The organism is Veillonella sp. LMAG:90, assembly GCF_008679445.1.
GTDB lineage: Bacteria > Bacillota > Negativicutes > Veillonellales > Veillonellaceae > Veillonella_A.
In genome coordinates, this window is record NZ_NAND01000001.1 from 1,621,200 (window position 1) to 1,736,542 (window position 115,343).

At 42.6% G+C, this 115,343-nt stretch carries 108 protein-coding genes, 5 tRNA genes, 2 pseudogenes, 1 riboswitch and 1 other annotated feature (2 of these 117 cut by a window edge); of the genes and pseudogenes, 6 read left to right on the forward strand and 109 right to left on the reverse strand.

Features of this window, described 5'->3' with window-relative positions; translation table 11 throughout:
• On the reverse strand, positions 1–2,023 hold the 5' portion of the coding sequence (locus tag CCC71_RS07130) for an FAD-binding and (Fe-S)-binding domain-containing protein (RefSeq protein ID WP_156705020.1). Its footprint begins 797 nt before the window's first position; 2,023 of the gene's 2,820 nt are visible here — the first part of the coding sequence; its start codon is at positions 2,021–2,023; its stop codon lies beyond the left edge, outside the window.
• A 542-nt stretch (positions 2,024–2,565) separates the two neighbouring features.
• Here CCC71_RS07130 and CCC71_RS07135 point away from each other — a divergent pair.
• On the forward strand, positions 2,566–3,078 hold the full coding sequence (locus CCC71_RS07135; RefSeq protein ID WP_021841824.1) for an S-adenosylmethionine decarboxylase family protein: 513 nt from the start codon (positions 2,566–2,568) through the stop codon (positions 3,076–3,078).
• 144 nt (positions 3,079–3,222) lie between these two features.
• On the opposite strand, the gene CCC71_RS07140 is transcribed toward CCC71_RS07135, so the two are convergent.
• Positions 3,223–3,900: an HAD hydrolase-like protein gene (locus CCC71_RS07140; RefSeq protein ID WP_296333370.1), complete on the reverse strand. Its 678-nt coding sequence runs from the start codon at positions 3,898–3,900 to the stop codon at positions 3,223–3,225.
• A gap of 164 nt (positions 3,901–4,064) precedes the next feature.
• On the opposite strand from CCC71_RS07140, the gene CCC71_RS07145 reads away from it, so the two are divergent.
• On the forward strand, positions 4,065–4,316 hold the full coding sequence (locus CCC71_RS07145) for a (2Fe-2S)-binding protein (RefSeq protein WP_021841822.1): 252 nt from the start codon (positions 4,065–4,067) through the stop codon (positions 4,314–4,316).
• Between the two features lie 131 nt (positions 4,317–4,447).
• Here the strand turns inward: CCC71_RS07145 and sufU are convergent, their stop codons facing one another.
• The 37 genes and pseudogenes from sufU to CCC71_RS07330 form a co-directional block, all read right to left on the reverse strand.
• Positions 4,448–4,882 carry a Fe-S cluster assembly sulfur transfer protein SufU gene (gene sufU, locus CCC71_RS07150; RefSeq protein WP_156705017.1) on the reverse strand — a complete coding sequence of 145 codons (435 nt, stop codon included), beginning with the start codon at positions 4,880–4,882 and terminating at the stop codon, positions 4,448–4,450.
• A gap of 37 nt (positions 4,883–4,919) precedes the next feature.
• Positions 4,920–6,149, reverse strand: a complete 1,230-nt coding sequence (locus CCC71_RS07155; RefSeq protein ID WP_295240379.1) for a SufS family cysteine desulfurase — start codon at positions 6,147–6,149, stop codon at positions 4,920–4,922.
• A gap of 22 nt (positions 6,150–6,171) precedes the next feature.
• Complete coding sequence (locus tag CCC71_RS07160) at positions 6,172–7,221, reverse strand: SufB/SufD family protein (RefSeq protein ID WP_021841819.1); 1,050 nt, start codon at positions 7,219–7,221, stop codon at positions 6,172–6,174.
• A 9-nt stretch (positions 7,222–7,230) separates the two neighbouring features.
• Positions 7,231–8,640 (reverse strand): Fe-S cluster assembly protein SufB, encoded by a 1,410-nt coding sequence (gene sufB / locus CCC71_RS07165; protein WP_021841818.1) that lies wholly within the window; start codon positions 8,638–8,640, stop codon positions 7,231–7,233.
• A 9-nt stretch (positions 8,641–8,649) separates the two neighbouring features.
• On the reverse strand, positions 8,650–9,393 hold the full coding sequence (gene sufC / locus CCC71_RS07170) for a Fe-S cluster assembly ATPase SufC (protein WP_006556777.1): 744 nt from the start codon (positions 9,391–9,393) through the stop codon (positions 8,650–8,652).
• Between the two features lie 369 nt (positions 9,394–9,762).
• Entirely contained in the window at positions 9,763–11,016 is a 1,254-nt protein-coding gene (locus tag CCC71_RS07175; RefSeq protein ID WP_296333372.1) for a diaminopimelate decarboxylase family protein, read from the reverse strand.
• A gap of 196 nt (positions 11,017–11,212) precedes the next feature.
• Positions 11,213–12,841, reverse strand: coding sequence for a chaperonin GroEL (groL, locus tag CCC71_RS07180; protein ID WP_021841816.1), 1,629 nt, complete (start codon positions 12,839–12,841; stop codon positions 11,213–11,215).
• 79 nt (positions 12,842–12,920) lie between these two features.
• Complete coding sequence (gene groES, locus CCC71_RS07185) at positions 12,921–13,208, reverse strand: co-chaperone GroES (RefSeq protein ID WP_296333374.1); 288 nt, start codon at positions 13,206–13,208, stop codon at positions 12,921–12,923.
• Between the two features lie 211 nt (positions 13,209–13,419).
• Complete coding sequence (locus CCC71_RS07190; protein ID WP_021841814.1) at positions 13,420–13,995, reverse strand: ANTAR domain-containing response regulator; 576 nt, start codon at positions 13,993–13,995, stop codon at positions 13,420–13,422.
• Positions 13,996–14,100: 105 nt separating this feature from the next.
• Complete coding sequence (locus tag CCC71_RS07195) at positions 14,101–15,594, reverse strand: sensor histidine kinase (RefSeq protein ID WP_021841813.1); 1,494 nt, start codon at positions 15,592–15,594, stop codon at positions 14,101–14,103.
• A gap of 21 nt (positions 15,595–15,615) precedes the next feature.
• The gene (tsaD, locus tag CCC71_RS07200) at positions 15,616–16,656 is read right to left on the reverse strand and encodes a tRNA (adenosine(37)-N6)-threonylcarbamoyltransferase complex transferase subunit TsaD (protein ID WP_021841812.1); all 1,041 of its coding nucleotides are present in this window, start codon (positions 16,654–16,656) and stop codon (positions 15,616–15,618) included.
• On the reverse strand, positions 16,653–17,108 hold the full coding sequence (gene rimI, locus CCC71_RS07205) for a ribosomal protein S18-alanine N-acetyltransferase (protein WP_374041967.1): 456 nt from the start codon (positions 17,106–17,108) through the stop codon (positions 16,653–16,655). Before rimI ends, tsaD begins: the two co-directional genes overlap by 4 nt.
• Positions 17,104–17,889: a tRNA (adenosine(37)-N6)-threonylcarbamoyltransferase complex dimerization subunit type 1 TsaB gene (gene tsaB, locus CCC71_RS07210; protein WP_021841810.1), complete on the reverse strand. Its 786-nt coding sequence runs from the start codon at positions 17,887–17,889 to the stop codon at positions 17,104–17,106. Before tsaB ends, rimI begins: the two co-directional genes overlap by 5 nt.
• A complete protein-coding gene (tsaE, locus tag CCC71_RS07215; RefSeq protein WP_226974562.1) occupies positions 17,873–18,394 on the reverse strand; it encodes a tRNA (adenosine(37)-N6)-threonylcarbamoyltransferase complex ATPase subunit type 1 TsaE in 522 nt (173 codons plus the stop codon). The genes tsaB and tsaE overlap by 17 nt, the downstream gene beginning before the upstream one ends.
• Before the next feature lie 5 nt (positions 18,395–18,399).
• The gene (thiL, locus tag CCC71_RS07220) at positions 18,400–19,380 is read right to left on the reverse strand and encodes a thiamine-phosphate kinase (RefSeq protein ID WP_021841808.1); all 981 of its coding nucleotides are present in this window, start codon (positions 19,378–19,380) and stop codon (positions 18,400–18,402) included.
• Between the two features lie 203 nt (positions 19,381–19,583).
• Positions 19,584–20,150 (reverse strand): GerMN domain-containing protein, encoded by a 567-nt coding sequence (locus CCC71_RS07225; protein WP_021841807.1) that lies wholly within the window; start codon positions 20,148–20,150, stop codon positions 19,584–19,586.
• 5 nt (positions 20,151–20,155) lie between these two features.
• Entirely contained in the window at positions 20,156–21,382 is a 1,227-nt protein-coding gene (locus tag CCC71_RS07230) for an N-acetylmuramoyl-L-alanine amidase family protein (protein ID WP_463671051.1), read from the reverse strand.
• A gap of 375 nt (positions 21,383–21,757) precedes the next feature.
• Positions 21,758–22,735, reverse strand: coding sequence for a ComEC/Rec2 family competence protein (locus tag CCC71_RS07235; RefSeq protein WP_463671052.1), 978 nt, complete (start codon positions 22,733–22,735; stop codon positions 21,758–21,760).
• Positions 22,736–22,864: 129 nt separating this feature from the next.
• Complete coding sequence (locus CCC71_RS07240) at positions 22,865–24,415, reverse strand: NAD(P)H-hydrate dehydratase (RefSeq protein ID WP_295244744.1); 1,551 nt, start codon at positions 24,413–24,415, stop codon at positions 22,865–22,867.
• 116 nt (positions 24,416–24,531) lie between these two features.
• Entirely contained in the window at positions 24,532–24,894 is a 363-nt protein-coding gene (acpS, locus tag CCC71_RS07245) for a holo-ACP synthase (RefSeq protein WP_295250087.1), read from the reverse strand.
• Between the two features lie 165 nt (positions 24,895–25,059).
• Positions 25,060–25,707: a ribulose-phosphate 3-epimerase gene (rpe, locus tag CCC71_RS07250; protein ID WP_021841802.1), complete on the reverse strand. Its 648-nt coding sequence runs from the start codon at positions 25,705–25,707 to the stop codon at positions 25,060–25,062.
• A gap of 4 nt (positions 25,708–25,711) precedes the next feature.
• Positions 25,712–26,572, reverse strand: a complete 861-nt coding sequence (gene rsgA / locus CCC71_RS07255; protein WP_021841801.1) for a ribosome small subunit-dependent GTPase A — start codon at positions 26,570–26,572, stop codon at positions 25,712–25,714.
• A 7-nt stretch (positions 26,573–26,579) separates the two neighbouring features.
• On the reverse strand, positions 26,580–28,511 hold the full coding sequence (gene pknB, locus CCC71_RS07260; RefSeq protein WP_296333381.1) for a Stk1 family PASTA domain-containing Ser/Thr kinase: 1,932 nt from the start codon (positions 28,509–28,511) through the stop codon (positions 26,580–26,582).
• 15 nt (positions 28,512–28,526) lie between these two features.
• On the reverse strand, positions 28,527–29,228 hold the full coding sequence (locus tag CCC71_RS07265) for a Stp1/IreP family PP2C-type Ser/Thr phosphatase (RefSeq protein WP_247239787.1): 702 nt from the start codon (positions 29,226–29,228) through the stop codon (positions 28,527–28,529).
• 26 nt (positions 29,229–29,254) lie between these two features.
• Positions 29,255–30,295, reverse strand: a complete 1,041-nt coding sequence (gene rlmN / locus CCC71_RS07270; protein ID WP_296333383.1) for a dual-specificity RNA methyltransferase RlmN — start codon at positions 30,293–30,295, stop codon at positions 29,255–29,257.
• Positions 30,296–30,477: 182 nt separating this feature from the next.
• Complete coding sequence (rsmB, locus tag CCC71_RS07275; RefSeq protein WP_296333385.1) at positions 30,478–31,827, reverse strand: 16S rRNA (cytosine(967)-C(5))-methyltransferase RsmB; 1,350 nt, start codon at positions 31,825–31,827, stop codon at positions 30,478–30,480.
• The gene (locus tag CCC71_RS07280; protein ID WP_021841796.1) at positions 31,820–32,602 is read right to left on the reverse strand and encodes a DUF116 domain-containing protein; all 783 of its coding nucleotides are present in this window, start codon (positions 32,600–32,602) and stop codon (positions 31,820–31,822) included. Before CCC71_RS07280 ends, rsmB begins: the two co-directional genes overlap by 8 nt.
• Positions 32,595–33,560: a methionyl-tRNA formyltransferase gene (gene fmt, locus CCC71_RS07285; protein WP_021841795.1), complete on the reverse strand. Its 966-nt coding sequence runs from the start codon at positions 33,558–33,560 to the stop codon at positions 32,595–32,597. Before fmt ends, CCC71_RS07280 begins: the two co-directional genes overlap by 8 nt.
• 9 nt (positions 33,561–33,569) lie before the next feature.
• Positions 33,570–34,094, reverse strand: a complete 525-nt coding sequence (gene def, locus CCC71_RS07290; protein ID WP_021841794.1) for a peptide deformylase — start codon at positions 34,092–34,094, stop codon at positions 33,570–33,572.
• A gap of 11 nt (positions 34,095–34,105) precedes the next feature.
• Positions 34,106–36,286, reverse strand: a complete 2,181-nt coding sequence (priA, locus tag CCC71_RS07295) for a replication restart helicase PriA (protein ID WP_226974108.1) — start codon at positions 36,284–36,286, stop codon at positions 34,106–34,108.
• Positions 36,287–36,477: 191 nt separating this feature from the next.
• Positions 36,478–38,154, reverse strand: a pseudogene (locus CCC71_RS07300) (malolactic enzyme).
• A 364-nt stretch (positions 38,155–38,518) separates the two neighbouring features.
• Positions 38,519–39,709: a methionine adenosyltransferase gene (gene metK / locus CCC71_RS07305; protein WP_296333388.1), complete on the reverse strand. Its 1,191-nt coding sequence runs from the start codon at positions 39,707–39,709 to the stop codon at positions 38,519–38,521.
• 54 nt (positions 39,710–39,763) lie between these two features.
• A riboswitch (SAM riboswitch) is annotated at positions 39,764–39,862 on the reverse strand.
• Positions 39,863–39,921: 59 nt separating this feature from the next.
• The gene (gene coaBC, locus CCC71_RS07310) at positions 39,922–41,103 is read right to left on the reverse strand and encodes a bifunctional phosphopantothenoylcysteine decarboxylase/phosphopantothenate--cysteine ligase CoaBC (protein ID WP_156704993.1); all 1,182 of its coding nucleotides are present in this window, start codon (positions 41,101–41,103) and stop codon (positions 39,922–39,924) included.
• A gap of 29 nt (positions 41,104–41,132) precedes the next feature.
• On the reverse strand, positions 41,133–41,345 hold the full coding sequence (gene rpoZ, locus CCC71_RS07315) for a DNA-directed RNA polymerase subunit omega (protein ID WP_127058152.1): 213 nt from the start codon (positions 41,343–41,345) through the stop codon (positions 41,133–41,135).
• A gap of 6 nt (positions 41,346–41,351) precedes the next feature.
• Complete coding sequence (gene gmk, locus CCC71_RS07320; RefSeq protein ID WP_021841788.1) at positions 41,352–41,978, reverse strand: guanylate kinase; 627 nt, start codon at positions 41,976–41,978, stop codon at positions 41,352–41,354.
• A gap of 8 nt (positions 41,979–41,986) precedes the next feature.
• Complete coding sequence (gene remA / locus CCC71_RS07325; RefSeq protein WP_006556813.1) at positions 41,987–42,253, reverse strand: extracellular matrix/biofilm regulator RemA; 267 nt, start codon at positions 42,251–42,253, stop codon at positions 41,987–41,989.
• Positions 42,254–42,278: 25 nt separating this feature from the next.
• Entirely contained in the window at positions 42,279–43,160 is an 882-nt protein-coding gene (locus CCC71_RS07330) for a YicC/YloC family endoribonuclease (RefSeq protein WP_226974106.1), read from the reverse strand.
• Positions 43,161–43,324: 164 nt separating this feature from the next.
• On the opposite strand from CCC71_RS07330, the gene CCC71_RS07335 reads away from it, so the two are divergent.
• On the forward strand, positions 43,325–45,073 hold the full coding sequence (locus CCC71_RS07335; protein ID WP_156704989.1) for an Rqc2 family fibronectin-binding protein: 1,749 nt from the start codon (positions 43,325–43,327) through the stop codon (positions 45,071–45,073).
• Between the two features lie 119 nt (positions 45,074–45,192).
• Here CCC71_RS07335 and CCC71_RS07340 read toward each other — a convergent pair whose 3' ends face one another.
• From CCC71_RS07340 to CCC71_RS07400, 13 genes and pseudogenes are all read right to left on the reverse strand, one after another.
• Positions 45,193–45,645: a hypothetical protein gene (locus CCC71_RS07340; protein ID WP_021841785.1), complete on the reverse strand. Its 453-nt coding sequence runs from the start codon at positions 45,643–45,645 to the stop codon at positions 45,193–45,195.
• 20 nt (positions 45,646–45,665) lie between these two features.
• Positions 45,666–46,154, reverse strand: a complete 489-nt coding sequence (gene coaD, locus CCC71_RS07345; protein WP_021841784.1) for a pantetheine-phosphate adenylyltransferase — start codon at positions 46,152–46,154, stop codon at positions 45,666–45,668.
• A gap of 4 nt (positions 46,155–46,158) precedes the next feature.
• On the reverse strand, positions 46,159–46,713 hold the full coding sequence (gene rsmD / locus CCC71_RS07350) for a 16S rRNA (guanine(966)-N(2))-methyltransferase RsmD (RefSeq protein WP_156704987.1): 555 nt from the start codon (positions 46,711–46,713) through the stop codon (positions 46,159–46,161).
• A gap of 83 nt (positions 46,714–46,796) precedes the next feature.
• Entirely contained in the window at positions 46,797–47,798 is a 1,002-nt protein-coding gene (locus CCC71_RS07355) for an NAD(P)H-dependent glycerol-3-phosphate dehydrogenase (protein ID WP_226974104.1), read from the reverse strand.
• Complete coding sequence (plsY, locus tag CCC71_RS07360; RefSeq protein WP_226974103.1) at positions 47,795–48,400, reverse strand: glycerol-3-phosphate 1-O-acyltransferase PlsY; 606 nt, start codon at positions 48,398–48,400, stop codon at positions 47,795–47,797. Before plsY ends, CCC71_RS07355 begins: the two co-directional genes overlap by 4 nt.
• A complete protein-coding gene (der, locus tag CCC71_RS07365) occupies positions 48,400–49,734 on the reverse strand; it encodes a ribosome biogenesis GTPase Der (RefSeq protein WP_296333391.1) in 1,335 nt (444 codons plus the stop codon). The genes plsY and der overlap by 1 nt, the downstream gene beginning before the upstream one ends.
• Positions 49,735–49,881: 147 nt before the next feature.
• The gene (locus CCC71_RS07370) at positions 49,882–51,789 is read right to left on the reverse strand and encodes a bifunctional 4-hydroxy-3-methylbut-2-enyl diphosphate reductase/30S ribosomal protein S1 (RefSeq protein ID WP_226974102.1); all 1,908 of its coding nucleotides are present in this window, start codon (positions 51,787–51,789) and stop codon (positions 49,882–49,884) included.
• A gap of 10 nt (positions 51,790–51,799) precedes the next feature.
• A complete protein-coding gene (locus CCC71_RS07375; RefSeq protein ID WP_226974101.1) occupies positions 51,800–52,417 on the reverse strand; it encodes a lysophospholipid acyltransferase family protein in 618 nt (205 codons plus the stop codon).
• A 14-nt stretch (positions 52,418–52,431) separates the two neighbouring features.
• Positions 52,432–53,106, reverse strand: a complete 675-nt coding sequence (gene cmk, locus CCC71_RS07380) for a (d)CMP kinase (protein ID WP_226974100.1) — start codon at positions 53,104–53,106, stop codon at positions 52,432–52,434.
• 25 nt (positions 53,107–53,131) lie between these two features.
• Positions 53,132–54,385 carry a BaiN/RdsA family NAD(P)/FAD-dependent oxidoreductase gene (locus CCC71_RS07385; RefSeq protein ID WP_226974099.1) on the reverse strand — a complete coding sequence of 418 codons (1,254 nt, stop codon included), beginning with the start codon at positions 54,383–54,385 and terminating at the stop codon, positions 53,132–53,134.
• Positions 54,386–54,519: 134 nt separating this feature from the next.
• Positions 54,520–55,236, reverse strand: a pseudogene (locus CCC71_RS07390) (pseudouridine synthase); the annotation flags it as partial.
• A 16-nt stretch (positions 55,237–55,252) separates the two neighbouring features.
• Positions 55,253–55,906, reverse strand: a complete 654-nt coding sequence (gene scpB, locus CCC71_RS07395) for an SMC-Scp complex subunit ScpB (protein ID WP_247239800.1) — start codon at positions 55,904–55,906, stop codon at positions 55,253–55,255.
• A 123-nt stretch (positions 55,907–56,029) separates the two neighbouring features.
• Positions 56,030–56,770 (reverse strand): segregation and condensation protein A, encoded by a 741-nt coding sequence (locus CCC71_RS07400; RefSeq protein WP_296333394.1) that lies wholly within the window; start codon positions 56,768–56,770, stop codon positions 56,030–56,032.
• Between the two features lie 207 nt (positions 56,771–56,977).
• Here CCC71_RS07400 and CCC71_RS07405 point away from each other — a divergent pair, with 207 nt between their 5' ends.
• Positions 56,978–58,810 (forward strand): phosphoethanolamine transferase, encoded by a 1,833-nt coding sequence (locus tag CCC71_RS07405; protein ID WP_226974095.1) that lies wholly within the window; start codon positions 56,978–56,980, stop codon positions 58,808–58,810.
• Positions 58,811–58,917: 107 nt separating this feature from the next.
• On the opposite strand, the gene CCC71_RS07410 is transcribed toward CCC71_RS07405, so the two are convergent.
• From CCC71_RS07410 to CCC71_RS07600, 39 genes are all read right to left on the reverse strand, one after another.
• The gene (locus CCC71_RS07410; protein WP_226974094.1) at positions 58,918–59,370 is read right to left on the reverse strand and encodes a GNAT family N-acetyltransferase; all 453 of its coding nucleotides are present in this window, start codon (positions 59,368–59,370) and stop codon (positions 58,918–58,920) included.
• Between the two features lie 145 nt (positions 59,371–59,515).
• Positions 59,516–59,604: transfer RNA gene (locus CCC71_RS07415), tRNA-Leu, on the reverse strand.
• Positions 59,605–59,619: 15 nt separating this feature from the next.
• Positions 59,620–59,694: transfer RNA gene (locus tag CCC71_RS07420), tRNA-Cys, on the reverse strand.
• A 7-nt stretch (positions 59,695–59,701) separates the two neighbouring features.
• A tRNA-Gly gene (locus CCC71_RS07425) sits at positions 59,702–59,776 on the reverse strand.
• Between the two features lie 5 nt (positions 59,777–59,781).
• Positions 59,782–59,857 (reverse strand) — tRNA-Phe (locus CCC71_RS07430).
• A gap of 5 nt (positions 59,858–59,862) precedes the next feature.
• Positions 59,863–59,938: transfer RNA gene (locus tag CCC71_RS07435), tRNA-Asp, on the reverse strand.
• A gap of 173 nt (positions 59,939–60,111) precedes the next feature.
• Complete coding sequence (locus CCC71_RS07440) at positions 60,112–60,723, reverse strand: MBL fold metallo-hydrolase (RefSeq protein WP_226974093.1); 612 nt, start codon at positions 60,721–60,723, stop codon at positions 60,112–60,114.
• Between the two features lie 102 nt (positions 60,724–60,825).
• Positions 60,826–62,334: a TrkH family potassium uptake protein gene (locus tag CCC71_RS07445; protein WP_156704937.1), complete on the reverse strand. Its 1,509-nt coding sequence runs from the start codon at positions 62,332–62,334 to the stop codon at positions 60,826–60,828.
• 12 nt (positions 62,335–62,346) lie between these two features.
• Positions 62,347–63,696, reverse strand: coding sequence for a Trk system potassium transporter TrkA (gene trkA / locus CCC71_RS07450; protein WP_296333396.1), 1,350 nt, complete (start codon positions 63,694–63,696; stop codon positions 62,347–62,349).
• A gap of 78 nt (positions 63,697–63,774) precedes the next feature.
• Positions 63,775–64,755 (reverse strand): CvfB family protein, encoded by a 981-nt coding sequence (locus CCC71_RS07455; protein WP_295224314.1) that lies wholly within the window; start codon positions 64,753–64,755, stop codon positions 63,775–63,777.
• A gap of 1 nt (position 64,756) precedes the next feature.
• Positions 64,757–65,119, reverse strand: coding sequence for a ribosome silencing factor (gene rsfS / locus CCC71_RS07460; protein ID WP_021840646.1), 363 nt, complete (start codon positions 65,117–65,119; stop codon positions 64,757–64,759).
• A 134-nt stretch (positions 65,120–65,253) separates the two neighbouring features.
• Positions 65,254–66,321 (reverse strand): LCP family protein, encoded by a 1,068-nt coding sequence (locus CCC71_RS07465; RefSeq protein ID WP_156704933.1) that lies wholly within the window; start codon positions 66,319–66,321, stop codon positions 65,254–65,256.
• 12 nt (positions 66,322–66,333) lie between these two features.
• Positions 66,334–66,903 (reverse strand): bis(5'-nucleosyl)-tetraphosphatase (symmetrical) YqeK, encoded by a 570-nt coding sequence (gene yqeK, locus CCC71_RS07470; protein ID WP_296333399.1) that lies wholly within the window; start codon positions 66,901–66,903, stop codon positions 66,334–66,336.
• Between the two features lie 13 nt (positions 66,904–66,916).
• The gene (nadD, locus tag CCC71_RS07475; protein WP_021840649.1) at positions 66,917–67,528 is read right to left on the reverse strand and encodes a nicotinate-nucleotide adenylyltransferase; all 612 of its coding nucleotides are present in this window, start codon (positions 67,526–67,528) and stop codon (positions 66,917–66,919) included.
• A 139-nt stretch (positions 67,529–67,667) separates the two neighbouring features.
• On the reverse strand, positions 67,668–68,927 hold the full coding sequence (locus CCC71_RS07480) for a glutamate-5-semialdehyde dehydrogenase (protein WP_156704928.1): 1,260 nt from the start codon (positions 68,925–68,927) through the stop codon (positions 67,668–67,670).
• 10 nt (positions 68,928–68,937) lie between these two features.
• The gene (gene proB / locus CCC71_RS07485; RefSeq protein ID WP_021840651.1) at positions 68,938–70,104 is read right to left on the reverse strand and encodes a glutamate 5-kinase; all 1,167 of its coding nucleotides are present in this window, start codon (positions 70,102–70,104) and stop codon (positions 68,938–68,940) included.
• A gap of 85 nt (positions 70,105–70,189) precedes the next feature.
• Entirely contained in the window at positions 70,190–70,477 is a 288-nt protein-coding gene (gene yhbY / locus CCC71_RS07490; RefSeq protein WP_021840652.1) for a ribosome assembly RNA-binding protein YhbY, read from the reverse strand.
• A gap of 17 nt (positions 70,478–70,494) precedes the next feature.
• Complete coding sequence (gene obgE, locus CCC71_RS07495; RefSeq protein ID WP_021840653.1) at positions 70,495–71,769, reverse strand: GTPase ObgE; 1,275 nt, start codon at positions 71,767–71,769, stop codon at positions 70,495–70,497.
• 61 nt (positions 71,770–71,830) lie between these two features.
• Positions 71,831–72,997 (reverse strand): S41 family peptidase, encoded by a 1,167-nt coding sequence (locus tag CCC71_RS07500; protein ID WP_463671053.1) that lies wholly within the window; start codon positions 72,995–72,997, stop codon positions 71,831–71,833.
• Between the two features lies 1 nt (position 72,998).
• The gene (locus CCC71_RS07505; RefSeq protein ID WP_226974318.1) at positions 72,999–74,201 is read right to left on the reverse strand and encodes a murein hydrolase activator EnvC family protein; all 1,203 of its coding nucleotides are present in this window, start codon (positions 74,199–74,201) and stop codon (positions 72,999–73,001) included.
• A gap of 14 nt (positions 74,202–74,215) precedes the next feature.
• Positions 74,216–75,103 carry a permease-like cell division protein FtsX gene (ftsX, locus tag CCC71_RS07510; RefSeq protein WP_156704923.1) on the reverse strand — a complete coding sequence of 296 codons (888 nt, stop codon included), beginning with the start codon at positions 75,101–75,103 and terminating at the stop codon, positions 74,216–74,218.
• A complete protein-coding gene (ftsE, locus tag CCC71_RS07515) occupies positions 75,093–75,779 on the reverse strand; it encodes a cell division ATP-binding protein FtsE (protein ID WP_021840657.1) in 687 nt (228 codons plus the stop codon). Before ftsE ends, ftsX begins: the two co-directional genes overlap by 11 nt.
• Before the next feature lie 16 nt (positions 75,780–75,795).
• Positions 75,796–76,728 carry a transketolase family protein gene (locus tag CCC71_RS07520; protein WP_021840658.1) on the reverse strand — a complete coding sequence of 311 codons (933 nt, stop codon included), beginning with the start codon at positions 76,726–76,728 and terminating at the stop codon, positions 75,796–75,798.
• A 1-nt stretch (position 76,729) separates the two neighbouring features.
• Positions 76,730–77,563 carry a transketolase gene (locus tag CCC71_RS07525; RefSeq protein ID WP_021840659.1) on the reverse strand — a complete coding sequence of 278 codons (834 nt, stop codon included), beginning with the start codon at positions 77,561–77,563 and terminating at the stop codon, positions 76,730–76,732.
• Between the two features lie 145 nt (positions 77,564–77,708).
• Positions 77,709–78,803: a polysaccharide pyruvyl transferase CsaB gene (csaB, locus tag CCC71_RS07530; protein WP_021840660.1), complete on the reverse strand. Its 1,095-nt coding sequence runs from the start codon at positions 78,801–78,803 to the stop codon at positions 77,709–77,711.
• Entirely contained in the window at positions 78,796–80,838 is a 2,043-nt protein-coding gene (locus CCC71_RS07535; protein WP_226974317.1) for a DUF5693 family protein, read from the reverse strand. Before CCC71_RS07535 ends, csaB begins: the two co-directional genes overlap by 8 nt.
• Positions 80,839–80,851: 13 nt before the next feature.
• Positions 80,852–81,541: an LmeA family phospholipid-binding protein gene (locus CCC71_RS07540; protein ID WP_127058179.1), complete on the reverse strand. Its 690-nt coding sequence runs from the start codon at positions 81,539–81,541 to the stop codon at positions 80,852–80,854.
• 15 nt (positions 81,542–81,556) lie between these two features.
• Positions 81,557–82,664 (reverse strand): peptide chain release factor 2 gene (prfB, locus tag CCC71_RS07545; RefSeq protein WP_226974316.1). Its coding sequence is split into 2 segments (ribosomal slippage): positions 81,557–82,606 and positions 82,608–82,664, totalling 1,107 coding nucleotides; the frame shifts between segments, so codons are not numbered across the junction.
• A gap of 88 nt (positions 82,665–82,752) precedes the next feature.
• Positions 82,753–85,197 carry a preprotein translocase subunit SecA gene (gene secA, locus CCC71_RS07550; RefSeq protein ID WP_021840664.1) on the reverse strand — a complete coding sequence of 815 codons (2,445 nt, stop codon included), beginning with the start codon at positions 85,195–85,197 and terminating at the stop codon, positions 82,753–82,755.
• A gap of 257 nt (positions 85,198–85,454) precedes the next feature.
• Complete coding sequence (locus CCC71_RS07555) at positions 85,455–86,294, reverse strand: MetQ/NlpA family ABC transporter substrate-binding protein (protein ID WP_295268973.1); 840 nt, start codon at positions 86,292–86,294, stop codon at positions 85,455–85,457.
• A 19-nt stretch (positions 86,295–86,313) separates the two neighbouring features.
• A complete protein-coding gene (locus CCC71_RS07560; RefSeq protein ID WP_206512521.1) occupies positions 86,314–86,976 on the reverse strand; it encodes a methionine ABC transporter permease in 663 nt (220 codons plus the stop codon).
• A complete protein-coding gene (locus CCC71_RS07565) occupies positions 86,973–87,935 on the reverse strand; it encodes a methionine ABC transporter ATP-binding protein (protein ID WP_295268974.1) in 963 nt (320 codons plus the stop codon). The genes CCC71_RS07560 and CCC71_RS07565 overlap by 4 nt, the downstream gene beginning before the upstream one ends.
• Positions 87,936–88,037: 102 nt before the next feature.
• Positions 88,038–88,266, reverse strand: a binding site (T-box leader).
• 340 nt (positions 88,267–88,606) lie between these two features.
• The gene (hpf, locus tag CCC71_RS07570; protein ID WP_021840668.1) at positions 88,607–89,137 is read right to left on the reverse strand and encodes a ribosome hibernation-promoting factor, HPF/YfiA family; all 531 of its coding nucleotides are present in this window, start codon (positions 89,135–89,137) and stop codon (positions 88,607–88,609) included.
• Between the two features lie 237 nt (positions 89,138–89,374).
• Positions 89,375–89,572 carry a cold-shock protein gene (locus CCC71_RS07575; protein WP_006556860.1) on the reverse strand — a complete coding sequence of 66 codons (198 nt, stop codon included), beginning with the start codon at positions 89,570–89,572 and terminating at the stop codon, positions 89,375–89,377.
• A 378-nt stretch (positions 89,573–89,950) separates the two neighbouring features.
• Positions 89,951–90,670 (reverse strand): amino acid ABC transporter ATP-binding protein, encoded by a 720-nt coding sequence (locus tag CCC71_RS07580; RefSeq protein ID WP_021841390.1) that lies wholly within the window; start codon positions 90,668–90,670, stop codon positions 89,951–89,953.
• Positions 90,667–91,323: an amino acid ABC transporter permease gene (locus tag CCC71_RS07585; RefSeq protein WP_021841391.1), complete on the reverse strand. Its 657-nt coding sequence runs from the start codon at positions 91,321–91,323 to the stop codon at positions 90,667–90,669. The genes CCC71_RS07580 and CCC71_RS07585 overlap by 4 nt, the downstream gene beginning before the upstream one ends.
• 132 nt (positions 91,324–91,455) lie before the next feature.
• Positions 91,456–92,646, reverse strand: coding sequence for an aminotransferase-like domain-containing protein (locus CCC71_RS07590; RefSeq protein ID WP_296333403.1), 1,191 nt, complete (start codon positions 92,644–92,646; stop codon positions 91,456–91,458).
• A gap of 29 nt (positions 92,647–92,675) precedes the next feature.
• Positions 92,676–93,437, reverse strand: a complete 762-nt coding sequence (locus CCC71_RS07595; RefSeq protein ID WP_021841393.1) for a basic amino acid ABC transporter substrate-binding protein — start codon at positions 93,435–93,437, stop codon at positions 92,676–92,678.
• A gap of 200 nt (positions 93,438–93,637) precedes the next feature.
• Entirely contained in the window at positions 93,638–94,456 is an 819-nt protein-coding gene (locus tag CCC71_RS07600; protein ID WP_156704914.1) for a basic amino acid ABC transporter substrate-binding protein, read from the reverse strand.
• Positions 94,457–95,117: 661 nt separating this feature from the next.
• Between CCC71_RS07600 and CCC71_RS07605 the strand changes: the two genes are divergently transcribed.
• Entirely contained in the window at positions 95,118–95,720 is a 603-nt protein-coding gene (locus tag CCC71_RS07605; RefSeq protein ID WP_021841395.1) for an HD-GYP domain-containing protein, read from the forward strand.
• A gap of 164 nt (positions 95,721–95,884) precedes the next feature.
• The gene (locus tag CCC71_RS07610; RefSeq protein WP_021841396.1) at positions 95,885–96,577 is read left to right on the forward strand and encodes a uracil-DNA glycosylase family protein; all 693 of its coding nucleotides are present in this window, start codon (positions 95,885–95,887) and stop codon (positions 96,575–96,577) included.
• A gap of 19 nt (positions 96,578–96,596) precedes the next feature.
• Here CCC71_RS07610 and CCC71_RS07615 read toward each other — a convergent pair whose 3' ends face one another.
• The 18 genes from CCC71_RS07615 to polA all read right to left on the reverse strand — a co-directional run.
• Complete coding sequence (locus CCC71_RS07615; protein ID WP_021841397.1) at positions 96,597–97,253, reverse strand: ComF family protein; 657 nt, start codon at positions 97,251–97,253, stop codon at positions 96,597–96,599.
• A gap of 86 nt (positions 97,254–97,339) precedes the next feature.
• Positions 97,340–99,484 (reverse strand): SF1B family DNA helicase RecD2, encoded by a 2,145-nt coding sequence (gene recD2, locus CCC71_RS07620; RefSeq protein ID WP_021841398.1) that lies wholly within the window; start codon positions 99,482–99,484, stop codon positions 97,340–97,342.
• Positions 99,484–100,251, reverse strand: a complete 768-nt coding sequence (locus CCC71_RS07625; RefSeq protein WP_021841399.1) for a shikimate kinase — start codon at positions 100,249–100,251, stop codon at positions 99,484–99,486. The genes recD2 and CCC71_RS07625 overlap by 1 nt, the downstream gene beginning before the upstream one ends.
• A gap of 379 nt (positions 100,252–100,630) precedes the next feature.
• Complete coding sequence (locus CCC71_RS07630) at positions 100,631–101,815, reverse strand: aminotransferase-like domain-containing protein (protein ID WP_021841400.1); 1,185 nt, start codon at positions 101,813–101,815, stop codon at positions 100,631–100,633.
• 229 nt (positions 101,816–102,044) lie between these two features.
• Positions 102,045–102,977: a riboflavin biosynthesis protein RibF gene (gene ribF, locus CCC71_RS07635; RefSeq protein ID WP_021841401.1), complete on the reverse strand. Its 933-nt coding sequence runs from the start codon at positions 102,975–102,977 to the stop codon at positions 102,045–102,047.
• Between the two features lie 12 nt (positions 102,978–102,989).
• Positions 102,990–103,865 carry a tRNA pseudouridine(55) synthase TruB gene (gene truB, locus CCC71_RS07640; protein ID WP_247240066.1) on the reverse strand — a complete coding sequence of 292 codons (876 nt, stop codon included), beginning with the start codon at positions 103,863–103,865 and terminating at the stop codon, positions 102,990–102,992.
• On the reverse strand, positions 103,865–104,803 hold the full coding sequence (locus CCC71_RS07645) for a DHH family phosphoesterase (RefSeq protein WP_021841403.1): 939 nt from the start codon (positions 104,801–104,803) through the stop codon (positions 103,865–103,867). The genes truB and CCC71_RS07645 overlap by 1 nt, the downstream gene beginning before the upstream one ends.
• A complete protein-coding gene (rbfA, locus tag CCC71_RS07650) occupies positions 104,787–105,155 on the reverse strand; it encodes a 30S ribosome-binding factor RbfA (RefSeq protein ID WP_006556878.1) in 369 nt (122 codons plus the stop codon). The genes CCC71_RS07645 and rbfA overlap by 17 nt, the downstream gene beginning before the upstream one ends.
• A 9-nt stretch (positions 105,156–105,164) precedes the next feature.
• On the reverse strand, positions 105,165–107,771 hold the full coding sequence (gene infB / locus CCC71_RS07655) for a translation initiation factor IF-2 (RefSeq protein ID WP_021841404.1): 2,607 nt from the start codon (positions 107,769–107,771) through the stop codon (positions 105,165–105,167).
• Positions 107,772–107,788: 17 nt separating this feature from the next.
• Positions 107,789–108,094 (reverse strand): L7Ae/L30e/S12e/Gadd45 family ribosomal protein, encoded by a 306-nt coding sequence (locus tag CCC71_RS07660; RefSeq protein ID WP_021841405.1) that lies wholly within the window; start codon positions 108,092–108,094, stop codon positions 107,789–107,791.
• Between the two features lie 4 nt (positions 108,095–108,098).
• Positions 108,099–108,374 carry an RNase P modulator RnpM gene (gene rnpM, locus CCC71_RS07665; RefSeq protein ID WP_021841406.1) on the reverse strand — a complete coding sequence of 92 codons (276 nt, stop codon included), beginning with the start codon at positions 108,372–108,374 and terminating at the stop codon, positions 108,099–108,101.
• Entirely contained in the window at positions 108,374–109,462 is a 1,089-nt protein-coding gene (gene nusA, locus CCC71_RS07670; protein WP_021841407.1) for a transcription termination factor NusA, read from the reverse strand. The genes rnpM and nusA overlap by 1 nt, the downstream gene beginning before the upstream one ends.
• Before the next feature lie 40 nt (positions 109,463–109,502).
• A complete protein-coding gene (locus CCC71_RS07675) occupies positions 109,503–109,961 on the reverse strand; it encodes a ribosome maturation factor RimP (protein WP_021841408.1) in 459 nt (152 codons plus the stop codon).
• A 190-nt stretch (positions 109,962–110,151) separates the two neighbouring features.
• Positions 110,152–110,811 (reverse strand): hypothetical protein, encoded by a 660-nt coding sequence (locus tag CCC71_RS07680; protein WP_021841409.1) that lies wholly within the window; start codon positions 110,809–110,811, stop codon positions 110,152–110,154.
• A 29-nt stretch (positions 110,812–110,840) separates the two neighbouring features.
• Positions 110,841–111,410, reverse strand: a complete 570-nt coding sequence (locus CCC71_RS07685; RefSeq protein ID WP_021841410.1) for a lytic transglycosylase domain-containing protein — start codon at positions 111,408–111,410, stop codon at positions 110,841–110,843.
• Positions 111,407–112,021: a dephospho-CoA kinase gene (coaE, locus tag CCC71_RS07690; RefSeq protein WP_021841411.1), complete on the reverse strand. Its 615-nt coding sequence runs from the start codon at positions 112,019–112,021 to the stop codon at positions 111,407–111,409. The genes CCC71_RS07685 and coaE overlap by 4 nt, the downstream gene beginning before the upstream one ends.
• A gap of 31 nt (positions 112,022–112,052) precedes the next feature.
• A complete protein-coding gene (gene mutM / locus CCC71_RS07695; protein WP_021841412.1) occupies positions 112,053–112,877 on the reverse strand; it encodes a bifunctional DNA-formamidopyrimidine glycosylase/DNA-(apurinic or apyrimidinic site) lyase in 825 nt (274 codons plus the stop codon).
• Between the two features lie 106 nt (positions 112,878–112,983).
• Positions 112,984–115,343 carry the 3' portion of a DNA polymerase I gene (gene polA / locus CCC71_RS07700; protein ID WP_021841413.1) on the reverse strand. The gene runs 283 nt beyond the window's last position, so the window shows 2,360 of its 2,643 coding nt (coding positions 284–2,643); its start codon lies off the right edge, out of view; it ends in the stop codon at positions 112,984–112,986.

A 115,343-nucleotide genomic window follows, 5' to 3' on the forward strand; every position in this document is an offset into this window, starting at 1 on the left:
CGGAAATTTTTGCCAATAAAGACTTAGTAGCTACTTTACCGGCTACACCACCCAAAGTAGCCCCTACTTTAGCGGCTTTTAAGGTATTGCTAAAGTTGTTATAAATAGCATGGGCAATGCCACGGCCCTTCGGATTGATTTTACGCATGGAAATAGCAATTTGCGCTGTATCGATGCCTAAAGGACAAAGCATGGAACACATGGAACAAGCAGCACAGGTATCAACACCATAGTAATCATAGCCTTTTTTAAGTTCTTCAGCCATAGCTGTATTACCTTCTTTAAGTAAGCGCTGTTCTTCACGAAGTAAGGAAATACGTTGACGAGGTGTTAAGGTTAAGTTACGGCTTGGACAATTACGTTCACAGAAACCGCATTCCATACACATGTTATATAATGGATCGATATCGCTCATAGCTTTTAAATTCTTTTTGTAGACATCAGGATTATCAGTAATCATAACATCCGGATTTAATAAGCGTTGAGGGTCAAAAATTTCTTTAATACGACGGTTAACGGCATAGGCTTTTTTACCCCATTCCAATTCAACAAATGGAGCAACCATGCGGCCTGTACCATGTTCGGCTTTGATGGAACCTTCTACACCGGCTACGCGTTCCGCCATTTCTTTTACAAGGCCGGCAAAATTATCCATTTCACGCTGTTCATTGAAGTTTGGTGTAATGATAAAGTGAACATTACCGCTCAAGGCATGACCGAAGATAATGCCGCTGTCTTCGAAATCATACTTTTTGAACAATTCCGTAATCATTTCGATACCATCGGTGAAGTCTTCAATTTTGAAGCAAACGTCTTCGGTGATAACCGTAGTGCCCGGACGGCGAAGACCGGCAGCAATCGGTAATAAACCTTTACGAATTACCCACCATGCATCATATTCCTTAGCATCTTTGGAATATAAGCTTGGAATAACTGTCGGAATGTCTTTCAACTGATCTTTAATGTATTCTAAGTTAGCATCCAAAGTAGCTTCATCATTGCTTTCCGATTGGAATAAAATACAGCTGGTCCCTTCCGGTACATTATGTACGAAGGATGGAACTTCCGGTAACTGCTGTACGCTCTTAAGACTTAAGTAGTCCATCATTTCAGCGGCTACTACTTTATCGCGCGACATATTGGCTAAGGCTACTACGGCACGAGATGCATCGTTGAGTTTAGCAAAGAACAAGAGGCCGCAACCTTTGTATTTAGCGTCATCTACACAATTATAAACAACTTCGCTTACAAAACCGAGGGTCCCTTCACTGCCGATGAAAATATGGTTTAAAATATCTACAATGTCTTCAAAATCAACTAGGGAGTTAATACCATAACCGGTTGTATTCTTAATTTTGTATTTACGACGAATTAAGTCTACTAATTCACTGTCAGCCATGATTTCACTGCGCAAATTAAGTACATCATCAATCAATTTGCTGTGCGTTGCCATGAACTCTTTAACACTTTGCGGATTACCGGTATCTAGAATTGTGCCGTCTGCCAATACAGCACGCATAGAGCGAACCGTTTTATAAGAGTTTTCAACTGTGCCGCAACACATACCGCTGGAGTTATTGTTAAAAATACCACCTACCAATGCTGTTGTAATGGTAGCGGGATCCGGACCGATTTTCTTGCCGTACGGTTTTAACGCTTCGTTCGCATCAGCCCCGATTACACCGCAAGCCAAACGAATGGCATTGCCGTTTTCAAGAACTTGTACAAATTTAAAACCATCATTGGCAACAATTAATACATCTTCAGAAGATGCCTGACCGGATAAGGAACTGCCTGCAGCACGGAATGTAACCGGCGTACCGCAACGATTGGCCAATAATACTAATTGCACTACTTCTGCTTCCGTATTAGCTTTTACAACTACTTTCGGCAAATAGCTGTAGCAAGATGCGTCAATACCATAGGCATAACGCAATAGAAAATCAGTGAATACCCTGTCCGGTGAAATTTTCTTTGCTTCTAATACAAAAGTGTCATAATCTCTCTTCAACTGTAAGCTCATATTAGGACCTCCCACATCGTATTGTGCCACTCAGCACTACTGTACGACTTCATATAGATTTAGGATAGCATACCGAACTTATCATGTAAATCAACCATATAGGTATAACCAATACTCATATGTGAATAGACCTTGTAAAAACCTACAAATTACAGAAAAGTCAAAATTCGCAATGTAACTCAGATTCCACGAAATGAATAATTTTTTTATTTTACAGGTTAATAATTCATAAAACTCATTTTAAAGTTAATTAATAGTAATTCTCATAATATGACGTGTTTTATCCCTCTTTTTATTATTTTGTACACAATGTACTTGATTTATCGTTTACCATTTTACAATTAGCCCTGTTTCAAGGTATAATAAAACGATATAAGAATACATAAAAGTCATAAAATAATTGTACTTACGCTCATACTAAATAGGATATTACGATCCCGGGCGTTAAGTTCCACATCTGTATAACAAGAGATTAAATAATAAAAGAAAAGGAAATTAAATTTATCTAATATACGACGATACTCAATAAGGAAGGTGTAAGTATGTCTAACGCAATAGGAACTCATTTATTAATAGATTTATATACTTGTTTGGAAGACGTAGTCAATTCCCCGCTAATCATTCAGGAAAGCGTGACCAATGCTTTGGAAGCAGCACAACAGCCGATTGATGAAATCAGCTGCCAAGTTCTTGATGACGAAGTGGTGTTATTTGCTGTCTCACCGCATTGCCACATTGCCGTTCATGCCTATCCGGACATGGGCTATGTAGCCGTAGATATTTATACCTTTGACTTGCCGCTCCAAGCAACCTTAATCATGCGCGTTTTAAAACAATCTTTTGGTGCCGAACGCGTTAAAGCAACCAGCATCAACCGAGGCGACTTCGGCTCTATTCGCGATATGAAACCGCGTAAGAAAACATCCCTATCTGCTATGGCTCGCGTTACCCGCACTCGTATGAGCCTAAAACAAACCGGTTCTAAGTTAAAAAACACCGGTAAAAAGGTATTTAACGTTATTGCCAAAAAACGCGATCCCCAACCTCGTGACTAACTGCTAACCGGCTTACTAAGATAAAACCTAATAAGCTATGAAAGCCGATAAAATTAAGATATCAGCAACAAAAAAGCTATTCTCTATATTATAAATATCACATTATAATAGGAGAATAGCTTTTATTCGTTATGTAATTATATATTACAGTAAGGTATCTACCGCAATATTTAAGATAACATCAGACGGTGTATCACATAGATAGTCGGCACCGGAGTTTTCCAACTCTTCGCGCGAACCATAGCCATAAGTCACCGCTACCGCACGACAGCCTATTTTTTTAGCGGCTTCCATGTCATACTTACGGTCACCTACCATATACCAACCGGTAATATCTTTTTTGGTACGATTGGAAGAAATTTCTTGCATGGCTGCTAACGCTTCTTTCAAAACATCATCTTTATGAGTGATACCACGGGCTGCATCAGCGCCTTTGATAATTTCAAAGTATTTGGTAAGGCCGAAGTGTTCGATTACTTCATTGGCCAAATGCTGTGGTTTAGCCGTTGCTACCGCCACATAGGTATTCGTTTGACGCAACGTAACCAACATGCGTTCTACATCTTCGTATACACGATTTTCAAACTTACCGATAGTTTCATAACGTTCTTTAAAATAGCCGTACGTTTCCGCTGCTTCCGCATCGTTCATGCCGCAATGCTCGCGCAAAGAATCAACGATAGGCGGTCCGATAAAGAGTGTTAAGATATCATCACCGGGTACCGGTACCCCTTTCTTTTCCAATGCATAGACAACGGATTTTTTAATGCCTTCCGCAGAGTCTGTAAGCGTGCCATCTAAATCGAATAAAACGCAAATCATAGGTTCTTCCTTTCTTTATTAACTCCTTCATTCTTATTAACATAGAATTTGCAATCTATGATACAATAAGGTTACAGATAGATTTAACTAATGAGTTTTGAATCAGATTTTATGTATAAGTATATGTACAGAAAGCTATACTGAGTAGTATAGGAGGTAAAGTTATGGATTTTGAAGAACAAAAAGTTCCCGACAGTATTTTGGACAAGTATACCAAAGTTTGTACCTGTCGCAGTATTTCCCGCAAAACGATAAAAGAAGCTATCAACGACGGTTGTGATACCATTCCTAAAATCAGAGAACGTACGGGGGCCGGTACCGGTTCCTGCGGTGGCAAAAACTGTGGTGTCCGCATCGTTAAGCTGTTGCAGGATATGGGCAAATTACCAAAACCGGGCGCAAAAAAAGATGAGTAATTCATTATCGAAAACCCAGACACATAATTCAATATGAGTCCTTTTCGGGGACTGTTAAAAAGGAGTTAACGCATAGCAACAAGGTTGTTATAGGTTAACTCCTTTTCTGTATCTCAGCAATCACACATTGCTTAATTTGCTTCTTTTTTTAATGCTTCTTTAAGCGTATGCCATGCCAATACGGCACATTTTACACGAGCCGGCATATTGGAAATATTTTGAAGTGCCATGGCATCTTCCAACTCTTCCAATTCAGCTTCATCCGTTACTTCCTTTTTAATCATGCCAAGGAAAAGATCGACTAAGCGAAATGCTTCTTCAACGCTCTTCCCTTTGATGATATCAATCATCATGGAAGCGGATGCTTGGCTGATGGCACAACCGGAACCGGTATAAGCTGCATCTTTTACGATACCATCTTCTACATCGACCTGCAACGTCAAGTCATCACCACAACTTGGATTATGACCATGTTCAGATACGGTAAACGTATCCAATAAGCGCTTATTACGTCTATCCTGATTATGTTCTAAAATTAACTCAGTATATAACTGATCCATCTCCATACTAAGGAACTCCTTCTATGTTTACTGTAACCTGTGTTTAATCTTCAAAGCCCATGGTAGGTCTTACTTTTTTAACAGCGTCCAAGAAGATATCAAGATCTTCTTTACGAGTGTAGACGTACATGCTCATACGGTTCGAGGCCGGTACTTTGTAGTACGCGCCAAGCGGTTGTGCACAATGATGGCCGGAACGAATGCAAACGCCGTAGCTGTCCAAAATTGTAGCCACATCATGAGGATGTACATCATCAATAGTAAAAGCAATAACGCCATGCTTTTCTTTAGGATCTTCGGAACCCAATACACTAACATGCGGAATGGCCACAAGTTTAGGCAATACATAGGCTACCAACTCTTTTTCATAGGCATTGATATTGTCCATACCAAACTGTTCCAAGTATTCGATGGCTGCCTTTAATGTTACGGCACCATGTGCATTCGGCGTACCGGCTTCAAATTTATACGGCACTTCATTGTAGGTAGTGCTCTGTTCTTGCACATACTCAATCATGTCACCACCCAATAAGAACGGTGGCATTGCTTCTAATAAATGACGTTTACCGTACATGACACCGATACCTTGGGACGCACACATTTTATGGCCGGAAAAAACGAAGAAATCGCAATCCAAGGCCTGTACATCAATCTTTTTATGAGGTGCCGATTGAGCCCCGTCAAGAACAACTACGGCGCCTACATCATGAGCACGTTTAGTCAATTCGGCTACCGGAAACTCCATACCGAGTACGTTGCTTACATGAGCAAAGGCTACAATCTTAGTATGGCTGTCAATTTTATCCATTTCACCATCTTTAAGATGACCACTTTCATCAAGATACATATATTCCAAAGTAGCGCCCGTAGTTTCGGCTACACGCTGCCAGGTTACCAAGTTGGCATGGTGTTCGGCAACGGTAATTACGATTTTGTCGCCTTTCTTTACATTATGCATACCATAGCTGAAAGCAATTAAATTGAGACTTTCCGTAGTATTACGTGTCAATACGATTTCTTCACGGTATTTGGCATTGATAAATCGCTGCACCGTGTCACGAGCCGTTTCATACGCTTCTGATGCTTCCACAGCCAAGATGTGAGCTCCGCGATGCGGATTACCGTTATGATTCTTTAAATGAGTTTCCAAAGCATTAATTACATATTCCGGAACTTGAGTCGTAGCGCCGCTGTCTAAATACACCAAGCGATGACCTTTATGTTCCCTTTGCAATATAGGAAAATCTTTATAAGCTTCTGCAATCGACTTCATAATACACCCTCTTATTCTTCAATTAAATTTTGGCCCGTACGGCTTGCAATACAATCTCTTCTAATTCTTCATCATTAAGTCGATCAATAACAGGTCGCAACATGGATTCTACAATAATATGTTTAGCTTCATCTTCGCTGAAACCACGACTCATCAAGTAGAATAATTTAGTCTTATCGAGCTGACCGGCGCTGGCCGCATGGTTACCTACTACATTGTCTTCTTTACAAAGCAATAACGGTAAAGATACGGATTTAACAGTCGGATCAAGTAATACACAAGTATCTTCTTCCGCACCTTCGGAAGCAATACTGCCGCGAATAAAGTCCAAGGTACCGCGGAATGATTTTTTTGCATTGTCGCCCAACGCACCGAGTACATGAATATCGCTGACGGATTTAGGTGCTACATGGGACATAAGCATGGAAATATCGAATTTCTGATTATTATCGCCCAAGTAAGCTAAATCATGAACAATGTGAGCTTCTTCACCTACAAGATCTTGCGTGTAGTGCAAGAAGCTTTCACCGCTACCCAATTCTACGTTCAAGTATTCTACTTTACTGTTCGCCGCTAATTGACTGTAACGATGTTCAATCTGCTGTACCCCTTCACTGAGAAGCTGTACTTTTTTGAAAACTACGTTAGCATTTTCAGCTGCTTTTACTTCGGTTAAAAGGTTCAAACCACCGGTTTCGGCTTCCCCTTTAACTACATATAATACTTCCAAAGAAGCATCTTTAGCCACGTCGATAGCCAAACGAGTTCTGTCGCCTACGCTTTTACCTTCGGCATCAATCGTAATAATTACTTTTTCTTTACCGCCGGCAGGCACTGTAATAGCCATGCCTTTAGTAAAATCATCGGTAACCGCTTTTAAAGAAGTGGCTTCCGCTCCTTCAAAATCAGCTTTTAACAAGGCTTTAGCAGTAAGTTCGGTTACAACCCCTTCATTGGCGCTGACCGTTACTGCTGCCGCTGTATCGCCACCGGCAACCGTACCTTCAGTATGATTTACTTGTAACCACCGGAAAGTAGGTCTTGGGAGCTCATTAAATAATACGTTACTCATCTGTACCTCCTATCCGATAGAGCCTTCAAGCTCTAAGGAAATCAAATTATTCATTTCTACGGCATATTCCAACGGTAATTCTTTGGAAATCGGTTCAACGAAACCACGTACCAACATGGCACGAGCTTCTTCTTCACTGATACCGCGAGTCATCAAGTAGAAAATAGCTTCATCGGAAATACGACCGATTTTAGCTTCATGACCCAAATCCACATTGTCGTTTTCGATAGAAATGGAAGGAATTGTATCAGACTGAGAAATTTCATCCAACATCAAAGATTCACAAGAAACGGTTGCTTTAGCGTGTTCTGCTTTTTTACCGATGTTCAATACACCACGGTAAATAGCAGCGCCACCGCTCTTGGAAATAGATTTGGAGTTAATATTGGAGGTAGTATGCGGTGCTACATGCACAACTTTAGCACCGGTATCCAAGTACTGACCTTCACCGGCAAAAGTTACACCGGTAAATTCACAATGAGCGCCTTCACCGGCTAAAATACTCATTGGATATAAGCAGGATACCTTGGAACCGAAGGAACCGGATACCCATTCAATAGTGCCGTTTTTGCCAACCGTACAACGTTTTGTATTCAAGTTGTACATGTTTTTAGACCAGTTTTCAATGGTGGAATAACGAAGTGTCGCATTATCTTTAACAAATAATTCAACACAACCGGCATGTAAGTTGGCTACATTGTATTTAGGTGCGGAGCAACCTTCAATAAAGTGTGCTTTAGCCCCTTCTTCAATGATAATCAAAGTGTGCTCGAACTGACCGGCGCCCGGTGCGTTCAAACGGAAATAGGACTGAAGCGGAATATCTACTTGTACACCCTTCGGTACATATACGAAGGAACCGCCGGACCATACAGCGCCGTGCAAGGCGGCAAATTTATGGTCGGTTGGTGGCACCAATGTCATAAAGTATTGTTTAACAATATCTTCGTATTCATGAAGTGCTGTTTCAATATCAGTATAAATTACGCCTTGTTTTACAAGATCTTCCTGAATGCTGTGATATACAACTTCGGAGTCATACTGAGCGCCTACACCGGCGAGGGACGTTTTTTCCGCTTCCGGAATCCCCAAACGGTCAAATGTGCTCTTAATATCTTCCGGAACTTCGTTCCAGTCACCTTTCATGTCAACTTTCGGTTTAACATAGGTAACAATATTAGCCATATCAAGGCCGCTAATATCCGGAATCCAGTTTGGAATATCCAATTCATTGTAGATGCGCAAAGATTTCAAACGGAAATCAAGCATCCATTCAGGTTCGTTTTTATTTTCCCATATTTCGCGGATAATATCTTCCGTTAAGCCGGCATCGGATTTATAAGAATATTCGAATTCATTCTTTATATCGTAGACGCCACGGTCCATATCCTCCACATATGTTTTCTTTCTAGTTTCCATGAGTGCCTCCTAAACTAACGCTTTGTAAGCATCATAGCCTTTGCTTTCGATTTCAGCCACTAACGATGCGTCGCCTGTTTTTACAATACGGCCATCAATTAATACGTGTACGAAATCAGGTTTTAATTTCTGTAAAATGGAGTTGTGGTGAGTAATGATAAGTACAGCATTATCTTTCGTATGGAAACGATCTACACCGTCAGATACGATACGAACTGCGTCAACGTCAAGACCGGAGTCAGTTTCATCAAGCATAGCCAATTTAGGGTTCAATACGGACATTTGCAAAATTTCGTTCTTCTTGCGTTCGCCGCCACTGAAACCTTCGTTTACATAACGCTGTGCATAGGATGCGTCGAAGGACAATTCATCCATTTTAGTTTTCAATTCTTTTTTGAAAGCCAAAGCACGTACGTTTTCGCCGGTTACAGTTGCTTTTGCGGTACGAATGAAATTTTCTACCGTAATCCCCGGAATAGCAATCGGGTTCTGGAAGGACATAAAAATACCGGCTTTAGCGCGATCGTTAACGGCTTCGTCGGTAATGTCTTCACCGTCAAAGGTAATAGTCCCTTCGGTTACTTCATATACAGGGTTACCCATGATAGCATTGGCCAATGTGGATTTACCGGCACCGTTAGTACCCATTACTACATGAATTTCACCTTTATTAATTGTTAAGTCGATACCTTTTAGGATTTCTTTGCCCTCTACGGACACGTGTAGATTTTCTACGCGAAGTAATTCTGACACTGTACAGTCACTCCTTTTATAAATTAATTATATAGTTAAGTCATAAATAGCTTAATTGCTAAATGTTATAAAAAAAGCGGTATCCCACCAAAGTGAAACACCGCCTTATCAGCAAAATTATTCTACCACTTCGGTAAACAGCAATTCTTACAACATCTATTCCTAATAAACATTATACAATCTAACTGTTTACTGCGCAAGTTAATTTCTACTAAAATACTATGAATTTGTTTATAATTATTGAATATTTTAAATATTATGAAAAAATATGACTCTTATTAGATTTTTTAACATTTGAAAAATCAGACTCACACTGTTTCAATACTAATTAATTATATCACAGTTTACAGTAAAAAGATAGAATTTTTACTATAAATCACTGAAATCCAATGTTGCAAATAAATCATCTAAGGTTTCGGCTCGACGGATTTGGGTTACGCTGCCGTCTTCGTTAAGAAGCAGTTCGGCGGAGCGTAATTTACCGTTGTAGTTAAAGCCCATGGAATGACCGTGTGCACCGGCATCGTGAATAACAATGCGGTCCCCCATATCAATCTTAGGTAATTTACGGTCGATGGCAAATTTGTCGTTGTTTTCACAAAGCGAGCCGGTTACATCATATACATGATCAAGCGGCGCATTCTCCTTACCCACCACCGTAATATGATGGTAAGAGCCGTACAGGGCCGGGCGCATTAAGTTGGCCATACAAGCATCAAGACCGATATAGTGCTTGTAAATATCTTTACGATGAATCGCGGTAGCTACCAAGTAACCGTAAGGGCCGGTAACCATACGACCGCATTCAAAAGCTAATGAAATCGGGCTGTGACCATTGCCGATAATCATAGTTTCATAAGCTTCTTTGATACCGGCACTTAAGGCTTCATAATCTACCGGCGTTTCTTCCGGACGATAGGCTACGCCGATACCGCCACCGAAATCGATGAAATCAACTTCGATGCCTGTTTCTTTTTTCACACGAAGTGCCAAATCAAACATCAATTCAGCCGTGCCGATGAGTCCTGTAATATCAAGCTCATTGGACACAACCATGGTATGCAAGCCGAAACGGTTAACACCGCGAGTTTTACAGTAATTAATAGCTTCAATAATCTGATCGCCGGTCATACCGTATTTCGCTTCTTCCGGCAAGCCGATAATCGTATTACCGCCGTGTTTTAACGGCCCCGGGTTATAACGGAAGGCCAAACGGCTCGGCAATTCGCCGTGTTTTTCCAAATAGGCCACATGAGTAATGTCATCAAGATTGATAATGGCGCCCATTTCCATGGCTTTGGCATATTCTTCATATGGTGTGTCGTTGGATGAAAAAATGATATCGTCCCCCGTGATACCGACTTTTTCACACAAAATAAGTTCAGCCAAAGAGGAACAGTCTGCACCTACCCCTTCTTTTTGCAATAAGCGCATGATATAAGGATTTGGCGTTGCTTTAACGGCGAAGTATTCTTTAAAATCTTTCGCCCAGCTGAAAGCTTTAATAAACCGACGAATATTATCTACAATCCCTTTTGCATCGTAAATATGAAACGGCGTGGGATACTCCGCTATAATCTCTTCTAAACGCTCTGCCGACACGGGCAATGTTTTTTCATTCATCTATCTCTCTCCTCAATATTAATACCTGTCGAATAACTTCTATGTAAGATTATACTTAATTTCATAGCCTGTAGTCAATTCTATAGAAAAAAGGATATAAAAAAGATGGCAACCAAGATTTAACTTAGTCACCATCTTTAAAATTTAACTCTATTTGCTATTGCATATTAAGTATTTATTAGGTTTGGTAGATTTATTACATCATACCGCCCATGCCGCCCATTGGAGGCATAGCAGGTGCTACCGGAGCATTTTCTTCTACTTTATCAGCTACGATGCTTTCAGTAGTCAATACCAAGGAAGCGATGGAAGCTGCATTCTGAAGAGCGGAACGAGTTACTTTAGCTGGGTCAACGATACCGGCTTTAACCATATCAACATATTCTTCAGTCAAAGCGTTGAAACCAACACCAGCGTCAGTATTTTTAACGCGTTCAACAACTACGGAACCTTCTAAACCTGCGTTGTAAGCAATCTGACGAAGAGGTTCTTCAACAGCACGTTTTACAAGGTTAATACCGGTCTGAACATCGCCTTCTTCTTTCAACGTTTCAAGAGCAGGTAAGATATCGATAAGGGTAGTACCGCCACCGGCTACGATGCCTTCTTCAACAGCTGCACGAGTAGCGTTCAAAGCATCTTCGATGCGGAGTTTTTTGTCTTTCAATTCAACTTCGGTAGCAGCACCAACTTCGATAACAGCTACGCCGCCGGACAATTTAGCCAAACGTTCTTGAAGTTTTTCTTTATCGAATTCGGAAGTAGTTTCTTCCACTTGGTTTTTAATCTGAGCAACACGCTGTTTAATAGCTTCGTTGTCGCCGGCACCGTCGATAATAACAGTTTCGTCTTTGCTTACGCGTACTTGACGAGCTGTACCGAGGTCTTCCAATTCAACGCTGTCTAATTTGCGGCCCATATCTTCAGTAATTACGGTACCACCGGTTAAGATAGCGATATCTTCGAGCATTGCTTTACGACGGTCACCAAAACCAGGCGCTTTAACAGCAACGGCTTTGAAAGTACCACGCAATTTATTAACTACCAAAGTAGCCAATGCTTCACCATCAAGATCTTCAGCGATGATGAGTAATTCTTTACCTTGTTTTACCACTTTTTCAAGGGTTGGCAACATATCGGCAATAGCGCTGATTTTGCGGTCAGTGATCAAAATGTAAGGGTCGTTCATAACGGCTTCCATTTTGTCAGGGTCGGTTACCATGTAAGGAGAAATGTAACCGCGGTCAAATTGCATACCTTCTACTACGGAAAGGTCTGTCTGTAAGCCTTTGGACTCTTCAACAGTGATAACGCCGTCGTTACCAACTTTTTCCATAGCTTCAGCAATAAGACCACCGATTTCAGTGTCACCGGCAGATACGGAAGCTACTTGAGCAATATCTTCTTTACCGTTAACCTTAATAGATTTCTTTTTGATTTCTTCTACTAAAGTTTTAACAGCTAATTCAATGCCTTTTTTCAAAATCATTGGGTTAGCACCGGCTGCTACGTTACGCATACCTTCTTGAATCATAGCCTGAGCCAATACAGTAGCTGTTGTAGTACCGTCACCGGCTACGTCGTTAGTTTTGGTTGCTACTTCTTTAACGAGCTGAGCACCCATGTTTTCGAATGGATCGGATAATTCGATATCACGAGCAATGGTTACACCATCGTTAGTGATTGTAGGAGCACCGAATTTTTTATCTAATACTACGTTACGGCCTTTAGGTCCCAACGTAACTTTTACTGCATTTGCCAATGCGTCAACACCACGGCCTAAAGCGCGGCGAGCATCTTCATTAAAAAGAATTTCTTTTGCCATGTCTATTACCTCCTGATACTGCCTTGCGGCAGATCTCATTGAATATATAAATTAGAGAATCGTTGTTATTATAGATATATTATTTTTCTAAAACAGCTAAAATATCGCGTTCGCTAATTACGAGATGGTCAACACCATCAATTTTTACTTCTGTACCTGCATATTTGGAGAACATTACTTTATCACCAACTGCTACTTCAGGAGCAACACGCTGTCCGTTGTCATATACTTTGCCGGCACCTACAGCAATTACTTCACCTTCGGAAGGTTTTTCTTTAGCTGTATCCGGTAAAAAGATACCACTTTTTGTTTTTTCTTCTTTTTTAAGGACACGAATTATAACACGGTCGCCTAAAGGTTTCATCATTGTTAATCTCTCCTTTGTACTAATAGATTTAAATTAGTAGTTTTGATTATTTATTTTATTAGCACTCACTAACATCGAGTGCTAACTACAAGTATTATTATAGCCGAATTGAAAATAATTGCAAGTATTATTTTTGATTTTTTGACTTTTTACTAAAATTTTATCTTTTGTCGCATATATTATTTGACTTTTTAATAGAAAAAACGCCGTGCTATACACGACGTTTCTTGGCAGCTGCAATAATCTTTTCACAAGTTGCACTGATTGTTATTCGTTTATCCATGCTATAAGCTCGTAAACGCTCATAAGCGGCTTCCTCCGTTATTTTGTATAAATCTTGTAAGATGCCGGTGGCGCGAGCTATTAATTTACGTTCTTCTAAGCTTTGTTCAAGTCCCTCAATATCCGACTTTAACTGCATGTCTTCCTGAAAACGGTGAAATGCCATTTCTAAAGTAGGTCCCAGTTGATCTTCCCGAACCGGTTTGATTAAATAGCCATAAACACCGGATTCCCCCGCTTTTTTTACAAGATCCTGTTGGCTGTAGGCCGTTAAAAGAACTACGGGACCCCAATTATGATGGCGAATTTGCCGGGCTGCTTCAATGCCATCCAGTTCCGGCATTTTCACATCCATTAAAATTACATCGGGTTGCAATGTTTTAGCCTTTGCTAAGGCCTCCACACCGTTTTTACCTTCCCCCACTACTTCGTAACCGGCCGCTTCCAACTGGTCACGTAAATCCATGCGAATTAAAGATTCATCATCTACAATTAAAACCTTCATACGCGTTGCCTCTCTCTTAATCTCAAACTCTTTTTTCTATATAGGTAACTATTGTAAGCATCGATATCTGTTATAAACAGCTGATGCTATTGTAAGCGTAATGACTCATTCCGGAAATGTTATGGTCACAATCGTTCCTTGATGCGGTGCACTCTTTCGAGCCGCATCAGCTTGCATCTCATCCCGGTGCGCTCGATCTTCAATGGTCATGGTACCACCCAATTCGTTGGTCACTAAATTTTGAATAATTTGTAAGCCTAATCGTCTAGAAGCCTTTACATCAAAATCATCCGGCAAACCACAGCCATTATCCGTCACAGTAAGTGTAATAAGGCCCTTAGTCAGGTATCCCGCCACAACCATAGATCCGGAACTAATGGTTTCTTCTGTTTTTAAACAACCGAAACCGTGTTCAAAGCTATTGGATATTAACTCATTTAGAATTAAGGATACATAACCGGCACGCTGTGATGATAGTAATATGCTGTCACCTATATATTCGCATTGTACATTGTCTTCACTGCGAAAAAATGATCGTTTCAACAAGCGAATTAATTCCTCCGCAATCGTACGAAGTTCAATATAATCCTCTTCATAATGAGATATAACTTCATGGACAAGGGCCATACTTTCAATACGGCTGACGCCTTCTTGAAGTGCTTTTTTAACTTGGTCCGAGTCGGAACGACGAGCTTCCATGCGCAGTAAACCGGCTACGGTTTGCAGATTATTTTTGACGCGATGGTGAATCTCTTTAATAACGGAGTTTTTAACCATTAACTCCTGTTCCTTGCGACGCAAGGCTGTTTTATCTTTTAAAAACAAAAAGCTCCGTTTTGCTCGGGTGCCGGCATTAATCGGTAAGATAGTCTGCTCCACGATAATATCGCCGTAAATTTCTTCGGCCACAGCACCTCGATGATCACGGATTGCCTGTTTAACCCAACTCATCTTCAAGGAACCGCCATAAATTGATGTACCTACCAACCGCCTGTCGAAGCCCAATAAGTCTACCAAATGTGACGCCGCTTCATTGGCATAAAGAATGATGCCTGCTTCGTCAAAAATAATAATGCCGTCCTGATAGGACAATGGCGTATACAGTTCAGCTTGATTTTGCTGTGGCACAATCATTGCCATGTAGGTCGTCTCTGCCAATACATCGGAAGCCGCCATAAGCGGCTCTTCCGTATGAGGCTCTAAGCCGTTATGAAGCATAGCAATACCACCGATGCATTTACCGCCGTTATCCACAATGGGAAAGGCCAATAAGCGTGCCAATTGCCCGTGTTTTCGTTCCATAAAGCCTTTAACCGAACGGCCCGTATGCAATAAATCTTGCCAAAGACCGACTTCATAAGGTTTCAATAAACGGATATCCGGCATAATCTCAGCCTGTGGCCAATCTTTGATATGGCCAAAAACAAGAATCTGCTCGTCCTTAGCCATAGTAAATACACAAACGTCCTGTTGCGGTAGTGAGGCGGCAAATGGCAGTAAGCGAACTACATTACGCATTAAACGCTGCTGCGGTTCGGATAAATCCGTATGCAGTTTTAATGTATCCCGCACTTCACTGTCCTGTAATTTCATAACCATAAGTACCGCTCCTTAATTTAATTATATCGGCATAGATTTCAAAGGTGGTGTTTGGCCCAATGGAATCGATGGTTTTGCATTCAAATGTAAGTCGGCAAATTTGCCGGCTAACGACATATAGTAAGCGCGACAGCCAATCATAGCCGCATTGTCGGTAGCCAAAATGGAGCTTGGTCGATAGAAGGTTAACCCTTCTTTTTCACAAGCCGCGGCTAAAGCATCTTGTAAATGACGGTTAGCAGAAACACCACCGGCCAATGTTACTTTAGTTTGCCCCGTAGCATGAGCCGCTTCGATTGTCTTTTCAACCAATACATCAATGATAGCTTGCTGAAAAGAAGCGGCCACATCTGCTTCATTAATGGCTTCGCCTTTCTGTTTAGCACTGTTAAGGTAATTTAGAACAGCCGATTTCAAACCACTGAAACTGAATTCAAAATTACCTTTTTCCTGCAAGGCTTTGGGAAACTCAATAGCTGTCGGATTCCCATCGGCCCCTACCCGTTCAATCTGAGGGCCTCCCGGATAGGGATAACCCATGACACGAGCAATTTTATCGAATGCTTCACCCGCTGCATCATCACGAGTTTGACCGAGTACTTCAAATGTTTCATAGTCTTTAACTACCACAAGCATGGTATGACCACCGGATACAACAAGACTTAAAAATGGCGGTTCTAAATCGGGATGAGCCAAGAAATTAGCAAAAATATGGCCTTCCATATGGTGCACACCGATTAAAGGAATATCTGTAGCAAAGGACAAGCCTTTAGCCGCGGCCACACCAACTAATAAAGATCCTACCAAACCGGGGCCATAGGTAACACCGATATGATTAATATCTGTTAATGTTACGCCCGCATCAGCCAAAGCTTGATCAACTACGGGAATTACCTGCTCTATATGATGGCGAGATGCAATTTCAGGTACCACGCCGCCAAATTTTTGATGAATCGGCACCTGACTGGATATAACATTGGATAATACTTGGCGGCCGTTTACCAGCACAGCCGCTGATGTTTCATCACAACTGCTTTCGATGGCTAGGGTATATACTTTCATACCGAGGCCTCCTCTTCTTTTATTAATGACATAATGTACGCATCTTCCACGGGGTCTGTGTAATAACCCTTGCGTAGGCCTTTTACGGTAAAACCTAAACGGCGATACATAGTAAGGGCCGCCACATTGGATATACGCACTTCTAAAAATATTTCGTTCATACCTTTTTTGAACAATTCTCTGATTAATTTACGAGTCATCATGGCGCCGTAACCGTCACGACGGTATTCGGGTGCAATAGCGATATTCGTAATCTGCCCTTCGTCGAGTACCAACCAAGCGCCGGCATAACCGATAACTTTATCGTCTACTTCGATAACCATGTACATACGCTGGTCCGTTTCTGCCAGTTCCGTTTCAATAGCTTCCATAGACCAAGGGACTGAAAAACAGGCTTTCTCAATTTCAAAAATAGCTTCCGCATCATGAGCCTCGGCTCTACGCAAATTAATCATGATTTTTAACCTCATCGGCTAACGCCGTAGCCGCTTCGGTAACAACAACCGTTGGATTCGGTACCTTGCCGGCAGCAACCAACTCAGGATGTTTCGCATCCCAAACAACTTCGGCTTCGGAGCGACGAATATAATACGGCACCACATGAGCCGCTTCATCCGGCGCCTCAGCTAAGAAACGGGGCATGGCAGCGAGCAACACACCTGACGCCTTAGGAATCCGTAACGCCGGCGAAGCCAGTTGCAAATTAGGTCCGTAATCAGCCAGGGTATGTCCGAATTTAATGATACCGTCACCGGCTAAGATAACCGGCTCATCAAGCGCCGCTAAGGCTTTAAGTGCTTCATCGCGAGTTTTCACCGTAGGCTCTTGTTCGCATACTAACTTTCCGTTTACCCAACGATAACGACCTTCGTAAACATTCTTCTTTTGCGCATCGACCATAATGGCCAAGACACCGCTAAATTGCCAAAAATTATGAGCAATCCCATCCATGGTCATAACGCCCAGTAACGGAATATTAAGAGCATAGGCTAACGCCTTGGCCGTCCCCATACCGATACGAAGGCCCGTAAAGGAACCGGGACCGATGCTTACAGCGATACCGGTGAGCGCTGTTTTTGCTACGCCGCTTTGTTTAAGTAATAATTCTATATGAGGTACCAACTGTTCCGAGTGCGTGAGACCCGCTTGGACCGTCAATTCACCGATTAGGCGCTGGTCATCCATGACAGCTACGCTCGATACGGCGCTACTCGTTTCAATTCCTAAATACATAGGTTCCTCCAATCTCTAAAAGTTCATCCTCTGAAAGTTCGGCCGTCCGCCATAAACTTAAACGGCTACCGTCGGTTTCAGCGGTTAAACTGATTTCTAATACTTCTAACGGTAAGGCATCAGGAAACTTATCGGCCCATTCAACGATACTCAAGGTATCCTCCGTAAATTCCCCAAAGCCGATATTTTCAAGCTCCGATTCATCATCGAGGCGATACACATCAAAATGATATAACGTACCGTTCATCGTCTCATATGTATTCATTAAAGCAAAAGTTGGGCTCGTTACTTCCTCCGTAACGCCAAAACCTTCTGCAACACCTTGTGAAAAATGAGTTTTCCCCGTTCCCAAATCGCCGATTAACGCCACACATAACGGTCTACCCTGCTGTGCCATCGTGGCCATAAAACGGCCTAATTGACGCCCTAAGGCTATCGTATCATCTACGGTAAGAGTTTTACATGCCATTACCGCTATTTTATTCTGAGAAGCAATAGTTGTCATTGCCGTCACTCCTTTTTAAAATGGTCATACCCTTTGGCTTCTACTAATTCCTCTTTTCCGTCAGCAGTAGTAAGCCATACTTCACCGATGCCCGCCACTACACGGCCAATACAGTGAATCTGAGGGTGTTTTTTTATGTCTTCAGCTAAACTACTCGGCACTGTGCCTACGAGCTGAAAATCTTCACCCCCATAAAAAGCCCAAGCTAAGGGATGAGTCCCTAATGCCTTAGCCGCCTCAATTAATTCATTGTGAAGCGGTATGCCCGTTTCATCAATCAACAGATTAACCTTCGATGCTTTCGCAATTTCATTCAGTTCGCTGCCAAGGCCGTCACTAATATCGTTAAGCGAGGTAGCTCTATGTTCACGGAGCCAATTACCTAAAGTAACCTGTGGTTCCGGGCGTTGATGAACTTTTTTTATACTATTAAAGCCCTCAAGGTCCGCTAATAAAGCGGCCAATCCGGCTGCCGAACTACCGATTGTATTCGTAACAACGACTAAATTACCCGCTTTAGCGCCACTGCGAAGAACAGCTTCACCGGCCGGTACTTCGCCGACTACGGTCACATTAAGTACCAAAGGACCTTTAGTGGTCACCGTATCACCGCCTACAATATTTACGTCGTAGGTATGGCAGATTGTTTTAAAGCCTTCATACACCGCTTCCATATACGCAATCTCTGTATCAGGCGGCATAGCGGCAGCAATTACAGCCTGCCGAGGCGTACCGCCCATGGCCGCAATATCACTGATATTAGCCGCCCCTAAGCGATAGCCCACATCATAAGGGGCTGTCGTTTTATCGGAAAAATGTATACCTTTTACCATCATATCCGTCGTTATGAGTTGGTCATAATCGTGAGTCGTGCGATACACCGCACAATCGTCACCGATGCCGCACACAATGGTTTCAGGATTTATGATTGTATTTGATTTTATCGTATCAATAAAGCCAAATTCGCCACGTTCGGATACTTTCATCGTTCTCCCTCCGTAGGTAACTCATGTTCGAATCTTATTTATTATAGCATATTTTTATACGCAGTGCGTATCATCAGTACGGTTTATTAGTAACGATAAGCACCTTTTAGTAACAGTCAAATTGAACCCAATAAAAAAGCAACGGCTGTACCGAACTACGCGATACAGCTGTTGCTTACATTGAGTGATTTATGTCACTGCCTTTATTTTACAATTTGTTGTTCCATGCGCCCCATAGGTTCGCTCAGATCATAACCGCCGTACAGATTGACAGTCTTACCTTCGACCAATAGCTGTACTTTTTTAACATTGTCAAAGGAGGTAGCCGTATTGATGATGGATGCCAAACGAAGCTGGGCACTCAAACCATCTACCTGGCCGCCGTCAAGGAATTGTTTAGACAAATTAATCTTCGCCAAACCGTCTTTAATGTTTACGTCTTTGACTTCAACATTTTTAGGAAATACGGGATAGCTTTGACGGCTGTCTTCATCAAAGAGGAATGAAATCGCGTATTTCAACGTTTTCTTATCACTGTCTACCGTAATTGTCTGAGGGCGTACGCCTCTACCGTCATCACGGGGTACATAAATAACCATTTGGGCCATTTTATCTGTATTAGCGTTGCTCTGAGATTTAGACGTGCTTGAGCTTGCTACAGCCTGGTTATTACTAAGTTCGGAACCGCTCGCTGTAGGACTGCACCCGGCTACAACTAACACCATAACAGCTAAGAGGGTTGTAACAAATAATTTTGCATTACGTATCATATCACTTACCCCCTAAAATAACTTTCAATACCTGCTGCCACTTCGTCAGCAAATTGTTGTTGTACATCGGCTTTTTTCAGAAGTGCTTCTTCCTTAGGATTGGAAATAAAACCTAATTCCAAGAGAATAGCCGGCATGAGAGAACGACGCAATACATACAAGTTACCCGGTTGGATACCGCGGTCACCGGCAAAACCGGATTCATCGGCAATTTTTGCCTGAATGCGTGAAGCTAACCGTGTATCATACTGAGTTTTATCATAGTAGTATGTGGAAATACCACCTACATTCGGATTGCTGAAGGAGTTGATATGAACACTTACGAAGATATCGGATTTATTAGCCGTCCCCACATCAACACGCGCCTGTAGTTCATCAGGACCGGAGGCATTCGGACCATACACATCCACGTCAGTAGTACGAGTCATATTAACCTTAGCCCCTTTAGCTTCCAAGGCCGCTTTCAACTTCTTGGAAATAGCTAAGGTAATGTCTTTTTCCATCGTCCCGTTAGGTCCGATAGCGCCGGGATCACTACCGCCATGACCCGGGTCAATGGTAATCACTTTACCGGCAATACCGCCACTGGTGCGATAGTCGATTGTCACTGCCTTAGGTTGACTGGCCGTTGCGATGACGGTCGGCTTTTTAGGTGTTGTAGTGGCCTTTGCTTTAGTATTGCTTGTTTTAGTGGATGTATTCTTAGTCGTTGTTTTTTTGTCTGTTTTTACCGTAGCACTGTTGGTCGCCGTATTTTTAACATTCTTATCGGAACCGTAATATACGCTGCGCGGTGCTACCCCTTTTTGCTGAATATCAATGACCATACGATCGGGACGATTGTTGGCTTTATCTTTTTTTAACGAAAACACATTTACATCGCCTACATCAATTGATTTAGGTGTGTTTAACACAACATTAACATTCTTGCCGTCTTGCGATAATTTCGCATTAGTTACGATATTCTTATCCATCGTAATCGACGTATCATCGGTTTTAAGTTTTACATTTTTAAGTTGTACGGTTGTGGTAGTACCGGCTTTATTAATAGAAGCCGATGCTTCAACCGGTGCTGTCAAACTAAGAACGACACGTACAAACGGAATTGGTGCATCAGAACGCGTTACCCATGTCACATCTGTCACATCCGCCGCTCTGACGCTCATAGCCCATAAAGGCAAAATCATTACTGCCATTACTAAGGCAAACCATATTTTACGCAACAATCTCACTCCTATCAATGGCCACACACTACAATGGCCGGTCAAACTATCTCTAAATATCTTTGTGTTCGTTTTTATATACCCATAAGCAGTACAAAAAGCCTACCTATCAGCTTAAAGCCTTGGGCATGTTTACTTAATTATACCACAAGATTTCAGAGAACCCTTGATTTTGCTGCATTTTCACACATCATTCACAAAACAAACATACGCTCCCCCTACTCTCAAAGCCTATATAGAAGGGTTTCGAAGAGTAACGAGGAGCGTATGTTCTTATTATGAAATTTTAAATTTTTACTTGACAAGATTTCTTAATACGGAAAATTTATTACTTAAAAGTCAATAACAGCGCATGTAATTTGATTTTTGTAACCATAGCTAATATTAACGTTCCGTTGTTACCTGCCAAGTGTTGCCATCCGTGTGAATACGAATTGTACCTTGTCGAGCTGTTGTATAAACCATAACGTTTTCAGCCGCTAAACGATCTAAAGCTTCCCTCGTAGGATGACCATAATCATTGTGTAAGCCTACGGAAATAACAGCTTTTTCGGGACGAACAGAGCGTATAAAGTCCTTTTGAGATGAGCTTGCACTGCCATGATGACCTACTTTTAATATGCGACTGAATAATTTAGTATTTTCTTCCTTAATCAGTTTATTTTCTTCAGCTCTTGATGCATCACCGGTAAATAACATAGAAAATTTACCAAATACAAGCTTACCTACAATACTATTATCATTAAGATCCGGTTGGCCTTTTTTATCCATAATATACTGACCTTCTTCCGGTGCGTACACAACAAACTGAGCATCTTTACCTAAATCAACAGTCATTCCCTTATATAAACCAATTCGTTTTATATTTTTCTTATCCGTATCTTTTGCATATGTATTATACACAGAAGTTTTATATTTCATACCATTATCATACACATGTTCAATAGGAATCCCTGCATCAATAAGTGCATGAAAGCCACCTAAATGATCTGAGTGCGGATGCGTAATTATTACGTTTTTTAATGACTTCACATTGTACTTCTTTAATTGAGCCACAAGGCTGTCACGATGATCTACATCACCTGTGTCAATCAAAGTATATTCATCGCCCACTTTAATAAGATGTGCATCCCCTTGACCGATGTCCAAGGTATACACGTCAAGGGTACCGGAAACCGCCGAACTGCTACCACCGGAATTAGAGGAACTATTACCAATGATATTAGAGCCTGTTTCAAGAATTTTATTAAAACTATCCCCGATTGTCGTACCGGAAGCAGCACTGCATCCGGTAAGCGCGAAGAAACTTACTAAAAAGGCAAAAACTATGGCTAAATATTTTGCCCAAAATTTATTATTCAATTGCATACTTCACCTAACAAATTAAAACACCAAAAGAACAATGTTACCATAACTATGAGTAGCTAAAGATCAGTCGTTATTTAGCGGCAGCTATTCTCTATGAACTACCGCTAAATAACGGATTATTGTTTATTCCACATCAAAATCTAATAATTCAGTTATGGTATATGGCAACTGACGGCTTACTTCAGACGGCGTGTAACCGAAGTTTCTATCCTCGTAAAGAGCATCTGCGGCCGCGCCATGGAGATATACCCCGGCCATAGCCGCTTCCAATTCTTCGAGGCCCTGGCCTAAGAGCCCGGCAATAATACCGGTTAAGGTATCACCCATGCCACCGGTGCCCATACCTTCATTGCCGCTATAATTTACCGCCACAAGCCCTTCCGGTGAAGCGACTACTGTCGGCGCCCCTTTAAGAACCAAAACAACTTTGTATTTTAAAGCAAATTGACGAGCAATTTCTACACGATTTGCTTCAATTTCCTCCACGCTAAGGCCGGTCAAACGAGCAAATTCACCGGGATGCGGTGTTAAGATAGCCGGGAAATCGCGCTTAGCGAATTCGTCACCTATGGTATCCATATTACCGATTGCCCAAAGTGCATCAGCATCGATAACGAGTGGCGCATCTGTTGTTGTTATAAAGGTTTTAGCAAGCGTCATACTTTCTTCACTGCGACCAAAGCCCGGTCCGATAGCGACCGCTTCTTTTTCAGAAGCATGCATGCGTAAATGCAATAAACTGCCGAACGATCCGGTTAACACTTCCGGCATGATTTTAGATTGTAACATTTTTAAGCAATCCGATGGTACTACGGCTGTTACTTTACCGGCACCGGCGTGTACCGCTGCTTCCGCTGCCAAAAGAGGTGCCCCAATCATACCGTCAGAACCGCCGATAATCAATGTATGTCCATTGGTACCCTTATGAGCGGTTTCTTCCCGTTCCGGTAATAAAGCGGCTACTAAATCCGGTGTAATCAATTCGGTTGGGTAATTTTTGTTTTCATCGTCCAGTAGAGCCATTTCCCAGGAAAAGCCAAGGCCTTTAACCGCAATATTGCCACAATAGGAACGGGCCGGATATAGTAACATACCAATCTTAGGCGCCCCAAAAGTAACCGTTATATCCATGGCCATAGTACCATTGGCAACAGCCCCGGTATTGCTGTTCATACCGGACGGAACGTCAATGGCTACCAACAAAGTATCGGGATAGGTTTCTACATGAGCTTCTATGCGGTCCAAGATTTCCTGAATAGAATCGCGTAATTCACCGGTTAAACCGGTACCTACCAAACCGTCTACAATCACATCGGCCGCTTCAAAAACATCGCCGTCTTCAATTGTTAAAACCGGAATTTCCAAAGCATCAATAGCCGCCATCTGTTGGTCAAAAAGTTCTGAAGCATGACTATCATCATTGGGGATAACAATACGAACTTCATGACCCCATTCTTCCAACTGGCGAGCCGCCACCAAACCATCAGCTCCATTATTGCCTTTACCGGCAACAATAACAATCTCTAGGGGTGATTCAATTTCTTCAAATGCTTCCACAATGGCTTCCGCCACACCACGACCGGCATTTTCCATTAATACCGCTAATGGCAGACCGCCTTTTTCAACAGCCCATTGATCGATGAATTTAGCCTCTTCCTTCGCTAAGATACGCATAGTAGCTCCTTTCTACATAAAATAAAATCGTCGATGACTTTATATCTTCTTCTAAGTCATGACATCTATAACACCGCTTTTATATAAGCGGGTTAACACTGCCAGATACTAACTTTTTAGAGTGCTATTACCGTAGCCACTGCATAGTCTCGGCAATGGCTGATAGATAGTTCCAGGGACGTAAACCCTTTTTGATCGAATATATCTTTAAAAACACCGCTTAACTGTATAAAGGGTGCTCCATATTCATCGCGTCGAATCTCTATGTCCTGAAAAGTCCCTTGCCTGAAGCCAATGCCTAAGGCTTTTACAAACGCTTCTTTAGCCGCATACATACCTGCTAAGGAAGCCGCCTTTTGTTTGCCGCGACTTTCGGCATAGGCAAGTTCATGAGCGGTGTAGACTCTTTTGGCAAAAGAGTCTTTAGCCACGGCTTGTTCGATGCGCGCGATTTCAATAATATCTGTTCCCAGTTTCATATTTCATCAACCTTCGTAACACATTGTTTAGCTAGAATGCCATTAAATTCGCCGTAATTACAATAGTTCGTTGTAGCAGCAATAGTTTACTGAAGCTGCAATCGTTCAACTTTGACTGCGGTTTAACTTCAAAGAAAAAGCTCCTGACAAGCAGGAGCTTCACTATTAACCTCGCAAAGAACGAATCATTTCACTACGATCGTTTGCACCGAATACAGCTGAACCGGCCACTAAAATATCAGCGCCCGCTTCACGCACGAGTGGTGCCGTTTCTAAATTAACGCCGCCGTCAACTTCAACAACAGCTTTGGTATTTTCATAATAAGCAAGTAATTTTTTTGCCTTCTGGATCTTACGAACCGCATGAGGAATAAAAGACTGCCCACCAAAACCGGGGTTAACGCTCATGATTAATATCATGTCCAAATCGGACGCTATATCTTCAAGCATTGATACCGGTGTAGAAGGATTCAAAGAAATCCCGGCTTTCATACCGTGAGCTTTAATTTCCTGTACTAAGCGATGCATGTGCGGTGTCGCTTCCGCATGGAATGTAAAATACTCAGTACCGATATCGGCAAAGGTTTTCACATAATCAGCGGGATTGGTCACCATTAAATGAACATCAAACGGTAACTTTGTATGGGCTCGCAATGCCTTAATTACCGGTGCACCAAAGGTAAGATTCGGCACAAAATGACCATCCATAATATCGATATGCAATAAATCAGCGCCACTGGTTTCAACGCTTTTAATTTCTTCCTGTAAGCGCGCAAAATCTGCGGATAACATAGAAGGGGCAATCTTTACCATAATTTCACCATTTCCTTTGACTGCGAATTTCATCGCGAATGACTAAGTACGATTCATAACGCCCCGCCCCTATCCGACCGTCTGCAACAGCGTCTTTGACGCCGCATACAGGCTCATGCTCATGATAGCAGGGACTGAACTTACAACCTGATTCAGCCGCTAAAAATTCAGGATAAAGCGACGGCAAGCGTTCCTCTGAAATCTCACTGAAATCGATAGCACTAAATCCCGGTGTATCCATAATAAAGGAGTCTTCATCCAAACTGTACAGCGATGCGTGACGAGTTGTATGACGACCTCTCTTTATTTTATCACTTACTTCACCGGTTTGAAAAGCAAACGACGGTTCAATAGCATTTAAGAGACTGCTTTTACCTACACCGGATGGTCCGGCAAAAGCACTTACTTTGTGATGAAGTTGTTCTCGCAAAGTATCAAGGCCTTCACCGGTTCGGGTAGAGGTTTCAATCACCGTATACCCGATGCGGCGATATAACTCGGCCAGTGCTAAGGTATTTTCATCACGAAGATCACATTTATTAATACAAAGTACTAAAGGAATATCGGCATGTTCAATCATAATGATTAATTTATTAAGCAATAATTCGTTAATATCCGGCTCATGAGCCGCTACTACCAAAATAACCTGATCAAGATTAGCTACATGAGGCCGCTTCAGTTGATTGTGGCGCGGTACAATGGCTTCAATCGTACCGGCCGGGTCAAAACTGACACGATCCCCTACCAAGAGGGAGTAGCGGCCCTGTTTCAGACGGCCGCGCACTTTACATTCGTGAACCTCGCCATGCTCATCTTGCACGTAAAAATAACCATTCATATTTTTTATTACAATGCCTGTATTCATAGTCCTCCTATAATGTTTGATCTTGTACTAAAGCACCGTTCAAATATACTTGAATCTGTACGCGGCCCGTGCCGGATACATCTTTAACAATGCGTTCGCCCGGTTGTGCATTGCCGTCAAATACGGTACGGGAACCACTGTCATCACTAACCACAATGCGAACGGCCTGATTAGCTTTACCGGACGGTACCGTAATATCTACCGTACCTTTCGTGACATTACTGTTTGAAGTATTAGCAGCCGGTGCCGCTTTTTTAGCTTCCGCCGTCAACGCAACGGATGTATTGGCATCCAGCGAGCTTCCCGCTTCCGGACTTTGCTGCGTAATTACCGCGGTGTCATCACCGGCACCGCTAATTGTTGCATTAAGGCCTAAGGAAGCTAATGCGTCTTTGGCATCTTTAACTGTCATACCTACTAAATTAGGTAATTCTACTTTCTTACTCTTCACACGGTTTACCGTTACGTCTACGGTAGCGCCTTTAGTTACTTTGGAATCTCCCGGAGGTGATTGCATCAAAATAACACCATCTTCTTTACTGTCATCAGTACCTGCGGAAATCTTACCGATCACGAGGCCTAAGTTCTTGAGTCGCGAACGAGCCTGATCGATTGTCATACCCGTAATATCAGGCATCGTAATATCGCCGACGCCCTTACTTACAACGAGATGAACCGTACGTTGTTCCTTAACCTGTTCATTCGCTTCCGGACTCTGTGAAATAACCTGACCTGCCGGTACATCCGGATTAGATACTTCACTTACCGAAACACGCAAATGATTATCTTCCAGAATATGTTTAGCTACCGTTACTTGTTTGCCTACCACATTCGGCACATCTACAGTGGCATTGCTCCAGAAGTTACCGAAGCTTAAGAAGGCCCACACGAAGGCTAATAAGAAAACGATAAACGCACCCAATAAAATATATTTCTGCGGCAAGCGGCTCAGTTTAACCATCCAACCTTCTTGCGTCGGTTCACCGCCATAATAAACTTCATCGTCATCATCGGTTTCACCATAGGATGTTTCCGGTACCGGTGTCAACACCTGAGTGCCAAAATCATGAGGCGCCCGTCGGCCGCTGTTACTGTTCACAAAGCCTTGCGACATACGTAACGCGGCTATCATTTCCGTAATATTGCTAAACCGGTCTTCCGGTCGTTTCGCTAAAGCCTTAATGACCGCCGCTTCCAATAAAGTCGGAATACTCGGATTATAACGAGTCGGCGGGATTAAACGTTCCCGTACATGCTTCAAAGCCACGCTGATTGGCGTTTCCCCTTCATAAGGAACGCGGCCGGTTAACATTTCATAAAGCACAGCGCCCAAAGAATAAATATCGGTACTGCCGTTAACCGGTTTACCGCTGGCTTGTTCCGGCGATAAATAATGAGCGGACCCCATAATAGAGTTCGTATACATCATAGTAGTACCGGCATTCATGGCGCGAGCAATGCCGAAGTCGGTTACCTTAATGCGTCCCTGTTTGGTAATCAACACATTATGAGGTTTTATATCACAATGCACAATCCCCATGGCATGGGCGTGTTCGAGTCCTTCGGCAATAGCAATGGTAAACTTTACCGCATTATCGATGGATATACGTTCATGACGGGTAATATATTCTTTTAAAGTTTCCCCTTCAATGTATTCCATCACGATATAGTGATAGCCTTGGTCAAAACCAACATCGTACATGCTTACGATATTGGGATGACTTAATTTACCGGCCGCTTGTGCTTCGCGCTTAAAACGGGCTACGAAATCATCATCGCCGGCAAAGTTTGAATGTAATATTTTTACAGCCACCGGACGACCTAATAGCGTGTCTTCGCCTTTGAAAACATCAGCCATGCCGCCAACGCCGATTTTAGATATTATTTTATAGCGATTACCAAGGATTAACCCTTGTAATTTAGTTGCCTTCTCTTTCATGTTCTCACCTCGTTCTTAGCCTATAGTACCAATAACTATGGTTACATTATCGCGAGCCCCTTGATCATATACCAAGTCCATTAAATCTTCAATCAAGCGTTCATCTTTCGGTTCATTCCGAAAGGCCGCTTCAATTACGGCTTGTTCAATATAACCGGTGAGACCGTCAGAGCATAAAAGTATTCTATCGCCGGGCGCTACTTTTTGTACGCCTGCATCAATTTCTACAACAGGCGACACACCAACTGCCCGGGTCAGCACATTGCGTTGCGGATGTTGCAACATATCATCCGCCTTTAATTCACCTGCTTCATAGAGCGCCTGAACCATGGAGTGATCTGTGCTGATTTGAATAAGTCGGTCCTCATGAAATACATATAGACGGCTATCCCCTACATTGGCCCAATATAAATCGCTATCCTTAACATACGCAACAACCGCAGTTGTGCCCATGCCCTCCAAGGACGGTGTTGCTTTAACTCTTTCATATACAGCTGTATTGGCTTTAGCTACGGACTGACGCAATGCCTCAACCGAAACTTCCTGCCAATTCTGTATATCGCAAGCCAGTGTGTCAACTACCATAGTGCTGGCAATTTCACCGCCTTTGTAGCCACCCATACCGTCAGTGACAATACAAAAGGATTCTCCAATGTAAAAACGGTCTTCGTTGCGTTGACGCACCAAACCGATTTTACTCATGCCTATACTCTTCATAGGGCCTCCTTTACCTGTGATACCGATTACTCGCTTTCTTTGTTGGCTTGTTGAATCTTCAACTGACCGCAAGCAGCTTGAATGGCATCGCCCATTTCCTTGCGAACCGTTACGGATACTCCGTAGGAAGCCACAATATTTCTAAAAGCTTCCGTTTGACGGCGCGAAGGTTTAAACAATTTAATATGTTCATTTCCGTTAACCGGAATCAAATTGACATTACAATTTGGGAAGGATTTTACCAAAGCTCCCAATTCATGAGCATTCTCGATGGATGAGTTAATGCCGTCAATTAAAATATATTCAAAGGTTACACGGCGATCCGTTTTTTCATAATACGTCTTAACCACCGCCAACACATCGGCTAAATTATAGTGTGCGCCAATCGGCATGATTTCACGACGAATCTTATCATTCGGGGCGTGAAGGCTCAATGCCAATGTAATAGGAATACCTTCATCGGCTAAGAGATAAATATTCTCTACTACGCCGCAAGTAGATAATGTCATGCGACGATAGCCGATATCAAACGCTTCTTTTTCATGTAAAAGGCGAAGTGCATTAATTGTATTCGTATAATTTTGAAGCAGTTCACCGGCGCCCATCACAACAATGGAATGAATCCGTTCTTTTAAAAGGGCACCAAACAATAAGACTTGCGCCACAATTTCGTGGGTTTCCAAATTGCGATACAAACCGTCGGTAGTAGACGCACAGAAAACGCAACCCATGGCGCAACCCACTTGTGAAGATACACACACGGAATTACCGTACTGCTGTTTCATCAATACCGTTTCCACACGATTACCGTCTGCCAGTTCAAGCAAGAGCTTCTTAGTTTGGCCGTCAGGTGTTGTCTTCTCCGTTACGATTTTCGGCACGGAGATAGCACAATTCTCACTAAGCCACGCTCGTAACTCGCCCGGCAATTGTTGCATGTCCGCAAAGTCGAATACGTAGCGTTTATATATGTAATCCATTATTTGCTTGGCTCTGAAACGAGGAAATTTTGCCTCTGTTATAACAGCCTGCAATTCGGTTAGGTTCTTACCCAATAGTTCTATCATAGTTATATCCTTATTCTATGAAAATCATAATCAAATACTTTGAAAATCATATGTTAATAATTTACAGGATGGATAGAAGTCAATAGCGGTATTCAGATACAAATCAAAATATCCGTATCTAATATATATTGGCTATTTAGCCACTAAATTCCTTTAAAAACTATAAATTTCACGTAAAATTTTTATAAAGCTTTACGAAGTCGTGCAATAAAGAATCCGTCCATTTCATCACGATGCGGCCACAAGGTAACCATCGGTCCCTCAGCCTCAAAAGGCAAGAACGAAGACGCATCTTCTAACGTAAAATCAGTATGCGTTTTCAGGAAATTCTCCACTACCGCTTCGTTTTCCCCCTTGTTAATCGTACAAGTAGAATACACGAGGACACCGCCCGGTTTTACCGTTTTGGCGGCCTCGGCAATAATCTGCTTTTGCAATTTAGGAAGTTCCGTCAAGGACTCCGGTGTTTTGTGCCAACGCATGTCAAGTTTACGTTGCAAAATACCAAGTCCCGAGCAGGGTGCATCTACCAGTACCCTGTCAAACTGATTGTACCACGTTTCCGGCATTTGGGTAGCATCTTGCAAGTTAAAATCAGCAATTGTTACTCCTAACCGTTTCGCATTAGTCTCCATAAGCCCTAATTTATGCTCATGAATATCATCCGCCGTAATATGACCTTGATTGGCCATACGCGCCGCTAAATGCATGGTTTTACCGCCCGGTGCCGCACAACAATCGAGAACTTTTTCACCCGGCTGCGGATCTACCACATAAGCTACCGCCATAGACGCTTCATCGGTAAACGTAATTAAGCCGTCTTTTACAAGGGGCGCACTTTCCAGTGAACCGGTATGACGTGTAATATGGACCGCTTCCAGCAATTTTCCGGTAGGTTCTGCCTGCCAACCGGCTTTTTCAAAAGCCGCCATACCGTCAGCCACAGAGCCTTTCAAAGTATTGATGCGGGCCGTCAACTTCGGTCGTTCGTTAAACCAAGTACAAAGCCCTATAGTTTCTTCTTCGCCATACGTCTTGAGCCAATGTTCCAATAACCAGGTTGGCTGATTGTAAATGAAAGCCATGCGCTCTATATCATTTTTGGCAAGTTCGTCAATGCTGTAGCTATCGCGATTGCGAATGAAATTACGAAGCACGCCGTTCACAAAACCATCGAGGCCGCGAGCCATTTTTTTGGCCATTTTAACACTTTCATTGACGGCGGCACTGTCCGGTACTTTATCCATGTAAATAAGCTGATAGAGCCCTAAGCGCAAAATTTCCACTACAATCGAGGATAATTTGCGTAACGGACGTTTAGCGAGTGCCATAATAATGGCATCTAAATAATTGCGACGTCGTACGACGCCGTAGACGAGTTCCGTGAAAAAACGACGGTCTACATCACTTAATTTATTATCGCCCAGCATCTGCTGAAGTACGATATTAGCATAGGCGCCGTCGCGATTAATCTGCAATAAAGCTTGCACCGCCAAACGGCGTATATTAACTTGTGCTGTTCCTTTATCCATTGATTAATTTCTCCACCACTTCTTTAATTCGATCCGTATCAACCCGCGTATTACAGCAAGGTCCGCAAGGTCGTTCATTCAGAACGCCTACTACGGGAATCGGAAATACATCATTCATGCCACTTACCAAATCCCGTTCACAGGCGATGGCAACAATAGCTTTCGGCCGAATATTTTTAATCATCAAACGCGCCAAGGTACCACCGGTTACAACCACGAACTTACAACCGTAAGTATCGGCAATATCCAGTAAGGTGCCGACCTGACACCGACCGCAACGCTTACAGTTATGTACATCAGTCGTTACTTTATGAACACAGTCGCTTTTTTGCAAACAATGAGGTGTTAACAAAAGCAAGCGATCCGCCGGTACTTTGTACAAATTTAACTCAACCAAATGATTAATCAAATCAATCAAAGACTGGCTCACCTTATCCTTGGAGGCTCCCACCACTTTACCGGCCAGGAGGACCAAAGGGAAAAATGCATAGAGCCAGCGATTGCTGATGCGGAGCCATATAGGATGAATCCGCCAGTGATTCGTTGAAGCTAAAAGCATACTGCCCCACATTATCCAACATAATAGCGGGAATATGGCAAGGAGTGTTTCCACCCCATAGGCAATAGGTAAACCTAAGCGATGTAAGCCGGGCCACAGCAAATATGCCAAGGCCGCCCAAACAAGGGTAATGCCGGCAAACACGGCGAAGGTTAATTTAAAATATAAAGGATAACGCCCCAAAACGGGGTGATCCTGCTGTTCTTGATTACGCATTGAAAATGAGTCCTGCCTTTACTTGGTGACCACGACAAAAATCGCCAGCCGACATGCGTTTCTTATTATCCGGCTGAACTTCCAACACTCTCACTGCTCCCTCACCGGCAGCTACTACAAAATCTTGTTCGTTCACTGCCAAAATAGTACCGGCTTTTTGACCGGCCGATAAATTATGCTGTTTCATATCATCCATTGTCAGCGCTTCAGCTTGCCATACTTTTAAACGCTTGCCGTCTAAAAAGGTAAAACATCCCGGTGCCGGATTCAAGCCCCGCACCTGATTTGCCAAAGAAATAGCGCTCTTTTCCCAATCAATAGCACCCATCTCTTTGGTAATTTTCGTAGTATGAGTGGCTTTAGCGTCATCTTGTTTCACCGGCTGTAATTCACCGGCCTGTGCTTTCCTTAAGATATCATTAATGACTTCACCGCCCATAACGGCCAAACGATCAAATAATTCGCCCGTCGTTTCCCCGTCTTTAATGTCGGTTTTCACAACATCCAAAATATCGCCCGTATCGAGTCCGTCATCCATTTGCATAATGGTCACACCCGTTTCGGTATCACCGTTTAAAATGGCCCAATGAATCGGTGCCGCTCCGCGATATTTAGGTAACAAAGACGCATGCACATTGATACAACCGAATTTTGGCAAACGAATGAGCCATGGCGGTAAAATTTTACCATATGCCACTACGACGATAATATCAGGCGCCAATGACTCCAATAGGTTTTGTGCCGCTTCATCACGTAAAGTATTAGGCTGATAAACCGCTACGTCGGCTGCTAGCGCACACTCTTTAACAGGTGGCATTTGAACTTTTTTACCGCGTCCCTTTTGTTTATCCGGTTGGCAAAAAACGCCTACTACTTCATTAGGACCATCAATTAAAGCCTGCAAAGTAGGTACGGCAAAGTCCGGTGTCCCCATAAATACAACTCGTAATGAATTCATGAAAACCTCCTAAACCTCTACTGCTTCACCGGCGGATTTTTTTGCATCCGCTGCCGCTTCCTCCATAACCTCAGCCGCTTCATCTTTTACACGATATGCAGCTTCTACTTTTTCAATAAATAAAATACCGTCCAAATGGTCGATTTCATGCTGAATAATACGCGCTAAGAAACCTTCCGCTTTCAATTTTTTCTTCTTGTTATGACGGTCGATATAATGAACTTCAATGTCTTGATAGCGCTTTACGTCACCAAAATAACCGGGCACACTTAAGCAACCTTCAAGGCCAATCTGTTCCCCATCGCCTTTAACGATTACAGGATTGATGAATTCCTGCAAGCCCGTACCGTCATCAACTACGATAATACGTTTCGACACATTAACCTGTGGTGCCGCCAAACCGACACCGTCGGACACACGCATAGTTTCCGCCATATCGTCTAAAAGCTGGCGCATTTTTTTATTTACAAAATCTACAGGTTCTGCTACCTGTTTCAAGACAGGATGACCTGCTTTAATAATTTCTAATACCATATTGCCTCCTATTAAACGGGATCCACGTCAATTTGCAGTCCCTCTTGTGTAAAAATCCACGATGTATATATATATTCTTTTATTTTCTCTAAATGATTACCCCGCACCATAATCGCTACGCGATATAAATCGCGCACCTTTTTAATGCCTTCCTGATAGGGACCCATCACATCCAGTTCCCCCGGTACGGCAAACGGTTCCAATGCCGCTACTATACGCTCCGCTATGTCCATGGCTTTCGCTTCCTCTTTATGTTGAATACGAAAATGCATCATAGAACCTAATGGCGGATACCCCAGTAGTTCACGCGCTTTTATTTCTTCTTCGTAAAAACCCACATAATCATGAGCCTTACTCTTTATTATAGCATAATGTAAAGGATTATAGGTCTGAATTACAACTTGACCTTTACCGGTACTGCGCCCGGCTCGTCCCGCCACCTGCGTAAGTAAGTCAAACGTCCGTTCCGATGCGCTGTATAAAGGAATATTCAGTACCGAATCGGCCGTTAAAACACCTACTGCGGTTACCCCTTTAAAGTCATGCCCTTTGGCCACCATTTGCGTACCCAGCAAAATATCATAACGGCCTTCACCAAAGTCGTTTAGAATTTGTTCCCCATTGCCTTTTTTGGCTGTCACATCTTGATCGAGCCGCGCTATACGGGCCCCGCGGAAATTGCGCTGCAATTCCTCTTCCACCTTCTGCGTGCCGGAGCCGAAAAACTTAATCTTATGACTGCCGCAATGGGGACAAACCTTAGGTACCGGTTCATGATGTTCACAGTAGTGACAACGCAGTTCTTCACCTTCACGATGATACACCATGGCGATATCACAGTGAGGACATTTTATGGGTTCACCGCAATCGCGACACATGACAAAAGTACTAAAACCGCGACGATTTAAAAGGATAATCATTTGCTCTTTATTGGCTAAGGTCTGGCGAATTAAATGACTCATGGCACCGGAGAAAACGGAATAATTCCCGTAAACCATTTCTTCCTTCATGTCAATAATCTGTACTTTAGGCAAGGGCTGATGAAAAATTCGATGTTTCAATTCCAGTAAGGTATATTGTCCCTGTTTTGCCAAGTAGTACGATTCAATCGATGGCGTAGCGGACCCCAAAATGAGGGGACAACTATTAGCTTCGGCACGCCAACGGGCTACCATGCGTGCATGGTAACGTACCATGTCTTCCTGCTTGTACGACGTATCATGTTCTTCATCCACGATGATTAAACCGATATCATCAGTGGGAGCAAACACAGCGGACCTGGCACCGATAATAATATGGCTGTCCTTACGTCGTAAGCGCTCCCAGTTATTATACCGTTCACTGATAGTAAGCTTACTGTGAAAAACAACTACTTCGTCACCGAAAGTATCCACGAAACGCTTTACAATCTGATTGGTCAGCATAATTTCCGGCACTAACACGATGGCAATTTTATCTTTAGTCAAACAATCCTTAGCAGCCTTCATATAAATCTGCGTTTTACCGCTGCCCGTTACGCCATGAAGCAAGAATGTACCAGCTTCACTTGCTAGCACAGCTTTTTGAATGGGCTCATAGCATCGTAATTGTTCGTCCGTTAATGGCAAATCCTTGGCTTGACGGGCATCAAACTTCGTTTTTGTCTTACTGTATCGTTCTTCTACGGTAATGCCTTCATAGGTCATAACCTGTTTTATAACGGGTAAAGTAAATCCGTCTTTTTGCAGACTATGAACTGATGCGGTACCCAATTCCTGTAAATAAAAACCAAGTTCCCTTTGACGTTTTCGCTTCGGCGGAATATGTTCCGGCTTAAACCAAGGTTCAACCAGTAACCATTGTTCCTTTGGCCGTTCATAGCTTTTTAATTGCTTTTTATCGATTGTAAATAAACTGAGAGCTTCGGACAACGCACAAAGATAATACTCACTTAAGCGCTTTGCCGTAGCCAGCATTTCAGGCGTAAACCATGGTTCCTTATCCAATACTGCTTGGATAGGTTTAATTTGATACGACGGTACTTCTTCCAGCTCACGATAGCCAATAAGAATTCCTTCTTCACGAGTACGCCCCAAAGGGACAGCTACACGTGTGCCCGGCATAATCGTGCCTAAATGTTCCGGCACGGCATAACTGAACGGACTATTCATTTTTTTAGCCGGTCGATTGATAATAACCTCTGCTACACGCATGCTATCCCTCCTTTGCAGTATTTTTTATTATACCATTTTTTTCGATATTTTTAAACAATAGACATGGCGATTCGCATACAAATAATGCGTATTTTGAGTGTGGACTCTAAAAAATTCCCTCCCCGAACTTCGTTAACGAAAAAGTTGCTCGCGGAGGGAATTTACTTTGCCTTTTTCAGGCAATTATTTAATTATTCTTTCGTCAAATCCTTATATTCAGGAACCCATTTAACGGACTTTACTGCACTCGGCACTTCTTCTTTGGAAATTGTTGCCACGTTCTGAGCTACAGCCTCATTAGCTACAGCAATGGCAATCGTTTCAGAAAATTCTGTAAGTTTTGATACCGGTGGAATCGTAGCTGCCCCAGGTTTCGTCACATCAATGATACCGCCTAAGGAATGAGCTGCTTTGGAAATCATTTGGTCTGTCAAAAGTTTAGCTCCGGCCGCAATCGCCCCGAGACCAAGGCCCGGATAAATCAACGCATTATTGGCCTGACCGATGTCATACGTAACACCATTATACGAAACCGGTTTAGCCGGAATACCCGTTGCTACCAAGGCTTTACCATCAGTTCAAGTAATAAGCTGTTCCGCCGTTGCTTCCGCCAGTTCAGTAGGATTACTCAATGGGAAGATAATAGGACGTGCCGTATGAGCCGCCATTTCTTTTACAACAGCTTCCGTAAAGGCACCGCTTTTAGTGGAAGTGCCTACCAAAATTGTCGGATGAATGGCTTTCACACAGTCTTCAAGGGTCGTTAATTTCTTCGTATCGCCGCCTAAAGAAGCTTTAACATAGTCATTAGCTTCCAATTCACTGCGTTTACGGGCAAACGGTTTTTGTTCCGGTGTTAAATCATCCATATCGTCGAATAAAAGGCCCTGTTTATCTACCAAGTAGAATTTCTTGATAGCCTCTTTACGTGGTACGCCTTGGTCCACATATTCTTGTAAAACACGATTAGCAATACCGCAACCGGCCGTACCGGCACCGAAGCACATGTACACTTGATCTTTTAATTCTTCGCCGGAGATTTTTAAACCACCTAAAATACCGGCTAAAGAAATAATACCGGTTCCTTCAATATCATCGTTGAAAACAGGATATTTATCTTTATAGGCATTTAAAATATTAGCTGCATTGTCGCGACCGAAGTCTTCGAAATGGAGATATAAATTAGGAAATAATTTTTCAACAGTCTGAACGAATTGATCTACAAATTTATAGTACGGTTCACCGCTCACACGTTTATGTTTATTACCCAAATATAACGGATCATCCAATAGTTCTTGACGATTAGTCCCCACATCGAGCACAACCGGCAATACACGCTGTGGGTCCAAACCGGCGGCCGCCGTATACACCATCAGTTTACCGATAGAAATGGCAACACCGTTAAGGCCCCAGTCACCGATACCCAAAATAGCTTCCGCATCGGTTACGACGATTAAATTAATATCACGGCCATAAGCTGCATTTTTCAAAGCGTCTTCCATATTTTCCGGGTTATCAATCGATAAAAAGGCGGAATTCTGTGGCGTTGTATAATATTCGCTGTAATTGCGAATCGTATCGGCAATACATGGGTCATATACAATCGGCAAAAAATCTTCCACATGCTGGCTGAACAAATAGTAGAACAAGGTACGGTTATGGCTAAACACCTTCATTAGGAAATGGCGTTTATCCACATCGTTAGTTTTCATAGACATAGCTTGATATGCTTGAGCGGCCTGCTCTTCAATGGTCTGAATTTTGTCGGGAATCATACCATTTAACTTAAATAGTTCACGTTCTTCAGCACTGAATGCCGTTCCCTTATTCAAAAAAGGGTCATTAATAATATCATATGCATTTTTCATATAAATCCTCCTTCTGAATTACCGCTAATTCAAAAACAAAAAATTACATACGTTATCAGGGTATTATGAACGCCGATAATTGATAAACTAATTCAGTATCAAAACATGCTATATCGATATATTTAAACTTCTCTTCTTTAATTATACAATAAATATTACCACCATGGTCAAACACCTTTTTAATAAAGAAAACAATTTCACAAATTGCATAAAAAAGTATCCGGCAGAGTAAGTAATAATGTCTATCAAAAAAGCAGAGACCGTATCAATGATACAATCTCTGCTCTATAGATTTGAAATTAAACTCAGCTTGTTAAAATATAAGCCATTTAAAACTTACTCTGTTTAATTTCAGATTATTTAATTATAAACCCGTTTCTTTGCGAAGAACATCAGCTTTATCAGTGTGTTCCCAAGGCAAATCAACATCGGTACGACCAAAGTGACCGTAAGCTGCCGTCTGATGATAGATTGGACGGAGCAAATCAAGCATTTCAATAATGCCGGCCGGACGAAGGTCAAAATGTTTCTTAACGAGTTCGCCGATTTGCTGTTCGGAGATTTTACCGGTACCGAAAGTTTCTACCATGATGGATACAGGTTTAGCTACGCCGATAGCATAAGCAATCTGAATTTCACATTTATCGGCAAGACCGGCTGCTACGATGTTTTTAGCTACGTAACGAGCTGCATAGGCCGCACTGCGGTCAACTTTTGTAGGATCCTTGCCGGAGAATGCACCGCCGCCGTGACGAGCCATGCCGCCGTAAGTATCAACGATAATCTTACGACCTGTTAAGCCGGCGTCGCCTTGCGGACCGCCAATTACGAAACGACCGGTTGGGTTAATGAAGAATTTAGTGTTTTCATCAACAAAACCTTCCGGTAATACCGGTTTGATAACCAATTCTTTAAGGTCTGCTTCGATTTGTTCACGGGATACTTCAGGACCGTGCTGCGTGGAAATTACGATGGTTTCAATACGTTTAGGCACGCCGTCAACGTATTCAACAGTTACCTGAGTTTTACCGTCCGGACGAAGGTAAGGCAAAGTGCCGTCTTTACGAACTTTGGTCAATTGACGGGATAAGCGATGTGCAAGAGCAATCGGCATTGGCATGAATTCTTCGGTTTCGTTAGTTGCATAACCGAACATCATCCCTTGGTCGCCGGCACCGATTTTATCAAATTTATCTGCGCCGCCTTCACGAGTTTCCAACGCATCGTCTACACCCATAGCGATATCGGCAGATTGTTCGTCAATAGCTACATTAACGCCGCAAGTATCGCAGTCAAAACCGTATTTAGCACGAGTGTACCCGATTTCGCGAATCGTTTCACGAACAATATGATTAATATCTACATAACAGTTAGTGGAAATTTCACCCACTACATGAACTTGACCTGTTGTTACAAGTGTTTCACATGCTACATGTGCCGTTGGATCTTGCGCAATAATCGCATCAAGTACGGCGTCTGAAATTTGGTCAGCGATTTTATCTGGATGACCTTCCGTTACGGATTCAGATGTGAAAAATACATGTTTTTCAGCCATTTACCCTTTACCTCCATAAAAAAATTCCTCATCAGCCAAGCGATGAGGAATATAACCCCATCTTTCGGCATATACCGTCGGACTTAGCACCTTTTCACATGAATGGTTGCTGTAGCTTCACAGGGCCTTTCCCTCCACTACTCTTGATGAGACAAAAATTACTATTAATTTAATTGTGATAGTTTATATCACTGATTTATTATACTATGGAATTACAATTCTGCCAAGGCTGAAATAATTCGCTTAGCGACATCACTTTTTGTCATAAGTGGCAATTGCATAATTTGACCACCCGGATAAATAAAAGTAACTTCATTGGTATCAACGTTAAAGCCTGCATTTTGTTTGCTTACATCATTAGCTACGAGCATATCAAGATTTTTGTTAAGTACTTTTGATTTGCCGTACTCGATGACATTTTGTGTTTCCGCTGCAAAGCCGATAAGTTTTTGATGAGTTTTATTCGCACCTAGACCTTTCAAGATATCCGGATTCTTAACGAGTTTAAGCTCTAAGGTATCCATTTTCTTAATTTTGGTATCTGCCATGTTCTCCACGCGGAAATCGGCTACAGCTGCCGCCATAATAACGGCATCACAATCTTCATAACGACTGTTAACGGCTTCTTCCATATCGCGAGCCGAATCAACAGGCACAAATTCCACGCCATACGGCACCGGCAATGCGCTCGGTGCAGATATTAAAATCGTACGAGCCCCGGCCAAAGCTGCTTGTTCGGCCACAGCATAACCCATTTTGCCGCTGGAACGATTGCCGATATAGCGAACCGGGTCGATAGCTTCCTGCGTACCGCCGGCCGTTACAATTACGGTTTTACCTTCCAGCAAATCACTTTTCATCATATGGAAGGATAACCATTCCACAATCTTTGCCGGTTCCGGCAAACGACCTTTACCGACTATACCGCAAGCCAAGTGACCGCTGTCGGCTTCCAAAATATGCATGCCCAACTCGCGTAAGGTATTCATATTACGCTGTGTTATCGGGTTTTCATACATATTAGTATTCATGGCCGGACATAAGAAAATAGGCGCTTCGGTAGCCAATAGCTGCGTAGTCAACATATCATCAGCAATTCCGGCTGCCATTTTGCCAAGCACATTAGCCGTAGCCGGTGCCACTAAATAGGCATCGGCCCATCGGGCTAACGAAATATGCTCCACATTCCAATCATGTACATCTTCAAACATTTTAACAGCCACCGGATGGCCGCTGATTTCGCCGAAAGTCATAGGTGATACAAACTTGGTGGCGTTTTCTGTCATAACGACTTTAACTTCCGCGCCCAATTTACGTAAGCGACTAACCACCTCAACAGCTTTATAGGCAGCAATACCGCCCGATACGCCTACAATTATGTGTTTATTTTTCATCCTCTGCCCCTGTTGGAATTAAAATTTAATTATTTAATACCGTCTTTGGTACGTGTAAAACCGATTTTATCTTCCGCAATTTCATGTAATGCTACCGATACCGGTTTATCTGTGTCGAGACCGGATACTAAAGCATGGTCACCATCGGTAAGCTCACGAGCACGTTTCGCTGCCAAAGTAACCAAAGTGTATTTACTGTCTACATGTTTTTCCAAGTCCTTTAATAAAGGTTTTACCATCATAACGCATTACTCCTTTTTCCCACCATACTGTTTATAAATGTACTGGATTTTTTCTTTATTTCGTTTAATTTTGCAAGCTTCAGCTCGTAAAATAGACGCAACTTTTTCAACCGCATCGGGCAACACATCATTTACGACGATATAGTCATAGCGGTGAGCCAACGCAAGTTCCGAACTGGCTTTCGATAAGCGCTTATCAATGACATCGGCCGCATCCGTCCCGCGATCGCGCAAACGATTCGATAAAATATCTAAAGACGGCGGTACGATATAAATAAAAACGGCTTCGCTAAAGCGCTCTTTAACTTGCATAGCACCTTGAATATCAATTTCCAAAATAACGCTCTTACCTTCTGACAACAAGTCCATTACATGTTGTTTGGGAGTACCGTAAAAATTGTCGTACACCTGTGCATATTCAAGAAATGCATCTTCTTTAATTAAACGCTGAAACTCTTCTTTATCTCTAAAAAAGTAGCTAACCCCTTCTTCTTCACCGACACGAGGTGCACGAGTTGTCATCGATACGGAATACACAAGATTAGGCATTTGCTGGCGAAGGGCCGCACAAATTGTGCCTTTACCCGCACCCGAAGGGCCGGATAAGACAATTAAGATTCCTCTATCCGACATAATAACACCTACGCTTCCGTTGTTTCAGACGGTGTAGCCTGTACAATACGATGTGCTACGGTTTCCGGTTGGATAGCGGATAAAACGATTTGACCGCTGTCCATAACCAGAACGGCACGAGTCTTACGACCATATGTGGCGTCAACGAGTACGCTCTTTTCACGAGCATCTTGAATCATTCGCTTAATAGGAGCCGATTCAGGACTGATAATCGCAATGAGGCGATTTGCTGAAACCATATTACCAAACCCGATGTTTAAAAGTTTTGTATTCATACTTAGTGACTCCTTACTCTACTACCTACTCTATATTTTGAATTTGCTCTCTAATCTTCTCTAATTCACATTTCAATACTACAACGCGGTCAGTAATCTCTAAATCAGATCCTTTTGATCCCATCGTATTTACTTCACGATTCATTTCCTGTAACAAGAAATCTAATTTACGGCCAATCGGTTGATTCTCTTTGAGTGTGTCTTTTAATTGTACCACATGTGAGCCAAAACGTACAATTTCTTCTGTAATATCTGTTTTGTCACTCATAATGGCTACTTCCTGCAAAAATCTATCCATGTTGATATCTAAATCAGTTTTAGCCAAGGTTGCTTCAATGCGTTGCTGCAAACGTGTTTCATATTTCTTTACAGCTGCTGTTTTGTTGGCATCTACGGCTTTTAGCACATCTTCCAGTTTTGTTATACGACTTTCAATTTCGTTTGCTAAATGTTCCCCTTCGGCCGCCCGCATGGTTATTACGCCGGCGAGAGCATCACCTAATGCCTTCAAAGCCGTTTCTTGAAGTTTCGATTCTTCAAAAGGGACATCCTCCAAAAGAAGCCAATCCTGAGATACGGTCATCATATCTCGCAAGGCCACTTTTTTAATATCTTGAGCAAAACCGTTTTTTACCAAAAACTCGCGAATCTGCAATGCCAATGATTCATTCACGGTAAAAACTTTTTCCCGATCCCGTGTATTGCGTAGCGAAATATTGACTTCCACTTTACCGCGTTGCAATACACTTTTAATCTGACGGCGCAGCTCATTTTCAAAAAAAATCAACGTGGACGGCATATTAATATGCAAATCCAAAAACCTTGAATTAACCGTTTTTATTTCAACTGTAATCTGTAACGCCTCATCAGCGGCTATACCACGACCGAAGCCCGTCATGCTGTTCATAATAAAATAGGTCCTTTCCTTTAATTTTCGTCAATTTTCCTTATTTTTAGATTATTTTCTTATTGTTTACATTTTAACATGTTAGGCCTATAGGGTAAAGCGTTCAAATAGGTCATAAGTGTGATATACTTAAATAATAAGTATGTTTAGTAAAGGAGCAATTTATGAATTTAGATGGCTTAACCTTAGCCGTTTTGACCAGAGAACTTTCGGATCAATTAGTGACCGGTCAAATCCAGCGGCTATTACAAATAGATAAAACCACGATCGTCTTAAAAGTTAATACTCACCAAGGTAATAAAGACCTGGTTATTACAGCCGGTAATTTGCCGGCTTGTTATCTCAGTCACGGCATTACGGATTTACCTAAAGAACCGACTGCGCTTTGCATGTTTTTACGCAAACATTTGGAAGGCGCTCGTATTACAGCAATCAAGCAATTGAACGGTGACCGAATTCTGCGCATCAATGCGGATAAGTTGGCTCTTGACGGCTCCCTTATTTCGAATCGAATTTACATTGAGCTAATGGGCAAATATTCCAACTGCATTTTCGTTCAAGACGGCCAGATTCTGGAAGCGCTCATTCACGTTACACCGCTCATGAACCGCGAACGTTCCATCGCGCCTAAACTCACTTATGAGTTACCGCCGAACAGCGAACGAGGCAGCCTTTTTGAGTTCAATAACGAAGAAATCGGCGAATTACTTCACAACTTCGGTCAAGGAACCGTAGCCGAAACAATTCGTCGCATTTTTAACGGTTTCGGTCCGGCTCTGTTAAAAGAAGTATGTTATGACGCCGGTGTAACCGAAAAAACGGAGTTTACATCACTTACTGCGGAACAAATTACGTCTATTGCAACGGCTCTTATCAATTTAAAAGAGACTATTAATGATGCCAAGCAATTATATGAATACGAGAACGCAAACCATAAAAAGTTCTACAGCCCTGTGCCCCTTACCTATTTATTGGCGCAAGGCGGTCAGTTAACGGCTACCTACGATTCCATCTCACAACCGCTTGAAGTATCCGTTGTAAAACAAGGCGGCATCAATACGACCACGCGTGAATTGGAACGAACTTTAGAACAGGCTATCAAAAAAGAAGAACTCCGTCACAGTAAGATTGAAACGGAACTTAACGATAGCTCCAAAGCCGATGAATATAAGGCTTTTGGCGATTTATTGATGATTAACGCCTATCGCGATACACAATATGAACCAAATATCACCTTAGACAATATTTTAGTAAACCCTGTTGAACCGATTACCATTTCCCTCGTGCCGGAATTAACCGTTGTAGAGAATGCGCAAAATTATTACAAACTGTATACGAAGTTAAAAAATCGTAAACAAAGCGGTTTATATCAATTAGAGCAAAGTAGTCGTCGCATTGACTATCTTCAGTCCGTTTTATACAGTTTAACCATTGCCGATAGCAAGGAAACGGTTCAAGAAATCTACAATGAATGCGAACAGGCCGGGCTTTTGAAAAAATCTAAAAAGCCGGTTAGTTATAAGGCACCGAAACATAACTTCATGCATTTTCAAATTGACGGCGGTGAAATTTTCATCGGTCGCAACAATCAGCAGAATGAATATTTAACCCATCGTTTCGCCAAGCCTGATGATATGTGGTTCCATACTTTGCAGGTACAAGGCAGTCATGTTATCTTACGCACGCAAGGCGGTGAACCAACCGATGAAATGCTTACCTTAGCCGCCCGCTATGCCGCCTATTTCAGTCGGGCTCGCGAGTCCTCCAAAGTAGCCGTCGATTACACCCCGGTTAAATTTATAAAAAAACCACCCGCATCGCCATTAGGCTTTGTTATTTATACAAATCAGAAAACAGCCGTAATCGACCCGAAAGAACCGGTATTAAACAAAGAAACAAATTTCTACGAATAAGCAAAAAAGCTCTCAGGAAATCCCCTATACCAAGTATAGCAAGGATGCTTCCTGAGAGCTTCTTTATTTCAAGCTTACAATGACCGGCATTGTCAACCAAATCACCAAAAGTAACGCAATTAATCGCGATTGGATTGTTTTAAACTTTCACGGTTTTGACGCAAGCTTTCCAAAGTTTTTTCCAAATTGTTTTCAATATAACGCATTACATCTTGAGCATATTGAATCGAACTGTTTTTCAATTCTTCGGAAGACTGGTTAGCCAAAGTAATAATTTGGTTAGCCTGAGTCTGAGCCTGTTTAACAAGTTCGCTTTCTTCCGTCAATTTTGCAATATAATCTTTGGCCTGAGCAATCAAAGTATCGGCTTGGCGCTGTGCATCTGCCAAAATTTTATCTTTTTCAGCCATAATACGGCGGGATTCTTCAAGCTCCAACGGCAAAGATTCATTAATGGCATCTAAGACACGCATAATTTCTTCTTCTTCAATGACACGTTTGGTGGTCATAGGAATGCGACCACTGGTTTCAATTAAATTTTCCAAATCTTCTAAAAGTTTTTCTGTTTTCATTCTCGCCACTCCTATTAGTACTATTCACTACGATTCGCAAATTTTGCTTCTAACGCTTCTTTTACTGCATCCGGAACTAAGCCGTCAAGACGACCATTAAATCGCGCTAATTCGCGAATTCCCGTGGAACTGACAAATGAATACTTATTATTCGTCATGATAAAAACGGTTTCAATATCGTCATCCAAAAACTTTGAAAATAAAGCTCGTTGGAATTCATATTCAAAATCAGCAAGCGCTCGCAAGCCTCGAATAATCATAATACTGTTTTTTGATTTTGCATAATCAATCAACAGACCTGATGCACAATCCACTTCAACATTAGGTATATGGGCTACGGAGGCTTTAATCAATTCAACTCGCTCATCTTGAGTAAACAAATTATTTTTATTCGGATTAGTTAAAACCGCCACAATCAACTTATCTACAAGCTTACTCGCTCGTTCAAAAATATCGACATGCCCGTTTGTCACAGGGTCAAAACTCCCTGGGCAAATGCCTATACGCACTATATTAGCTCCTTTCAAGCTCATAGGGTACACAATACGTCACCTTCGTATAACCAAAGCGTTGTTCCCTCACAAGGCTCCAACCTTCCGGCAATACAAGCGGTTCGTTTTCATGATGCTCCACAATAAGCATTCCATTTTCTTTTATTAATTGCTGATTTACGACTACAGCCAACGTTGCGGCCACAAAACCTTGTTCATATGGCGGATCCGCAAAAATATAATCAAACTGACGACCGGCTAACTGTTTAGCCGCCGTTTCAATCGATGTTGGTATCACTTCAACCGCGTCTTCCATATGACAATGCTCAATGTTCGCTTTAATAATTCGAGCTGTCCGTTTATCAACGCATACGGCCAGTGAGGCACCGCGACTGACGGCTTCCAATCCGAAAGCGCCTGTACCGGAGAAAAAATCAAGTACGGTGGACTCAATCAAACCGTAACTAGTCAGTATATTAAAAATACTCTCCCGCACACGATCCTGTGTGGGTCTCGTACTCATCCCTTTCGGAGCTTTCAATATATGACCTTTGGCACGTCCTGCAATAATTCTCATACTTCCCTCTTTATGCCTACACTTGTCTTTTAATTATAGTATATAATGTTCCAAAATAAAAGTACATTCCTAGGGAAAAATTATTATAAGAACATTTCATCTTTCAAGTTGCGCCCCATCAGCTCCATAAGTGCTGTTTGAGGCGATTTTTGATGATATAAAACTTCGTATAAAGCTTCTGTTATAGGTAAATCCAATTCTTTTGCTTTAGCGATTTCATACACCGTTTTTACGGCAAAAAAGCCTTCTACCACCATATTGGAATGATTCATTATATAATCCATAGTTTCACCGGCTGCCAATTTCTGACCCGCTGCGCGGTTCCGACTATGGCGACTCATACAAGTGGTAATCAAATCGCCCATACCGGCGAGTCCGGCATAAGTTTCACGCCGCGCCCCCATAGCCACTCCAAATTTGGTCATCTCATGAAGACCACGTGTCAAAAGAGCGGACTTACAATTATCACCAAGCTTCATACCGTCTGCAATACCGGCCGCTAAAGCGATAATATTCTTTGTTGTCGCTGCCAGTTCTACACCCGTCATATCTTCATTCACATAGACTCGGAAATTAACAGTACTTAAAGCCTGTTGCACTTGCTCTGCCGTTGGTACCGTTCGTGCCGCCACAACCGTTGCAGCCGGTAAATCTCGGCCTATTTCCTCGGCATGATTAGGGCCGGATAAAATAGCTAATTGCTCCGTAATATGGCCTACCACCTCGTCAGCCACTTCGGATAAACGTTTACCCGTCTCTCGTTCAATCCCCTTAGAGCAAATAACTACCGTCGTTTTCGAAGAAATATATGGGGCAAACTGCTTCAGTGTATCACGCACATAAATAGACGGCGTCACAATCAAAAGGATATCACTGTTTTCGGCCACTACAGCCGGTACATGACTGATATTTAAATTTTCCGGCAAGGCAACACCGGCCAAATATTCTTTATTTTCACGATCCGCCTTTAAGCGCGTCGCCTGCTCTTCACGGCGACAGTAAAGCCAAGCCTCATTGCCTGCTTGAGCACTTTTACAAGCCAGCGCAGTGCCCCAGCTGCCGGATCCTATAATTCCTATTTTCATTTAGAATCATCACGCTCCGTCCGTTCAACTTTTAATTCCTGACCGCGCAAAAGACGCATAATATTTTCACGATGACGCAAAATTACGAATAAAGCGGCCACCGTACCGAATACGATATACCATAAAGGTTCACCGAAGACAATCATCAAAATCGGTACCAACGCGGCCCCTACGATAGAGCCTAAGGACACATATTTGGTAAAGTACACGATAACGGCCCATGTAGCAAAACAAATAGCCGAAATCAAAGGTACTAAAAATATCAACACCCCGAGCCCCGTCGCTACACCACGACCACCTTTGAAGCCCAAAAATACCGACCAATTATGGCCTACCATAGCTAAAATGCCACCTAAAAGCATCAAATTCGGTTCCGGCGAAAAAATAGCAACGCCTGCCATACCTTTACCGGCATCGCAGAGAAATACCGGTAAAGCTGCCTTCATGCCCAGTACGCGATACGTATTCGTAGCACCGATATTTTTACTGCCGTATAAACGGACATCTGTATTGAAAAATAATTTACCGATAATTAAACCGCTGGGAATGGAGCCTAAAAGATATGCCACGACTGCCAATCCGATAATAGTCATAGTATCCATTAGTCGTCATCATTTCCCTTCTTACCGCGTAATATCAAGCGAATCGGTGTACCTTCAAAACCGAAGGACTCACGAAGTCTGTTTTCCAGGAAACGCATATAGGAGAAGTGAATCAATTCCGGTTCATTTACAAACAGTATAAAGGTCGGTGGTTTTACCGAAGCCTGCGTAATATAATAAATCTTCGGCAAACGACCGCTTCTGGACGGTACCGGATTGACGTTCTGTGCATCCGATAATACTTGATTCAACACGCTTGTAGAAATACGCATGTGTTGCTGTTCCGATACGAATTTAATTAAATCGGCTAAACGATGGATACGCTGTTTCGTCAATGCGGAAGCAAAGAGAATCGGCGCATAACGCAAAAAGCCCATTTCATCGTAAATATCTTCCGTGTAACGGATGGTCGTTTTATCGTCTTTTTCTACTAAATCCCATTTGTTGACTACGATGATAATCCCTTTACCGGCTTCATGAGCATAACCGGCAATTTTCTTATCCTGCTCTGTAACACCGTCCACGCCGTCCAATACGAGAACAACGATGTCAGCTCTATCTACGGACCGTAAAGAACGAACGATACTGTAGCGTTCTACCGGTGCATCGATTTTTGCTTTACGACGCATACCGGCCGTATCGATAAGCACAAACTTCTGCCCCTCATGTGTCCAATGCGTATCAATGGAGTCACGAGTTGTACCGGCTACATCACTTACAATAACACGATCCTGTCCCAATAAAGCATTTGTTAACGATGATTTACCTACATTCGGACGACCGATTAAAGCTACATGGATAGTATCTTCTTCATCTTCAGCCGTTGCCGAATCAGGGAAATGTTTTACCACATCATCCAATAAATCGCCAAGATTCATTAGGTTTTTAGCGGAAATACCGATAGGATCGCCAATACCTAAATTGTAAAATTCATAAATGTTGGCTTCCTGATTTACGCTGTCAATTTTATTAACAACCAATAATACCGGTTTACCGCTGGCACGCAAAATATTCGCTACTTCTTCGTCAGCCGGTACGATACCTTGTTTGCCGTCAACGACAAATAAAATAACATCCGCTTCTTCGATAGCAAGTTGCGCCTGTAAACGCATCATTTTAGGAATTACATGACTGTCGGCGGTGATGAATTCAATCCCGCCCGTGTCAATCATGGTAAATTCTCGGTTAAGCCATTCGGCATCAAAATAAATTCTATCGCGCGTTACGCCCGGAATATCTTCAACAATGGAAATACGTTTATTTACAATGGCGTTAAACAATGTAGATTTTCCCACATTAGGACGCCCTACCACTGCTACTAATGGTTTTGCCATATTGTCACCTCAATTTTTACACAAATTATCACACTATATTGTAACATATATAAAGCAATCCATAAAGAAGGGATAATGCAAAAGGAGCCATAAAGGGCAAAGCCCTTTACAGCTCCTTATATAAGCGCTACGCGCTATTGGTTACAATTATTCAGCGTCGGATTCAGCTGTTGCAACAGGTTCCATTAACTCAGTCAAAGCAAGGCCAAGTTTCTTTTCATCTTTGTTAAGAGAAATAACTTTAACTTCTACTTCTTTACCACGAGTCAAGTAGTCTTCTACTTTAGCATTACGCTGTTTAGTGATCTGAGAAATGTGAAGTAAACCTTGGATGTCGTCGTTAACAGCTACGAATGCACCGTAAGCTACCAAACGAACTACTTTACCGGTAAGAACGTCGCCAACTTTGATAGTTTCTTCAGCTACGTCCCATGGGCTCTTAGTCAATGCTTTCAAGGATAAGGAAAGTTTGTTGCTTTCTGCATCAAAGGATTGCAATTTAACTTCGATTTCCTGGCCTACGGACAATACGTCTTCAACGCGTTTGATTTTGTGCCAAGAAATGTCGGAAATGTGAAGTAAACCTTCGATACCGCCGATATCAACGAAAGCACCATAAGGCATAATTTTACGAACAATACCTTTATAGTTATCGCCAACATGAATGTTTTTCAAGGCTTCTTCCAATTTAGCCTTGCGAGCTACTTCCAATACAGCACGACGGGAAAGAACCAAACGGTTTTTCTTTTCGTCGATTTCCAATACCTTAGCTTCGAATTCAGTACCTACTAAGCTATCGAGAGATTTAACGAAGTGTACATCCCCTTGGGAAAGTGGAATAAAACCACGAAGGGATTTAACAGTTACAACAAGACCTGCAGGGATAGCGTCCACACCTTTACAGATGATTGGTTCGTCTTTTTCCTGAGCTTCCTGTACATACTGCCAATCTTCGTCTTTAGCCAAACGAGTGATGGACAAGTAGATAGGATTGTCTTCCTTGATGTGATTCATAATAACGGCTTTAATCTGATCGCCTTCTTTGAGCACGTCTTTAGCAGAGGCAGGTGCCGGATATGCGATTTCAGTACGATTCAAGGTTGCTTCTGTTTTGTAACCGAAAGAAACATATGCTTTGTCGTCTTCTACGGATACAACAGTACCTTCTACTACAGTGCCTTTCTTAAAGTCTTCTGCCCAGTCAGCTTCGTTAGCTAACAATTGTTCAAATTCATTCATTGTGTCAATGACCTCCTTAATTATCCAGTCGGGTGTCGATGCACCGGCTGTAACCCCTACCGTTTGGACATGGTTGAACCAGTCCAATTGTAATTCAGCAGCGGTCTCTATATGGTAAGTAGTACATCCAACGTCACGACAGACCTCTGCTAATCTGTTTGTGTTGCCGCTGTTCTTACCGCCTACCACAATCATAAGGTCCACCGTTTTTGCGAGTTCTACCGCCGAATTTTGACGTTCTTGAGTAGCTGTGCAAATCGTTTTGAAAACCTTTAGATTTTGAGTTTTTTCCTCTAATATATCTATTATACTTTGAAATTTAAATTGTGAAAAGGTAGTTTGTACAACTACACCCCTATTTTCCACGAAAGGCAGAATTTTAGCTTCTTCTTCAGTTTCTATAACTATGCCTTTGTTTTGTGCCCATAAATTGATACTAATTACCTCAGGATGCTTTTTTTCGCCTAAAATAACAAGCGACATTCCCGAGTCAATGACCGATTTTGCATCTTGTTGAGCTTTTTTTACATGGGGACATGTTGCGTCCACCACTTTAAGTCCTTTATCGGTCGCTTCTTCATACACAGCCGGTCCCACACCATGGGATCGAATGATTACTGTACCGCCGGGAATTTCATCCAGCGAATCCACGGCATACACGCCATGTTCTTCCAAATTGGAAACCACTTGCGGATTATGAATGATAGGACCTAAGGTATAACTGCGCTCTAACTGATCTGATGTGTCTTGAGCCATATTAACAGCCCTCTTCACACCATAACAAAAACCGCAATTTTCTGCAATACGAATTTCCACGCCTGACTCCTTATCGTTTAAAATCCGGATGAGCCGCCCGATAGTCAGCCATAAGACCTTCCAGAGCCACCCTGACTTTATCATTTAATTCGGCAATGGCTTCCGGTGTAGGTTTTGCTTTCGCTACGGGAATCGGTTTACCGATTACGGCAGCCACTTGACCGCGTTTCATCTGATACGATCCCATAATAGCCACCGGCACTACGGGTACACCCGTACGAAGCGCCATCGATGCTACGCCGTCATGGAATCGGCCCAACGTATTATCCTTCTTTTGCCGGGTTCCTTCCGGAAAAATGCCGAGCACTAAATTATTCTTCAATAATCCCATAGCATGACGAATGGCGATTTTATCCACGCCGCCACGTTTTAAAGGAAACGCGCCCAACCAGCGACAAAAGAAATTGGAAATCGGATTTTTAAATAATTCTTCTTTGGCCATAAAGCTTACATGGCGCGGCAATGCACGCCCTACGATGCACGGATCGTTGTTGCTCTTATGATTGGGAGCCACAATGACCGGTCCTTCTTTAGGGAAGTTTTCACGGCCTACCACATCCGCTTTATAAATCCAACCATATACGACTTCAAAAGCCGAGCGCCATAAACAATCTGAAAATTTATCCATGAATACGCTCTCCTTTACTTTTCTGTTGCCGTAATCAATTGTACCATACGAGCAGCGGTTTCATCAAAAGATAAATTATCAGAATTGATAACTATCGCTTCCGGTACACATACAAGGGGTGATTCTTTGCGATTCGTATCCATTTCATCGCGTGCCATTACACTTTCTTTAATCGTTTCCAAGGATACGGATTCTTTATCCGGCGTTTCCAACCAGCGCCGTTTGGCGCGAGCTTCTACGGAAGCCGTCAAATAAATTTTTAATTCCGCATTAGGTAAAACCACCGACCCGATATCACGGCCGTCTAATATAACACCCCCTGCACTGGCCATGGCACGTTGCTGTGCCACTAAAAAGTCGCGAACAGCCTTAATGGCTGCAATTTGTGATACGGCACCGTTTACCTCTTGCGTGCGAATTAAGAACGTTACATCCTCACCATTCACAAACACCTTGAAAGCATCTTCGGTAGGTTCCATGCGTAGTGACAAGTCAGGCAATAAAGCTGCTACCGCTGCCTCATCGGTGGGATTTACGCCGGCTTTTAAAACAGCCCACGTAACGGCCCGATACATGGCCCCCGTATCAATATATAAATAGCCAAGCTGTTTGGCTACGGCTTTAGAAATACTACTTTTACCGGCCCCGGCAGGACCGTCAACAGCTACCGCAATACGCTGTTTACTCATCAAAAAACTCCTCTCCGTAACATGCTTAGTCGGCTGCTTCACCGTGTACGGCATGCTGTGCCGCCACATAGCCGGTGGCAAACGCCGCCTGCAAATTGAAACCGCCCGTAAAAGCATCAATATCCAATACTTCACCGGCACCGTAAAGTCCTGAAATCAATTTAGATTCCATTGTTTTCGGTACAAATTCCTTAACCGAAATGCCGCCCGCTGTTACGATGGCTTCCGCAATAGGTCGCATCTGTTTAAACGTCAAAGGCATATGCTGTAACACGTGAACCAAGCGTTGGCGCTCTTCACGGCTGATTTGATTAATAAATTTATCCGGCGTAAGATTCGCTAATTCTATAATAACAGGAATTAAGCGTTGTGGTAAGAGGTCTTTTAAACCATTTGCCAATTGTTTTTTGGAATAGGTCACAAAATCTCGCTGCACACGCTGATCCAGCTGCTCCTGCGTTAAAGCCGGTTTTAAATTAATCTCTAAACCGATAGTGCCTATATTCTTTTTCTTCATTAACTTACCAACTGTATGACTTAAAGATAAAACAATCGGGCCGGTAATCCCGAAATGAGTAAACATCATTTCACCGAATTGTTTAGCCTGCACTTTATCTTTAGCCACAGCCGACAATTCCACATTACGAAGACTTAAACCCATTAAATCTTTAACCCACGGTTCCTTCGTCTCCAAAGGTACCAATGACGGACGTAAATCCGTCACCGTATGGCCCACCTCTTTAGCCATAGCATAGCCGTCACCGGTAGAACCGGTAAGCGGGTAGGACAAGCCTCCGGTTGCTAAAATAACCGCATCGCCATAATAGGTTTCTTTATCGGTTACAACGCCTTGAACCTTATTGTCTTTTACAATAATATGCTTAACAGCTTCATTTAAATGTAAAATGCCGCCATAGCCTTTATACACTCGCATATACATATCGCGCACTTCAAGAGCCGAATCGGACACTGGAAAAACTCGGCCGCCGCGCTCTACTTTAGTAGCCAACTTCCATTCATGGAGTAAATCCAATAAATCGCGATTGTCAAACTGCTGATAAGCACTCATGAGGAACTTACCGTTCCCCGGTGTTTTCGCGATAAAATCACTGATAGGCGCATCATTGGTAATATTACAACGCCCTTTGCCGGTAATGCCCATCTTTTTACCTATCATGTTCATTTTTTCGATTAACGTTACTTTAGCGCCTTCACGAGCGGCAATAGTAGCTGCCATAAGACCGGCTGCACCGGCTCCCACTACGATGATATGTTTCATGGTCTGCCTCCACCGGAACGACGTTTAGCACCACGCACCGCGCCGTTACGACCGAACTGTTTTTTATTGTCTTTCGCCGGCATTTTACGACCTTTAGCGCCGTCGCCGGGTCCTTTGCCGAATGGTAATTTGCAGAGTGCTTTTAACTGACGCAGTTCTTCCCCCGTAAGTTTACGATAAGCACCACGTTTTACTCCGGCTAAGGTAAGTCCGCCGTAAGCAATGCGTTTTAAGTTGTACACACTATATTTAAAATGCTCAAACATACGGCGTACCTGGCGATTGCGACCTTCGTGAATGGTAATCTCAACCAACGTAGTGTTCGTCTTGCTGTCAAAACCGTAATCTACGATTTCTGCCGGCGAGGTAGGACCATCTTCCAAAGTAATACCCGCACTCAATGCCTCCAAATGCTCATCCAAAACACGACCTTTGATTTTAACTTCATAGGTCTTGGTCACACCTTGTGACGGATGCATTAAAGCCTGAGCCAAGGTACCGTCATTGGTGAATAACAACAAACCTTCCGTGTTGTAGTCAAGGCGGCCTACCGGATATACTCGATTTTTAATGTCTTTCAAATAATCCATTACCGTAGCGCGTCCCTGTGGATCGCCAACTGAAGTAATGCTGCCTTTCGGCTTGTTAAAAATATAATATTCCAATGCTTCCGGTTCAATACGCTGACCGTCAATTTTAACGCGGTCCACGGCAGGATTAATTTTAACCCCCAATTCCGTAACCTGACGACCGTTTACCTGTACCTTACCGGCCACGATTAGTTCTTCCGCCTTGCGCCTTGATGCATAACCGCAGCGACTGATATATTTTTGCAAACGTTCTTGTTCCATAGTCTGCTCCTTTCCCTTATTCCGTAATCTCACGGGCTTCATGAGCCTCAATCGTATTGTTATTTTCACCGTCAATTGTCGGACTTTCATGGTCTTCGTCGGCTTCAATAGTGTTATTTCTTTCAACAGTAACTGCCACACTGTTATCGACGGCTACTTCACGCTTTAAGGTTTCCACCGATTCTATGCCCACACTGCGCAAAAATGTATCGGTCGTACCGTACAATACAGGCCGGCCGATGCTTTCCTTACGGCCCAGTTCCATAACTAAATCGCGGTTCACTAAATGCTTTAAAACTTTTTCACAATTCACACCGCGCACTTCTTCAATTTCACTTTTCGTAACCGGCTGCTTAAAGGCAATAACCGCCAACGTTTCCATCGCTGCCGGCGACAAGCGGTCTTCCCGTTGGCGAATCTTACTCACATATTCACTGCTCTCCGGCGCACTTACAAGCTCGGCTCCGACGCCGCTTACTTTTAAACGAAGACCTCGTTTATCAACCACCAGTCGATTGGCATATTCCTCCAATAACGCTTCGGCCTCTTCAGTTGCACAATCAAATAGTTCGCCAAGCAGTGTGATAGGCACCGGTTTGGCTGCTGAAAAAAGAACTGCTTCCAAATGGGCGAGCAGCGATGTATCGCTTGGCTGATTCACATCTGTCATAGTTTGTTACTCACCTTTCTAACTAATATACGCTTACTTCTGTAATATCTTAATCTAATCGATTAAATAGCTACGCCTGTATTGCCATAATAAGCATAATCGAAAAATCTATTATAAACTGAGCTAGACAATTTCACTCACTAAGGTTACATCCTTTAACGAGCCGTCATTAGGCCCTTCCGTCACTGAGTGTATAGTAAAAATTTGACGCTTCAATAATTCCAAAACAGCAATAAACATAGTCACTTTGGCAGCCCGCACGGTTACCTCATTAAGCAAAGCTACAAAGCTGAATCGGCGTTGTTGTTTGGCCCTCATAAGCAAAGAATCAATCGTATCTTCCAAGCTGTAAGCCTCTTTTTCCACTTTTACCTTTGGCGGTTCCGGCACCGTTTCATCCACTCTATCAATACAAGATTTAAATAAACTGTACAATTGGGCAATGTCAAAACGAAATACCGTTTCCTGACCCCATTGGCTCAACGAATCGGGCCGGCTAAAGCTCTGACTGCTCGCTTCGGAACGCTCCGTCAATGCCTCAGTCAATTCTTTGATTTGCTTATATTCAAGCAAGTTAGCCACCAATTCGTCACGGAGATCCTCTTCCTCTTCCGGATTGAGCGGTGCGTTTCTTGGCAACAGCATGCGAGATTTAATCTGTAACAGCGTAGCCGCCATAATCAAAAACTCACTGCTGTAATGAATATCAAAGGTCTGCCATTCTTCGAGCTGCGCCATATATTGCGACGTAATTTCCACAATGGGAATGTCGTAAATATCTATTTTATGCTTTTCTATCAAATGGAGTAATAAATCCAATGGCCCTTCAAAAACGGCCAGCTTATACTCATAGAGTTTCATCATATCTCCTTACGATTCGGCAAACAAATAAGAGGGGTTATACGCCCCTCTTTATGTTGTCACGAAGTCTCGATAACCTTTTTTTAATTGTATCATAGAAAAATAGCATTTAACAACCGTCAAAGTATGTAAAAAAGCATATTAAACCTTGTATTTTTACTATATTTCTGCTATCGTATTGATGTTATTATAATATAAAGGAAATGCGTTATGAAAACTCTTATATCATGGTGGCGCAATGCCGTCGTTCAGGCAATTTTGTGGTGTGTCCTCATCTTTGCCGCTTTTTATTTTATTTACGAACCTATTGCCTTTGGCTTTGATTGGGAAGATATTCTTTTGTTATCCCTCCCCTTGTTATTGGGACTGGCCATATTCCAGCAACTTATGCGCAGTACTTTATGGCATCGGGCCTTCTTGGGGCATGGCCTTTTGGGCATTGCCTGGGCTTTAACCTATCCTTTGTTATATCATTGGTCCTATACGAAGCCCTTTTATTTTTACGAATTCTTCCCGGATTTCTTATTTGGCTTTCTACTCTTTGTGGGGCTCAGCTTACTCCACTATTTCATGGTACACCATCTGCCATACCGCCGCTCTTTGAGCATCCTTATCGCACTCATCCAGTGGCTTTTGTCTTTGATTCCGTTAATTCAAATCGGCTACTATATTAACACGTGGCATTGTTTGACGCCGGCCACCTTAATGGCACTGTATCAAACAAATCCGGAAGAAGCTTTCGGCTTTTTAAAAAGCTCCGCCGGCATTCCCGGCTTAATCGGCATCGGCATCGGCAATGTACTCTTATTCCTGTTTTACTACTGGTCAAACCAGGGGATGAACCGCTTGTCCCGTCGCGATATGATGACAAGATTGCGTTTAGGCGTACTCAGCATCGCCTGTCTTGCCTGTGTAATCTACTTACCTTTTGGTTTTATGAAAACGGACATTGTTAAAAACTGGACTGATGTAGCTACATATATGAAAGAGTTACAACAATACAGCGACAAACATCATGAAATCTACAATGACCTACATCTCGAAACAGATGAAACCGCTGCCACCGGCGCACCGGGTACTATAATCCTCGTTATCGGTGAATCGGCTTCGCGCAATTACATGAAAGTCTACAATCCAAGCTTTGCTTACGATGATACTCCTTGGCAAAGTGAAATGGCAGCCTCAAATCCTGATTTTATCTTCTTTAAAAACGCCTATTCGTCTTATGTACAAACAGTACCTACCTTAGAACGGGCTCTTACGGAGCGCAATCAATACGATGATAAGCCATTCTTGGATTCTGCCAATATTCTCGATGTGGCTAAAAAAGCCGGTTACTACACGAGTTGGTTTAGCAACCAAGGCGTTTACGGTGAATACGATACAGCTATCTCCTTAATTGCCAAAACGGCAGACAGACCTTTATGGGCTCATGAAGCATATATGTTCTCCGATAAGTACGACGGTGTTATTTTACCGCTACTCCAACAAGTAGAACCGTATAAAAATAACTTTATTGTTATTCATATTATGGGCAGTCATATTTATTACAATGACCGCTATCCTCATGAATTCAGTAAATGGAAAGTCGGCGAGGTACCAAAAGGCAAGGAAGCCTATGCCAACAGCCAACTCTATACGGATTGGGTATTACAGCAAATTTATACCTATGCCAAGGATCACTTAAATCTGCAGGCCATGATTTACTTCTCTGATCACGGAGAAAGCCTCAATTATTCCCACAATCCGGATATTTTTGATTTCGACATGGCTCGCATTCCTCTATGGGTTTACTTATCGCCAACCTACGAAGAAGCCTATCCGGAAACGACGGCTATTCTGCGCGACCATGAAAACAAATATTTCACCAACGATTTACTCTACGATTTAGTGTCCGGTATCTTACAGGCACCGACTAATCGTTATGATCGGACCAGAGACTTCTCGAATCCGAACTATCGCTTCAACAAGTATAATTTAACGACTCTTTTAGGTCAGGAACCATTGACCAATGACCCGGAAGCAGCCGCACCGGAGCGATAACAGTTCAAGTTTAATTCGAAGCGAATAAAACCGGAAACACACAAAAAGCGAGTCCCCTCAGAAGCGGGACTCGCTTTTATTTACGTTACTATTTTGGTCGGTATTGATTAAACTAAAGGTAATGATAAATGTACAACCGTACGAACCGGTTTTTTCACATTGCGATCAGTGCTCTTGAAACCCAAGGCTTTGTATAATTCTTTGGCACTTTCCATGCTAGGTAAGGAATCTAATAGAAGCATCTTATAACCTTTTTCTTTAGCTTCTTCTACAAGAATGTGAGCAATATTCATACCGAGGCCGGTACGACGAAATTCAGGGCGTACATAAAGGCGTTTCATTTCAGCTGTTTCATAGTTAACATGGTGTAGAGCTACGCAGCCGGCCGGTACATCATCTACAAAGGCAATGTATAATGCTTCACGGTCGCCTTTATACTTTTCTTCTAAGCCTTCAAATTCTTTCACATTGGCAGCAACACCTAAGGAACGTACATAATCAACAAATAGTTTCTTTACTTCATCAATATACTCATGACCATCACGAAGTTCAAAATTCATACGAAATCCTCCTTTAGCTATACCATAGTATGTATCTGTACCAAAATATACATGATTAATTACTCTAAATATATAGTTCGCTATAGGAGGAAAAAAGTCCTTCTTTATTTCAAAAAAAATAGACTGAATTTTCATTCAGTCTAAATGGTGCCGAGGACCGGAATCGAACCGGTACGGTTGTCTCCAACCGACGGATTTTAAGTCCGTTGCGTCTGCCTGTTCCGCCACCCCGGCATGGGTGGAAAAATATGGAGGCGGCACCCAGAATCGAACTGGGGAATAAAGGTTTTGCAGACCTCTGCCTTACCGCTTGGCTATGCCGCCAAATAAATGGAGCGGAAAACGAGATTCGAACTCGCGACCCCCGCCTTGGCAAGGCGGTGCTCTACCACTGAGCTATTTCCGCATAAATGGTGCCCCAGGACAGAATCGAACTGTCGACACAAGGATTTTCAGTCCTTTGCTCTACCGACTGAGCTACCGGGGCGAACGTGGCGACCCCGATCAGATTTGAACTGACGATCTTCGCCGTGACAGGGCGACATGTTAACCGCTACACCACGGGGCCGTATACGTTACTTTGTTATTATAGGGGTTTCAGCAACAATTGTCAAGCAACTTTTTGAAAAGTTTTTACATGCTTTTGACTGTTTCATTACTTTCGCCGCCCTTAGCAACGAAAATTATTCTACCATTTTTCAGAGTACTTTGTCTAGTATAAATCTAATATTTTATTTCAATTTAATTAAATTCTTTCAAAGGCTGTAAAAACGGGTTATGAGCCAACTCTTCTTTAATCGTTGTATCCTCTGCATGACCGGGATGAACAATTAAATCAGGGTCCCATGTCATAATTTGGCGAAGCGAAGTCTTAAGCACCGCATCATCCCCATTATAGTTATTCGTAGCCCCTACTGAATTTTTAAACAAAGTATCGCCGGTAAACAGATGATTCCCCCACTGTATAATAACGCTTCCTTTGCTGTGTCCCGGCGTTTCATGCACATAGAGGTCAAATACCCCGAGCTTTAGCGTTCCTTCCTTTAAGGGCAAATACGGGGATTGAAAGAGGCCTTTATAGGCCGATGGCATCCGCCGTTTGGCATGCAGCAATTCATCATCCCCGGGATGCATATATAAAGGAACAGAACGTTCTTTCAAAACACCGTCAACGGCACACACATGATCGCAGTGACCATGTGTGAGTACAACGGCTTGAAGGTCCGCATCCCCTACCATTTCAAGGACTTTATGGGCATGAAAGCCCGGATCTATGATGAGCGCCTGACCGGCCTCTTTTAAAACATAACAATTTGCCTTGTATAAGCCTAAAGGCTGCTTTAAAATTTCCATAAAGTCCTCCTGTCCAAGTCATACGTTGAGCCTTCTATTCAAGTCATACGTCGGGCCTTCTAGTATGGCTATTAATCTCCAGTGAGTAAAAATGTTAAGGCATTAGCCTCTGCGATGAGTACCTACCGGTTGCAATACCTTATAAGAACGTTTGCGACGTTTAAGGAAATAGCCCTGCCAAAAATCAGGATGCAGTAATACAAGCAAGGTAAACAATTCCAAACGGCCGAGCAACATATCGATTACACAAATAATTTTGGCCATCGGATGAAGCACCGCAAAAGAGCCTTGCGGCCCCAGTTTGCCGAACGCAAGCCCTACGTTCCCCAAAATCCCCGCTACACATTGTAAAGATTCACCGAAACTAAGGCCTGTAGCGGCAATGCCTAACGCGGAAATAGCAAATACAGTCATGTACAAGAAAAAGAACTGCTGCGTCATTTGAACCCATTTTTGCGGCATCGATTTGCCATTAATCGTAATGGTCTGCACCATATCGGGATGAATAGCCTTACGCAAATAAATAATACTGCTTTTAATTAAAATAATGATACGAATAATTTTAATACCGCCCGTAGTAGACCCGCTACAACCACCGAAGAACATGGACATAAAGAGCATCATTTGTGCGAGCGGCGACCATACATCATAGTTGCCAAGAACCAAACCGGAACCGGTTTGCATAGACACAATCATGAATACAGCCCGATTAAACGAGGTACCGGGAGAAAAATTATCTGCCATATATAAAGCATACATTACAATGATTGACCCGATAAACAGAATCAATAAATACATGCGATATTCAAAATCCTGCCAAACCGCTTTGAGACCTCGCTGGAATACGGCATAATACACGGTAAAGTTACCACCCGCCAAAATCATAAAAAAGATTAAAATCCAGCGAATAGCCCAATTTTCCGTATAAATATCAACGACTCCGTCGTTTGGTATATAACCACCGGTGGCAATCGTGGTAAACGTCATGTTAATGGCGTCAAAATACGACATACCGGCAATTACTAACGCGCTGAAACATACGGCTGTAAATAATAAATAAATAGTCCATAATTTAAAAGCCATAGAACGAATGCGCGGCAATACCACACCGGGACGCGGTACCGAAGCTTCAGCGTTGAACAAATGAGCCGAATCAGCCCCTAAGTTCTTAAGGAAGGCCAGCACCAATACGACAATCCCCATACCGCCAAGCCAATGAGTGAGGCTGCGCCACAGCACAAAACTTTTGGGTAAGCTGTCCAACTCTTCCACCACAGACGCACCGGTAGCCGTTATCCCCGATACCGACTCAAATAAAGAATCTATAAATGTTGGCAAAACGCCGCCGAAGTAAAACGGAAAAGAGGCAAAAAAGGATACCAAAATCCAGATAGAACTAACGGTCAAAAAACCGTCGCGCAAACTGTAACTTGTACTCGGCTGCCCGTAATAATACAATAAACTGCCCGTTACAGCCGCCATAATGGAGGCGCCGATAAAAGAAAAATATGACTCACCAACCGTCAAACCGTAAATGAACGGAACCCACATAATTCCTGCAACAATGAGGATTAACTGCCCCACTAATCGCATGACAATCTGTATACGCATAGGACACCTCGATTAAACCGGCTTCAAATACGTTAATAGTTTATTAACATGATTCGGCAAACTAAAGAAAACAATATGGTCATTGGCAAAAAGCACCGTATTACCTGTCGGCACGATAGTGGAACCATCACGTACAACAGCACCTACCAAGGCTTTACCGGGGAGCTTCAAGTCTTTCAAAGCACAACCCACAAGCGGCGATACCGGACTCAATACCACTTCCACGGCTTCTGCTTTGGAGCCTTCAAAGGTGGAAATGCTCACTACATTTTCACCGCGTCGTACCATACGTAAAATCTCGCCGGATGTCAATAGGCGCGGCGAAAATACAATATCAATCCCCACTTGTTCCATAAGGACAATATATTCCGGTCGACCAACGCGCACAATTGTCTTTGGCACACCTAAATGTTTGCCCAATAATGCTACCAGCAGATTCAATTTATCATCATCAGTAAGGCAGATAATAGCATCACAATCGGAAATTTCTTCCGCTTCCAATAAATTCATATCTGTGCCGTCACCATTGATAACCATGGCATTCTCTACCATAGAGGCCAGCAGCTCACAGCGCTCCATGTCTTTTTCGATAACTTTAACCATGTAACCGGCTCGATCGAGGAGAACCGCTAAATTGCGACCGATAAGGCCGGCCCCAATCAATAGAATACGCTTGGTTTGCTCCATCATGGCTTCTTCGTGGAATTCTTCGGCTATTTTCAAAATAGCGTCTTTCGCCCCCAAGAAGAATACTTTATCCATATTCAACAGACGACTTTCCCCATGAGGAATAGTCATTTCGCCGTTCCGGAGAATGCCTACAATAATAACACCTTCCGGAAATTGAATATCCCGCAAACGTTGGTTAATATAAGGAACGTCTTCATGCATCTTAAATTCCATGAGACGGACAGCCCCACTGGCAAAATCCTCCACATCAAGAGCTGCCGGAGTCTGTAATACCTGCACAATTTCTTGAGCCGATACCATCTCCGGATTAATAAATAAATCAACCCCTAATTGTTCCTGTAACTCGCGGTTTTCTTCTCTCAAGTAATCATTATCACGAACACGAGCTATAGTACGAGGAATCCCGCCGATTTTTGCCACCGAACAAGCCAGCATATTTACTTCATCGGAATCCGTAACGGCGATGAGCATACCCACATCATCCATACCGATTTCTTTAAGTAATTGTAAACTGCTGCCGTTACCTTGAACGAGACTTACATCTAAGCTGTTCTCCAGATTACGGATGCGCTCTGCCGATTTTTCAATAATATATACATCATGTTCATCTTGCACGAGGCGCTGTGCTACGGAATAGCCAACCTTACCGGCGCCTACCACAATAATTTTCATAATTAATCAACCCTCAAATTCAATATGTCGGTAAATGCAAAGAAAGGCGTAATTGATTACGCCTTCTATTTGCCGTCACTACGCCTTACGAGTATCCTCTTTGGCTTCCTTACCTGTGTCAGACGCTTCGGTTACACCTGCACTTTGGGGTGCGTCACCGTTTGTCTTACTTTTCACAAGTTCCTCAGCCGCTGTTTTACCCGTTTCGGTCAATAAGGTCCAGCCTTCTTCCTGAATAACCTTACCTTCTTTCATTAAATGACCTACAGCACGTTTAAAGGCTGCTTTACTGAAACCGAATTTTGCTTTAATAATATCAGACGATGATTTGTCACTGTATGGCATACGACCATTACGCTGATATAAATATTCCAATAACACTTCGCCATCAATGGTCAAAGCCGTTTCTTTTACAGGACGCATGGATACGTTAACACGTCCGTCATCACGCTTATAGGTAACGCGAGCATCGATCAATTCGCCCACCTTCAAATGATGTGTCATTTCACTGTTATGAATGAACGCAATCCATCGTTCCGGCGTTATAAAAAATGCCCCGTCGGAGGTGAAGTTATAGATTGCACCGCGCACCATTTGCCCCACTTGAGCCTCTGTGGCCGGTTTGGAGGCACGGCGCATGGCGTCATCCACATCCATAGAAACAGCTAAACGACCGGACTTATCCGTATATAAACGAACCCAGACTTTCTCGCCTAATTGGGGACGACCGCGCATTTCCGCGTGTGGCATAAATATACCGCGTTCGGTACCCACTTCGACGAAAACGCCGAATTGTGTCTTATTAATGACTTCCACATAGCCGATTTGGCCTTCTTTAATGGCCGGCAAACGCATACTGGCGGTGAGACGACCTTTCGGATCTTTGTACAAGAATACCGGTACTTCATCGCCGATTTTCACCGGTGCGGTCTGTTGATCCTTATGAAGTAAAATGTCATCATTCGTATTACCCGTACCACCATCCAAGAACGAACCTTGGTCGCTTTGACGTAACACTTTCAGCGTGGCTAATGTGTTTTCAGATAATTGTGTTGCCATATTAAGCCCCTGTAAATTCTACGCGAGCCGCATCATTCCAAAGCTGTTCCAAGCCGTAGAATGAGCGTGTTTCCTGCCCGCCGAAAACATGACAGATAATGTCGCCGAAGTCCAAAAGAATCCATTCGCCTTCGTGATAACCTTCACGATGAAGCACGGTAGCGCCTACTTCTGCACCTTTATCTTCAATTTCATCGGCAATACTCTGTGCCTGTTTTACGTTGGACGCACTCACCAATACGAAATAATCCGCTAAGCTGGATAAACCTTCCAAATCCAAAATGGCAATGTCTGTACCTTTTTTGTCAAAACCTGCTTGTGCCAATGCTAATGCCACGTCTTTAATTTCTTGTTTCTCTTTCATGAAATCTCCTTTTTATAATCATCGCCAACAATAAACTATAAAAATAAATACAATATATTGTCACGACTAACCGTTACAACCCCTATAATTATTTTAACAATTATAATACTGTTTGTAACATAGTAAATTAATATTTATCCTTCTTTGGCGTTACCGGCCGAAGTATTTTTCGAATCATCGGTTGTCCCGTCGCCACCGCCTTCAATCGGCGCATTGCCTAAGGTAATGCCCAATAATTGCTGGGCTTCTACCGGGTCGTAAGTCCAGAATATTTCACCGTTAAGCACTTCCCTGGTGCCCGGTAAAATATAGTACTGTATATTATTACCGGTAAGACTGCCCAAACTCATAACCAATTTAACCGCGTCAGTCGTACTGATATTAGAATCATAATGGCTCCAGAGGCGCCACACATGCCACATGCGGGAAATAGTAAAGGTGTCTTCCTGAGAACTCAATAGTTGTTTTAAAAACCGCTCTTGACGCTGGGTACGACTAAATGCATTTTTATCGGCGTCCACAAAGCGCACATATTGATATGCTTTATCCGCATCCAATGTTTGATACCCACGTGCCAAATTGACATCGGCTGTATCTGTAGCGTCGTCAATATGTACCATTTCTTTTTCCACATACATATCTTGAGAACCCAGTACATCAAGGGTATCTTTAAAAGCCGCCTCATCGACCACCACATAATAAGGAATGGGAATATGGAATAAATCTTCCACCACGGCCTTAGTAAGTTCAATATTACCGCTGCTGTACATGGTATTGATCATAGATACGGACTTATTGTCACGGCTGTAAATTTTTGTATTGGACGGGATGCCGATTACATCAATATTTTTTTGTTGTTCATTTACGGATAGTAAAAAGAGAGCATCCCCTTGTGCCGGATTATTGCTATCTTTACCTACCAATAAAATATAAATCGGCTTATCCAGCGACTTTTGTTCTAAAGGAATTGTCGATACTTGATTTGGCTCTGACGGTGGTGCCACATCGGCCGTCGTTGTTGTCTCGGTCGTAGCTGACCCGCCAAAATAACTTACCGCTGCCTGATAACCGCGCCATAAACCAAAACCGATACCGCCTACCAGGACTATGAGTATTACCAAAGCTAAGATGACCCGTCCCCAGCGTACTTTGGGTTTTCGCCGCACTCGCCGAGTCGGTCTTTTACGCACTTCTTCTTCCATACTACACGCACCCTATCGATTATGAATACGCCGTACCATATCATTACGGCCTAAAATGGTTTTAAAATAAATACTCAACTCTTGATCCAGCAAATGGCGAATTGTCGTATCATAACCGGCCAACACCGCTTCATCCAAATCTTCCAAGGCCAGACTGCGTAAATAGTCTACCCCCGGAAAATCACGGGTTTCTTCCACATAATCGGCTAGAAAAATAATTTTATCCAATTGCGTCATACCTACGCGGCCCGTCGTATGATAACGAATGGCATCAAGAATATAACCGTCAATAATACCATAGCGATCATGGGCCATAACGGCACCACTTACACCATGCAATAGCGCACCGTTTACATACATATCCATGTCCACTTTGATGTCCGCCTCATCTACCAAACGCTGCATTTCCGATAAAGGCAATTCTTTAGCACAATCATGCAAAAGACCGGCAATATACGCTTCTTCCGGATCGGCACCATATCGTTGAGCCAATCCTACAGCAGCTCTCGCCACGCCTAAAGTATGGGCGAAACGTTTAGGACTAAGTCGCATCTGTAAATCATTAATAATTTCTTCAAACATAGTATTTGTTGCCTCACTTTTTATAAATATCATGTTGTGCAATATACTGAACTACAGCTTTAGGAATCATGTACCGAACACTGCGCTTGGTGCGTAATCTTTGACGTAAATCGGTAGCCGACAGCTGCATGAGCGGCACTTCCAGCAAATGAATACGGTCACGACCTAAATCACCAAAATATTCAATAATCTTTTCAATAGCCGCCGAACCATCCGGTCTTACAGCTCCTATAAAATGGCATAAACCGAGCAGTTCGTCAATATATTTCCAATTGGGTAAGTCTTGAATGGTATCTGTACCGGCTATGAAATAGTATTCCTTATCCTCACCATATTGGGCGCGGAAGTACTTTATCGTATCTACCGTATAAGACGGCCCTTCCCGTTTAAATTCAACGTCGGAAATAGTAAATTTAGGATTGTCCATAACAGCCGCCGCCGTCATCTCATAGCGATATTTTGCATCAATCACGTCTTCATGTTTGTGAGGCGGATGATACGCCGGTACAAAAATAACGCGGTCAAGTTCATAGGTTTCCTGCGCCATTTCCGCTATCATCAAATGGCCTAAATGAATTGGATTAAAGGTACCTCCGATGATGCCGATTCTTCCTGTAAGTTTCATAAGCAGTACATTATCCCCATAATTAACAATGATATTACAAGCCACAGTATTATTGCTTTAATATAGGATAGCCATTCATAGCGTCCCTTAGGTGTTTTTAAGTAGGAGCCATAAGCTCGTACCATATTGAGCCACTTTATCATGAACGAATTTGGCCATCTCCTTGCACATAATATTTATACGAAGTAAGCGCCAAGAGCCCCATAGGCCCGCGCGCATGTAGTTTCTGAGTGCTGATACCGATTTCGGCTCCTAAGCCAAACTCAAAGCCATCCGTAAAACGGGTGGAAACATTTACATACACGGTAGATGCATCTACTTGTTGTAAAAAGGCCTGTGCCGCCTCTTTATTTTCCGTAATAATACATTCCGAATGTTTCGTCCCGTAGTGATTAATATGAGCAATGGCAGCCTCCACGGAAGGCACTACTTTTACATTCATAATTAAATCGTTATATTCCGTTGACCATGCCGATTCTTCAGCAGCTTTAATATCTTTAACGATAGCCCGCGAAGCTTCATCACCGCGAAGTTCCACCTGTTTGGCCATTAAAGCATCCGCAATAATCGGCAACAATTTAGGTGCCACCGCTTCGTGAATAAGTAACGTTTCCGCGGAATTGCATACGGATGGCCGCTGTACTTTAGCATTGACTACAATCGGTACAATTTTAGCTTCGTCACAATCTTTATCCACATATACATGAACGACACCGCTCCCCGTTTCAATAACCGGAATGCGGCTTTCTTCTACAATTCGTTTAATAAGGCCCGCACCGCCACGAGGTATTACTACATCAATGTATTCACGTTGGCGCAATAAATCAGATACGGCCGCACGATCGGTGACGGTTACCAATTCTACCGCATCGGCCGGTAAATTAACTTCGGTCAATGCGTCACGCAATAAATTTACCAAGCATTCATTAGTGTGAAATGCTTCTTTACCGCCCCGTAAAATAACCGCATTGCCTGTTTTCATACATAGAGCCGCTGCATCAACAGTTACATTTGGTCTTGCTTCGTAAAACATAGCAATAACCCCCAATGGTACCCGTACTTTCGTAATTTCCATGCCATTGGGACGGGTAGACGACTCCATAACTTCACCGATAGGGTCTTCTAAATCAACAAGCTCACGTACCCCAAGAGCCATCTGCTCGATGCGCTCCTTAGTAAGACGCAATCGATCATACATAATTTGCGGTAAATTATAATCGCCGGCCTGTGCCATATCTTTTTCATTGGCATCTAAAATGGCCGGAATATGAGCTACCAATACATCAGCCACGGTCTGCAATAATTTATTTTTTACCGCCGTATCGGCCAATTGCATAGCCGTCGATGCGGCCCGAGCCTTACGGCCCATAGTTTCAAAATATGTTGCGTACTCTGTCATATTAAGACTCCTATCTGAGGATTACTAAATTATCACGATGAATGACTTCCGTATGAGCACTGTCTATCTTAAGAATAGACGTAATTTCATGGGAATTGCAACCTTTAATTTGATCAAGATCCGCTGATGAGAAGTTTACCATACCACGGGCAATTTCTTCGTCATTAAACAGGATACTAATGGTTTCCCCTTCATGAAACTCACCGCTTACTGCCGTAATACCAACCGGCAATAAACTGGAGCCTTTTTTAAGTAAAGCATCAGCACAGCCCTTATCGACAGTAACCGAACCTTTAAGCCGCTTGCCGAAGGCTACCCAGCGTTTTTTCATATGCGGTTTCGAATCACGCGCCACAAAATGGGTGCCTCGTAAACCGCCGGCGGCAATCACTTCGATAGAATCATTGCGTTCACCGGAAGCGATAACCATGTGCACACCGGAATTAACGGCAATATTGGCGGCTTGAATTTTAGTATACATGCCACCCGTACCGCGTGATGTACCAGCACCACCGGCTATTTCATAAATATGAGGCGTAATAACGTCTACTTCATGTATTAATTCGGCATCCGGATTCGTTTGCGGATTAGCCGTATACAAACCTTCAATATCAGATAAAATAATCAACAAATCGGCCTCAACTGTACTTGCAATAACAGCCGACAGGGTATCATTATCACCGATTTTAACTTCATCAATAGACACTACGTCATTTTCATTAATGATAGGAATCACGCCTAAAGAAATCAACGCATATAAAGTATTGCGCAAGTTGATATAACGAGAGCGATTCATACTGTCTTCGCGAGTCAGAAGAATCTGACCTACCGTATGGCCGTATTCACGAAATAGCTTTTCATACATATGGAGTAAAACCCCTTGCCCCACGGAGGCAGCAGCCTGTTTCATGACAAGGTCTTTTGGTTTTTCTTTAACCCCCAAAGGAGCCAACCCGGCACCTACGGCACCGGAACTGACTAAAATAATTTCCTTCCCTTGATTGGCCAAATCAGCCAATTGCTTTACAATCGATTCGATTCGGCGCAAATTAAGCCGTCCCGTGTCATAGGTTAAGGTACTGGTACCCACTTTAACGACGATACGCTTAGCCTTGGCCAATACGTCACGGGAATGTTCATTTGTTACGACTTTAACAGTAGACTCTCTTTCGCTCATAATTATATCTCCTCATCATCAGATTACCTTTTAACGTTTCCGGAAGTCAGCTAAACTAACGCATTAAGCGAATTAATTCGGCTGACTAACGGGGCAATATGATTTTGGGGTCTTTTTTGGCTTTGTATAAAACACCGTTGTGACCGATAACCTGTACCAATTCGGCACCCAACATATCGGCTAATTCTTCAAATGTTTCTGCAGGGTCCACAGGGGCATTATTTAACACTTTAACTTTAATAAGTTCTCTTGCCGTAATGGCCGCACGAGCACTGTCAATAACAGCATCTTCCAAGCCGCCTTTACCGATCATAACTACAGCCGGCATGGTACTGGCTAATGCACGCAAAAATCGTTTTTGTTTACCTGTCATAGTCTACTAGTCCTTCCTTATAAATCGTGGAAAGTAAAGCGTTGATCACCGATTACCACTTCGTCGCCGTCCTTACAGCCACGTTCTTTCAATTTTCTATCTAAATCCATATAGGACCAAATTTTTTGGAAACGACGAAGAGCCTGTTCATCTTCTAAGTTTGTCATGGCTACTAATTTTTCAATACGAGCACCACTGATAATGAAGGATGCATCGTCACCACGGGTAATAGTAAAGTCTGTATCCGGTTTAGCTTCGTATAACACGGTATCATCGACTGCTTCCGGTTCCGGTACATAGTTTTCTACGTAGTACCAGGCACGATTTACCAAATCAGGCAAGCCTTCACCGGTTAACGCATTTACCGGGAATACTTCATACCCCTGTTCTTTAAAATACGCTGAAACACGAGGTAATGTTTCTTCGTCTTGCAACATGTCAATTTTATTTAATGCGATTAATTGAGGTTTTTTGCTCAACTTTTCACTATATTTGGCCAATTCCTTATTAATCGTGTGGAAATCTTCAATCGGATCGCGGCCTTCCATGCCCGATACATCGAGTACATGGATGAGGATATTACTGCGTTCCACATGGCGCAAGAAGGAATGCCCAAGGCCTACCCCTTCACTGGCCCCTTCAATAAGGCCCGGAATATCCGCCATAACAAAACTTTGACCTTCACCGACGGACACAACACCGAGAACCGGTGTTAACGTCGTAAAATGATATGCCGCCACTTCCGGTTTTGCGGAAGATACTTTGCGAATAATACTGGATTTACCTACACTCGGATACCCCAATAAACCTACATCGGCCAACACTTTAAGTTCCAATTGGAGCCAACGTTCTTCGCCCGGTTCGCCTTTTTCCGCAAACGTCGGCGCACGATTGGCACTGGTATGGAAGTGCGCATTGCCGCGACCGCCACGGCCGCCTTTGGCTACCACATAGGTCTGACCGTCTTCGATAAGGTCGGCCATTAATTTACCGCTTTCTTCATCTTTAACAGTCGTACCGAGTGGCACCGGAATAATCATATTATCGGCACCTTTGCCGTATTTATTACTGCTCTGACCACCTTCACCGGCCGGTCCCTTAAATTGTCTTTTATATCTGAAATCAACGAGAGTGTTGATATTTCTGTCCGCTTTTAAAATGATGTCTGCTCCTTTACCGCCATCGCCGCCGTTTGGGCCGCCGTTAGGAACATACTTTTCGCGTCGGAAACTACTCATCCCGTTGCCGCCGTCACCGGCTTTCACAAAAATTCGTGCACGATCGATAAACATAGTTTTCATCCTTTTCTGATAGTAATATGGGCGGTAACTCAAAATAGCTACCGCCTCACTATTATTTTGTCTTTAAAATTTCCAATGCTTTCTGAAGTTGTGTATCATCACTTTCAGATTGTGCATTGTCCGGTAATTCAACTTCCACATCTGGCTTAATGCCTGTACCGTCGATTACCCGATCATTTGGCGTATGATATTTGGCAATCGTAATCTTAATGCCTTCATCGCCGGGAACACCCAAAATAGTTTGAACCGTTCCCTTACCATAACTGTTAGTACCCACAATGGTACCTACTTTTTCATCCTGCACCGCACCGGAAATAATTTCCGAGGCACTCGCAGAACCTTGATTAATAAGCACAACCATAGGAATGGTAGGCTCCAAACCTTCTGAGTCATAAGACTCTATACGACCGGAACGATCCTGAATCGTAACAATCGGACCGGCCGGCAAAATATAATTGGCTACTTCCTGAGCAGTCGTCAATAAACCGCCCGGATTGTCGCGCAAATCGAGGACAAGTTTTGTCATGCCCTTTTCTTTTAATTCATTATAGGTTTTGGCAAAATCAGAACCGGTTGGCTCCGCAAACTGACTGATGCGGATATAGCCAATATGGTCATCCAACATTTTGCCCTTAACCGTTGGCAATGTAATTTGTTTGCGCGTAATGGTAATATCTTTAACTTCATTACCGCGCATTATAGTAATCGTAACATTGGTACCTTCTTCACCACGAATCATCTTGGATGCCTGTTCCATGGTTAAAGTAGATGTATTAACCCCGTCAATCTCTACAATGATATCACCGGATTTAACGCCGGCCTCCGCAGCAGGCTGGCCTTCAATAGCACTGGCCACTTTCATCAGGCCGTCCTTATCCTGGCCGAGTACAATACCGACTCCGATGTAGCTGGCCGATGTTTGCATATAAATATCATTATATTCTTTTTCATTAAGATATTGACTATGCGGTTCCCCCAGCGAATCAATCATACCGGCCAAAGAGCCTTCAAATAAAGATTGTTTCGAAACCGGGTCCATATAGAAATGACTGGCCACAAAATATGTGAAAAAGAACTTCACAGCGCCTATTGGGGAGCCGGAAATATACCAAAACACGAGCCACATAAATACAATGCCTGCCAGCGTAAACTTAACGGCGAATCGGACGCCGGACTTTAAGGAGTCCGACCACCGACGCTTTGTATTTTCATTATTCATCTTATAAATACCCTTGTGGATCTACAGGATCACCATTTACACGCACTTCAAAGTGAACGTGCGGACCTGTGGAGTTACCCGTACTGCCTGCATAGGCAATAACGGTGCCCTTACTTACAGATTGACCTTCCGATACGGCCAAATCAGAGTTATGGCCGTATAAAGTGGAAATACCGTTACCATGGTCGATAACAACAGCATAACCATAGCCGTCCATCCAACCGGAGAATACGACAGTACCACCATCGGCAGCATGTACCGGGGTGCCTTCATCAACGCCGATATCGATACCGGAGTGAAGTATTTGTCGTCCGAAAATAGGATGGTTACGCCAGCCGAAGTCGGACGTAATAACACCGGATACCGGCCAGGCAAGTTGGCCTGTACCTTGTACATAAGTGTAATCACTACCGCCACCGCCGCCACCGGACTGAGCCGCTGCTGCTGCGGCGGCCGCTGCGGCAACACGTTCAGCTGCACGCTGTTGCAACATAGCACGAATAGCATCAGAGGAAGCCTGTAAATCAGCCTGCATCTGTTCAGCCACAGCCTTATCATTTTGAGCCTGTGCCAAAATAGCGGATTGTTCATCTTTTTTCTTCTGAATAACCGCTTGCGTTTCACGTGCTTTGTTTTCCAATTCTACAACTTTAGCACGATCTGCTTCCAATTCGGCTTTCCGTTGCGCAATTTCTTCACGTTCCGTCTTAATGCTGCTGATTAATTTAATGTCAGCATCAATAATACGTCGCAACATTTCAACGCGATTGGCGAAATCACTGAAGTCTTTGGCCCCAATGATAACTTCCAAATAGCTGAGACGACCGTTGATATAAATATCACGGACACGCTTATTGAAGACGCCTTCCCGTGTTGCCAACCGAGCTTGCGCTTCGGCTAACAATTTTTCATTCTTAACAATTTCATTTTCTACAGCCATACGCTGCTGTTCATAGCTTTTTAAATTAGCCGTAGCCTGATCCAATTCCACCTGAATCTGATGCAATTGTTCAGACACATTCGTAATCGTAATTTCCGCATTGGCTTTTCGATTGCCCGCTTCTTGCATTTGCTGTTCTATGCCGCTGAGCTGATTCGTTAAATCTTCGTCTTCGGCATAAATAGTACTAAGCGGTACGGAGGCTAACATGGTGGTACTTAAAAGAACGGCCGCGATGCGCATGGATAATTTATTATTTGCCATACCCAACCCTTCTCTTATACCTTCATATACTGTTTCAACGAAATAGTGGAACCGATAGCCCCTACCAAGACACCAACGCCCAATAAAATAGCGCTCAAGTCATAGAAGAATGGGAACATCGGTACTAACGGCAAGAATGCCAAGGAATTTTCCACTTCAAGGGTGATGAAGTGATAGAATTCCCAAACACAAGCCGTCGCAATAGCGCCGCCGATAAAACCGAGCAACATACCTTCAATGAGGAACGGCCAACGGATGAACCAGTTGGTGGCCCCTACATATTTCATGATACCGATTTCTTTACGACGGGCAAATACGGTAAGGCGAATCGTATTGGAGATGATAAACAAGGTCGCCCCTGCCAAGAAGGCAATAAGGGCAATACCACCGATGCGGATAACCTGAGTCATTTTGAAAATCTGTTCGATTACATCTTGTCCGTAATGAGCACTTTCCACTTCAGGGAACGTAGCTACTAATTTAGCCGTACTTTTTACTTCTTCCGGGTCCTCAAAAGTAATCACATAGGCCGATGGCAATGGGTTATTGCCGTCCAAAGCGGCTACTAAGCCCTGCTGATCGCCAAGGCGTTCTTTAAAACGCTTCATCGCTTCGTCTTTATTGACGAATTCCAGATTTTTAACTTTTGGTAAGGCTTTTAGTTTTTTACCGACTTCCATAACTTGGTTGGTAGTCAAGCCGTCTTTCATATAAATACTGATTTCTACCTGACTTTCCAAGTTGGAAGCCAAATTATTGAGATTTACAACCCCGGTAGTAAAAACCCCCAGAATAAATAAAGATAATGCTACTGTGGAAATGGAAGCCAAAGTCATGAGACCGTTGCGGCTCATAGACTTGAGAGCCTCTTTCACAAAGTATCTAAACGTTCTAAGCTTCATTGAATTCAGCACCTCGCATTCTATCACTGATTACGCGGCCATCTTCCAATGCAATAACCCGCTTATTTAAATATCTAACCATTTCCATATCATGCGTTACCATAACGATGGTTGTCCCTGAATTGTTGATTGTTTTAAACAATTCCACAATCCCCTTACTGGTATTAGGGTCCAAGTTACCCGTCGGTTCATCGGCGATGAGCACTAACGGTTTATTAACGATGGCACGGGCAATGGCTACACGCTGCTGTTCACCGCCGCTCAAATCCTGCGGTAAATCATCAGCTTTATGACCGAGGCCGACCATATCCAATACGGCGGCAACTCGTTCCTTAATAACTTTCGGTTTTTCTTCAATTACTTCAAGTGCAAAGGCAATGTTTTCCGCTACCGTTTTGTTTGGCAAAAGACGGAAGTCTTGGAACACAATGCCCAAACGACGTCGTAAATACGGAATTTTCCGTTTTTTCAAATGAGAGACTTCCATGTCATTTACGATAACGGTTCCCGAATCAGGTACTACTTCATGTGATAATAGTTTGATAAACGTGGATTTCCCAGCCCCACTAGGACCACAGATAAGTACGAACTCACCCTTCTCAATATGTATAGTTACGTCATCCAAAGCCAGCGAGCCATTGTCGTACACTTTGTTGACATGGTTAAATTGAATCATTGATTAACTTCCTTTACTATTTTCGTTCAATCGCTGTTTTAGCAGCATTCACGATATCTTCTGCTGTAAGACCATATTTGGCCATCAATTCTTTAGGTGTACCGGATTCACCGAATGTATCCTTCGTGCCGATGCGAATAACCGGTACCGGCGCAAATTCCGTTACTACTTCAGCTACCGCAGCACCTAAACCGCCATAAATATTATGTTCTTCAGCTGTTACGATGGCACCGGTTTCTTTAGCTGCTTTCACAATAGCGTCAGCATCAATCGGTTTAATGGATGCCATGTTGAGTACACGAGCTTTTACATTTTGTTCAGCCAATAATTTAGCGGCCTGAACGGCAGGACCTACCAAAGCACCGCACGCAATAATCGTTACATCGTTACCGCCTACGAGTTCAACAGCTTTCCCCGGTGTAAATTCATAGCCTTCCGGAGTTACATCGTCTACACCGGCACGGCCTAAACGAACATATACAGGACCTTCATAATCGGCAGCCCATTTAATAACCGCTGTAGTTTCTGCTTCATCGGCAGGAACAACTACTTTAAGGTTAGGAATAGCACGCATGCAGGCAATATCTTCAAGGCTCTGATGAGTGGCCCCGTCTTCACCTACCGTAATCCCCGCATGAGTAGCACAGATTTTTACGTTTAATTTAGGATAGCATACGGCATTGCGCACCTGTTCAAAAGCACGCCCCGTAGCAAACATAGAGAACGAAGACACGAACGGAATTTTACCGGCTGCTGCCAAACCGGCACCGACACTGATTAAATTCTGTTCCGCAATCCCTACGTTAAAGAAACGATCCGGATAAGCTTTTTTGAAATTATCCGTTTTAGTGGATTTAGATAAATCCGCATCTAATACAACTATATTTTCGTTAGCGGCGCCAACAGCCACTAAGGCATTACCATATGCTTCACGTGTTGCTTTACCCATCTTACACCTCCAACAATTCTGCTACGAATTTTTCATATTCTTCAGCGGACGGCGCCTTACCATGCCAGCCTGCCTGACCTTCCATTTCTTTAACGCCCTTACCTTTGACAGTGTTCATCACGATTGCTGTCGGTTTGTCGGTACAAGCTTTAGCGGCTTCAATGGCATTGTGTAATTCATCAAGGTCATGACCGTTGACTTCGATTACATTCCAATTGAAAGCTTCAAACTTAGGCGCGATTGGTAACGGCGACATTACTTCGCGAATATCACCGTCGATTTGGAGACCGTTGAAGTCGATGAAAGCAGTCAAATTATTAAGTTTATAGAAACCGGCAAACATAGCGGCTTCCCAAACTTGACCTTCTTCCAATTCACCGTCACCGAGTACGGCAAAAACACGATAGTCTTTTTTGTCGATGCGTCCGGCCAATGCCATACCACATGCGGCACTAATGCCCTGGCCCAAGGAACCGGTAGACATATCAACGCCCGGTGTATGTTTCATATCGGGATGGCCTTGCAACATGCAATCAATTTTACGTAAATTTTCCAATTCACCTTTATCAAAAAAGCCTTTTTCTGCTAACGTGGCATATAAAGCCGGCGCTGCATGGCCTTTAGATAATACAAAACGGTCACGATTGCCGTCTTTCGGATTCTTCGGATCAACGTTCATTTCTACGTAATACAGTAACGCCATGAGATCCGCAATGGATAAAGAACCACCGGGATGTCCCGATTTAGCGGCGGTTACGGCTTTGAGAATGCTTACGCGAATTGCAGTCGCCTTTTCTTGAACTAACGACTTCTGCTCAGCTGTTAATGTTGTCATAAAGACCCTCCATTCCTTTTAGGAAAATAAGTAACGCAGATTTCTGAATTCTAACGAAATATTCGATATAAAACAATATTATTGTAAACCTTTAGCCATATAATTGCCAGTGCCGCCTATAAGCCAAGCAACCGGCATATGTATACTATTTAGGCGTATCCAAGAGCGACAAAGCAATATGTGCATTTTTAAGTGATTCTTCGCGAAGCTTAATAATGCGTTGTACCACCTGTTGCTGTAATGCGGAGTTTTCAAGAAAACCGGCCGTCGCCGCGTATATGGTATCACTTTCGATTTCATCCAAAGTACCAACCGGCTCCTGACCAATCATCTGTAAGAAATTGGTAATTTTAGGATCGTACGAAATGCCTACTACGGGTTTTTCCATTAAAGACGCAAAAACCAAAGCATGTAAGCGAACCCCGATTAAAACGTCCATACAACCTTCCAAAGCTAAAAGCTCGGTCGTATTATACATGCGTTCCAACACTACCGGTTCACTCTTCATAAGGCTTTTAATGGCCATAGCTTCTTGCGTATCCGCCGGATGCTGCATGGGAATGAATACCACTTGGGCGCCCAATTCCTCATGCAATCGGTCGAGTGCTTTAGCCAATTCGCCGCGATAGGCAATCGATTGCTTCCAATTGCGCACCGATACACCTACGCGATAACGTACGCCGGACAACTGATACGGTTTTAATAAGCGTCGTCCGATAGTTTTATCTACGGGATGCATGGCCAACACTGCATCGGCGGTCACCTGAATAGGCACCTTAGTTACCCCCATATCGAGCAATTCCGCTTTGGAACGCTCATCACGGACAGTAATCATAGTGACTTTATTCAATACCTGACCGACAATCTGACGTGCTCGTTTACGGCGAAGCGGGCCGATGCCCTGTGCATAGAGCATAACCCGTTTACCAAAACTCGTGGCCAAAGTAATAATGCTTAAATAGTAATATAAGCTGCGTTTACTCGTTACATCCTGCAATAAACTGCCACCACCGCTAATCAATAAATCACAGCGACCGATGGCATTTAAAATACCAAACATGTCAAAACGGCCGATAGCCTTGACGCCGTGATTGGCTGCGGTGTGACCTGGATTGCCGGAAATAACGGTAATGTCCGCATCCGGTACTACTTCTAAAATAGCTTCCAAAATAGCAGCCAACATGGCTTCATCACCTGCATTACCGAACCCGTAATAACCGGAGATAACAAGTCTAGTCATTAGCTACCTCCCGTTTACGAGCCCATGTAACCACATAAGCTAAGAAGCGGAATACTAAAATTGCCACAACGCCGAAAACAACGCCTAACCAAAGGCCGTCATAACCGCGTGCAATGGACATCATAACCGGCGTCCGCAAATGACAGAAGGTTTCCACCATGGATCCGATACCGATAACCCCGGCAATCGTAAATAAGAAATGTAAAACCATAGGCCAACGACGCAAGAGGGCAAAAGATGCCAACATCAAAGCGGGATGACCGATTAAAAATTCTTTTTCACGAGGACGAGCATATAATGTATTTTCTAAGAAACGGCGTAAGGCAATTTCAAAGCCCGGCACCGGCACACCGGCTGTATGACCGCTGCGGCCCACAAAGACCCAGCCAACCACGCCAAGCATAGCAAAAATAGCAATCATATAAATCTTAACGTCCAAGGTCAAGAAAGATTTCATAAAGCTTCGGCATTCAGACCAGGAATCAATCGTACGGCCTTGCCAAAGCGGAAATCGCTGTAAATAAGCAATCGCGGTCAATATAATCGGTGCTACGAATACTAATTTAACACCGCGGAATAAAGCAAATTCCATGAAGAAACGGGTATTACCGAGCATAGCGGCAATCATAATACCACCGATAGCCGCAATAAGAGCAGCCCCTACCAGGTAAACCGCCGCCTCCAATGTAGCACGCCAAGGTCCTACAGCCGGTCCGTCAGCCCGACGTACCCAACAATCCATAATGAGGATAATGGCCACAACCGGTGCCGCAATCGCTGTGCTTAAGGCCCAAATTTGAGTGATTAAAGTACCACCCGTTACTGTATAAAGTACTACTGTAATTAACAGCAACGTAAAGTTTAATACTAACTGACGGTGCTTACGCATCGGCAAGAGTAAATTAACCATAAAGGTAAAGAGGGCCACGGCACCGGCCATGGTCAACACAACTGCGATTGGTCCCGGTGTATATGGCGGATAAATAGAAGCACGACCAAAGGTAAAGCCGCGATCTTCCAGTTTCTCTTTAAGCGATTTCATGTACGTAATACTTGATTCTAAGGCCGTCTTATTATCGCTGCCTTCTTCATAAATCGGCAATAAGTTAAAGCGAATATTACGTTCAATATCACTGATATAAAAACGTTGCGCCACTTCTTCAGGTGGTAATTTTTTGAACTCGTCCTTAGCAATTGTATATAAGCGACCAACACTGTATTCATCGGCTACGGCTAAGTCATTGTTAAAACCGACCTGATTTTCATATTGCAATTGATTTACCGCTTCAATCCCTACAACCGGAATACGCAAATTATGCAAATATTCATTAGTAAGGCCGATAAAATTAGGATAGCCTAACGCTTCCTTGCCTACAAAAACCATGCCCGTTACATTAGGTATACCATCCAAACGACTAAACACGAGGTCAACATTTTCACGGGTAACCTGTTTAAAGTTAGTAGGACGTACAATAACGTCAAAGCCCTGACGGCTTACTTCTTCGGCCTGTAAACGGGAGATGCTTAAATTCATATCCATCAATGCTTCGTACGGCTGTGACAACGCCAAAACAGGACCGCGGTTGGAGTACATAACCCCTACTTTATCCTTACCTAAGCGTTGAACCAAATCTTCGTGAATTTCTTTGAAGTAGCCTTCCTTACCGGGCGCCGCTACGATATAGGTGTAACCCGGCTGCGGTTGTGGTCCATAGAACTGCATAATAGCCGCATCTTCACCATGATAGACTAAAATCTCACCGGCATCACGAGCCTTGGTAAGTGTACGGTCATAAATGGCCATCCCTGTAACGCCTGCATCTTTTAAGGCTTTTAAGGCGTCAGCCGTACTTCGCTTTTCAAAAGAAGAAGCTCTCAATACAGCATCATAGTCGACTATATTTTCGATCTGATTTTGGGCTTCTTCCACTTGATGACGCTGTTGCACCAGGAATAATCCGGCCAACAAACCGATAATAATAATCGCAATAAGGACTAAAGAATGTTTTCTCTTTTTTCTATTAGTTTCCTTCACAGTAACACCTTTCTTACTTACTTATCGGATTGACAAACAAATGAAGTTCTCCATTTTCTGTTTCAATACGATCGGCTTTTACAGGAATTGGGAATTCCGCAAAGTCATAAATAGTAATCTGTTTTAATACGGAAGCATTTAACCCACCGATACCGGCGCCGTTAATTTCAAAGCGCTGCGGCGAGAATACGAGGGCATTGTTTTTGATTTCCAAGTTGCCTTTAATGCTGGCAGTGCCACGCACAAAGCCCATGTCCACCGACCCGACTACTTCAATACCGTCAGAATTAATCACTACATCTTGAATGGTTAGACCTTTTACAGCTTGTTCCATGAAGTCTTTCAAGTCAGAAGCTGTAACAGTACCTTCGATTTCACCTTTGCCCATTTGCTGAATTTCCATGGTCTGGTTCATAAATAAAGCGATAGGACTGAATTCTAAATTATTTACATCCATATGAACATCGGCAAAATTTAAATTGCCTAATTTTACATTTTCCAAAACACCACGCATAACATCTACGCGACCGCCAACCATGGCAATAGCCGGTGAAGATTCAATGCGTAAGGAAATTGTTTCAGGATGTAATTTATTGTTAATTTCCTGTTCCAGTTTGTTAGCCACAAAACTCGGCAAAAAGAATTGTGCCGCTACTACAATAGCTACTATGACAACAACTAAAAAGGCGATAAACTTTTTCATTTCTGTAATCGTCTCCTATATTTTCAAATTAGCTTCTTTCTTCAAATACCCTTCCATAAAGGCATCCAAATTACCGTCCATAACGGATTGAATATTCCCTGTTTCTACACCGGTACGATGGTCTTTGACCAAATTGTACGGATGGAATACGTAAGAACGAATCTGGCTGCCCCATTCAATAGCTTGATAGGTCCCGCCGATCTTTTCTTTTAATTCCGCTTGTTTTTCCAATTCCAGTTCAAACAATTTGGCACGCAACAGTTTTAACGCTTGTTCACGGTTTTGAATCTGTGAACGTTCACTCTGACATTGGACTACTACGCCCGTCGGAATGTGGGTCATACGAATGGCGGAGTCAGTTTTATTGATATGCTGACCACCGGCACCGCTGGCGCGATAGGTATCGACACGTACATCCTTCATATCCAGATGAATATCTACGGTATCATCAATTTCCGGCATTACATCAACGGCCGCAAAGGATGTATGGCGTCGTGCATTCGCATCGAACGGCGAAATACGAACCAAACGATGTACCCCTTTTTCAGACTTCAAATAGCCGAAAGCATTTTCCCCTTTAATGAGGAAAGTGGCACTTTTTATACCCGCTTCATCACCGGGCTGTTCATCCATCATGGTAATGGCAAAGCCGTGTTGCTCGGCCCAACGCAAGTACATACGAATCAGCATGGATACCCAGTCTTGAGCTTCCGTACCGCCCGCACCGGCGTGGAAAGTTAAAATGGCATTATTTGTATCATATTCACCGCTAAGTAACAATAATACTTCACGCCGTTCCACTTCTTCCGTAATGTGTTCAACCTGAGTCTTAAGTTCTGCTTCCATGGATGTATCCTGCTCATCGATGGCCATATCAAGCATAAGCTTTAAGTCTTCAATCTCTCCGACTAATGCTTTATAACCTTCTACGGCATCTTTAAGCTGGGTTGCTTCTTGGGAAATTTCTTTTGCCGATTCCGGATCATTCCAAAATTCAGGGTCACTCATTTTAACATCTAACGTAAATATACGATCTTCCTTCTGAGCGATGTTAAAGTGAATCCCTCATTCCATAAATACGCTCCTCTAAATTGTCAATAGGGCCTTTTAAATCCTCTAACAATCTATTCACCTCTTTCTGATAATACTACTGAAAAGCAGAAAATGGCCGCGCCGAAAATAACTCCCGGCAACGAACCATTCTGCGTGTTCTAATCTACATTTTGTGGTTCCAACACATCATCATGATGGGTTTGCGCATTGGCCAGGGGATCTGCAGCTGATTCTTCTTCAATCACATTGTCATTCAATTCGATACGAATGCGATAGAGATACATAATCGTATCTTCCTGAATGGCTTCAATCATAGCTTCAAACATATCATACGCTTCAAATTTGTATTCAACAAGCGGATTTTTCTGACCGTATGCACGAAGGCCGATACCTTCACGGAGCATATCCATGGAATCCAAATGTTCCATCCATTTGCTGTCCACAACTTTAAGCATAACTGCTTTTTCGAGTTCACGCATATTGGCTTCGCCAATGAGTTGTTCTCGTTTATCATATTCTTCATGCGCAATAGCAAGCAAACGTTCTTGCAATTCACCGCGGCCCAAATCTTCCATTTCAGCCACCGTAAACTGTCCCGGTTCTAAGAAGAAAAGTTCTAAATGTTTTAATAGACCTTCATAATCCCATTCTTCCGGATATAATTTTTCATCGGCATATTGATTCATAGCTTTAATTACTAAGGAATCAACCATTTCCATGATGGTGTCACGCAACGATTCATTGCCCAAGATTTTGCGGCGTTGATCATAAAGAACTTCACGCTGCTGATTCATAACATCGTCATATTCCAAAATATATTTACGAATATTAAAGTTATGATTTTCTACTTTCTTCTGAGCACGTTCAATGGATTTAGTAATCAAGGAATGTTCAATCGGTTCATCCTCTTCCATACCAAGTTTATCCATCATACCGGAAATATTATCGGCCCCGAAAATACGCATCAAGTCGTCTTCCAAGGATAAGAAGAACTGACTGGAGCCCGGATCGCCCTGACGACCCGAACGACCGCGCAACTGGTTGTCGATACGGCGACTTTCATGACGTTCGGTACCCAAAATATGGAGACCGCCAAGTTCAGCCACACCTTCGCCTAAAGAAATATCTGTACCGCGACCGGCCATGTTAGTGGCAATCGTTACCATACCGCGCTGACCGGCATTGGCTACGATTTCCGCTTCTTTTTCATGGTGTTTAGCATTCAACACATTATGTGGTACGCCACTCTTAAGAAGCATATCACTTAACTGTTCCGATTGTGTAATCGAAGTAGTACCTACCAATACAGGCTGACCTTTTTTATGGCGTTCTACCACATCTTTAACAACCGCTTTATATTTTGCCTTCTTAGTTTTAAAAATTAAGTCCGGCAAATCTTTACGAAGTAAAGGTTTATTTGGTGGAATTTCATATACTTCCAAACCGTAAATATTGTTAAATTCCTGTTCTTCCGTTTTAGCTGTACCGGTCATGCCCGCTAATTTCTCATACATACGGAAGTAGTTCTGGAACGTAATGGATGCCAAAGTCTGGCTTTCACGTTCAACTTTAAGACCTTCTTTGGCTTCAATGGCCTGATGCAAACCGTCGGAATAACGACGACCGAACATCAAACGACCGGTAAATTCATCAACGATAACAACCTGGCCGTCTTTAACTACATAATCCTTATCGCGATGCATCATGGCATAAGCACGTAAAGAGGCATTTAACAAGTGATTCAACTCCAAGTTGGCCGAATCGTATAAGTTTTCGATTTTAAGCATTTTTTCAACTTTGGCAATACCCGATTCAGTCGGTGCGATTGTTTTTTGCTTTTCATCAATCGTATAATCTTCACCGGCTACCAATTGCGGTACGACTTTTGCCAACGTATAATAGCTGTCCGTAGAGCGTTCACCGGGACCGGAAATGATGAGCGGTGTACGGGCTTCATCGATGAGGATGGAGTCAACTTCATCGACGATGGCATAGTTCAACGGACGCTGTACCATCTGTTCGGCATGAATAACCATGTTATCACGCAAATAGTCGAACCCGAATTCATTATTGGTGCCGTACGTAATATCGGAAGCATAAGCCAATTTACGTTGATTGTAATCGAGATTGGCTACAATAAGACCAACACTCAAACCAAGGGCACGATACAATTTACCCATCCACTCGCTGTCACGTTTTGCCAAATAGTCATTGACCGTAACAACATGCACACCTTTACCGGTTAAGGCATTTAAATACACCGGCAACGTAGCTACCAAGGTCTTACCTTCACCGGTACGCATTTCTGCGATGTTACCGCGATGCAAAGTAATGCCACCGATAAGCTGTACGTCAAAATGGCGCATGCCGAGCACGCGCTTCGAAGCTTCACGAACGACCGCAAATGCTTCCGGTAAAATATCATCCAATGTTTCACCGTCAGCCAGTCGTTTCTTAAATTCTTGTGTCTTAGCAGCTAATGAACTGTCACTTAAACCGCTAAGACTCGGCTCTAAGCCATTAATTTCATCTACAATGGCACGCATCTTTTTTATTTCGCGTGCGCTGTTATTACCAATTAATCTTTGTATAAAACCAAACAAATATCTCAACTCCTTAGGTCTGTATATTCTCTTATATACATATTCAATTAATTATATCACAAAGTTTCTAAAAAAACCAAAATATACAGTTTAAGTAATAAGCTTTTTACATATTATATACGGAAGTGTGACTGATTTTATACAAAATATGTATTTCCCGTTTTTGGGTTACTAACTGAAAATCGTTATCTTAAAGCCGGCTATGTGCAAATACCAAAAATGACCCCTTCTATGTTGAAGGGGTCATTAACGCATTCTTATTTGTTGTCAGCGTTTTCAGGTACATACCATAAACCGTTGTTATGGGTTTTCATGTATTCTTTGAATTCAGGCGAATTATACGCATCCTTCATATCTTTAGCCCATTGGGTATCTTTATTCTTATCCAATACAACGAGCTGTAAGAGTAAGTATGGTAAAATGTCTTCTTTCATCAAAGCAGTAGAAGGATCGATTTTAGCATTGTACACAATAGAACCGGTGATTACGATGTACGCAAAGTCGGTACGAACCGATGGAATTGTTAAGGACTTCATTTCTACAAAGTTAAGATTGTATGGGTTTTCCACAATATCTGCTTTAGTTACAGTGGCCAAATCTTTATTCGGATCTAATTTGATAAGGCCTGCTTTTTGAAGTAATGCATAGGCACGTGCCGTATTGGACGCATCATTCGGAACAGCGATAGTATCACCGTTAGCTACTTGGCTAAGCTGAGTTTTAGCGCCCGGATAGATACCGGCCGGTACTGTAGGAATCGGAGTTAACGCTACCAAATGACCACCTTGTTTTTCATTGAAGTTATTCATATACGCTGTATGCTGTTCAACGTTAAAATCTACTTCGCCGTCATTCAAAGCTACGTCAGCCTGTACTAAATCGGACATATCGCGAGCCGTAATCTTGTAACCTTTCTTTTCCATAATCGGTTTAACAGCTTGTTCAAAGAGTTCCGAGTACGGTCCCTGAGATTTACTGAAAACTAAATCCTTTTTGTCACCTGCTGCGGAGTCATTACCGCAACCGGCCAATAACACGGCGCCTAACACGGTAGCCGCCAACAACACACCAATCTTCTTAAAACGTTTGAAATTCATAATACCCCTACTTTCTTTCTCAATGATTGCGCATTTTAAATGCAAAATGATTACCCACAGTTTGAATAATCTGAACAAAAATAACAAGCACAACAACAGTAAACAACATGAGCGGGAAGTTTAGACGTTCGTACCCGTACGTGAGCGCCAAATCACCGACCCCACCGGCCCCGATAGCTCCGGCCATTGCCGTTGCCCCGATAAGCCCGATTGTACCGGTTGTAACCGATAAAATTAAGGATGCTTTTGCTTCCGGCAAAATAAAATGCCAAACAATCTCAAAATGAGAGGCACCCATGGCCTGCGCCGCTTCGATTATGCCCTTATCCACATCAAGCAGTGAATTTTCAAAGAGACGCGTCAAGTACGGCGCAATGAAAATAACGAGAGGCACTAAGGCCGCCGTCGTCCCGATACGCGTACCAATTAACAATTTAGTCAGCGGCAAAATAAACACCATCAAAATGATGAACGGCACACTGCGAATAATATTAACTACCGTATTCACTACGGCAAAGACGTAATTATTTCTTAAAATACCGTCCTTATTGGTCAGTACTAAAATGACTGCCAAAATAAGACCGATAATCGACCCGATGATTAGTGACACGAATACCATGTACAACGTCTCTTGGGCCGCCAGGATAATTTGCTCGTTCGGTACTCCCAAATCCGGCATCATAATGTAATCACCTCACATTCCAGTCCTGCATCACACATATATTTCTTGGCTGCGTCCAAATCTGCCGCAGCACCGACCACTTGTAAAATAAAGATGCCCAGAGCCGAATCTTGCAATTGGTTAACCGACGCAAATACGATATTCGTTTCCACGTTGAACTTGCGATTTACTTCATAGATAACATTTTTAGTTACTGCGTCACCTAAGAAGCGTAATTTCACCAGTTCATATGGTCTTGTATCCGCTTTTAACTGCGCCACCACATTGTCCGGAATGCGTTCCGGAATAACGGTCTGTACGAAACGTTTTGTCATGCTCTGCGTTGGATGACTGAACACATCAAGGACAGTGCCCATTTCTACAACACGACCATGCTCCATAACGGCTACGCGATTACAAATTTCCTGGATTACATTAATTTCATGCGTTACCAACAAAATAGTTATATTAAATTCTTTGTTAATTCGTTTTAACAACTTTAAAATTTGTTCTGTCGTTTCCGGGTCCAAAGCGCTGGTCGCTTCGTCACAAAGCAATATAGACGGATTTGTCGCCAGTGCGCGAGCGATACCGACACGCTGTTTTTGCCCGCCCGATAATTGAGTCGGATACGCATTGGCTCGGTCCGGTAAGTTAACGAATTCCAATAACTCTTTGACTCTTTTCTCAATCACATCTTCCGCCACTTTATTCAAACGAAGCGGAATCGCAATATTATCAAAAACCGTTTTCGAGTTCAACAAGTTAAAAGATTGGAATATCATGCCAATCCCCTTACGAACTTTACGAAGTTCATTGTGAGATAATTCATTAATATTCACACCGTCGATTAAGACTTCACCGGCAGTCGGCTCTTCCAAAGCATTAACCATGCGCAGCAACGTCGATTTGCCGGCACCACTGAAGCCTACAATACCAAAGATATCTCCATCCTGAACCGTCAGCGATACATCTTGCAAAGCCTTAACATGTTACTTTTTGATGATAAACTCTTTGTCAATATGCCTAAGTTCAATCATAAAATCCCCCCTATTGTATAAAAAAGGGCCTACCGCCTCCATGACAGAGGCGGTGGCCCGCGGTTCCACTCTGTTTACAACAGCATACTCACAGATGGATAGGCTGTTGCACTCAAATACTATAACGGCAGTTCACCGTGAAAACCTACTGATATTTCAGTTCTCCCGCTCACAAAGGCATTCAGTCCAACTACATCGTAATAAACTCTCAACCTAGGTTTATCTCTCTGTTCGGTTCATTGAACGTACTTGTTTTGTTCATTGCGTTTTATATACTCTTTTATGTTTTAGTATAATTCTCATCGATTTTTTAAAACATATCATTATGATAGGTTTTAACTACTTTTTTGTCAAGGACAAAATAAATCCATACTATTACTAAAAATTTCTATATATATAATAATAGCAAAGATTCGCTAAAAATCCAACAGCATCATGAACATTTTACCAAACTGTCTATATATTACTAACGATCCACTGCATAGTATAAAAATTTAAACATAATCAGTGTTATAAAAAAGCTGTAGCAGATTATGTACTCACAATCTGCTACAGCTGCTATATATTCAGTTATCTAAACGTCCTACGGTATTCTCCCTTCGGAGTAGCCTTTAAAGCTCCGGCTCAATTAACCCATAGGAACCGTTTTTACGACGGTACACTACGTTCATAACTTCTGTTTCTGCATTGTAGAACATAAAGAAGTCATGACCAACCAAATTCATTTGCATAATGGCTTCTTCCACACTCATAGGTCGAATCGCAAAATGTTTGCGGCGAACTATGCTGATTTCTTCTTCCTGAACAGGAACTTCCGGAACATATGCATCCGGTTTGAAGCCTGCTTCTTTCTTGAAGCGCCGTGCCAAACGAGTTTTATATTTATGAATTTGACGAACAATTTTATCGACTACTAAATCAATAGCCGCATACATATCTGTATTCGATGCAACCCCGCGAAGAACAATCCCTTCAACGAAACAGGTGAGTTCAACTACGCGATTTTCTTTTTCTACTGAGAGCACAGCTTGTACATCAAATGGTGCATCAAAATAACGAGCAAGTTTATCTACACGTTTTTCCAAATACTCGCGGAGAGCTGCTGTTACTTCTAAATTCTTACCTCTTACTGTTACTTTCATATAAAACACCCTTTCTTCTCAAGTTCTAAACTACGAACTTGTTTCTATGTTTATATAATTCTCCAAGGATGTACAAAAGTCCTCTTTATTTTTTGAAAAATTTTTAAATTTTTTTATAAATTTTTTACAAATCTTAAACACCCCTATAAAGAAGGGCTTTCACAAAGCTTTTCAAGTAAAATTGTAATTTTGGCAAATAAAAAAGACCGGCCGAAGCCGATCTCTCAGTGTAGTTATTTATGCTTTAGTGACATTCGTAGCCTGTGGGCCGCGAGGTCCGTCAACGATTTCAAAGTTTACTTCTTGACCTTCGTTCAAGGATTTGAAACCATCTTCCTGAATCGCGGAGAAATGTACGAATACATCGCCACCGTCTTCTCTTTCAATAAATCCATAACCTTTTTCTGCACTGAACCACTTAACTTTACCGAGCATAAAAGACTCCTCCTAAAAAATCCCTGCATTAGAGTACTTATGGTACCCTTCAATAATGTTAACACAGTAAGTATTAAAAAACAAGTTTATTATGCTGTATATGCATTATAAGTATACATACAATTATTTATGGCTCTATTATGCAAAATTAAACAGCTTGTTAATTATGAAGTAAAAATTTTTAACTATTGCCAGGCTGCAAACATCGACAAATACTGTGTTTAACAAGATTATTAAAACTTTTAATCAAAAAGTCATAAATTAATTTTCTAATATAAAATATAAAATAATCTGTCACAATTTAGTCATAAATAATTAAAATTTATTCATCTTGAATCATATAAAATAACGCCCTTAATTAAGGGCGTTATAAAGCAATTATAAAATTTTAGAAAGGAACAGTTGGGTACGTTCATTGGTCGGATGTTCAAATACATCTTTTGGAGTTCCTTCTTCGAGAATCTTGCCTTCATCAACAAAGAGAACGCGAGTCCCTACTTCCTTAGCAAAGCCCATTTCATGCGTTACTACAACCATGGTCATGCCTTCTTTGGCGAGGTTCTTCATAACATCGAGAACTTCACTTACCATTTCCGGATCAAGCGCCGAGGTTGGTTCATCAAAGAGCATCACTTTCGGCTTCATCGCGAGCGCCCTGGCAATAGCTACACGCTGCTGTTGCCCGCCGGACAATTGCTGCGGATACGAATCGGCTTTGTCCTGTAGGCCTACTTTGGCCAACAACTCAAGGGCGATTTTTTCAGCTTCTTCCTTGGACATCTTGCGAATCTTCTGTGGTGCCAAGGTAATATTATCGAGTACCGTCATATGCGGGAATAAGTTAAAACGCTGGAATACCATCCCTACTTCGGCACGCACATTGTTAATGTTTTCTTTAACATTTAAATTCATACCGTCTACGATAACATCGCCGGAGGTTGGCTCTTCCAAATAGTTCATGCAGCGCAACACCGTACTCTTACCGGAACCGGACGGTCCGATAATAACGACTACTTCCCCGCGTTCCACATGAAGATTAATCCCTTTAAGGACTTCGTTTTTACCAAAACTTTTATAAACATCAATCATCTTAATCATTTGATATTATATCTCCTTTCAAGGAATGCAACTAATTGCGAAATACTTAAGGTCATAATTAAATAAATAATCGCAACGGCTGTCCAAATTTCAAAGGATCCGTAAGTTCTGGCAATAATCAACTGACCGCGACGTGTCAATTCTTCAAAGCCGATAACCGATACTAAGGAGGTATCTTTCATCATGGCGATAAATTCATTACCAAGTGGCGGAATAATCGCTTTAAATGCCTGTGGCATCACGATATAGCGCATAGTTTGAGCCCAAGTGAGACCTAAGGAACGACCAGCTTCCATCTGGCCTTTATCGATAGACTGAATACCGGCACGGAAAATTTCGGAAACGTAAGCACCGGAGTTAATACTACAAGCCGTAACCGCAGCCACATATGGATTGATGGATTGTCCGATAACCATTGGCAAGGCAAAATAAATCATAAAAATCTGAACCAATAACGGTGTGCCACGGAACAATTCAACGTAACATTTAACTAATAAACGAACAATTTTAAAGCGTGACAAATTAGCCAACGCGGCAATCATACCGATGAAAAAACCGCAACCAACCGCCATTACCGTAATTTGTATCGTAATGACCGCCCCTTGTAAGAGAATCGGTATATTATCCCAAATTAAACTCCAATCGAAACTCATAACTAACCCTTTCCTTATAACTAATACTTACCAATCACTGTATATTCTCAAGCATCTTTTATTACCGAGTAATATATATACTGTTTTATATGCTTACGTCATTATAGATGTATTTTTATACAATGTCAATAGTTATTTAATCATATTTTGGTAAGCCCGGGCTAATCGCTTCACTGCTTCAGTTAAGTCATCCGGTCCAAGGCCGGTAAAATTAAGCCGCACATAGCCTCGTTCCGGTTTATTTACAAAAAACGGAGTGCCCGGAATTACCAAAACCCCGGCTTTTATGGAATTTTGAAAAAATTCATACTCAGCCACATTTTCCGGTAAGGCCAGCCACAAAAAGAAGCCCCCTTCCGGCACGGTAAATGTGAATTCAGGCAACAATTGCTGCAAACCGGCTACCAACGTATCTCGTCGTTCCTTATATACCTTATTCATTGACGCCACGTGACCATCGTAAGAATATATATTCATAAAACCGGCCGCCAATGCATGATCCGGCAAGGAACTATGTATATCGGAGCATTCCTTAACCAAAGAAAGCTGCGTCATAATATCTGCCCGGCCTGCTACCCAACCGATTCTTAGTCCCGGGCTCAAGGTTTTAGACAGGCTTCCCATGAAAAGAACTTGTCCTTTCGCATCATAAGCACTAAGCGCTTTATGATATTTGCCGGTGTAGGTAATTTCACCGTAAGGATTATCTTCTAATATAATTACATTATATTTTGCAACCAAATCCATAAACTCACGGCGTCTTTTATCAGACCAACAAAGGCCCGTAGGATTCTGATAGTCAGGAATTACATATATCGCCTTAATGGTGGAATCTGTTTCAAGAGACTTTGCCAATAACTGTAAATCCATGCCTTCTTCGTCACAAGGAATCCCCTTGAGTGAAGCACCCGTCATAGCTAAGCAATTCTTAGCGTCAATAAAAGTGGGATCTTCTACCAACACGGTATCACCCGCTTCTAAAAATAAGCGAGCTGCCATATCCAATGACTGCATGGAACCGCTGGTTACCTGAATTTGGCCGGCCTCAATATTAATGCCGTATTTAGTCATAATACGACTTAAATGGCGGCGTAATTCCAAACCGCCCAAACCGTCCCCATATTGTAGCACTTCACGCCCTTCTTCTTTAAATACTTTAGCCGCTACAATACTTAATTCTTCCACCGGGAATAATTCCGATGCCGGAACACCTTCACCGAGTGACAAAATGCCCGGCACCGTTTTAGCCTCATCCTTTAAGGCCGCAATGGCGGAACGCTCCAATTGAAGCGCCCGCTTTGCATATAATTTTGTGTAATCCATTTGTATCACCTGTCACTTAAGCCGAATAATTATTGAATGTCACCAAACCATTTTTGCTGTAATTTATCATATTCGCCGTTAGCTTTTAATTTTTCAAAAGCCGCATTCATTTTATCCAATAGCTCTTTATCATCCTTACGAACCGCAATAGCTACCGTATGATCTTGTAAGCCAACCGGTACAATTTTTAAATCTTTCATGTTTAATTTTTGAATGTAATATTTAGCTACCGGTTCATCGAGCATGGCAATCTGAATATTGCCGGCTTCTAAATCTTGAAGCATAGTGGTAATAGCGTCAAACTCTTTAACCGTTGTACCCGGTTTTTCCTGCGCCAACATAGCACCGGTAGTTCCGATTTGTGCGCCTACGGTTTTACCGGCAATATCCGCTTCACCGTTAACATTATTGGTATCTTGACGAACCACCATAACGAGTTTTACATGATAGTACGGTGCTGTGAAATTAACTTTAGCCTCACGCTCTTTTGTCACTACAAGGCCGGATGCAATAGCATCAATCTGTTTACTTTGCAAGGCTGGGATCAAACCATCAAAAGGAAGACTTACAAATTTTGATTCATAGCCCATTTCTTTAGCCAAGGCATTACTTAAATCTACGTCAAAACCTTTATAGGTGTTATCTTCGGCAAACTCAAACGGCGGATACGTAGTTTCCGCACCAAATGTAATTACCTTTTTGTCAGAAGCCGTGTCACTGCCGCAACCCGCTAAAACACCGGCCGCTAAACCCACTGCCATAAATAAGGTTAACCCTTTTTTCCAATTCATAATGTTCCTCCTCATTTCACAAAACATTGTGTAATAATACTACAATTTTATACTACCATGTAAATATACAAAAAGGTACTATGCTAAAATTTTAGCGCTTGTATTGCTAAATATTTTTACATAGTACTTCCTGTTGCTCAAATGTATTGGCTAAGGTAATTAGAGCACAACATTTAATTTAACGATTTGCCCTGATTTAATCAGTTACCGGACCATTCAGTCGGCATATCAGCAGGGGCATCAGTTTTGAACCATTTCTGGTAAATAGCGTTCAATTCGCCATCTTTCTTCATTTCGGCTAAGGCTTTATTTACAGCTTCCTGTAATTCTTTGTTGTTTTTAGCAAATGCGAAGCCAAAGTATTCTTTCGTATTAGGATACGGAATTACTTTTACATCACCTTGATGTTTAGATGCATAATATTGTGCTACCGGTAAATCAAGTACGGCTGCATCAACGCCACCTTTATTAAGTTCTAATAAGGCATCACTGCTGTGGTCAAACTGTTTCAATGTTGCATTGGCAATTTTGCCGGCTAAATCAGCACCGGTGGTCCCCATCTGAACAGAAATGTTTTTGCCTTGTAAATCTTCTAATGTATTAATAGGCGAGTTACCTTTAACTACTACGGCCATACCGGATTCATAGTAAGGAGCGGCAAACAATACTTTTTCGGATCTTGCTTTCGTAATCGTCATACCGGAAGCCGCCATATCAATATCTTTATTGCCAAGACTTGGAATCAAAGCATCAAAGGCTACATTTTTGAACTGCACATCGGCGTTCATCTTTTTAGCAATTGCTTTTACCATATCGATATCGAAACCGGTTAAATCTTGGGAACTTTCATCCTTAAATTCAAACGGTACAAATGTCGCATTAGTACCTACTTTAATCACTTGTTTGCCATTGGCAGCTTGACCGCTGTTCGAATCACTGCCGCAACCGGCCACCAAAGCACCCATGGCTAATACCGCCATACCTGTTAACATAATTTTCTTCATCTTCTGTGTAAACATAATTCCATCTCCTACTCTTCTTCTTGTATAATCATGAATTCAAACTCTCTCTCAACTGAGTTTCTCTAATTGGTATGACATGATTATACATAACCTTGCATAAATAGTCAATAGCTAAATGTATAAAAATTCAGAAAATTTTGTATAAAAATAAAAGGCAGCCCGAAAGCTGCCTTTTTACATACGGCTGACCTGGTCTTTGCCCCCACACTCGCCTACTGGAAGGTTCGCTCCTAAGCCCGTGGCTCCCCACTACTACTCCTCTCGATTTTATCGGTAGGTCTTACATCTAAGCCGCACCATGCTCATAATGTCGTTGCACTACTTACGTGGATCGTTTTGCCTGCGACTGGCCTCGACTTTCAACCACAGACCCGTATGAAGAAATTATACGCAAAGAATTTTACTTTGTCTATATAAAAATGATATGGCAAAAATATTTATTTTCCTTGATACTTTAGGTTGTGAAAGTATTCAATCTTTACAATTCCTTTACTTACCGTATTCTCTTTTAGTTTCTCATAAATCAACCATACATCTTTCAATTTTTCAACAACTTGCTATACATAGATAGCAACGTCAACCTATACCAAAAAATTCCTAAATATTGTATAATGTGTTTACTTGTTAAATGGGGACACAAAGGGAAGGACTCAGTATTATGTTTATGTTATCTTTAATGCAGCCATCGGGCTTATATGAATTGGAAAAAGATAGCTTAGAAGCTATCAGTGCCCAGCTCCTGCAGATGATTCGCATGAAAAGCTACGAGCTATATACACACTCCATTAATGTAGCGAATCACTCTGTCAGCATTGCCGCAAAACTAGGGCTACCGGCCAACGAAATAGAACAAATCAGACATGGCGCATTATTGCACGACTTGGGTCTTATTATGATGCCCTCTGCGGTTTTAAAAAAAGCGCCATTCTTTAATCGTCAGGAATTATCTAAATATCGTCAGCATCCGGCAAACGGGGCAAACATGATTGAAAACTATCCATGTTGTCAATCGATTATCCCCTACATCCGATACCATCACGAGCGTTGGGACGGTTCCGGATTTCCTAAACACTTATGCGGCAGTAATATTCCACTAGGTGCTCGCATCATCGCCATTGCCGATTACTATGATTCCGCTATTAATCCGTCAACGGAATCCTGGTCTAAGAGTAAAAAAACGGCTAAACAGGAATTATTCAGTGGTTCCGGTATTTATTTCGATCCTGATTTAGTCAAAGCCTTTATTGAAATTATCGGCTAATACAATTAAACGCCATTATATTCGTTCATATAATATAAGCCCAATGACAAGAAACAGTTCTCGCTAAAGCGGGAGCTGTTTTTTTAATATTTACTCTTACATCACTGTAGAAATCTTGTATAATAATAACATCAATAATAATGTTATCTTAGGGAGATATATCAATGAACTATTATAATGATATAGAAGAAAGATTGGCTCAACAATATCTTACACTAGGCGTTGGCACCAATAAAATATGCACTGATTGTCACCAAGATTCAAATTTATCCATGCCTATTGGTTGCTGGTGTGTTGGGTCTAATTTTAATAACCACCAAAAGCGTATTTTATTCGTAGGAAAAAACGCCAGAGGTAATCCTGGCGCAATTGAAAATAATTTTCGTAATACCTTTCAATATGCCCGTGACAAGCTATGGAACAAACGCTGGGCATATTGGAGCTATACCCGCGCTATTTCGCAAAAAATATTCAAGAATGATTCTATTGAGAACATTGCTTTTACCAATATAGTAAAATGTAACAGTTCAGGAGGAGTAGATACTACTTCTGATTCTATAAAAAATAATTGTATATTAAAGTTAAAAGTGCTTCAAAACGAATTACAAATCATCAACCCTACACATATAATTTATTATACTTCCTATTTTTATGACAATTATATTCCTAATGTCTTTAACAGCTTTACTATTAATTACAATGGTATTAGGTCTATCGGAAAAAGAACAATGCCTTGGCAAGAAGCAATTGCGACTCTAGGCAAACAAACCTTTTATGTGCTTCGTGTCGGACATCCTCAATATAAGGAAAAAAGTAGCTTTGTTGACGAAATCTCTAATTGGATTGAAAATACTTGATATTAAACTACATAAATTTCTAATGGCCCCCAGCCAATGTAACCCCTACTATATTTTTAACCTTATACGTCTCTTTCAATACTTCCGCTGCCGATTCCAAGGTGGCTCCGGTTGTAAAAATATCATCCACCAACAAAATTGACTTACCTTCTAACTGACCGGACTTAACAAGAGGTTCCATCGCCTTAAACGCATTGACCATATTGGCCTTACGTTCCACACGCCCCAAGGAAAACATAGCCTGTGTAGAGTCAATCTTCTCCAAGCAATCCAGCCAATACCAACCAAGCCAACTTGCCCAATTTTTAAATAAAAGATCAACCTGATTATATCCTCTTATGACACGCTTTTTGGCACTGACAGGAATAGGCACCACATAGTCAGGCTTAAACGAAAGCTTGTGAACCGGGTCAACCATAAACGAATACAAAAAAGGAGTGGCCCATTTGACCCGCTCCTTTTTTCCGTGGAATTTAATATCTCCCAATATGCTTTTAAGTCCCTTGTCATAATGACCGATTACATAGACTTCGCGAAGTGCGAGACCATCCAAATCGGTAACGTGACGCACATCGTACAGTTCATTAAAACAAGCTTCGCACCATTCCCCGCGGTGCCATACTTCCGTACCGCAACCGGGACAGGTAGGCGGAAATACAAATTCACTCCAATGCATTAATATTCACTTCCCCTTAAGTGCATTGCTACAAATCCCCAAGCTGTTTCATTACAATGTTTTTCAGCTTATCTATTTATCAAAAATTATATCAGTCCCTGTAAACGTTCTTTAAATAAAGTATACCTTGTAGTACCGCTTTGTGTCGTTACGGCTCGTTGCACCGCCGATTTTGTGCCCACCAAAATTACTTTATTACGGGCTCGTGTCACGGCCGTATACAGAAGATTGCGTTGCAGCATCTGATGATAGGTCGGAATAAACGGAATAATGACCGTGCCGTACTCACTGCCTTGGCTCTTATGAACCGTAATGGCATAAGCAAGCATGAAGGAACTCATATCCTCCATCGGCACATGCACTTCTTTATCCATAAAGCGTATGCACACTTCTGTTTTTGAAATTGAAAAAATGACACCGATTTCGCCATTAAATACTTCCAATTCGTAATTATTCAGGACCTGAATAACTTTGTCACCGACACGATAGGTCTGGCCGTTAATTTTAACGGCACTGCGCGTAGCCACCTGTGGATTAACCGCTGCCTGAACCGTTTTAGAAATAGCTACACTACCGGCTCCCCCGCGGCGCATTGGTGAGATAATCTGCACATCCAGCTCATCATCACACTCAGCTAATGCTTCACGATACAAAGCTACCACACGATGCATCATGTCGGTCACACTGTGGACTTCAACAAATCTAAATTCACCTTCTGAAGTCAATTCCGGCATATCCCCTTTATTGATTTCATGGGCATTCGTTACGATACGGTTTCCCTCTTTTTGGCGGAAAATCGTATTCAAACGAACGGACGGTATAATTTGACTATCCAATAAGTCACGCAGAATAAATCCGGCTCCGATTGGCGGTAACTGATCCACGTCACCGACGATGACCACATAGGCATTTTCGGGAATAGCCGCTAACAGTGAATAATATAACTGAACATTTAACATGGACGCTTCATCCACGATAATGACATCCGCTTCTAATAAATCATCTTCGTTTTTAGTAAATTCATAAGAATCACTGCCCTGTATCGGCATCAACATACGATGAATCGTGGTGGCTTCATAACCGGTTGCTTCGGTAAGGCGCTTGGCTGCGCGTCCCGTCGGTGCACATAGAAGAATACGATTCTGCGGCGTCTGTTGGAACGCTTCCACCAAAGCTTGAATAATCGTTGTTTTGCCGGTCCCCGGACCGCCGGTAATTAGGGAAATTTTATTTTGTAAAGCAAGGGCTATGGCCTCTTTTTGAGCATCCCCCAGCTGCAATCCTTTTTTTACTTCAAAGCCGGCAATAAAAGATTCTAAATCGAGGGTAATCACATCGGAATCGGCCATGAGATTTTGCGTCAAATAAGCGGCGTCCGATTCGGCATTATAAATATTCGGCGAATAAATATAGAGTAAACCATCATAATCAGTGGCTACAATCTGACCAATGTCCAAAAGTTCTTCCAAGCGTGCTGCTACTTCATCGGCAAAACCGCCGAGCATATCAAAGACCATACCGATTAACTCATCGGCGGGCATACAGCTGTGACCGTTATCGCCGATATTCTTTAAGGTGTATAGAATAGCCGCCTCAATACGCCGCTCATCATTCGGTTCGATTCCTAAAGAATTGCGCAAAGTATCACACATAGAAAATGGGATTGAGCCATCTACTTCCATTAAGCGGAACGGATTATCTCGCAATACATCGATGGCCGCACCTCCGTAAGTCGTATATAAAGTGCGGCTCCAACGCGAACTAAGGCCTGCTTTTTCCAGAAACCGATTGATTTCCTGAAGCAAACCTTCGCCGCGTAATGCATTATACAATTCTTCTTTTACACTTTTACGTAAACCGGGAACTTCCAATAAAGCTTCCGGATCTTCGGCGCGTAAGATATCAAGAAGGGCTTCCTCAAAATAGGCAATAATTTTATCCACCGACTTCTCGCCCAACCCTTTAACACCTAAATTGATCAGGTATTGCTTAGCGCCGTATAAAGTATCCGGTTTTAACCGTTCCAAGGTGGCCGCCTCAAATTGGCGGCCATATTTTTTATGCGTAATATAGCGACCGGATAGTTCCAAATCGTCCCCTTCTTTAGGGGCTTCTAAATTAGCTGTGCAAACAGTTCGTTCTTCATTATAATCTTCCAATAGAAACACACAGTAGGTATTGGTTTCATTCTGATAAATGAGCCGTTGCACAATACCTCGGAGCGTTTCCATTAGCGAACCACTTTAGGCAAAGCTTCTACGATTTGATCCACTGCGTCCGCAATAGTGCTGGCATTCTGCACTTTTACATGGCTGACTTTTTCATATAGTGGATAGCGCTCTTCGTAAAGGCGGAAAATATATTCAATACTTTCCTTCAATAATGGGCGAATTTCCATATCCAAATCATCGAGAATCTGGGTTACATCGCGATGAATAAACACCACAAAACCGGATTCGCGCATGAGTTTTACCGTATCTTCTGATAATACAGTGCCACCGCCGGTCGCAATAACAGCCGGCATTTTGTGATTTACAATGTCTGTAATAGCTTCAAATTCATCTTTACGGAATGCTTCTTCGCCATCATAAATAATAATATTCTGAATGGATTTACCGGTTTTCTCTTGAATCACCGCATCTAAATCGTAGAATTCCATCCCCTGATGTTGTGCCAAAGCCTTACCAACCGTAGTTTTGCCGGCACCGGGCATGCCAATCAAAAAGATATGCTGCTGCATGTGTTGTTTCTGACAAGTCTTGCTAATATCTAAAATAGAATTTACAAAGTTATTTACATAGCCTTTCAAATCACCGGCCTGTACATAGCTAAGAGATTTAGCCAATACTTCTTGCTCCCGTTCCGGTTCGTAAATTCCAATATTTTCCTGTTCTTTAATTTTGGCGATTTCCAAAATCACTTTCAAACGTTGTTCAAATGTCGTAATGAGAACTTTATCTAATTCATCAATTTTCTGACGTGCTTCTTGTAAATTCATAATAACCTCGTTTCTCATATAGCTGTGTCCAATAAGTATTGCCTATAGCTTCCAATAAGTATTGGGTTATATTTGGAGAAGAACATTTGTATCTTCTCATGCTCTTATATTTTACCATATTCCCCTGCATTCTTATAGCCTCTACCATGAATTTCCCATTGCGGCAAAAATAAACGCTTCAAATTTTAATCAACTCGGAAATTTCTTCCCACTTGATAATCACAAACTATATTTTTAAAAGAATACTTGATAGCAAAATGACCTGAATATCATCACTGCTTTTTACAGCCACCGAAGATACTCAGGTCATCATTTACATATTCAGCTATTATATACAATACGACTTTATATACAATACAACTTTATATGCAATACATCGTTATTTTAAATTTTCTTTTAACACATCTGCAATGCGTTGGATTCCGTCACGAATAGTAGCTTCGTCGTTGCAAGAATAATTGAGTCGGAAGAAATTGGTATTACCTTCCGATGTGAAAAATGCTTCGCCCGGTACGAAGGCAACTTTACGTTCGATACATTGTTTTAAAATATCACGAGATTTAAGCTGTTCCGGTAAGGTACACCAGATGAAAAGCCCTCCTTCAGGATAAGTATGGGTAACTTCCTTAGGGAAGAACTCATCAATAGCTTTAAGCATAGCATCACGGCGACTTTTGTACAATTTAATGATAGATTGTACATGCGCATCAAAATCGAAGTTTTGAAGCCAAGTTTCGCAAACACGCTGTGAAAACGGTGCTGTGGATAAGTCCATATTCTGTTTTAACAGATCCAGTTTTTCGATAAACAATGGATTGGCCGCAATCCAACCGAGACGGAAGCCCGGCGCAAAGGTTTTAGAGAAGGTCCCTAAAGAGCAAACCAGATTCTTCGTATCAAAGGTAGTTAAAGACGGTAAGTATTCCCCTTCATAACGAAGTTCACCGTACGGATTATCTTCAATAACCGGTACTTCAAATTCATCCACCACTTCCATGAATTCTGCACGGCGTTCACGGGTCCAAGTAATACCGGTTGGGTTTTGGAAGTCCGTAACGATGTAGATTAAGCGCACATCATGCGTTTCCAAAGCTTTGCGAAGTTCGGAAATAATCATCCCTTTACCGTCACCGGGGATTTCAACAAAATTAACCTGAGTCAAATTAAAAGCCGTAATGGCACCCAAATAAGACGGTTTTTCTACAAGAACCGTATCCCCTTTATTACAGAATAAACGACATAACATATCAAGACCCTGCTGGGAGCCGCAAGTGATTAAAATATTGTCTTTCGTATACTGTGTTTTTACAATTCGATTCATGCGCTTCGCAATGCTTTCACGAAGCGGTTCATACCCCAATGATGGTCCATATTGCAATGCTTTACCGGCATCACCGTTCAGAACGAGCTCCGTAGCTTTCTTAATTTCTTCGGCCGGGAATGATTCCTCGGCCGGTAAACCGCCGGCGAAGGAAATCATATCGGGCTGCGCAATGAGTTTTAAAATATCTCCTGTATCTGAGTGTTTGATTGCATTAACCGGGTCTGAAAAACGTATAGCCATAATATAACCTCCTTAAAATATTGTGCTTTTTATCTTACTCTTATCATCGCAAAATGTCAACCAAAAGAATACATGAGTTTATCCTATGCGGATATTTTGTGATAAATTGTATTAAAAATTTTAATAAATTAGCTATTTTAAGAAAAACTTACCAGAATTTTAATAAGTATATACAAAAAAAACACCATCAAAGTTCTAAGCTTCAATGGTGTTCTTAAGAAATTTTATTTTATTTTTGTTTGAAAAAATCTTTGGCCGCTTGTTCATCAATTTTCATCTGCTTTATCAATTCATCAAGTGAATCAAAACGTTTCTCCGGACGTAATAACTTCCAAAATTCAACGGTCGCTTCATAGCCATAAACCATTTTATCAAAATTAAACAGATGGACTTCAAAACGATGGTATTGGTTTTCAAAGGTAGGATTATCACCCAAATTGCCAACCCCTTCGTACCACTTACCGTCAATAAATACGCGATTTACATAAACGCCGTCAGGTGGCAAAGTCAATTCCTTTGGATATAAAAAATTTAGTGTCGGAAAGCCGAGAATACGACCACGACGGTCCCCTTCAATGACAGTACCTTTGAACATGAAAGGACGACCTAATAAAGTATTAACCAATTCAAAATGGCCCACTTTGACAGCTTCACGAATTAATGTACTGGATACATGTTCCTGCACTTCATTACATTTAGCCAAAGTTAAAGCATATACTTGAATCCCTTTAGGCTCAACTAAGGCTTTAATCACATCCGGAGTGCCTAAGCCGCCGGCCCCAAAGGTAAAATTCTGCCCTACGACAAAGGCTTTAACTTCATTATGAACAGTTAAGGCCGCCACAAAATCATCCGCCGTCATAGCCAGCAATTCCTTGCTCATAGGCAGGCGTAACACATAATCAACACCTAAGTCGATTAATAGCTTCGCTTTTAATTCTTTTTGCAATAAAGCACTGGGACAACGTTCCGGTCTCAGGATATGCAAAGGATGTTGATCAAACGTAACCACAACGGTATAGGCCGCCTGCTCCTTTGCCTCCGCTACCGCCCTTTGTATAACCGTCTGATGACCTTTGTGAAGTCCGTCAAAAGTCCCCAAGGCATACACAATATTAGATTGTAATTGTTGTAACTCTGCAAAGGATGTTAAGATCTTCATACATTAATCCTATTAAAAAATATTTTTAACTACTTTTAAGCCTGTGTCAGTACCGCTTACAATACCGAAAAAACCGGCATCATTATAAGCACGATATAACCGGTCAACTTCACCATGAAAACCGTCTATTTTAGTATACGGCCATTGCTTACCTTGTTTCAAGGCTATAAAGCCATTTTCTGAAACATTTACGGGTTGTAAATGCATCAATGCCGAATCGGTAGCACCTACAAGGGCTTCACCTTTTTCAGCCAATTCTTCCGCCGTAACCGCCTTGTCGATGGTATATTCACCAACCGCAGTGCGAGCCAGTTGTGTCATGGTAGCCGGAATACCGACTCTAGCCTCTATATCGCGCAGCAAAGCACGAATATAAGTACCAGCGGAACAAGTAACGCGAATGGTAAAATACGGATAGGCATAGGCCAAAAGAGTACATTCCGTAATTTCAATCGTTCGAGCCGGCAAAGTAAACTCCACACCTTCACGAGCCAATTCATAGGCTCGGCGGCCGTTAATCTTAATGGCGGAGTAAATTGACGGGGTTTGGTCCTGCTTACCGGTAAACGAAGCTACTATAGCTCCCAGCTCTTCCCATGTAGGAATAGTGGTAGGCGTTATTTCCGCTTGTAACGGATTGCCCGTAATATCTTCCGTATCCGTACCGTAGCCAAAGCGACCTTCTGCCACATAGGTTTTTGTCATGGATTCCGTAAACTCAATGATACGTGTTGCCTTACCTACAAAAATCGGCAAAACACCATATGCCAAGGGGTCCAAAGTACCGCTATGGCCGATGCGACGCTCTTTTAACAAACGCCGACAAATCCCTACGGCATCATGACTCGTTATGCCCGGCGGTTTTAAGAAAGGAAATACACCGTCCATTAGCCAATCACCGTTAAGAGTTGCTCGATGGCACCGTCAATATTGGCCTGAATCGTACAACCGGCTGCTTTCACATGACCGCCGCCGCCGAAATGATTGGCAATGGCATTCACATCGGTGACCTTGGCACGCAAGCTGACACGAGTTACATTAGTATCCACTGCTTTTAGCAAAATAGCAATATCTACCGTATCTACATTGCGAATCAAATCGACATAGCCGTCCGTATCATCGCCTACTTTAGCCATTAAGGCTTCGTCGAGAGCCAACACGGCGACTTTACCGTCTTTATAAAAACGAATAGTCTGTAAAGCCTCTTTCATCACTTCAATACGAGCAACCGTAGTCACTTCCACATGTTCGGAAATAACATTCGGCTTGGCACCGTTCTTAACACAAAGTGCCGCCATATTTAAGGTGTTCTCAGTTGTATTGCTGAAGCGGAAGAAACCGCAGTCCGTAGCAATGGCCATATATAATGCATTGGCCATCGTTTCCGTAATCGGCCAGTTCCAGCTTTCACACAAGTCAGTTAAAATCTCACCTGTTGCCGCAAATTCGGGCAACAAATATAAACCGGCCGCAAAATGACTGTTAGAAATATGATGATCGATATTATAAATCGGGGCTTTACATAATTCGCCGACCCGACCGATGCGTTCGAACGTGCTGGCATCCAATACGAGCAACATGTCCGTTGTCCAATCGGTCATAGTTTCGATGGAATGAATTTTATCCACAGGAGCCAAAAAGTTGTACTTTTCTGGAATGATGTCATCCACAACCATAGTGACGGTCTTACCTTGTGCCGTCAAAGCTTCATAAAAAGCTAAGAGTGACCCCAAGGCATCGCCGTCCGGATGAACATGAACTGTCAAAATAATATTTTGGGCTTTATCTAAAGCAGTTTTTAAAGCCTTCTTATTTATCATCGCCATGTTTGGCCTCATCCTTTTTGATGTCATTGAGTAAAGACTCAATGTGCATACTGTAATCTAATGAAGTATCGGCGTCGAAGAAAATTTCCGGTGTATAGCGCAAATGCAATACTTTGCCCAGTTCGCTGCGAATATGGCCGGCTGCATGACGCAAAGCCTGCAAGGACGCTTTTTTCTCTTCGTCTTTACCGAACAGACTCACATAAATAGTAGCCTGACGTAAATCGCCCGTCACTTCTACTTCGGTAACGGTAACGAAGCCGATGCGCGGATCTTTAAGACCACGCATCAACATGCCGCTTACCTCTTGTTTAATAAATTCCTGTAACTTACGTACGCGAACGTCACTCATAGACGCCTCCTAAATCTGTGGTTTAATTTCTTCCATCGTAAAGGCTTCAATGATATCGCCTTCTTTAATATCACGGTAACGTTCGATGGAAATACCACATTCAAAACTACTCTTTACTTCTTTAACTTCATCTTTGAAGCGACGTAAGGAATCTACATGACCTTCATGAACAACTACACCGTCACGAATCAAGCGGATTTCCGATTTGTTCGTAATCACACCTTCAGTCACATACGAACCGGCTACAATCGCTTTTGGTGTGGAAATAACCTGGCGCACTTCCGCACGGCCCAAGATAACTTCCTTGAATTCAGGTGTTAACATACCGCGCATAGCGCTTTCCACGTCGTTGATGGCATCGTAAATAACGCGATACGTACGAAGGTCAACGCTTTCTTTTTCAGCCGCCTTACGAACGACTGCATCAGGACGAACGTTAAAACCGATAATAATCGCATTCGATGCGGATGCGAGCATAACGTCGGATTCGTTGATAGCACCTACCGCCGCATGAACGATAACGATACGAACTTCCGGATTCTTAATTGCTTCTAAAGACTGACGCAATGCTTCTACGGAGCCTTGAACGTCTGCTTTAATAATAATATTTAAGTCTTTTAATTCACCCTGTTGAATCTGATTAAAGATATCGTCCAAGGTAACTTTATGACTCGTACCCATTTCAGCTAAACGCTGTTTTTCCACACGTTTTTCGGCAATTACACGAGCTTCGTTGTCATCAACGGCATTCATGATTTCACCGGCCTGCGGAACGTCGGACAAACCGAGCACTTCCACCGGCATGGATGGACGAGCTACTTTTACTTTTTCACCGCGTTCGTTCGTCATAGCACGAACTTTACCGTATGCTACACCGGCAATGATGTTGTCACCAACGCGGAGGCTACCTTTTTGTACCAATACAGTACATACAGGACCACGGCCTTTATCGAGTTTAGCTTCGATAACAACGCCTTGCGCATTACGGTTAGGGTTAGCTTTTAATTCCATAACTTCCGCTACGAGCAAGATATTTTCGAGCAAGTCATCAATACCCTGACGCTGTTTAGCGGATACAGGCACCATGATTACATCGCCGCCCCATTCTTCAGGCAATAAACCGTGTTCAGCCAACTGCTGTTTAACATGGTCAGGGTTGGCACCCGGTTTATCCATCTTATTGATGGCTACGATAATAGGCACATTAGCGGATTTTGCGTGGTTAATCGCTTCGATTGTCTGCGGCATAACACCGTCATCGGCAGCAACTACCAATACGGCAATATCCGTAGACTGAGCACCGCGCAAACGCATAGCGGTAAACGCTTCGTGGCCCGGCGTATCCAAGAATGTAATCTTGTTGCCTTTATAACGAACCATATAAGCACCGATATGCTGCGTAATGCCGCCTGCTTCGGATGCGGTTACGTTAGTTTGACGAATTACGTCCAATAAGGAAGTTTTACCATGGTCAACGTGACCCATAATAGTAACAACCGGCGGACGTGGCTGTAAGCTTTCCGGCGAATCTTCCACTTCTACGATTTCAGTAGGATCTTCTTCCGGTGCCGCTTCAGAAACGGTTACACCGAATTCTTCCGCTACGATGGACGCCGTATCAAAGTCGATTTCCTGGTTGATGGTCGCCATAACGCCTAATAACATTAATTTTTTGATGATTTCACTCACTTCACGGCCCATAGCTTCCGCTAATTCTTTAACCGTTAAAGTCTGGCCGATTTCAATGTGAGTAGCAATCATAGCTTCTGCTTTACGTTTTTCTTCTTCTTTGTGCTGGCGATTCTGTTCATTACGCTGTTTTACGCGATTTTTGCTCTTCGCCAAAGAAGTGGACAATAAGGACTGTGGACGGTTGCCGCCACGGTTTTTCTTGTCCTTTTTATTGCGACGGTCATTGTTATTATCGCGACCACCGTCACGATTGTTGCGACCTTCTTTATTGCTGTTGCGATTGTCGCGATTGTTTTTACGATCATTATGATCATTGCGATTGCGGTCTTGATGTTCGTTACGATTGCCGCCCTCGTTTTTCTTATCGCCGTGACGATTATTGCGGTCATTACGGTCTTGACCTTTGTTGTCTTGACGGCGATTATCCTGGTTGCGGTTATCCTGACGCTGTTCTTGACGATTACCATGTTTTTGGTTCTGCTGGTTGCGAGAATCCTGACGGCCCTCATTATTACGATTGCCATCATTATTACGGTTACCGTTATTTCCTTTATTCGTGTTAGGCTTCTGACCTTGTTCGGCACGACGGGCTTCTTGTTTATGAGCCGGTTTCTGACCGTCAGATTGCTTTGCCTCACCTTTAGGGGCTTCGGATTTATGAGCGTCTGCTTTTTTAGGTTCCGCTTTTTTATGACTTTCTTTAGCTGCCGGTTTAGCACTTATTTCAGCCGCCTTTACAGGCGCTTCTTTTGGTGCCTGAGCACTGCGGTTTTTAAAATGTTTGGTAACAAGTTCAATACCTGCATCATCCAAACCGCTGGCCGGCGTCTTAGACTCATAACCGTTACGGCTTAAAAAGTCTATAATCTGTTTATTTTCTACATTTAGTTCTTTACTTAAATCACGTATTCTTTTTTTTGACATCTGCATGCCCCCTCAAATCAATTATCTATTTCTTTGAGCATTGCCTTCGCAAATCCCACATCATTTACAAGTACAATAGCTCTTTGTTCTTTGCCGATGGCATGACCCAGTTCCGCTTTTGTCAAAACATTTCTAAGCGGAACATCATATTGCTGAGCTAACCATATATATTTCTCCGCATTATTCTTAGCACAATCAGTTGCCAGCAAGGCTAAGGGAACATTTCCCCGCTTAATTGCTTTCTCCGCTACAAAATCGCCGGATAACAATTTACCTGCTCGCTGTGCCATGCCTAATAAATTCTTAAATTTCGTTTCGTTCATTTGCTTATTCAGCCTCGTTAAGCCCTAATTCAGCTTTCAGATTTTCATAAATATCAGCTGATACGGCTCGTTTTAAGGAGCGTTCCAAGCGCTTCGCTTTATAAGCAGTCTCAAAGCATTCCGCTTTCGGTTCGATATAAGCACCGCGACCGGCCGCTTTGCCGGTTCTATCTATAGCAATCGTACCTTCCGGTGAGGCTACGATGCGCAGCATCTCTTTCTTATTACGCAACTCGCCACAACCTACACAGATACGCATAGGAGGTGTTTTTTTCTTCATTACGCTTCACCGTCACCTTCAAGCAATTCATTAGCAGCCGTTTCCGGTTCTACTTCATCTGCTTGTGTTTCGCTCTTAATATCGATTTTCCAGTTTGTCAATTTAGCAGCCAAACGAGCATTCTGACCTGCTTTACCGATAGCCAAAGACAATTGGTAATCCGGTACAATAACGCGAGATGTTTTTTCTTCTTCGTTTACATCTACGGAAATTACTTTAGCAGGGCTCAAAGAGTTGGCAATATAAACAGCCGGATCTTCATCCCATTTTACGATATCAATTTTTTCATCGTTTAATTCATCCACGATGTTCTGAACGCGCTGACCTTTAGGACCTACGCAAGCGCCAACCGCATCAATCGTTTCATCACGAGATACTACGGCAATTTTAGAGCGCATGCCCGGTTCGCGAGCAACGGATTTCAATTCGATAACACCTTCATAAATTTCAGGCACTTCTAATTCGAAAAGGCGTTTTAACAGGCCCGGATGAGTACGGCTGATCATAATCTGAGGACCTTTGGTGGTCTTTTTAACTTCTACGATGTAGCATTTAATGCGATCGCCTGCTTTGTATGTTTCCGTCGGAATCTGTTCAGCCGGTGGTAAAATGGCTTCTGTTTTGCCAAGGTCAACGAATACATTGCGACCTTCTACACGCTGTACAAGACCGGTGATGATATCACCTTCACGGCTGAAATATTCTTCGTACACAATGCTGCGTTCCGCTTCTTTAAGACGTTGAATCAACATTTGCTTAGCCGTATGAGCAGCGCTACGTCCGAAGTTCTTAGGTGTTACATCAACTTCTACAATGTCGCCCACTTCAAAACGCATATCCCGTTGTTGAGCTTCGGCGAGAGAAATTTCTTTCTCTGCGTCCTCAACTTCAGCAACTACGGTTTTCTTGGCAAAAACCTTATATTCACCGCTCTCACGGTTTAATTCTACATAGGCGTCCTGATTGGAACCCGGCTCCTTACGGTAAGCCTGCAGCAATGATGCCTCCAAGGACTCAAACACCACTTCCGGCGATACACCCTTCTGCTTTGTTAACACCATAACTGCCTGTACTAATTCTTGACTCACTTATTATTCCTCCAATATTTTCTGTTTTAGTTTTTTATCTTTAAAATTCAAAATGCAAACGAATCTGTGCAATAGCACTTCGTTCTAACACGATTGGGTTTTCCCCGACTTGAATCGTAATAGTCTCATCGGTAAACTCGCCCAGCGCTCCGGTAAATTGCTTCTTCCCATCTACCGGCTTAAACAACTGTACATCAACGTCGGCGCCTTGATAACGAACAAAGTCTTTGTCTTTTTTCAAAACACGATCCAGTCCCGGTGAAGATACTTCCAATAAATAATTTTCTTTAATCGGATCTTTAGCATCCAACACTTCACTCAGCTTCTCGCTGACAATCTGACAATCATCAAGATCGACTCCGCCCGGCTTATCTAAATATACACGCAAATACCAATCCCGTTCGCGCACATATTCCACATCCACCAGTTCCATCTCTGTGCCCTCAATAATCCCTTCCACTATCGAGGATACAAATTCTTCCACGGCTTCTCTTTTCATGGTCATCGCCTCCTTCATTTTGATGTAACACCTGTAATATTACTCACATCGTATTTGCCAAGCACTTGCCTGTCTGTACGCCTGCATAGTGTTTTACTATAAAGTAAAGAGTGAGCCAAGGCCCACTCTTTTAAAAAAGCTTATTTCGAATCACGTATATTATATCATGAACACTGCCAAAACACAAATACTATAACCGATTTTGCAAGTCCGTAAGCACTCTTACAAGCTCACTTTCCAGTTTTGCTTCCAATTCCGGCAATGTCTTTGCGTCGAGGTCATGGTTAATCTCCGGATAATTGTGTCGCCGAAGCTCTGCAAAAAACTCATCACGCAGTACATTGTAGAAAAGTAACAGCCCCGACGTATCATCCATTATGCGATATTCGCCGATAATGTACGAGCCGTTAATCATGCACACCCCATTACTTGGGGCAATATCCCGCACAAAAGGACCTACCTGTTGAGGTAAAAACTCTTCATAGGCCCAGTCAGCAAGGCCTTTGTGTTTATATGCATACGTAAACATTTTTTGAGGCTCGATTAATCGCTCGGTGAGACCTTGCTCAGCGCGCTCTTTCAGCACTGCCTCAAACTCCTCCCAAGAACCACGAATAAAGTTAATATCCGTAAAAGAGAAAAGCGGCATCACTACATGAACTGTATAATCGTCAACTTCCTTATCATACAAAGCTTCCCAACGCCATCCCAGTTCATTTTCATAATGAAAAAAGCGATAATACAAGTCTTCTGCCGTCGTATCGATTACCAGTTTAAAATCGCCCAAAGTATTCGGCAACCATGAAAAATCATAGGTGCGTTCCTTACATTCTGCAATTACATCTGCCATCTGAAATAATCCTTCCTCTTGATTTAATACTATTGATTGTCATCCATAGCGTATAGAGACTCATATTTTTCCTGATTTTTTAAAACAGCCGTTACATACTCACGAGTCTCCGCAAACGGGATTTGCTCAATATCGTCGAAGTCATCGCCCCAATCGTATTGGCTCATCCATTCTTCCACGTGACCACGACCGGCATTATACGCAGCCAAGGCCAAAATTTTATTGCCTTTAAATTCATTCAGCAAATACGCTAAATACCATGTCCCCAGCTTAATATTAGTATCCGGTTCTTTAATATCATTATCGGTCAACTTTGGTTCATTCATTTGTTCCGCAATCCAGTGTGCCGTGTCCGGCATGAGTTGCATAAGCCCCAAAGCACCCGGTGCCGATTCGGCATGTTCATTGAACTTACTCTCCGCCAGAATTACCCCCGCGACTAACGAATAGGGAATCTTATTGGCCCTGGCCGCTGCATGTACAGTGGCACTATGTTCTAAAGGATACGCATAGGTGCGCGCCAGATACGGTTCGCCCACAGCGAAATAGTACCAGCCTAAAATTACGAGGCACCATGCTAAGAATGTAGAGCCTTTCATGCATCCTCCTCAGTAAAAACATGTCCTTTTGCTTGCCATAATTGTTCTAACTGCGCCGCTAAATCCGCCAAAGTGCCATTATTATCAATCACAACATGACTATAGTTTTTCTTCTCCGCTAACGGCATTTGACTGGCAATACGAGCTTTTGCTTCTTCTAAGGTATACCCGTTACGTTCCTGCAAACGAGCCGTCTGAACATCTTCGTTGATAGCTACGAGCCACACTTCATCCATTTCCTTATACCAATTGGTTTCAATGAGTAAGGGAATATCATAGATAACCGCCTTGAAGCCTTCTTTGGCAAAATTTTCAGCTAATTCGTCAATGCGTTGTTTAATGAAGCTGTGTAAAATTTCGTTGGTACGCTTCCGTTTGGCTTCATCGTTAAAAATAATACTGCCCAACTTCGGACGATCAAGCGTGCCTTCCGGCGTAAGAATTTCATCACTGAATTCTGCCACCAAAGCCTTTAGGCCCGGCGTGCCCGGCTCAACAACTTCACGCGCTACTATATCCGCATCAATAATAGGTGCTCCTTTATCTCGAAGCCAGTTGGATACGGTACTTTTTCCGGACGCAATACCGCCGGTTAAACCAATCTTATACATCGTAACTCCCGATAATGTAATAAAAATAATCTTAATGTTGGCAATGTCCGCAAAATACGGTATGACGTCCTCGCAAGGTCATATCCTGGAGCGTCCGTTTACAGCGAACACAAGGTTTACCGCCACGACCATACACCAATAAATGTTCCTGATTTTGCCCTTTGCCGCCGGCACCGTTTTTATAATCGCGAAAACTGGTACCGCCATTAGCCAAACTATCACGTAACACTTTCCGCAGAGCTCGGTGTAAAGCCTTCGTCTCCGCTTCACTCAATGAATCGGCCGGTCTGGTCGGCATAACATGGGCCAAAAACAAAGCTTCATCGGCATAAATATTACCGATGCCGGCTACAAATTGCTGTCCCAGTAAGAACGGCTTTATCGGCATAGAACTACGCCGTGTCAACTCATATAGTTTACCACTTGTGAAAGCTCGACTCAATGGTTCAACGCCCATATTCAGATACGCTTTTAAATCAATCTCTTTCTCCGACTCAAACACATAGAGCGCCCCTAGCGTACGCACATCGCCGTACGCCAGCATTGTCCCGTCGGTAAAGTGAAACAGAATGCGGTCAAAACGCTCTACCTCAGCACTTGGCCGATAGATTAACCGACCCGTCAATTTCAAATGAATAATTAACTGTAAATCAGAATTCTGCCAAGTAATGATTAAATACTTCCCTCTTCGTTTTACGGCTTCGATGGTCTGCCCGGTAATTAGCGTTTCCGCCACATCAGCCGGACAATTACGCCACATGCGCGGCAGTAAAGATTCCACATAAGCTACCGTTTTACCGGCTGCGTGTTCATGGATATATTCTTTTATCAGTTCCACTTCCGGTAATTCCGGCATTCGTTTCACCTCTTAACCAATTATAGAGTGATTATTGTATAGGCCTATACACCTATATAAACGTTTGAGCTTTTAATTTGGCTCTGATTTTGTTAAAAATTTTCTATTATTTCACATCCGCCCAGTTCGTAGCACTGTGTACGTCTACAATGAGCGGTACTTTTAATTCCACTACACTGTCCATGATGTCTGCCAATAACTTCATGACGGCCTTTTCTTCTTCTTTAACGACTTCCAATACAAGTTCGTCATGCACCTGTAACAAAAGACGAGATTTAAAGCCATCAGCTTCTAGGCGCTGTTCCACCTGATTCATGGCCAATTTAATAATATCAGCCGCACTGCCCTGAATCGGCGTGTTCATCGCCGTACGTTCCGCAAAGGAGCGGCGATTAAAGTTACGGCTGTTAATATCCGGTAAAGAACGGACACGGCCGAACATAGTGCGCACCATGCCGGTTTCATGTGCTTCCGCCACCATATTATCCATATATTCTTTAACTTTAGGATAACGATGGAAATATAGTTCAATATAATCTTTCGCTTCACCGCGGGTAATACCTAAATCACGGGACAAACCAAAATCACTGATACCGTAAATAATGCCGAAGTTAACCGCTTTCGCATGGGAACGTTCAGTCGGCGTAACGTCTTCAATCGCTTTACCGAGCACTTCAGCGGCCGTAAAACGGTGAATATCTTCGCCATCCATAAAGGCTTTAATGAGAGCCGGATCCTCCGACAAATGCGCCAAAATACGAAGTTCAATCTGCGAATAGTCCGCACTCACCAAAGTATCGTAGCCTTTACCCGGCAAGAACAATGCTCTAATCTCACGTCCTTTTTCCGTACGGACCGGAATATTCTGCAAATTCGGATCGGAACTGCTGAGGCGCCCCGTAGCCGTTACCATCTGATTAAACGTGCTGTGAATGCGTTCCGTTTTTTTATCGATTAACGGTTTCAAACCTTCCAAATAAGTAGAAATCAATTTAACTACCGTACGATATTTCAAAATGAGCTCAATAATCGGATGGTCGTTGCGAAGCATATCGAGTACTTCCGCATTGGTGGAGTAACCCGTTTTCGTCTTTTTCAAAACAGGTAAATTTAATTTTTCAAAGAGAATAACACCCAACTGTTTCGGCGAATTAATGTTAAACTCTTCCCCGGCCTCTTTATAAATGGCATCGCGTAATTCGTTAGCTTCCGCTTCGAAGCGAGTTTGAGTTTCTTCTAAAGCTGCTTTATCAATGTAAATACCATTCTTTTCCATAACGAGCAAGGTATGTACGAGCGGTAATTCAATGGTTTTATATAAATCCCAGAGACCGTTATCCTTGAGCACTTCCTGCGCTACTGATTGCATAGTGAGTAAAGCCTTTGCCGTGGCGGCAGATTCATTGGCATCACCCGTAGCCGGCACGGTCGGTGCACTGAATCGTTCGGTCAAGTAAGAAATACCATAATTGGTACGCGTCGGATCCGCCAAATAAGCCATCAAAGTTAAATCCCAAATTCGCGGTTCACCGTCGGCTGTAAATAAAGGCATGGTACCCGGTCTTGCGTCCCCCGTCACTTCGAGGAGTAACTTACTGTCCTCCGTCGTAATCGTAGCCGCATCCTTTAGCATAGTCGGCAACAATTCGGCGAACTTAGCATGACCGCCGTCTAAACGAGCTACCGTTTCACCATTGGCCACAAAAATTTCGTCAATTGTACGGAATGGATGGGCACCACCGGCTTTAACGACAATACCTAAATCTTTATTTTTGTAAAAGTCAGGTGTAATCGCTTCAATACCTGCGATTTCCAATTTGGAAGCCGTTGGTGATTCGGCAAAATCCGCAAATAAGGAGTCGCTATCAACCGGTGTCGGCGCCGTAATCCCCATAGCCTTGATGAGACGCGGCGTTACGCTGTGAAAACCTAAACGATCAAAGAGCGGCACGATTTCCGTTTCATGAGCTGACGTTACAAAATCGGAAGCTTTATAATCTAAGTCCATATCGGTTTTAATAGTCGCTAAGGTGCGCGACAAGAAAGCCAACTCTTTATTGTCGGCCAATTTTTCTTTTAACTTACCTTTTATGGAATCAATATTATCGTAAACGCCTTCTAAAGTACCGTATTCATTAAGCAATTTAAGAGCCGTTTTTTCACCGACGCCGGGCACACCCGGAATATTATCGGAGCTGTCCCCCATGAGGGCCTTCATATCAATAACCATGTCAGGGCCATAGCCGTATTCGTCCGCCATATTATCGGGACGAACTTCGAGCATATCGCTGATACCCTTTTTAGTTAAATAAACCGTGCTGTGTTCATCAACGAGCTGCAAGCTGTCGCGGTCACCGGTGATGATATACACGGCCGTATCTTTATTTCCCAGTTTTTTGCTTAAAGAGCCGATAATATCGTCCCCTTCATAGCCTTCTTCTTCGATAACCGTAATTCCGAGTGCCT

Excerpts from the sequence above, each read along its gene's own strand:
- CCC71_RS07135 (WP_021841824.1), top strand. The coding sequence starts at position 2,566 with ATGTCTAACGCAATAGGAACTCATTTATTAATAGATTTATATACTTGT.
- CCC71_RS07140 (WP_296333370.1), bottom strand. The coding sequence starts at position 3,900 with ATGATTTGCGTTTTATTCGATTTAGATGGCACGCTTACAGACTCTGCG.
- CCC71_RS07145 (WP_021841822.1), top strand. The coding sequence starts at position 4,065 with ATGGATTTTGAAGAACAAAAAGTTCCCGACAGTATTTTGGACAAGTAT.
- sufU (WP_156705017.1), bottom strand. The coding sequence starts at position 4,882 with ATGGAGATGGATCAGTTATATACTGAGTTAATTTTAGAACATAATCAG.
- CCC71_RS07155 (WP_295240379.1), bottom strand. The coding sequence starts at position 6,149 with ATGAAGTCGATTGCAGAAGCTTATAAAGATTTTCCTATATTGCAAAGG.
- CCC71_RS07160 (WP_021841819.1), bottom strand. The coding sequence starts at position 7,221 with ATGAGTAACGTATTATTTAATGAGCTCCCAAGACCTACTTTCCGGTGG.
- sufB (WP_021841818.1), bottom strand. The coding sequence starts at position 8,640 with ATGGAAACTAGAAAGAAAACATATGTGGAGGATATGGACCGTGGCGTC.
- CCC71_RS07175 (WP_296333372.1), bottom strand. The coding sequence starts at position 11,016 with ATGAATGAAAAAACATTGCCCGTGTCGGCAGAGCGTTTAGAAGAGATT.
- groL (WP_021841816.1), bottom strand. The coding sequence starts at position 12,841 with ATGGCAAAAGAAATTCTTTTTAATGAAGATGCTCGCCGCGCTTTAGGC.
- groES (WP_296333374.1), bottom strand. The coding sequence starts at position 13,208 with ATGATGAAACCTTTAGGCGACCGTGTTATAATTCGTGTCCTTAAAAAA.
- CCC71_RS07190 (WP_021841814.1), bottom strand. The coding sequence starts at position 13,995 with ATGAAGGTTTTAATTGTAGATGATGAATCTTTAATTCGCATGGATTTA.
- CCC71_RS07195 (WP_021841813.1), bottom strand. The coding sequence starts at position 15,594 with ATGGTTATGAAATTACAGGACAGTGAAGTGCGGGATACATTAAAACTG.
- tsaD (WP_021841812.1), bottom strand. The coding sequence starts at position 16,656 with ATGAAAGTATATACCCTAGCCATCGAAAGCAGTTGTGATGAAACATCA.
- tsaB (WP_021841810.1), bottom strand. The coding sequence starts at position 17,889 with ATGTATTTAGGAATTGAAACGAGTAGCGCCGTATCGAGCGTAGCTGTC.
- tsaE (WP_226974562.1), bottom strand. The coding sequence starts at position 18,394 with ATGACAACTATTGCTTCTCAGAATAAAATAGCGGTAATGGCATGTAAA.
- thiL (WP_021841808.1), bottom strand. The coding sequence starts at position 19,380 with ATGAAAGTATCCGAACGTGGCGAATTTGGCTTTATTGATACGATAAAA.
- CCC71_RS07225 (WP_021841807.1), bottom strand. The coding sequence starts at position 20,150 with ATGATACGTAATGCAAAATTATTTGTTACAACCCTCTTAGCTGTTATG.
- CCC71_RS07240 (WP_295244744.1), bottom strand. The coding sequence starts at position 24,415 with ATGCGTATCTTAGCGAAGGAAGAGGCTAAATTCATCGATCAATGGGCT.
- acpS (WP_295250087.1), bottom strand. The coding sequence starts at position 24,894 with ATGAAACTGGGAACAGATATTATTGAAATCGCGCGCATCGAACAAGCC.
- rpe (WP_021841802.1), bottom strand. The coding sequence starts at position 25,707 with ATGGTAAAGATTGCCCCTTCTATGTTATCCGCAGATTTTGCGCGCTTA.
- rsgA (WP_021841801.1), bottom strand. The coding sequence starts at position 26,572 with ATGAATACAGGCATTGTAATAAAAAATATGAATGGTTATTTTTACGTG.
- pknB (WP_296333381.1), bottom strand. The coding sequence starts at position 28,511 with ATGAAAGAGAAGGCAACTAAATTACAAGGGTTAATCCTTGGTAATCGC.
- CCC71_RS07265 (WP_247239787.1), bottom strand. The coding sequence starts at position 29,228 with ATGAAGAGTATAGGCATGAGTAAAATCGGTTTGGTGCGTCAACGCAAC.
- rlmN (WP_296333383.1), bottom strand. The coding sequence starts at position 30,295 with ATGATAGAACTATTGGGTAAGAACCTAACCGAATTGCAGGCTGTTATA.
- rsmB (WP_296333385.1), bottom strand. The coding sequence starts at position 31,827 with ATGGATAAAGGAACAGCACAAGTTAATATACGCCGTTTGGCGGTGCAA.
- CCC71_RS07280 (WP_021841796.1), bottom strand. The coding sequence starts at position 32,602 with ATGCGTAATCAAGAACAGCAGGATCACCCCGTTTTGGGGCGTTATCCT.
- fmt (WP_021841795.1), bottom strand. The coding sequence starts at position 33,560 with ATGAATTCATTACGAGTTGTATTTATGGGGACACCGGACTTTGCCGTA.
- def (WP_021841794.1), bottom strand. The coding sequence starts at position 34,094 with ATGGTATTAGAAATTATTAAAGCAGGTCATCCTGTCTTGAAACAGGTA.
- priA (WP_226974108.1), bottom strand. The coding sequence starts at position 36,286 with ATGCGTGTAGCAGAGGTTATTATCAATCGACCGGCTAAAAAAATGAAT.
- metK (WP_296333388.1), bottom strand. The coding sequence starts at position 39,709 with ATGGCTGAAAAACATGTATTTTTCACATCTGAATCCGTAACGGAAGGT.
- coaBC (WP_156704993.1), bottom strand. The coding sequence starts at position 41,103 with ATGAAAAATAAACACATAATTGTAGGCGTATCGGGCGGTATTGCTGCC.
- rpoZ (WP_127058152.1), bottom strand. The coding sequence starts at position 41,345 with ATGATGGTAAAACCTTTATTAAAGGACTTGGAAAAACATGTAGACAGT.
- gmk (WP_021841788.1), bottom strand. The coding sequence starts at position 41,978 with ATGTCGGATAGAGGAATCTTAATTGTCTTATCCGGCCCTTCGGGTGCG.
- remA (WP_006556813.1), bottom strand. The coding sequence starts at position 42,253 with ATGAATACAAAACTTTTAAACATCGGGTTTGGTAATATGGTTTCAGCA.
- CCC71_RS07330 (WP_226974106.1), bottom strand. The coding sequence starts at position 43,160 with ATGAACAGCATGACGGGCTTCGGTCGTGGTATAGCCGCTGATGAGGCG.
- CCC71_RS07335 (WP_156704989.1), top strand. The coding sequence starts at position 43,325 with ATGAATTTAGATGGCTTAACCTTAGCCGTTTTGACCAGAGAACTTTCG.
- CCC71_RS07340 (WP_021841785.1), bottom strand. The coding sequence starts at position 45,645 with ATGAAAACAGAAAAACTTTTAGAAGATTTGGAAAATTTAATTGAAACC.
- rsmD (WP_156704987.1), bottom strand. The coding sequence starts at position 46,713 with ATGAGAATTATTGCAGGACGTGCCAAAGGTCATATATTGAAAGCTCCG.
- CCC71_RS07355 (WP_226974104.1), bottom strand. The coding sequence starts at position 47,798 with ATGAAAATAGGAATTATAGGATCCGGCAGCTGGGGCACTGCGCTGGCT.
- plsY (WP_226974103.1), bottom strand. The coding sequence starts at position 48,400 with ATGGATACTATGACTATTATCGGATTGGCAGTCGTGGCATATCTTTTA.
- der (WP_296333391.1), bottom strand. The coding sequence starts at position 49,734 with ATGGCAAAACCATTAGTAGCAGTGGTAGGGCGTCCTAATGTGGGAAAA.
- CCC71_RS07375 (WP_226974101.1), bottom strand. The coding sequence starts at position 52,417 with ATGGATAAATTTTCAGATTGTTTATGGCGCTCGGCTTTTGAAGTCGTA.
- cmk (WP_226974100.1), bottom strand. The coding sequence starts at position 53,106 with ATGAGTAAACAGCGTATTGCGGTAGCTGTTGACGGTCCTGCCGGGGCC.
- CCC71_RS07385 (WP_226974099.1), bottom strand. The coding sequence starts at position 54,385 with ATGAAACATATCATCGTAGTGGGAGCCGGTGCAGCCGGTCTTATGGCA.
- scpB (WP_247239800.1), bottom strand. The coding sequence starts at position 55,906 with ATGACAGATGTGAATCAGCCAAGCGATACATCGCTGCTCGCCCATTTG.
- CCC71_RS07400 (WP_296333394.1), bottom strand. The coding sequence starts at position 56,770 with ATGATGAAACTCTATGAGTATAAGCTGGCCGTTTTTGAAGGGCCATTG.
- CCC71_RS07405 (WP_226974095.1), top strand. The coding sequence starts at position 56,978 with ATGAAAACTCTTATATCATGGTGGCGCAATGCCGTCGTTCAGGCAATT.
- CCC71_RS07410 (WP_226974094.1), bottom strand. The coding sequence starts at position 59,370 with ATGAATTTTGAACTTCGTGATGGTCATGAGTATATTGATGAAGTAAAG.
- CCC71_RS07440 (WP_226974093.1), bottom strand. The coding sequence starts at position 60,723 with ATGGAAATTTTAAAGCAGCCTTTAGGCTTATACAAGGCAAATTGTTAT.
- CCC71_RS07445 (WP_156704937.1), bottom strand. The coding sequence starts at position 62,334 with ATGCGTATACAGATTGTCATGCGATTAGTGGGGCAGTTAATCCTCATT.
- trkA (WP_296333396.1), bottom strand. The coding sequence starts at position 63,696 with ATGAAAATTATTGTGGTAGGCGCCGGTAAGGTTGGCTATTCCGTAGCA.
- CCC71_RS07455 (WP_295224314.1), bottom strand. The coding sequence starts at position 64,755 with ATGGCAACACAATTATCTGAAAACACATTAGCCACGCTGAAAGTGTTA.
- rsfS (WP_021840646.1), bottom strand. The coding sequence starts at position 65,119 with ATGAAAGAGAAACAAGAAATTAAAGACGTGGCATTAGCATTGGCACAA.
- CCC71_RS07465 (WP_156704933.1), bottom strand. The coding sequence starts at position 66,321 with ATGGAAGAAGAAGTGCGTAAAAGACCGACTCGGCGAGTGCGGCGAAAA.
- yqeK (WP_296333399.1), bottom strand. The coding sequence starts at position 66,903 with ATGTTTGAAGAAATTATTAATGATTTACAGATGCGACTTAGTCCTAAA.
- nadD (WP_021840649.1), bottom strand. The coding sequence starts at position 67,528 with ATGAAACTTACAGGAAGAATCGGCATCATCGGAGGTACCTTTAATCCA.
- CCC71_RS07480 (WP_156704928.1), bottom strand. The coding sequence starts at position 68,927 with ATGACAGAGTACGCAACATATTTTGAAACTATGGGCCGTAAGGCTCGG.
- proB (WP_021840651.1), bottom strand. The coding sequence starts at position 70,104 with ATGAGCGAAAGAGAGTCTACTGTTAAAGTCGTAACAAATGAACATTCC.
- yhbY (WP_021840652.1), bottom strand. The coding sequence starts at position 70,477 with ATGACAGGTAAACAAAAACGATTTTTGCGTGCATTAGCCAGTACCATG.
- obgE (WP_021840653.1), bottom strand. The coding sequence starts at position 71,769 with ATGTTTATCGATCGTGCACGAATTTTTGTGAAAGCCGGTGACGGCGGC.
- CCC71_RS07500 (WP_463671053.1), bottom strand. The coding sequence starts at position 72,997 with ATGAATAATGAAAATACAAAGCGTCGGTGGTCGGACTCCTTAAAGTCC.
- CCC71_RS07505 (WP_226974318.1), bottom strand. The coding sequence starts at position 74,201 with ATGGCAAATAATAAATTATCCATGCGCATCGCGGCCGTTCTTTTAAGT.
- ftsX (WP_156704923.1), bottom strand. The coding sequence starts at position 75,103 with ATGAAGCTTAGAACGTTTAGATACTTTGTGAAAGAGGCTCTCAAGTCT.
- ftsE (WP_021840657.1), bottom strand. The coding sequence starts at position 75,779 with ATGATTCAATTTAACCATGTCAACAAAGTGTACGACAATGGCTCGCTG.
- CCC71_RS07520 (WP_021840658.1), bottom strand. The coding sequence starts at position 76,728 with ATGGGTAAAGCAACACGTGAAGCATATGGTAATGCCTTAGTGGCTGTT.
- CCC71_RS07525 (WP_021840659.1), bottom strand. The coding sequence starts at position 77,563 with ATGACAACATTAACAGCTGAGCAGAAGTCGTTAGTTCAAGAAAAGGCG.
- csaB (WP_021840660.1), bottom strand. The coding sequence starts at position 78,803 with ATGACTAGACTTGTTATCTCCGGTTATTACGGGTTCGGTAATGCAGGT.
- CCC71_RS07540 (WP_127058179.1), bottom strand. The coding sequence starts at position 81,541 with ATGAAAAAGTTTATCGCCTTTTTAGTTGTTGTCATAGTAGCTATTGTA.
- CCC71_RS07555 (WP_295268973.1), bottom strand. The coding sequence starts at position 86,294 with ATGAATTTCAAACGTTTTAAGAAGATTGGTGTGTTGTTGGCGGCTACC.
- CCC71_RS07560 (WP_206512521.1), bottom strand. The coding sequence starts at position 86,976 with ATGATGCCGGATTTGGGAGTACCGAACGAGCAAATTATCCTGGCGGCC.
- hpf (WP_021840668.1), bottom strand. The coding sequence starts at position 89,137 with ATGAAAGTAACAGTAAGAGGTAAGAATTTAGAAGTAACAGCAGCTCTC.
- CCC71_RS07575 (WP_006556860.1), bottom strand. The coding sequence starts at position 89,572 with ATGCTCGGTAAAGTTAAGTGGTTCAGTGCAGAAAAAGGTTATGGATTT.
- CCC71_RS07580 (WP_021841390.1), bottom strand. The coding sequence starts at position 90,670 with ATGATTAAGATGATTGATGTTTATAAAAGTTTTGGTAAAAACGAAGTC.
- CCC71_RS07585 (WP_021841391.1), bottom strand. The coding sequence starts at position 91,323 with ATGAGTTTCGATTGGAGTTTAATTTGGGATAATATACCGATTCTCTTA.
- CCC71_RS07590 (WP_296333403.1), bottom strand. The coding sequence starts at position 92,646 with ATGGATTACACAAAATTATATGCAAAGCGGGCGCTTCAATTGGAGCGT.
- CCC71_RS07595 (WP_021841393.1), bottom strand. The coding sequence starts at position 93,437 with ATGAATTGGAAAAAAGGGTTAACCTTATTTATGGCAGTGGGTTTAGCG.
- CCC71_RS07600 (WP_156704914.1), bottom strand. The coding sequence starts at position 94,456 with ATGTTTACACAGAAGATGAAGAAAATTATGTTAACAGGTATGGCGGTA.
- CCC71_RS07605 (WP_021841395.1), top strand. The coding sequence starts at position 95,118 with ATGTTTATGTTATCTTTAATGCAGCCATCGGGCTTATATGAATTGGAA.
- CCC71_RS07610 (WP_021841396.1), top strand. The coding sequence starts at position 95,885 with ATGAACTATTATAATGATATAGAAGAAAGATTGGCTCAACAATATCTT.
- CCC71_RS07615 (WP_021841397.1), bottom strand. The coding sequence starts at position 97,253 with ATGCATTGGAGTGAATTTGTATTTCCGCCTACCTGTCCCGGTTGCGGT.
- recD2 (WP_021841398.1), bottom strand. The coding sequence starts at position 99,484 with ATGGAAACGCTCCGAGGTATTGTGCAACGGCTCATTTATCAGAATGAA.
- CCC71_RS07625 (WP_021841399.1), bottom strand. The coding sequence starts at position 100,251 with ATGAATTTACAAGAAGCACGTCAGAAAATTGATGAATTAGATAAAGTT.
- CCC71_RS07630 (WP_021841400.1), bottom strand. The coding sequence starts at position 101,815 with ATGGCTATACGTTTTTCAGACCCGGTTAATGCAATCAAACACTCAGAT.
- ribF (WP_021841401.1), bottom strand. The coding sequence starts at position 102,977 with ATGAAGATCTTAACATCCTTTGCAGAGTTACAACAATTACAATCTAAT.
- truB (WP_247240066.1), bottom strand. The coding sequence starts at position 103,865 with ATGGACGGTGTATTTCCTTTCTTAAAACCGCCGGGCATAACGAGTCAT.
- CCC71_RS07645 (WP_021841403.1), bottom strand. The coding sequence starts at position 104,803 with ATGGCGATGATAAATAAGAAGGCTTTAAAAACTGCTTTAGATAAAGCC.
- rbfA (WP_006556878.1), bottom strand. The coding sequence starts at position 105,155 with ATGAGTGACGTTCGCGTACGTAAGTTACAGGAATTTATTAAACAAGAG.
- infB (WP_021841404.1), bottom strand. The coding sequence starts at position 107,771 with ATGTCAAAAAAAAGAATACGTGATTTAAGTAAAGAACTAAATGTAGAA.
- CCC71_RS07660 (WP_021841405.1), bottom strand. The coding sequence starts at position 108,094 with ATGAACGAAACGAAATTTAAGAATTTATTAGGCATGGCACAGCGAGCA.
- rnpM (WP_021841406.1), bottom strand. The coding sequence starts at position 108,374 with ATGAAGAAAAAAACACCTCCTATGCGTATCTGTGTAGGTTGTGGCGAG.
- CCC71_RS07675 (WP_021841408.1), bottom strand. The coding sequence starts at position 109,961 with ATGAAAAGAGAAGCCGTGGAAGAATTTGTATCCTCGATAGTGGAAGGG.
- CCC71_RS07680 (WP_021841409.1), bottom strand. The coding sequence starts at position 110,811 with ATGGCAGATGTAATTGCAGAATGTAAGGAACGCACCTATGATTTTTCA.
- CCC71_RS07685 (WP_021841410.1), bottom strand. The coding sequence starts at position 111,410 with ATGAAAGGCTCTACATTCTTAGCATGGTGCCTCGTAATTTTAGGCTGG.
- coaE (WP_021841411.1), bottom strand. The coding sequence starts at position 112,021 with ATGTATAAGATTGGTTTAACCGGCGGTATTGCGTCCGGAAAAAGTACC.
- mutM (WP_021841412.1), bottom strand. The coding sequence starts at position 112,877 with ATGCCGGAATTACCGGAAGTGGAACTGATAAAAGAATATATCCATGAA.